The sequence below is a fragment of the Rhizobium sp. NLR22b genome (assembly GCF_019685295.1).
Lineage (GTDB): Bacteria > Pseudomonadota > Alphaproteobacteria > Rhizobiales > Rhizobiaceae > Rhizobium.
The window spans coordinates 114291-226882 of sequence record NZ_JABDWM010000001.1 but is presented as its reverse complement, the minus strand read 5'-3'; the positions used below and the strand labels follow the sequence as shown (position 1 = coordinate 226882).

Here is a 112592-nt window from a genome sequence, read left to right as displayed (position 1 = left end):
GCGATACGGCCCACCACTATATTCTGTCGCTGCTGCGCCCGGATTGGGAAGTGCGCTTCGATATGGACAAGGCGCAGGCGGCGGCCAGCCGCCGCAAGGTTTTCGACATGATCGCCACCGACAAGATCGCCTTCCTCGGTTACCACATGCCGTTCCCCGCGGTCGGTTTCGCCGAAAGGCAGGATGGCGGCTATCGCTTCGTGGCGAAGACCTATCAGTTCGACATTTGATCTACCGCATGTCGTCCGGAAGTGTGTAGCGGTTCCGGGATAACGACATGCGTAAAAACAAAGAGCTAAAGCGCATCGCATGAATGAAGTTTGACGCGATGCGCTTTCCCGCGCCGCGCGTCTTGGCAGACGCGCAAGGGACGCTGTAACACTTTGAATACACGCATCGTGCTTTCCGAAATCGATTCCGATTTTCGGGCCGATGCGGTAGATGCATGGCTCCCATGACGATCCGGCGGCCACGCCGGGCTTTTTGCTATTTCCTTCCTGTCATAGACGTGTTACCAGCCCTCGCCAACTTCCAAGCAACTCATGCACACCGCCGGGGCGGACGATTCGTTTCCGGGACGGGTTGCATTTTCTTAACTGAAGGAATTTGGCCATGGCCCGCATCATTGAAACGGCAACCGGCGCGGACGCGCTTACCTTCGACGACGTGCTGCTGCAGCCCGGCCATTCCGAGGTCATGCCCGGCCAGACGAATATCGCAACCCGCATCGCCCGCGACTTCGATCTCAACATCCCGATCCTCTCTTCGGCCATGGATACCGTCACCGAGAGCCGGCTGGCGATCGCCATGGCCCAGGCCGGCGGCCTCGGCGTCATCCACCGCAACCTGACGCCGATCGAGCAGGCCGAAGAGGTCCGCCAGGTGAAGAAGTTCGAAAGCGGCATGGTCGTCAATCCGGTCACCATCGGCCCGGAGGCGAAGCTTGCCGAAGCGCTCTCCCTGATGAAATCGCATGGCATCTCCGGCATCCCGGTCGTCGAGAAGTCCGGCCGCCTCGTCGGCATCCTCACCAACCGCGACGTCCGCTTCGCCTCGGATCCGGAGCAGAAGATCCATGAGCTGATGACCAAGGACAATCTGGTCACGGTCAAGGAGAGCGTCGATCAGCAGGAAGCCAAGCGCCTGCTGCACTCGCATCGCATTGAGAAGCTGCTGGTCGTCGACGCCGAAGGCCGCTGCGTCGGCCTCATCACCGTCAAGGATATCGAGAAGTCGCAGCTGAACCCGAACGCCTCCAAGGATGCGCAGGGCAGGCTTCGCGCCGCCGCCGCCATCAGCGTCGGCGATGACGGCTTCGAGCGGGCCGAACGCCTGATCGAGGCCGGCGTCGACCTTTTGGTCGTCGATACCGCCCATGGCCATTCGCAGCGTGTTCTCGATGCTGTCGTCCGGGTCAAGAAGCTTTCCAACTCGGTCAGGATCATGGCCGGCAACGTCGCCACCTATGACGGCACCAGAGCGCTGATCGATGCCGGCGCCGACGCCGTCAAGGTCGGCATCGGCCCGGGTTCGATCTGCACGACGCGCATTGTCGCCGGCGTCGGCGTTCCGCAGCTCGCCGCCATCATGTCGGCCGTCCAGGCCGCCCAGGATCAGGATGTGCCCGTCATCGCCGACGGCGGCATCAAATTCTCCGGCGACCTTGCCAAGGCGATCGCCGCCGGTGCTTCTGCCGTCATGATCGGCTCGCTGCTCGCCGGCACCGACGAGAGCCCGGGCGAGGTTTATCTTTACCAGGGCCGTTCCTTCAAGGCCTATCGTGGCATGGGCTCCGTCGGCGCCATGGCCCGCGGTTCGGCCGATCGTTATTTCCAGGCTGAGGTGCGCGACACGCTGAAGCTCGTGCCCGAAGGCATCGAGGGCCAGGTGCCGTACAAGGGACCGGTCTCGGCCGTCGTCCACCAGCTCGCCGGCGGTCTCAAGGCGGCCATGGGTTATGTTGGCGGCAAGGACCTGAAGGATTTCCAGGAGCGCGCCACCTTTGTGCGCATCTCCGGCGCCGGCCTTCGCGAAAGCCACGCCCATGACGTGACGATCACCCGCGAGAGCCCGAACTATCCGGGCGCCGGCCTCTGATCATGAAGGCGGGCAGCGCAATTCCGCTCTGGATCGTCGCGCTGCTCGCCGCCCTTTGCCTTGCCGTGCTCGCCTGGACGACCTTCGGCTTCGTCGTGCCTTTCAAGCACGAAACCGGGCAGGCGGTGCTCGACACCTACTTCGCCGGCTACGACGAATCGACCGTCTTCCACATGCAGAAGCTGCTCGATGAAAATAAGACGGCGGCCAAACTGCTCAGCGCCATGTATTTCGGGCCGGAGCTGATCTTTCCGGCATTGCTGACGGCGCTGCTGTTCGTCGTCTTCCTCAGGCTTGGTCCCGTCGGCTCGTGGTTCGGCCGGTCACTTCATCCGCTCATAGCCAAGGCGATCTCTCTGCTGCCTTTCATCTACGGCATCTCCGACTACGGCGAGAACATTTGCAGCCTGATTGCCTTCGGCAACAGCGCGTCCGCAGGTCTTGCAATGCACGTGCTGCCGTGGATGACGCGGTTGAAATTCGCAAGCCTCGCTATCTGCTTCATCGTCGCGGCCCGGCTTGCAATTGCCCGTTGGCTGTCGCCACGCCGGGACTGAAGTGGCTATCAGCTCCTTCGCCGCCAAACCGGATTTGACAGTCTCGCCATCATGAAATCGGAAAGTACCTCGACCTTCGCTGGCCGGTTCCGCGCGGAAGGTGTGACGAAATACAGTGCGCCGGTCGGCAGTGTCCAGTCGGGAAGAATCGGCTTCAGCCGGCCGTCTATCAGATAGTCATGCGCGAGAAACTCCGGAAGTTCGATGATCCCGAGGCCGCTTAGCGCCATTGGCACCAAGGCTTGCGAATTTGTGGCCTTGAGAGAGCCACTTGGCACGATGACCTCCTCCTTGCCTTCACTGTTGCGCAGGCGCCAGACATCCTGTCGCGCCCTATAGGCGTATCCCAGGCAATGGTGAGCCGCTAGGTCGCGCGGATGTTCCGGCACGCCGTACCGGTCGAGATATGCGGGTGCAGCGAGAATGAAGCGATCCACCGGCGTCAGCCTTCGCGCGACCAAGGACGAATCCGGCAGTACTGCGATTCTGAGCGCGGCATCAAAACCCTCTCCCACGATATCGACGACGGCATCGCTCATGTGCAGGTCGATGGAAATCTCCGGAAAGCGCTCGAAAAAATCAGGCAGGACCGGGGCAAGCCAGCGCGTCCCGAAGGCCATCGGTGCGGCAAGCCTGATGAGACCCTTCGGCCGGGTGGCAATCTCCCGGGCAGCGTCCTCCGCCCTCTCGGCCTCGGCATAGATTCGTGCGGCGCTATCGACCAGTCGCAGGCCGAATTCGGTCAACGCCAGCTGCCGGGACGTCCGGTTGAAGAGCCTGGCGCCGAGTCTGTGCTCAAGACGGCTGACGGCTCGCGAAACGGTCGGCACCGACACGCCGAGCGTCTGCGCAGCCCGAAGGAAGGAACGCTCTTCCGCGACCTTCGCAAACATCGCCAGACCCTCGAAATCGGGAAACTTTGTCATTTCATTCCTGAAACAATGGATTTCAACTCTTTCTATTCCGCAACGATGCTTTCGTCCATATCTCAGCTTCAGTCGAACCAAGGAGACGACAATGACACAACGACTGAACGCAAAGATTGCGGTTACCACGGGCGCCACTTCGGGCATCGGCCTTGCAACGGCCAAGCGCTTCGTAGCCGAGGGCGCCCGGGTCTTTATCACGGGTCGCCGCAAGGATGTTCTCGATGCAGCAATCGCTGAGATAGGCGGCGAGGTTGTGGGAATTCAGGCGGATTCAGCCAATCTCGCCGACCTCGATCGCCTCTATGAACGGGTGAAGGCAGAATCCGGGAAAATTGACGTGCTCTTCGTCAACGCGGGTGGCGGCTCCATGTTGCCCCTCGGCGAAATCACTGAAGAGCAGTATGACGACACGTTCGATCGGAACGTGAAGGGGGTTCTCTTTACGGTGCAGAAGGCCTTGCCGCTGCTCTCGCCAGGATCATCGATCATCTTGACGGGATCGACCGCAGGCTCGACCGGCACACCCGCCTTCAGCGTTTACGCCGCATCGAAAGCCGCCTTGCGCAGCTTTGCGCGCAACTGGATCCTCGACTTGAAGGATCGCGGCATTCGGATCAACACGCTTAGTCCTGGCCCGACGGAAACGACTGGACTGGTCGAATTGGCGGGCAAGGACCCAACGCAGCAGCAGGGCTTGCTCGACGCCTTGGCAGCCCAGGTGCCTATGGGCAGGGTCGGTCGCGCCGAGGAAGTTGCCGCTGCCGCACTCTTCCTTGCCTCGGAGGATTCCAGCTTCGTCAGCGGTGCCGAACTCTTCGTCGATGGCGGCAGCGCCCAGGTGTGAAGACAATATCGGGTTTGCGGTTGCACAGCGGCGAGCCGCTGGCATCCGCTTATCCTTTCCGCTAATGCTGCCAACGGCATATAAAGCGGAAAGGAAGTGGCGATCATGACCGGCTATGAAATCTTCTGGCCACTCCTTGCCCATGTGGCCCTGGTCTATGGTCTCTACGCGCTTCTTGGCCTGAGACGCGGGAAAATGGTGCGGGTCGGAAAGATCCGCAAACAGGACTATCGCGAAAATCGTGACGAACCCGCCGAAAGCCTTGTCGTCAAGAATTGCCTCGCCAACCAGTTCGAATTGCCTGTACTCTTTTACCCCTGCTGCATTCTTCTCTATATCGCCGAGGCCGACAATCTTGTCGCCCTCGGCCTCGCCTGGCTCTTCGTCGCTCTGCGTTACGCTCATGCCGCCATTCACGTCACCAGCAATGATCTCAGTTACCGCAGCCCGATCTTTGCTGCCGGTTATCTGGTGCTTGCAGCCATGTGGGGTTGGCTCGCCATCTGGATGGCGATGGGCTGACGGCGATGTGCGCAGGCGACAATCTGCCGGATTTTACAACTATCTGACGTTTTTTGCGCCCTCGTCAATCAGAGCAATGCGGCCTAGGAGCCTGATTTCTCACGCGTTTGCCTATCGTTAAAATCTGAGCGTTTCCATTTACCGCTGATGAAGGCCTGCAATGTCATATCCGCTCGACGCGGTGGTGGTAGATAGCCTGCGCCGCGAAACAATAAGAATGGGAACGACATGGGCGCGGAAAGCATGGATCGCATCGGCTTGCGCAGGAAGCCGAAGCAGGAGCGTAGCATCCAGAGACTGGATCTTATCCTCGCTGCCGCCGCCAAGATAATCGCCCAAAAGGGCGTCAGCGCCATGCGGATGACGGAACTCGCGGTCGCCGCCAAGGTGCCGATCGGCTCGGTTTACCAGTATTTCCCGGAGAAGGCGGCGATCGTCAAAGCCCTGTTCGACCAGCACGCTTCGGCGATTCAGGCGAAGACGGCGGCGATGTTCAGCGACGTGCAGTCCCTCGACCAGGCCCTCGATCTCGTCTGCGCCACCATCGACTGGTATTACGAATCCTATCGCGACGATCCCGTTTATCTCGGCGTCTGGATGGGAACCGAGACCGATCAGGATCTGCTTCGGCTGAATATCGAGCATAGCGGTCGCGTCGCTGGTATCTTCGATGACGCTGTACGCCGGTTGGCTCCCGACCGTTGCGACGAGGAAATGTTCGCGCGCACTTACCTTTTTAGCCACCTGATCGGCGCCGTCATCCGACTTGCGGCCGTCAGCGAAGAGGCCATAGCGCAGCGCATGCTCGGCGAGTGGAAACGCGTCATCCGCGCCTCCCTTTTTGCCGCGAGCGTCGCCTGAGGACTTCTACCAGCTCGGCACCATATTGGCAGCCTTCAGCCGCGGATAAAGGCGCGCCTGGGCGGATTTGACATCCGCTTCCAGCCCGTCGTCGACGACAGCCGGCGTGATGTTGTCGAGGCAGGCAGTGATATGGGCCGTGATTGCGTTCATCAGCGACAGCGAGACGCCAGGCCGTTTCATGATGCCGATCTGCACCGGCGGCAGCGCCGGGAAACCGTCGGCCTGGCTCAGCACCTTCATGCCCGTCCGCAGCGCCGATTCCGGCATCACCGAGACCGCCATACCGGCAAGCACGGCCGCGGCGACGACGGTGCAGGACCAGCTGGTGAACAGGATCTGGTGCTCGCGCCCGACGGCATCGAGCGCCGAGCAGGCAAGCTGGCGCCATTGGCAGTCGCGGCGGCCAACGGCTAGCGGCACCGGCGCATCGTCGCGGATCGGATGGTTGGCCGAGCCGACCCAGCAGAGCGGCTCGGTTCTGACCACATCGGACATGCGCTCGCGCGGATTGTGGGTGACGAGGGCGATATCGAGCTCGCCCTTGTGCATGCGCTCGGCAAGGTCCATCGACGGCTCGCAGACGATGTAAAGCTCGACATTCGGATGCGTCTTGGCAAAACGGCCGATGATCTCAGGCATATAGCGGTCGGCGTAATCGTCCGGCGTGCCGATGCGTAGCGTCCCCTCCAGCCTGTTGTCGTCAAAGGCGGCGATCGCCTCATTGTTGAGGCGGATGATGCGCCGGGCGTAATTGAGCAGTTTTTCACCCTCGACCGTCAGCCGATTGCCGCGGCCGTCCTTGATGAACAGCTGCTTGCCGATGCGCTCTTCGAGACGGCGCATCTGCATGGAGACGGCGGATTGGGTCTTGTAGACCCTGTCGGCGGCCTTGGTGAAGCTGCCGGAATCGACGATGGCGATGAAAGTCTGCAACTGGTCGAGATCAAGAGGCGCGGACATGGGTTCACCTATAAAGATAGCTGATGATAATCATTAGAAACATTCGTTGGACTGATCAATAGGTCTTTGGCATCTTCGGGATGCAAATCAAGCAAAGTGAAGGACAGACACCCTGCCTGTCCGAGCCGAATTCAGCCTGCTCCCTTCCGCACGACCTCGCGGCAGGGGTGGGTTGTTGCGTGCCCCGAAAGAAAGGAGAGTTCGATGCACACGACAGACCGGACACTAGAACTCGACTGCGGCAAGCTTACCCCGACGTTTTCCCAGCGTCTGGCGGCAGGCCTCGCCCCGTTGACCTTCCTCTTTCGCGTGTTTCGCAATCGCATGGAGATCAACGCGCTGCATGATCTGAATGATACGCAGCTGAGAGATATCGGCCTCACCAGGGCCGATCTGACCTCGGCGTTCCTGGCCTCGACGTTTTTCGAGGATCCGTCGGAACATCTGACGCGTTCGGCGCGCAATCGTTGGCGCCTGCAGTTCTTCCGTTCCTGCGACGAGTAGGAGCGCAAGTTTCCCCGCAGGGTGATAGCCAATAGCCCTGCCGCTTGACCCGGCGATCGGCTTTCCCAGCCATCGCCGGGTCTTTTTATGTCTTAGGGTCAGGCGAAGGCTTCGGCCGGTAAGTTTCGAAAATCGCCTCCAGATTCCTCTGGTAACTCTTCTGCACTTCCAGCCCGCTGTCGAACATGGCGTTCAACATCTCCGCATAGCTGTCGGCATTGACCTTCGCCTCTTCCTTCGGAGCCTCCGGCGTCTTCGCGGTAGGCTGCTGGGCTGCCGGTTGCTGGCCGAGCCCGGCCATCATCTCCTGGAAGGCCTTGGCGAAAGGATTGTCGAGGAATGGGTTCGGGGCAGGCGCCGGTTGCTGTTTCGGCATCGAAAACATCAGTTGCATCGCCTGCGTGAAGGGATTGTCGAAAATGCTGGACTCCGGGGCTGCCTTCGGCTTCGGCGCAAAGCCCGTACTCTCAAGCCATTTTTGAATGCTCTCGCCCATCGCCGTGTTGGCGAAGGGGTTGACAGGAGAGGCCATCTGGCCGGTCGTCTGCTTGAAGAGCCCGCCCATCAGCGTGTCGGCCAGCACCGGCAGCATCTGTTTGTAGATGTCCTGTCCGATCCCGGTCATCTGGGCGGCCTGGGCTGCGATCGCCCTCGAAACCTCCTTGGAGCCGAACAACTGGGCAAGGATGTTGTTGCCGTCGGAAATGCCCTCCGGCGTGAAGGCCCGGCTCATATCCTCGAAATATCGCGCGTAATTGCCGGAGGCGACGGCCTGCATCAGCCCGACGAAATCGTAAGGATTGCCGGTGCTGCGCTTCAGGCCGGCGGAAAAGGCCGGCATCAGCGCCGCCATGGCCTTCGTCGCCTGTTCCTGCGCCAGGTTGAATTGCCGGGCGATCGCTTCCATCGCCGCGCCGTTCTGCGCCTGCATCATCATATCGAAGAGTGGCAGCATGGAGGTCCCTTTCCCCGAGTCGTGACGCGTTGTGACGTCACTATATCCGGAAATGGTAATACGCAAACGGCTTTTTGTCAGAGGGGCTTAGGACGATCTCAGTACTGATAATCCTCGAAGACCGGTTCGACGGAACCCTGCCAGCGGCCGTGATAGAGCGACAGCAGATCCTCGGCGAGCGTCGCCTTCTTGGCAAGCACCTCGTCGAGCGGCGCCAGGAAGATGCTTTCGTCCTGGCCTTCGCCGTTAAGCCTGCCGCGCGCCTTGAGGCCGGCCCTTGAGATGCCGACGACCTCGCGCGCCGCCTCGAGCAGCGCATGCCCGCGAAACTCGGCCTTCAACCCTTGCGCCGGAACGGCATTGCGCAGGGCGCCGATCTCGGCAAAGCTCCAATCCTTCGTCAGCTCGTCGGCGGCCTGAAGGGCCGCATCGTCGTAGAGCAGGCCGACCCAGAAAGCGGGCAACGCACAGATGCGCCGCCATGGGCCGCCGTCGGCGCCGCGCATTTCGAGGAAGCGTTTCATTCGCACGTCCGGGAAGAGCGTGGAAAGATGGTTTGTCCAGTCACCCATCGTCGGCGCCGGATCGGCGACCTCGCCCTTCAACGCGCCGTTCATGAACTGGCGGAAGGTCACATGGGTACAGTCGTGATAGTGCCCGTCGCGGACGATGAAATACATCGGCACGTCGAGCGCCCATTCGGCATAATCGCGGAAGCCGAAATCGTCGCGGAACGTGAAATCGAGCAGGCCCGAGCGCTGGTTGTCGACATCGCGCCAGATATCGCCGCGCCAGGAGAGCAGCCCGTTCGGCTTGCCCTCGGTGAAGGGCGAGGATGCAAACAGCGCGGTCGCCAGCGATTGCAGCTTCATCGAGACGCGCATCTTCTGGCGCATGTCGGCTTCCGAGGAGAAATCGAGATTCACCTGGATCGTGCAGGTGCGATACATCATGTCTAGGCCCTTGGTGCCGACCTTCGGCATATAGCGGGTCATGATCTCGTAGCGCGATTTCGGCATTTGCGGGGTTTCGGCATAGGTCCATTTCGGACTGCCGCCGATGCCGAGGAAACGGATGCCCATCGGTTCGGCGATCTCGCGTAGCGTCGCCAGGTGCTGGTTCGATTCCCTGCAGGTCTGGTGGATTGTCTCCAGCGGCGCGCCTGACAGTTCGAACTGGCCGCCGGGCTCGATCGAGATCGCCCCCATGCCGTGCTGCTCGGCAAGGCCGATGATGTTGCCGCCGTCCATGATCGGCTCCCAGCCGCTCTTTTTCTGCAGGCCGGTAAGCAGGGCCGAGATGCTGGCATCGCCGAAGTAGGGAACCGGGCTGTTGTCGGCGCGGAAGAAGGCGAACTTCTCATGTTCGGTGCCGATCCGGAAGCGCTCCCGCGGCTTGTTGCCCGCGGCGATGTAATCGGTCAATTCCTGAACGGAAGAGAGCGGTGTCTGGTCGGTAGTGTCGCGGGCCATGCGGGGTACCTGTATTCAAAAGGCGCCCAGGGGGCCGGGCAATTGGAAGGTGATTAGGACCCAAGCCACGTATGTTGCAAGTGAAATTCTTTCAACGACGCATCAAAAAAACAGCAGTGATTTCCGCGTCAACCCGTTTTCCCGGTCATGTCCAGTCGCCGATCGCCGCCTGGACCACCGCCAGCGCCGCAACAGCGGCCGTATCGGCCCGGAGGATGCGAGGTCCGAGCGGAATGGCAGTGACGAAATCGAGGCTTCGAAGCCGCGCCCGCTCATCCTCCGAAAAGCCGCCTTCCGGCCCGACGAGCAGAGCGAGATGCCTTTCTTGGATGGCTGCCAGCACCGGCAGCGGGTTTTGCCCGGCGTCACCCTCGTCGCAATAGATGATGCGGCGCTCGCTCGGCCAATGGTCGAGCAGGTCGGAAAGCCTCACCGGCTCGGCCACGGCGGGGATGCCGAGAATACCGCATTGCTCCGCCGCCTCGACGACATTGGCGCGCAGCTTGTCGAGATTGGTGATCTTCCCCTGCACATGCTGGGTCATGACAGGCTGCAGCAGCCCGGCGCCCATTTCCACCGCTTTCTGCACGAGATAATCCATGCGGCCGACTTTGAGCGGGGCAAAGAGATAGTGCAGGTCCGTGGCCGCCGGCTGCGGCCGCGTCTCTTCGGTTGCCGTCAGCAGGATGCGTTTGCGCGTCGGGAAGGACAGCGTCGCCCGCCACTCGCCGTCGCGGCCGTTGAAGAGCAGGATGTCTGTGCCGTCCTCCATCCTCAGCACGTTGGCGAGATAGTTGAAATGGTCGGCATTCGCCTCCACGACGGCGCCGCTGGAAAGCGGCGCGTCGACGAAAAGTCGTTGCATGCGGAAATTGGCGCGCATTGGAAAAAACTCGGGATCTCAAACGAAGAGCGCGAACATAACCCAATAAATCATCGCCGCAAGCGCTGCCGAAACCGGCACGGTGATGATCCAGGCGGCGATGATCGTCATGAAATGCGAGCGCCGCACCAGATAGCGTCGCCGCCTCTCGTGGATATTCGGCTCCTCCGGCTCGTCGATATCGAAGCTCTCCGTCTTGCGCCTGATATAGGCGATGCGGCGCTTCGAATGGCGCGTATACCATTCGCGGAAGAAGCCGACGCCGAAGACGGAGCCGACGGCGATATGGGTGGTGCTGACCGGCAGGCCGAGCCAAGAGGCGACGATGACGGTGAAAGCGGTCGACAGCGCGACGCAATAGGCGCGCATCGGATTGAGCTTGGTGATCTCCTCGCCGACGAGGCGGATGAGCCGTGGCCCGAAGAGCAGCAGGCCGACGGAGATGCCGAAGGCGCCGATCAGCATCACCCAGAGGGGCGAATGGCCGACGCCGCCAACGCCGCCGATGCCGACCGAATGGACGATCGCCGAAAGCGGCCCGACCGCGTTCGAAACGTCGTTTGCGCCATGCGCGAAGGATAGCAGCGCCGCCGAGCCGATCAGCGGCAGCCGGAACAGCGCCCGCAGTGAACTGTTGCGGTTTTCAAGATCCCGCGCCTGGACGAGGACGAGCGGCCGGGCGATAAGCCAGGTCACCAGCCCGATGGCGATCCCGATCAGAATGACGGTGAAGGGCGGAAATCTACCGATCGGCGACAGCTGCAGCACCATATAGGCCATGAAGGCGCCAGCCATCGTCGCGACCAGCACCGGTACCCAACGCCGCGCCGCCGCGATCTTGTCGTCGCGATAGATGATGAGCGTCTTGACGAGATAGAGCAGGCCGGCCGCGATCAGTCCGCCAAGGAGCGGCGAGGTGATCCAGCTCGAGGCGATCTCGAACATTACCCGCCAATTCACCGGCTCCGGCCCCACAGCTGAGATGCCGGCCCCGATCACCGCCCCGACGATCGCATGCGTGGTGGAAACGGGCGCGTTCATCCAGGTTGCAAGGTTGATCCAAAGGGCGGCTGCGGTCAGCGCCGCCATCATGATCCAGCCGAGCACCGCCGGCGACACCTGGCCAGCATCGACGATGTCGGAGGAAATCGTCTTGACCACTTCGCCGCCCGCGATCGTGGCGCCCAAGACCTCGAAGATCGCAGCAATGACCAGCGCCTGGCCCATCGTCATGGCGCGTGCACCGACGGCCGCACCGACGTTGTTGGTCACGTCGTTGGCGCCGATATTCATCGCCATGTAGCCGGCAAGGGCCGCTGCCGCCACGACGAGTACGGCGCCCGGACGGTCGAAGACATAGACGCCGGCAAAGAGCATGACCAGGCCGACGAAAATCAGCCCGAGCCCGGGTGCCACCAGCAGTCGCGCAACGTGCTTTGCCGCGTCCTCGACATAGGTGATTTTATCGAGGTCTTTATCGAGCGTGCGTTTGGTAAGAACTGCGGGACGGGGCGGCATTCTTTTTCCTGAGGGATGAAGCTGCTTCTACGCTGCTTTCCTAGCAGTGCAAGATGGCAGGATTCATTCCGCTGGAATTTGCTTGGCCGCCGGACCTTTTTTGGCCACCGGAATTCGCTTCGCCGGTCTGACTGAAAGCTTGTCGGTCATCTTTTGTTTGAAGGCGAGGAAGAGGTTGCGAAGCTCCGGTTCGCGCACGCGGCTCACCGCCTCGTCGACCGAGACCCACTCGATGGTGCGTTCGCCTTTTTCCTTGAAGTTCTTCGCCATGTCGGTGACCTCAAGCGCATAGACCTGCACTTTGCAAACCACCTGCACACCGTCGCGCAGCACTTTCGGATAGGTGTAGGAACCGAGCGTTTCCGCCTCGACGGAGCCGCGAACGCCGGCTTCCTCCAGAGCTTCCTGCAGGGCGACCTCATGGGCGCACTTGCCGTTCATCGGCCAGCCCTTGGGAATGACCCAGCGGCCGGTGTCGCGGCTCGTCATCAGGAGTACCTCGACTTCACCGCTCTTCTTCTTCAACCGGTAGCAGAGCGCACCATATTGCTGTCGCGGCGGGCGCCGGAACATCAGTCGCACATCGGATGCCAATCGGGCGAGAAGAGTCAATTGTCGGGTCACCTTTACAGTGGTTGTTAGGAATCACTCATATGCGTGTATCACGGAACGCTGACACAATCCAAAGCCGCGACGATCCGAAACATGATTTAACCGCCGTTAATAGGGGAAATCGGGCTGGGGCAGGCTCAAAAAAACCGTCACATCCTGTTTCGAATGCGCCATGTTGCACAGGTGTACAATATGGCTTCGTCCGGACCCCTAATCAATGGCGGGACGAATTGTTCCACCAGCATTTTTGAAAATGTGGTAACCATGCCTCGCTGTCCCACCGCTGCCTTGCTTCGTGCACTTTCGTGCCGCGGTTACGGGCCGCCATCAGCGCTCCCAATAGGGGATCGGCCCGTAAAGCTCGCTCAGATAGTCGATGAACAGCCGCACCTTGGCCGGCAGGAACTGCCGGCTAGGATAGACGGCCGAGAGCGCGACATTGTGCGAGCCCTCATAGGCGGGCAGCACCTGCACCAGACGGCCGGCCTTCAGTTCCTCGCCGATATCCCAGGTGGACCGCAGCGCGATCCCGAGCCCCGCGATGACGGCCTCGCGGATCACCTCGCTGGAATTGGTGATCAGCATGCCGTCTGGCCGCAGGCTGAGGGCTCCGTCCGGCCCGTTCAGCCGCCAGGTGTCGTTATTGTGCGCCGGCAGGCAGCGATGGTGTTTCAGATCGTCGATATGCCTGGGCTCGCTATGCGCGGCCAGGTAATCCGGCGAAGCACAGAGCAGCCGGCGCACGGGCGCCAGCCGTCGGGCGACGAGGCTGGAATCGGTCAGTTCGGCAATCCGGATCGCCAGATCGAAACCGCCGCCGACGATGTCGCTGAATTCGTCGGTCAGCACCAGGTTGATCGCAAGCTCCGGGTGCGCCTGCATGAACGCCTTCAGATGCGGCGCGATATGCATGCGACCGAAGGAGGTCGGCGCCGAGATCTTCAGCGTGCCGTGCATTTGCGCCGAGCGGCCGGAAATGTAGAATTCGGCCTCCTCCAACCCGGCGAGAATGCCGAGAACGCGGTCGTAAAAACCCTGTCCGGCTTCCGTCAGCGAGATCTGCCGCGTCGTGCGCTGCAAAAGCCGGGTACCGAGCCGGTCCTCCAGTCGCTTGATGCGCTTGGAGACGACGGCTGGGGAACAGCCGAGCGCCCGCCCGGCGAGCGACATGCTTCCCGTCGAAACGACCTTGGCAAAAATTTCGAGATCACCCAGATTGGTCATAAGGTTTTCAGACTTTTTCCCCTTTTGGCATAAGTGCTTAGCATTTGCGCCACTTTCGGGAAAGTGCTAAGCCGGTTCACCGGCGACAGAGGCTGGCGGCCCTTCCCGCTGTCATCTTACCGCTGTGACTTCCGGTCGTCAGGGTCAGGGAGGACATCATGTCCGACGCCATTCCGTTTCTCGCCCCGCGCGCCGATGTGCTGGCGCGCCGCGCCCGGATCGTTGCCGATCTCGCCGATCTTCTGCAACCGGAATGCCTGGTTCATGAGGCGCGCGAACTTGTGCCGTTCGAGACAGACGCCTTCGTGTCCTATCGCCGCCTGCCGCTTGCCGTCGCCCTGCCGCGCACCACGGCCGAGGTGGCGGCCGTCATGCGCTATTGCCAACGCTACGGCATTCCCGTGGTGCCGCGCGGCGCCGGCACCTCGCTTTCCGGCGGCGCCATTCCGCAGGAGGATGCCGTTGTGCTCGGCCTGTCGAAGATGAACAGCATTCTCGAAATCGATCTGCCGAACCGTGTCGCCGTGGTTCAGGCGGGTGTCACCAATCTCAACATCTCCGAATCCGTCTCGGCCGACGGCTTTTTCTACGCGCCTGATCCGAGTTCGCAGCTCGCCTGCACGATTGGCGGCAATATCGGCATGAATTCCGGCGGCGCCCACTGCCTGAAATATGGCGTCACCACCAACAATCTGCTCGGCGTCAGAATGGTGCTGGTCGACGGCACGGTGATCGAACTCGGCGGCAAGGCGCTGGACGCGGCCGGTTACGACCTGCTCGGCCTCGTCTGCGGCCACGAAGGCCAGCTCGGCATCGTCACCGAGGCGACCGTGCGGCTGATCGCCAAGCCGGAAGGCGCCCGTCCGGTGCTCTTCGGCTTCGAAAGCTCGGAAGAGGCCGGCGCCTGCGTTGCCGATGTCATCGCCGCCGGAATCATCCCGGTTGCCATCGAGTTCATGGACAAGCCGGCGATCGAGATCTGCGAGGCCTTCGCCCATGCCGGCTATCCCCTCGATGTCGGGGCACTGCTGATCGTCGAGGTCGAGGGTTCGGACGCCGAAATGGACGCCACCCTCAAAGACATCGTCGAGATCGCCCGCCGCCATGCTGTGAAGACCGTGCGCGAATGCCAGTCGGCCACCGAGGCGGCGCTGATCTGGAAGGGGCGCAAATCCGCCTTCGGCGCCACCGGCCGCATCGCCGACTATATCTGCATGGACGGCACCGTGCCGCTCAGCCAGCTTTCCCATGTGCTGAAGAGAACTGCCGAGATCGTCGATCACTACGGCCTGCGGGTCGCCAACGTCTTTCATGCCGGCGACGGCAACATGCATCCGCTGATCCTCTTCAATGCCAACGACCCCGAGGATGCCGCCCGCGCAGAAGCCGCCGGCAACGATATCCTCAAGCTCTGCGTCGATGCCGGCGGCTGCCTCACCGGCGAGCATGGCGTCGGCATCGAAAAGCGCGACCTGATGCGCCATCAATATTCGGAGGCCGATCTCGCCCAGCAGATGGCGGTGCGCGCCGCCTTCGATCCGGGCTGGCTCCTCAACCCGTCGAAGGTCTTCCCGCTCGAAGGGCGCCCTGCCGCATGATCGATCTGATGCCGACAAGCGAGGAACAGGCGGCGGCGATCGTCCTCGCACATGCGGAGACGAACCGGCCGCTCGCTGTCTGTGGCGGTGATACGCGCTCCGGTTTCGGCAATGCCGTTGCATCAGAAGACCGGCTGCGATCGACCAGGCTTTCCGGTATCATCGCCTACAATCCCGGCGAGATGGTCATGACGGTCCGCTCGGGTACGCCGCTTGCCGAGGTCGAGGCGGCACTGTCCGAAGGCGGCCAGATGCTTGCCTTCGAGCCAATGGATCATCGCCCAATCATGCGCAGGTCGGGCGAGCCGACGATCGGCGGCGTCTTCGCCGCCAATGTTTCCGGCCCGCGCCGCCTCGTTGCCGGAGCGGCCCGCGACAGCCTGCTCGGTGTGCGCTTCGTCAACGGCAGGGGCGAGATCATCAAGGCCGGCGGCCGGGTGATGAAGAACGTCACCGGCCTCGATCTCGTCAAGCTGATCGCCGGCTCGCATGGAACGCTGGGTTTTCTCACCGAACTGACCTTCCGCGTGCCGCCGCGCCCGAAGACGGAACAGACGCTGGTTCTCTCCGGCCTCAACGATGCCGAAGCGGCCAATGCCATGGCGGCGGCGATGGCGCTGCCGGTCGAGGTCTCCAGTGCCGCCCATCTGCCGCTGACGGTGACCTGGAAATTCCTTGCCGGCAAATTGCCCGAGGGCGAGGCGACGGTTCTGCGCGTTGAGGGCCTGGCCGGTTCGGTCGGCGTGCGCATGGAAAAGCTTGCGGCGGCGATGTCGGCCTTTGCCACGGTGACGCGGCTGGATGAGCCGGAAAGCCAGAGGCTCTGGCGAGAAATCCGTGATGTATTACCCTATGCCGACGGTACGACGCGGCCGGTCTGGCGCGTCTCGGTCGCGCCGGGAGCCGGCCACCAGCTGGTCGCGGCCCTTCGTCTAGAAGCCGGCGTCGACGCCTTCTACGACTGGCAGGGCGGTCTCGTCTGGATGAGGATGGAGGCGGACCCCGAAGCAGATCTGGTCCGCCGCTTCATCAAGGTGCTCGGTGGCGGCCATGCGACGCTGATCCGTGCTTCGGACGCGGCGAGGGCGGCAACGGCGGCCTTCCATCCGGAGCCGGAGGCAGTGGCGATGCTGTCGCGGCGGGTGAAGGAGAAGTTCGATCCGGCGGGGATCTTCAATCCGGGGAAGATGGGGTGAGAAGATGAGTTTGCGCGTGGTCCACCCCCCTCTGTCCTGCCGGACATCTCCCTCACAAGAGGGGAGATTGGCAAGAGGTTGGATCACCGGTCCCTCTCTGCCGTATCGAAGTAATTCCACGGTGGCTGTTTGGGGAAACCGTTGCGCCCATCTGATCTCCCCCCTTGTGGGGGAGATGTCCGGCAGGACAGAGGGGGGTGCCCCAGGCACAGCGCCCCCAAAGCGGAGGTCCCGCTAGATGCAAACCAACTTCACCCCATCGCAACTCGCCGACCCCCATGTCGCCGAATCCGAAAAGATCCTGCGCAAGTGCGTCCATTGCGGCTTCTGCACTGCCACCTGTCCCACCTATGTGACGCTCGGCAACGAGCTCGACAGCCCGCGCGGGCGGATCTACCTGATCAAGGACATGCTGGAAAACGGCCGCCCCGCCGATGCCGAGGTCGTCACCCATATCGACCGCTGTCTCTCCTGCCTTGCCTGCGTCACCACCTGTCCCTCGGGCGTCGACTATATGCATCTGGTCGATCACGCCCGCGCCCATATCGAAAAGACTTACAGACGGCCGTTCACGAACCGGCTGACGCGCGCCATTCTCGCGACCGTACTGCCCTATCCCGGCCGTTTCCGGCTGGCGCTCCATCTCGCCCGTCTCGGCCGCCCCTTTGCCGGCCTGATGCGGGGGGCAGCGCTGAAGCCCTTTGCCGCCATGCTGGCGCTTGCGCCGCGCCGCATCCCGGCGGCTTCAGACTTTTCAAAACCCGGCATCCATCGGCCCGAGGCGGGGCGGCGCGGCCGGGTGGCGATTCTCACCGGCTGCGCCCAGCCGGTGCTCGATCCCGGCATCAACGCGGCGGCGATCCGGCTGCTGACACGGCTCGGCATCGAGGTCGTGGCGCCGGAAGGCGAGGTCTGCTGCGGATCGCTGGTCCACCATATGGGCCGGGCCGAACAGGCGCTCGCAAGCGCCCGCACCAATGTCGATATCTGGACGCGCGAGATCGACAGCCATGGCCTCGATGCGATCCTCATCACCGCATCGGGCTGCGGCACGACGATCAAGGATTACGGTCACATGCTGCGCCTCGACCCCGCCTATGCCGCAAAGGCGGCCAGAGTCTCGGCGCTGGCAAAGGACATTACCGAATATCTGGCGACCCTCGACCTGCCGGCCCATATGCCGAGGGGCATCACGGTCGCTTATCATTCCGCCTGCTCGATGCAGCACGGCCAGCGCATCACCCTTGCGCCGAAGCAACTGCTGAAGGCGGCGGGCTTTACCGTGCGCGATCCGGCCGAAGGCCATCTCTGCTGCGGCTCGGCCGGCACCTACAACATCATGCAGCCGGAGATTTCGGCGGCGCTGAAGGCACGCAAGGTCAAAAACATCGAGGCCACCAAGGCCAACATCATCGCCACCGGCAATATCGGCTGCATCACCCAGATCGCCGCCGGCACCGAGATCCCGATCCTGCATACGGTCGAGCTTCTCGACTGGGCCTATGGCGGCGCTATGCCGGAAAAATTAACCGGTTTGCCGTTAGGCTGACGGGAATGCGGGCCCATTCGGGCCGCTCCCGGGAGGTTGGGAAATGTGGCGGGGAATGATTGTACTTGCGGGACTGCTCGGTGCGGCAGGCGCGGCCCATGCCGACAGCCGCCTATTCTGTTCCGCCGATGACGCGCAGGCGCGCTTCACCCTTGAAAGCGGTTTCGCAAGCGATGCCGGCCATAGGCTCAACCATTTCCGCGGTGCGCTTGTTGTCAAGGATCCCGCGCAAGCGACCTTTGCCAAACGTCTGTTCGAATCGCAGCATCTGAGCAATCACTGGTCGCGCGATGGCGAACTGCTTCTGGAGGTCTTCGACGGCGGCGGTGACGATACTGGCGGCGCAACGCTGGATCTGGTGGTGGTCGCCGGCGTCCGTGGCAAGCCGGCGTCGAATTTCAGCGGCACCTATTCCCTGACCATCGAAGGCGGCAGCAAACCTTATGCTGCCGAGGGCAAGGTCAGCTGCGGCACGAAATAGCGCCGCAGCCGAAATTCAATTCATTACCAGTGGAACGAGACGCCGACGTTGACGGCGTTGGTGAAGATGTTGGTCTTCAGGTCAACGCCGCTGTCGATCGGAACGTCGACGCGCGAATAGGTGCCCTTGTATTCGACAAAGGTCGACCAGCGGTCGGTCACCTTGAAATCGACGCCGGCCTGGGCCTGCAGCGTCACGCCGCCGAATTCGTAGGCCCAGGTCTTGCCCTCGGGACGAATCACCTCGACATGCGGAATGTTCACGCCGATGCCGGCGCCGAGATAAGGCGTCCAGCGGCGGCTCGGATCCTGGAAGCGGTAGAGCCCGTTCACCGTCAGCAGGTTCAGACCGTCGGTGAATTCGAAATGCGACCAGCCGGCCTTGGCGAGCGTGTCGTCGTCGGCATAGACCTTGTCATGGGTGTAATCGAGCGAGATACCCCAGTTCGGCTTGTTGAAATTCTCCAGCCACCAGGTGACGCGGCCGCCGTAATAGGGCGGCGCGCCGAAGGACTTGCCTTCCCAGCCGGCGGTGAAATGCGTGCCGTCGGAAAGATCGACGCCGCTGTGCGGCGCGGTCTGGTAACCGCCGTAAATGGAGAACTGCAGATCTTCCGCCGAGGCGGATGCTGCCGAACAGAATGTGAAAAACGCGATGCCCGCAAGCAGGGAAGCGGAAGAACGCAGCGCATATGTCATTGAATAGCCCCGATATTGCAAATATGTCCACTCCTAGGCACGTCTGCCAGCTTTCCGCCGCAAAGTCCAAGAGAAATAAAAGGCGCCTCTAAAAAGCGCCCTCGTTTTTTGACAAGTGTTGCTCAGCCGCCGAACATGGTGCGCAGCACGTCGATACCCCTGTCCTCGAAAGCCACATTGCCCTGCTTGTTGCCGGGGCCGATGACGATCACCTTGGTGCCGACAGGCGCACGATCGTAAAGATGCATCACGTCCTCGTTCATCATGCGGATACAGCCGGAAGACATATTGAGGCCGATCGTCCAGGGCTGGTTGGTGCCGTGGATGCGGAAGATGGTGTCGCGGCCACCCTGGTAGAGATACATGGCGCGGGCGCCGAGCGGATTGTCCTCGCCGCCTTCCTGGTAAGCGGGGATGATGTGACCCTTGGCAGCTTCGCGGCGGCGCATTTCGGCCGGCGGCGTCCAGGCCGGCCATTCGGCCTTGCGGCCGATCTTGACGATGCCCGACCAGCCGAAGCCGTCGCGGCCGACGCCGATGCCGTAGCGGGTCGCGCGGTTGTTGCCTTCGACCAGGTAGAGATATTTGTTATTGGTATCGATGATGACAGTGCCGGCCACTTCCGTCGTCACCAGGCGCACTTTCTTGCGCTTGAATTGCGGCTTTACATATTTCGGCATCTGCGCCACGCGCATGATCTGCGCCGGATGCCGTGCATTGTCGGAAGCCGGGCCGGCAGGCGCGGCGAAGGCTGATGTAGAAATCAAGGACAGGACAAGTCCGGCCGCGGCCAGTCCCGGCATCACTTTGATCATTAGTCGATTCCCCTCAAGCAAGTCCGCCCGAAGCTACATGATCTTCTGCCCGATTCAAGATCGACATGGCCGGATAAAGCCATTTTGACGAGTGGAGCCACCTGTCCTAGCGGCTTCATAGAGCATTTCCGTATTTCTCCGAAACACGAAAATGCTCCATCTCTTTGTTTTTACTGAATTCTCAACGCAAAACCACTGCACACTCTTGCTGGTGCTCCAGCTTTTGCGTGCGCCGTTACATGACGATGACGCGGGTTCCGACGTTGACGCGGTCGTAGAGATCGACGACGTCCTCGTTGCGCAGGCGGATACAGCCGGAAGAAACGGCGCTGCCGATCGACCAGGGCGCATTGGTGCCATGGATGCGGTAGAGCGTCGAGCCGAGATACATGGCGCGCGCGCCGAGCGGATTTTCCAGGCCGCCGTCCATGCGCGCCGGCAGATAGTGGCCCTTGGCGGCCTCGCGGCTGATCATTTCGGAAGGCGGCGTCCAATCCGGCCATTCCGTCTTGCGGGTGATCTTGTGGACGCCGGCCCATTCGAAGCCCGGCTTGCCGACACCCACGCCGTAGCGCCGTGCCTTGCCGCCGTTCATGACGAGATAGAGAAAGCGGTTGTTGGTATCGATGACGATGGTTCCAGGCTTTTCCGTGGTGTCGTAATCGACCATCTGCGGCAGATATTGCGGCTCGATTGGGTGGCGGATTGCCGGTATGCCGGGATTGATCGCCGAAACCGTCTGAGGGGCCGGCTGCTGCGCCTGGCGGGTGACGCGGCGCTGGAAGAGGCCGCGCTGCTGCGGCTGGACGACCGGGCGCTGATAGACGACCGGCCGGACCTTGCCGCCGAGCTGATTGATCCAAGGTGCGGTCAGATCGGGGCTGAGGATAATAGGCGGGCGGGTGGCGTAGCGGTCGTCTGCAATGGCGGCCGTGGAGAAGATGCCGCAGAAGACTGAGGCAAGAAAAAGGTGTTTCATCATCGGACGAACTCTCTACAAATGACCGAAAATGGACTGGCGGGATGGGTCCGCCTGGCGGAGATGTTCCGCTCGCAAAGACGCTGCCACTCCATCCGCCAGCGAATGGTAAAGATCGATCCATGAAAGACCGACCGGCCGAATAAACTTTTCGTCAGGGTTACCGATCGGTTTGGAAAGACGGTTTGCAAATGGTAAAGCCGGAATCATGACCGGAGAACGACGCGGATCCCGGAGAATGAAGCGGACATGAGCACGACTGGCATCATCATCGGCGAGGACGGCAGGAGCCGCTGCCACTGGCACGCCAACCTGCCGGACTATCTCAAGTATCACGACGAGGAATGGGGCCGCCCCGTCACGGACGATATTCGCCTGTTCGAGAAGATCTGCCTTGAAGGTTTCCAATCCGGTCTTTCCTGGCTGACCATCCTGCGCAAGCGGGAGAATTTCCGCGCCGCCTTCGCCGGCTTCGATTTCGAGAAGGTTGCCCTCTTCGGTGAGAAGGATGTGGCCCGCTGCCTGGCTGATGCCGGCATTATCCGTCATCGCGGCAAGATCGTTTCCACGATCAACAACGCCGGGCGCGCCATCGAGCTTCGGGACGAATTCGGCTCGCTCGCCCGTTATTTCTGGCGCTACGAACCCGGCCACAATGAGCGGCCTGTTGTGGTCGACCGTGAGCACATCGTCGCCAATCCGACGACGCCGACATCGGTGGTCATTTCGAAGGATCTGAAGAAACGCGGCTGGACCTTTGTCGGCCCGACCACAGTTTATGCCTTCATGCAGGCGATGGGCCTCGTCAACGATCATCTGGAGGGCTGCTTCTGTCGGCCCGAGGTGGAGGCGATGCGCGCCGTCCTGGTTCGACCATGAAAGATCTGTCCGTGAAAATATCGATCGCCGCCCTTGCCCTGTTGTTCTTGCCGGCCTTTGCCGCGGCGCAGACGCCGCAGCTCGATCCCGGTGAGAAACTGGAGAAGCTGCAGTTTCCGGCCGTCACCATGCAGCTCAAGGGATGGACGAAATTCGGCAGCGGCCACGTCTACACGCTGCCGGTGCGCGCCGGTCAGCACGTGAAGATCGATTTTTCCACCAAGAGCAAGTTCGCCTTCCTGGCGATCTTCGACCTGTCGAAACCCGACGACGAAGCTTTCTTCGGCACCGATGAGGACGGCATGAGCTTTCAGACGACGGTGAAGGAAAACACCACCTGGCTGCTGCGTCCCTACTACTCCAAGGTCTCGCCGCGCCGCGGCCTCGGGGCCCCCTTCAGCATCCTCATCGAGCCGCTGACCGCCGCCCCGCAGCATCCGCCGGCTGAGCCGGACACGCCCTCGCTGTTTCCGAAGGCGCCTCCCAAGGCGAAATGAGGCTGGCTTAATGCGTGTCGCCTGGGCCCGCTATGCGAGCCCATCGATCAGCTCGCGCAATTCGCCGAGATGGCCAATCTTTCGGAAGCGCGGCGCTTCTCTCGGCTCGTCCACATGTTCCAGCACCCAGGTGAGTTCGTGCGGCACGAAAACGCCGTAACTGCCGGCTGCGATCGCCGGCACGATATCCGATTTCAGCGAATTGCCGACCATCATTGCCCGCTCCGGCCCGTCTCCGACCTTGGCGAAGATGCGGCGATAGGTGACGGCCGTCTTGTCGGATACGATCTCGACGGCATCGAAGAAGTCGCCGAGCCCGGATTGGGCAAGCTTGCGCTCCTGGTCGAAGAGATCGCCCTTGGTGATTACGACAAGCAGATATTTGCCGGCAAGCGCCTCCAACGTGTCGCGCGCATGCGGCATGATCTCGACCGGATGGCTGAGAAGGTCGCGGCCGGTATCGAGGATCTTGGCGATGACGCTCGCCGGCACTTTGCCCTCGGTGATCTCGATCGCCGTCTCGATCATCGACAGCGTGAAGCCCTTGATGCCGAAGCCGTAATGGCGAAGATTGCGTTTCTCGGCTTCCAGCAGCCGCTCGGAAATCTTCGGGCCTTCAGCGAAATCGGCAAGAAGCTCAGTAAAATAGGCCTCGGTCAGTCGGTAATGTTGTTCGTTCTGCCAAAGCGTGTCGTCGGCATCGAAGCCGATCGTCGTCAGTGCTCGCGTCGTCACATGCGCACCTCTTCAATTATGGCCGTCAATCTATCGGCCGCCTGTGTCGAGACAAGGGCTATGTCGAGACAAGGGCGTCAGCCTCCGATGCGACAAGGCTTGGCGTTGAAAAGCGTCGCCGTCGCACTACATCGAATGGGCCTCACCCAGCAGCCAGCCACGGCTGTGCCTGTCGCGCGCAGGCCAATAATCAAAAGATGAAGTTCTTCCGTTCGCAAGTCCCTCTTGCGGCAGACACAAAGGATTTTTTCGACCATGCGTTACAATCAACTCGGAAATACCGGACTTTTCGTCTCGGAAATCTGCCTGGGCACGATGACCTTCGGCGACGCCAAAGAAGGTAGCATGTGGGGCGCCATCGCCGATGTCGACCAGAATGCCGCCGACCGGATCGTCGAGCGCTCGCTGGCAGCAGGCGTCAATTTCATCGACACGGCCGATGTCTATTCATCCGGCGAATCCGAAAGGCTGCTCGGCCAGGCGCTGAAGAACCTGGATGTGCCGCGCAAGGACGTCGTCATCGCCACCAAGGTCTATGGCATCATGGGCGACAAGCCGAACGACCGCGGCGCCTCGCGCGGCCATATCATGGATTCGGTCGAGGCGAGCCTCAAGCGCCTGCAGACCGATCATATCGACCTCTATCAGATCCACGCGACCGATACGGTGACGCCGATCGAGGAAACGCTGCGCGCCTTCGACGATCTCGTTTCGCGCGGCCTCGTTCGTTATATCGGTGTTTCCAACTGGCAGGCCTGGCGTATTTCCAAGGCGCTCGGTGTCTCCGAACGCCGCGGCTTTGCCCGTTTCGAGACGGTGCAGGCCTATTATTCCATCGCCGGCCGCGATCTCGAACGGGACATCGTGCCGATGATGCAGGAGGAAAAGCTCGGCCTGATGGTTTGGTCGCCGCTCGCCGGCGGCCTGCTCTCCGGCAAATATGGTCCGGGCGCGCCTGGCAATGGCGAAGGCCGCCGCGCCAGTTTCGATTTCCCGCCGGTCGACAGGGACAGGGCTTGGGCCTGCGTCGCCGTCATGCGCGAGATCGCCGAGAAGCATGGTGTCGGCGTCGCGACCGTCGCGCTCGCCTATATCCTCGCCAAGCCTTTCGTCACCTCGGTCATCATCGGCGCCAAGCGTGTCGATCAGCTCGACCAGAACCTTGCCGCCGTCCGGCTGAAACTCGACGAAGGTGATATGCAGAGGCTCGACGAGGTGAGCGCACTTGCCCCAGAATATCCGGGCTGGATGCTGTCGCGACAAGGCGCCGGTCGCCGCCCGGCCGACTTCGAGCCGAAGGACTGACCTCACCACTCTAAGGTCCGGGGAACGCCTGTCCTATCGGGCGTTCCCCTTCAGCAACGGCTGACTACTTGCCGTGGGCCTTCAACCAGGCGTTCATTTCCGCGATCTCGGCCTCCTGCGCCTTGATCACCGCTTCGGCGAGCTTGCGGATTTCGGGATCCTTGCCGTATTGGAGCTCGACCTTGGCCATGTCGATCGCGCCCTGATGGTGCGGAATCATGCCGTGGACGAAATCGACGTCGGCGTCGCCGCTATACTTGATCATCATATTCTTGTGCATTTTGTCGTTCGCCTCGCTGAAGGCGTGGCTGGCCGCGTCGTGGTTGCCCATTGGCTCGCTCATATCCATGGGCTTGTCTTCGGCGAAAGCGGGTGCGGCAAAAGCGGCAAGCATGGCGGTAAGGGCGATGATTTTCAAAGACATGAGAGTTCCTTCCTCTGTCTGACAATAGAGTTCCCGGGCAGCCGAAGCCGCCCATCTGCATGGAAAAGGCGGGTATCAGACCAGTCGGGGAGGCGGTGCCTGTGGAGCAGGCCTGTTGTCATCAAGGGCGCGGGCAAGCGGCGGCGCCGGATAGCCGAAATTGGATTTTCCGCCCGCCACGGTCATCACTGCCGCCGGCAGCATAAGACAGGCGGCGCAAAGCGGCATATGCGCGAAGTTTCCGCTGGCGCAAGGGTCTTTCAAGGAACCGGCCTTGCCTGCTTCTTTCGGCATCGGCATGCCAGCCATTTCATGGTGCATGCTGCCGCCGGCGGCCGGCGCATTCATCGACGCGCATGTCGGACAGCCAGCCCATGCGGACATGGCGCCGTAGACCAGCCAGCCGAGAAACATTGTGATGAGGGCGATCATGCGCATGGTGTTTCATATAGGTGAATGCCTGCTGCACGCCAAGTGCTGCCCGACGGCCCCATCCGGATCACCAGCCGGCAATGACCTTGTGTTCGATCCGGTAATTCCTGCTCTCTTCGCCGAGCGGAGCGACCGGCCATGTCCAGATCGCTTTCGCCGGCGGCGGGGTGACGCCGTGCAGCAGGTCGGCCTCCTCATGTGTTTTGCCGTTGCGGTCGATGAGGGCATAGGCGATGTCGGTCACAAGGCAATGCCGGCAGGAAAGTTCGGAAAGCCCGCTGAGATGCGCGGTGATCAGCCTCTCCACCGTGTCTTCAGGCATTCGACCGGCCGCCTCGGCCTCATGGCGTCGCTTCACGCCGCGGCCGATCTGGGACAAGAGATTGGCGGAAACCACGAAATCGAGATAGGGCACGCCACGCAGGAAGGCGAGCGGTTCGGGCTCCTGACCGGCGGCGAAATCGTCGTAGCCGGAGAGATCGCGCTCGATCAGCCGGACGTTGCGATAGCCCTTGGCCGCAAGCCACAGCCGCACCGAGGCGAGATGAATGAGATCGACGAGCACGACGGTGTCGAAATCGCGTGCCAGCTCATCGATCGGCACATCCCGCAACAGACCGGAGCCGAGCACGACGGCGGTCCGCCTCTGCCTGAGGCCGGCCGCTGCTGCACGGATTGCGTTGCGGCTCTTCTCTTCGTGGTCGGCCCAATCCCCGGCGCAACGTCCGGCCCGCGACCAGAGATTGACGGAATTGCGGATGAACTTCCGATGGCGCTTGCCGGTCAGTGGCAATGTCGCGGCATAGAGGAGCGCTTCGGTGATCATGATCATATCCGCATTCTGAACAATGCCTCATCGTTCAATCGATTCTGGCAGCGCCATCAAGGCCCTCCGCCCTTGCCGCTCTCCGCCCAATCCGCTAGGACACCGCCACTGTCACAGTCAGCGGAATTCCCGGAAATGAACGACAAGCAGAAGAAACCGCAAAAGCTCAAGGCCCGCCTGCCGCGCGGCTTCGTCGACCGGACGGCCGACGATATCCGCGCCGTCAACGAGATGACGGCAAAGATCCGGGAAGTCTATGAGCATTATGGTTTCGATCCTGTCGAAACGCCGCTGTTCGAATATACCGATGCGCTCGGCAAGTTCCTGCCCGATAGCGACCGGCCGAACGAGGGCGTCTTCTCGCTGCAGGACGACGACGAGCAATGGATGTCGCTGCGTTACGACCTGACGGCGCCGCTTGCCCGCCATGTCGCCGAGAACTTCAACGAGATCCAGCTTCCCTACCGCACCTATCGCGCCGGCTACGTCTTCCGCAACGAGAAGCCGGGCCCCGGCCGTTTCCGCCAGTTCATGCAGTTCGACGCCGATACCGTCGGCGCGCCGGGCGTCCAGGCCGATGCCGAAATGTGCATGATGATGGCCGATACGCTCGAGGCGCTCGGCATCAAGCGCGGTGACTATGTCATCCGCGTCAACAACCGCAAGGTTCTGGATGGGGTCTTGGAGGCGATCGGCCTCGGCGGCGGCGACAAGGCCGGCCAGCGCCTCAACGTGCTGCGCGCCATCGACAAGCTCGACAAGTTCGGCCCGGAAGGCGTCTCGCTACTCCTCGGTCCCGGCCGCAAGGATGAATCCGGCGATTTCACCAAGGGCGCCGGGCTCAACCAGGAACAGATCGACAAGGTTCTGTTCTTCGTCGGCATCAAGGATTACGCCGAAAGCGCCGCACGCCTCGCCGGACTCGTCGCCGGAACGTCGAAGGGCGGCGAAGGCGTCGAGGAGCTGAATTTCATCGGTGCGCTCGTCACGAGCGCCGGCTACGGCTCCGATCGAATCAAGATCGACCCTTCCGTCGTGCGCGGCCTCGAATATTATACCGGCCCGGTCTATGAGGCCGAGCTTCTCTTCGACGTCACCAACGAGAAGGGCGACAAGGTCGTTTTCGGCTCGGTCGGCGGCGGTGGTCGTTATGACGGCCTCGTCTCCCGCTTCATGGGCCAGCCGGTGCCGGCAACCGGCTTTTCGATCGGCGTCTCCAGGCTGATGACGGCGCTGAAGAACCTCGGCAAGCTTGGCGCCAGCGAAGTGATCGAGCCGGTGCTGGTCACCGTCATGGACGGCGATGTCGAGGCGATGGGCCGCTACCAGAAGATGACGCAGCAATTGCGCGCCGCCGGTATTCGCGCCGAGATGTTCCAGGGCAACTGGAAGAAATTCGGCAACCAGCTGAAATATGCCGACCGCCGCGGCTGCCCCATCGCCATCATCCAGGGCGGCGACGAGCGCGCTGAAGGCGTCGTGCAGATCAAGGATCTGATCGAGGGCAAGCGCCTTTCCGGCGAGATCGAGGACAATGCCAGCTGGCGCGAAGCCCGCGTGGCGCAGGAGACGGTTATGGAAGCCGATCTCGTCGCCAAGGTGAGGGAAATCCTTGCCGCGCAGGCGGAGGATCGAAAGAGGGCTGGCGGTGATGTCTGAGACATATACGTGCCTTCCGGCACGCCCTTCGCCTGTTGTTCGGAGCGCAGCATGCCCCTGATCAACCTCCCGGAATTCTCCAACGACCTGCTTGCCGAATTCGCTTCGCGAAATTCCGAGCGCATCGATACGCCGGTCATACAGCCGGCCGAGCCGTTCCTCGATATCGCCGGCGAGGATCTTCGCCGCCGTATCTTCATGACGGAAAGCGAAACCGGCGCCAGCCTCTGCCTGCGTCCCGAATTCACCATCCCCGTCTGTCTGCGCCACATCGAGACGGCAACCGGCACGCCGAAGCGTTACGCCTACCTCGGCGAAGTCTTCCGCCAGCGCCGCGAAGGCGCCAATGAATTCTACCAGGCCGGCATCGAGGATCTCGGCGACATCAACATACCTGGCGCCGATGCCCGCGCCATTGGTGACGCCACAGGCATTCTCGCCCGCCTGCTGCCGGGCCGGCGCTTAGCCGTGACGTTGGGCGATCAGGCGGTGTTCGAAGCGGTCGTTCAGGCGCTCGGCCTGCCGCTCGGCTGGCAGAAGCGCCTGATCCACGCTTTCGGCAATATGACGCAACTGGAAGCCTTGCTGGCAAGCCTCGTCAGCCCGCAATTCGTCACCGGCCCTGACGACGATATCGCCAGGCTTGTTGTGTCAGGTGACGAGCAGGCGCTGGTCGCCCATATCGAGCACGAGATGCAGGCGACCGGTTATTCCTCAAATGCCAGCCGCTCGCCGCTGGAGATCGCCCGGCGGCTCAAGGAAAAGCTCATCCTGTCCGAGACGCGTCTCGACGATGCGGCCTTCCATGTGCTGCAAGAGTTCCTGTCTCTGCACGTGCCGCTCGTCAATGCGTCCGCAGCACTTGCCGGCTTTGCCGACGCTGCCGGCCTGAAGCTCGGCAATGCGCTGTCGCGCTTCAACGGCCGCGTCGCCGCCCTTGCCGATGCCGGCGTCGACCTGTCCTGCCTGGATTACCGCGCCGCTTTCGGGCGTCCGCTCGATTATTACTCCGGCCTCGTCTTCGAGGTGACGGTGGAAGGCTCGAGCGCGGTCCTGGCCGGCGGCGGCCGCTTCGACCGGCTGTTGACCTTCCTCGGCGCGACGGACCGCATTCCGGCCGTCGGCTTCTCCTTCTGGCTCGACCGCATCGAAACCGAAAGGGCAGCCGCATGACGATCACCATCGCGCTTCCCTCCAAGGGCCGGATGAAGGACGACGCTTCGGCGATCTTCGAGCGGGCCGGCCTGCCGATCTCGGCGGTTGGCAACGACCGCTCCTATCGCGGCCGCGTCGAAGGCTGGGACGATATCGAGATCACCTTCCTGTCGGCGTCGGAAATCTCCCGCGAGCTCGGCAACGGCACCGTCGATTTCGGCGTCACCGGCGAGGATCTGATGCGGGAAGGCTTTGCCGAGGCCGACAAGCGCGTCGAATTCTGCGCCCGGCTTGGCTTCGGCCATGCCGATGTCGTCGTCGCGGTGCCCGAGATTTGGCTCGATGTCGACAGCATGGCCGATCTCGGCGATGTCGCCGCCGATTTCCGCGCCCGCCACGGTCGGCGCCTTGCCATCGCCACCAAGTATTGGCGCCTGACCCAGCAGTTCTTTTCGAGCCAGCACGGCATTCAGCTTTATCGCATCGTTGAAAGCCTGGGCGCGACCGAAGGCGCTCCCGCCTCCGGCTCGGCCGATATCATCGTCGATATCACTTCCACCGGCTCGACGCTGCGCGCCAATCATCTGAAGGTGCTCCAGGACGGCATCATCCTGCATTCAGAGGCTTGCCTCGTGCGCGCCCGCAAGGAGAGCCATGCGGGCGAGCCGGCGGTGCAGGCGATCATCGAGGCGGTGCGCGCCGCCCTCTGATCCCGGTCATCAAGGCATAAAATGACCCGCCGTCGGATGACGGCGGGTTTTGCATTTTTGGGAGGATATCAACCGCTATCAGGCGGCTGCGTAGGCACCGCGGCGGGCGTCGAGCGAGTAGGCGCCTGCGCCATTGGTTGCGAGCATGATATAGGCGCCGGCGAGCGTGATGTTCTTCAGGAAGTTGACGAAGTTCAGGCCGTTAATCCAGCCGTTGGCGGCGGCCGGGAAATCGGGAACGTTGACTGGCGCAAGATGGAAGACCACGCCGGTGAAGACGCAGAAGACGGCAAGCAGCCAGCCGACGATGCGGACCTGGAAACCGACGAGCACGGCAATGCCGGTTGCGAGTTCGAAGAGACCGGCGAGATAGGTGAGCGCGGTGGAGGCCGGAAGGCCGGCGCCGGCGATCATGCCGGCAGTGGAAGCCGGATCGGTGACCTTGCCGAAGCCGGCAAAGATGAACATGAAGGAAAGAAGGATCCGGGCGATCAGGATGATGACATTGTTGGCGTTCGACATGGACATTGTCTCCGTTTGAATGGCTCTGGAGATCTTGGTGCCCCGGCACCTGTTGGACCTCTGATGCGTTCTATGTCGCCTTTTTCTGCCGTTATGGAAAGATAAACGGAAGCAGACGCTTCGTTCAATAATATGGAACGATGCCGTCGCTTGCCTTTCTGGAGCATCGTCTTCTATGGTCGCCGCCAAACATGGAGTCCCCTATGGCAGATCTTTCCGCATTTCCGATCACCACGCGCTGGCCGGCGAAAAATCCCGATATCATCCAGCTCTATTCCCTGCAGACGCCGAACGGGGTGAAGTATCGGTCGCCCTCGAAGAACTTGGGCTCCTCTATGAGCCGCATTATATTTCCTTTGCCGCAAACGAGCAGAAGTCGCCGGAATTCGAATCCCTGAACCCGAACGGCCGCATTCCGGCGATCATCGATCCGGACGGGCCTGGGGGAAAGCCGATCGGCCTGTTCGAATCCGGCGCCATCCTGCTCTACCTCGCCGAAAAGACCGGCAAGCTCATCCCCGCCGATGCCGCCGGCCGCTATGAATGCATCCAGTGGGTGTTTTTCCAGATGGCCGGAATAGGTCCGATGCTCGGCCAGTTCGGCCATTTCCACAAATTCGCCGCCGACAAGGTCGCCAATAATTCCTATCCGGTGGAGCGTTACCGCGATGAATCCAAACGCCTGCTCGGCGTGCTCGAAGGCCGGTTGCAGGGCCGTCAGTGGATCATGGGCGATCAATATACGATCGCCGACATCACCACCTTCACCTGGGTCCGCGGCGCCGACATCTTCTATGGCGGCCGTGAGATTCTCGACTATGCGAAATTCCCCGCAGTCTCCGATTGGCTGGAGCGCTGCATCGCCCGCCCGGCAAGCGCCAGAGGCCTCAACATTCCGGTCAAACCGGAGTAACGGACGATCCGCCGGAAAATGCAAAAGGCCGCCCTGAGGCCCAGCCACTAAGGGGGTATTACTCAAGCTGGAGATTTCGGACACTCAACGCGGCTTCGATTGCCTCTCTCTCCCGGGGAGTGAACGTCAGCTTTTGCAAGAACCCGCATCGCCCGAACTTCGCGATCGCCGCAGATGTGGAGGTTCGGCGCGGTAGTCCGACTGGAAACCGGCAAACCCCGTATCAAGGACGCGATCCGCTTCGGCTGACGACCGCAATCCCGGCGGCATTCGGTCGGAGTCAGGCTTTTTTGACGCCGGCTTCCACAAATCGCAGATGGCGATGACTCTTTTCACCTCCTTGAAGCGTCGTTGTTGCGACCGTCGTCGAGCGGTCGAAACCAACCCGACTAAGGACTGAGAAATGGATCTGGAAGGAAAGCGAATCGTGGTCGTCGGCGGGAGCCGCGGCTTGGGGAGTGGGCTCGCCGAGGCATTCGTTGCTCGCGCGGCCGAAGTCACCGTGGTCGCCCGAGACGCGACGGCTGAGCAGCGGCCGGCTAAGCAACCGGCCTTCACCGCCATATCCGCCGATGCGACCGATGCCGACGCGGCGTGGCGGATCATGGAGCAGACGCGACCTGATGTTGTCATCATGAATGCCGGTGCGAAACCGTCCATGGAACGGATCGACCGCATTGGCTGGGAGGCATTCACGACCAACTGGAATGTGGACGTCAAGGCCGCGCTGCATTGGGTACAGGCTGCCCTGACTTTGCCAATGGCGCCGGGCGGGCTCGTCGTCCTGGTCTCCAGCGGAGCCGCCGTGCAGGGGTCGCCGCTATCGGGAGGTTATGCCGGCGCCAAGCGCGCGCAGTGGTTCATTGCAAAATATGCCGAAGACTTGTCGGCCGAACTCGGCCTGGGCTTGCGGTTCCGGGTCATCGTTCCCCGGCAGATGTTCGTTGGAACTGGTGTGGGCGATACCGGAATTGGGGCCTATGCTGCGAAGGCGGGTCGGACATTTGCCGAGCAGGCCGCCACCTGGCCGGACATGACGCCGCGGACTTTCGGTGATACGGTCGCCGAACTGATCGGCGATTCCGGCCTCGCCGAGGCCATGGTCTATGCCGTGCGTGGTGATACGGGTGTGACGGTCATCGAATGACGAAAGACCCAGCTCTCGGGGCCGAAGAGAGGAAAACTCTGCTCGAAGACCTGGCCAGGGAAGCGGACGCGCTTCGCCCCCAACTGCATCGTTATGCTGCTCGTCTGGTGGGTTCGGTGATCGACGGCGAGGACGTGATTCAGGACGCGTTTGTCAGGGTATTTGCGACGGCCGGCTCGATCCCACCGGGCACGCGGCTGCGACCGTGGCTGTTTCGCATCGTCCACAATCGAGCCATAGATGCCCTGCGCCAGCGCAGTACGCGCCGGTCGGAGCCGCTTGAGATGGCCTTTGATCTGGCCGATATCAGCGCCGTCGGCCCGGAGGACGCGCTGATCCGGCGGGACACGGTGAGTATCGCCCTGGGTCATTTTGCAGAATTGCCGGTGCCGCAACGCAGCGCGGTGATCCTCAAGGATGTGCTGGGAGAGTCGCTTGCGGATATCGCAGCGCTGCTGGAACTGAGTGTCGATGCCGTCAAGGCCCATCTGTCGCGCGGTAGGACGCGATTGCGCGCGATCTCCGACGTGCGGTCTGAGGTCGCGCCGTCGCCAAGTCCCGAGGCCCAGAACTTTGCAGCGCTCTTCAACGCCCAAGATTGGGACGCGCTGCGTCGCTTGCTGGCCGATGACGTTCGGCTTCGCCAGGCGCGACGGCCGGAAATCTCGGGTGCCGCCGACGTCGGTCGGTTCTTCACCTACTATGCCCAATATCCGCCGGTCAGGCTCGAACCGGCCTGGCTGGAAGGCCGGGAAATATTGCTGGTATCGGCCGAACCGTCGGGCGGTCCTTCCTATTTCATGCTGCTCGAATGGCGCGGGCAAAAGATAAGCCTGATCCGCGACCATCGCTACGCGACCTATGTCATGGATGGTGCTGATGTCATGCCGGCCGCATCGCGGTGACCGATACTGGTCGAGACGAGCTTTCTCGCGGCCCGCTATGCGCCGAATACCAAATCAGAAGCCAATGCCCGAAAGCCTGCCACGTGAAGTTAGGTTCACGCGATAGGCTTAGGGAACCGCAAATTTAGCGATTCCACGTTTTACGTTAGTGGCTGAGCCCGGAGGCGGCCTTTATCTCGCGTCGCCGGTCTTCACTGCCAGCTTGTGATCTGGGTTGCGTCTTGCAGCTTGAAGCGCGGAAAGATGAAGACGCCGGCCATGCGGCCGCTGTATTTCTCCTCGAGCCCGCTCGACTCCCCCATGCAAAACAGCGGCTGACGGAAACCGTTCCGCGTGATGATCGTCGTCGAAAAACAGAAAGAGGAGCAGTGCGTCGCCGCCTGCTCGAACAGCTCCAGCACGTGGCTGCGATCCTTGGTATCGTAGCAGCGGATCAGGTTCAGCAGGCCGCATTCATCGGCGGAGATGCCGTGCAGCATCGCGCTCCATTTGCCGAGACGGATCAGGCCGGTCGAAAAATCTCCGGTCCAGCTTTCGGAAACTGACAGCTGAGCAAGCATCTGGTGATTTTGATGATTGTCGTTCAGGGAGCCGGTCATCAAGGGCACGGCTGCATTGGCTTTGGCGATCTTAAACAAGGCGTTCCCCAGTTCGGATGCGGCTCCGACGCCGCACGCTCGGCAAACACAAAGAAACAGGATCATGGGACAGGGGCATAATGCCCGCGCCTACACCGGCGATCGTTGCGGCCGTTCGAGTCTCCGGACCGGAGCCTCTCGAGTACGCAACTATGGCATCGCCTTCTCGCGCTCGTCTGATGGCGAAAATCATCGCCGGGCGCGCATCAATTGCAGCGCGGATTTATAGGAGCTTTTGCACAAACGGCAACGGCTTTTTAAGGGCTGTTCGGATCGGCATCAGTTGCGGGAAATGTCGGCATCCCCGCGTCTTCGGCCAGAAGTGATCAGTTTCAGCGCTTTTCGACCCGTTTCGCTGCGCTTGCGGGAGAAAGCCTGCCCCCCGTAAGCAATCTCCCGCGCATAGGAAATGAGCGGCGACATAAGCCTGACGAAAGCTTCGCGAGCGCGGACGCACTGCGCAGCATAAAATAGCGCGCAACGGATCGAATCATTTTTGGCGAAAAGAAAAGGGCGACCCGAGGGCCGCCCTTCCTGTTCCGGATGTGCCGGAATGGATTTCAGTGACGGCTTTCGCCTATCACATCATGTCCATACCGCCAGTTCAGCGCGCTTTACGCGCTGAACCATTTTGAATGATGGGCGGTTTCATGGACGATGTTGTGACAGGCCGGAGGCCTATCACATCATGTCCATACCGCCCATGCCGCCCATGCCGCCCGGCATAGCCGGAGCGTCCTTCTTCGGCAGCTCGGCGATCATGGCTTCGGTGGTGATCAGCAGCGATGCGACGGAAGCGGCATCCTGCAGGGCGGTGCGAACGACCTTGACAGGGTCGATGATGCCCATGCCGATCATGTCGCCATATTCGCCGGTCTGGGCGTTGTAGCCGTAGTTGTCCTGATCCTTGTCGAGGATCTTGCCAACGACGATCGAAGCTTCGTCACCAGCGTTCTCAGCGATCTGGCGGGCCGGAGCCTGCAGAGCGCGACGAACTATGTTGATGCCGGCTTCCTGGTCGTCGTTGACGCCCTTGGCGGAGATCTTGACGGAAGAACGGAGCAGGGCAACGCCGCCGCCCGGTACGATGCCTTCCTGAACGGCAGCGCGCGTCGCGTTGAGGGCGTCGTCGATGCGGTCCTTCTTCTCCTTGACTTCGACTTCGGTCGAGCCCCCGACGCGGATGACGGCAACGCCACCAGCGAGCTTGGCAAGGCGTTCCTGCAGCTTCTCGCGGTCGTAGTCGGAGGTGGTTTCTTCGATCTGCGCCTTGATCTGGGCAACACGGCCTTCGATGTCGGACTTGGCGCCCGAACCGTCGACGATCGTGGTGTTTTCCTTGGAGATCGAAACCTTCTTGGCACGGCCGAGCATGTCGAGCGTGACGCTTTCGAGCTTGATGCCGAGGTCCTCGGAGATGACGGTGCCGCCGGTCAGGATGGCGATGTCTTCGAGCATGGCCTTGCGGCGGTCGCCGAAGCCAGGCGCCTTGACGGCAGCAATCTTCAGGCCGCCGCGCAGCTTGTTGACGACGAGCGTTGCAAGGGCTTCGCCTTCGACGTCTTCAGCGATGATGAGGAGCGGCTTGCCGGTCTGGACGACGGCTTCGAGAACCGGGAGCATCGACTGCAGGTTCGAGAGCTTCTTCTCGTGGAGGAGAATGAAGACGTCTTCGAGGTCGGCGACCATCTTTTCCGGGTTGGTGACGAAGTAGGGGCTGAGATAGCCGCGGTCGAACTGCATGCCTTCGACGACTTCGAGTTCGGTTTCGGCGGTCTTGGCTTCTTCAACCGTGATGACGCCTTCGTTGCCGACCTTCTGCATGGCTTCGGCAATGTCGAGACCGACCTGACGTTCGCCGTTTGCGGAGATCGTGCCGACTTGGGCGACTTCCTCCGAAGTGTTGATCTTCTTGGCCTTGGCCTGGAGATCCTTGACGACTTCAGCAACGGCGAGATCGATGCCGCGCTTCAGGTCCATCGGGTTCATGCCGGCGGCAACGGCCTTGGCGCCTTCGCGAACGATCGCCTGGGCAAGAACGGTTGCAGTCGTGGTGCCGTCGCCGGCGATGTCGTTGGTCTTCGAAGCGACTTCGCGGACCATCTGGGCGCCCATGTTTTCGAACTTGTCTTCGAGTTCGATTTCCTTGGCGACGGAAACGCCGTCCTTGGTGATGCGCGGAGCGCCGAACGACTTGTCGATGATGACGTTACGACCCTTCGGGCCGAGCGTGACCTTCACTGCATCGGCGAGAATGTCGACGCCGCGCAGCATCTTTTCGCGCGCGGTGCGGCCAAACTTGATTTCTTTAGCTGCCATGTTTGTGACTCCTGAATTCGATTTGTTCGGGCGAAACGCCCGTCAGCCATTTCGGGAAAGCGGATCGGCCGATCAGCCGATGATGCCCATGATGTCGGCTTCCTTCATGATCAGAAGGTCTTCGCCGTTGATCTTGACTTCAGTGCCGGACCACTTGCCGAACAGAACGCGGTCGCCAGCCTTGACGTCGAGAGCCACGACCTTGCCGGACTCGTCACGTGCGCCGGAGCCGACGGCGACGATTTCGCCTTCCTGCGGCTTTTCCTTGGCGGTGTCGGGAATGATGATGCCGCCCTTGGTCTTCTCTTCGGACTCGACGCGACGAACGACGACGCGGTCGTGAAGCGGACGGAAATTGGTGCTTGCCATTGTCTAATCCCTCGATCGAATGACATTCGCGGACCGGAGCGGTCCACATGGATAAGTGTTAGCACTCCTCTAAGGTGAGTGCTAGCGCTCGAGCATTTAGGGATGGCTCCGAGAGGAGTCAATGAGAGCAATCACGAATTTTTGTGCCGGAATTGTGAAGAGGCGGTGAATTATCGGAGATTGTCGTTGAAATGTTCTCTAACCGTTGCGTTCGGCAACGTCGCCCGACCTTGCCATTCGCTCTGGCCGGGATTGCCGGCGCTCTTGTCTGCCAAGGTGAAGAAAATGCCTTGCCATCGCCTTGCGCCTTTGCAATGTCACCGGTGACTGAAGCAAATCGGGAAATCGGCATGGCCAGGCGGATAGAAAACTTCTCGCAGATATCGGCGCATTACGACGTGGTGCTCTGCGACGTCTGGGGGGTGGTTCACAACGGCGTCGATCCGTTTCCGAAGGCCGCCGCCGCCCTTCAAGCCGCGCGTGAGAGCGGCGTCGCCGTCGTCCTCATCACCAATTCGCCGCGCCTTTCCTGGCAGGTGGTTGAGCAGTTGCGCCATATCGGAGTCCCCGACAGCGCCTATGACCGGATCGTCACCTCGGGCGACGTCACTCGCGGGCTGATTTCAGAAGGGCCGAAGACGGTCTTTCTGCTCGGCCCCGAGCGCGACAAGGCGCTTCTCGAAGGCATTGGCGTCGAACGTCGGCCGGCGGGCGAAGCGCAATCGCTCGTCTGCACCGGCTTTTTCGACGACGAGACGGAGAAGCCCGAGGATTACACCGACATGCTTCTGGATTTTCAGGCACGCGACGTGCCGATGATCTGCGCCAATCCCGACCTCGTCGTCGAACGTGGCCATCGCATCATCCCCTGCGCCGGCGCCATGGCCGCCTATTACGAGCAATTAGGCGGCAAAACCCGCATTGCCGGCAAGCCGCACCAGCCGATCTACGAAGCGACGCTTGCGGCCGCCCGCGAGCTTCGCGGCGATTTTTCCATTGACCGCGTGCTGGCGATCGGAGACGGCATGCCGACGGATGTGCGCGGCGCCTTGAATTTCGGTCTCGATCTTCTCTACATCAGCGGCGGTATTCACGCGAAGGAATACACCTTGAACGGCGAGACCGACGAAGCGATCCTCAACGCCTATCTCGATCGGGAGAAGGCGGCGCCGAAGTGGTGGATGCCGCGTCTTGCATGAAGAGAAGCCAGCCGATGACCGTCTTCCACCGCAATGAAACCCGCGAACCCTTGCCCGCCCATCTCAAGGGCGGGGTGATCGCCATCGGCAATTTCGACGGCGTGCATCGCGGCCATCAGTCGGTGCTGAACCGTGCGCTCGAAATCGCCAAGGCGCGCGGCATTCCTGCCCTGGTGCTGACCTTCGAGCCGCATCCGCGCACGGTGTTCCGGCCGCAGACACCGGTCTTCCGTCTGACGCCCGCGCCGCTCAAGGCCCGCATCCTGGAAACCCTTGGTTTCAATGCGGTCATCGAATATCCCTTCGACTATGAATTTTCGCAGCGCTCGGCCGACGATTTCATCCATTCGATCCTGAAGGATTGGCTCGGCGCCTCCGAGGTCGTCACCGGCTTCGATTTCCATTTCGGTCGCGGTCGCGAAGGTGGTCCTGCCTTTCTGATGAATGCCGGCCAGACCTATGGTTTCGGCGTCACTCTGATCGATGCCTTCCGCGACGAGAACGCCGACGTCGTCTCTTCGAGCCACATCCGGGCGCTCCTGAAGGACGGCAATGTCAGCGAAGCGGCCGGCATGCTGGGCTACCGCTACACTGTCGAAGCCGAGGTGATCGACGGCGAAAAGCTCGGCCGCCAGCTCGGTTTTCCCACCGCCAACATGCGCCTGCCGCCCGAGGCCGAACTCGCCGCCGGCATCTACGCCGTCCGCTTCCGCCGCCAGGACGGAATGCTCCACGATGCCGTCGCCAGCTATGGCCGCCGGCCGACCGTCACGGAAAACGGCGCGCCGCTGCTCGAAACCTATCTCTTCGATTTCAGCGGCGATCTCTACGGCCAGCGCTGCGCCGTCTCCTTCTTCGGCTATATCAGGCCCGAGCTGAAATTCGACGGCCTCGATGCGCTCGTCGCCCAGATCAAACGCGACGAGGAGGAGGCGAGGGCGCTGCTGGCGGGCGTCGTGCCGCTCGGCGAACTTGATCGGAAACTGTGTTTCGCCTGAGTTCGTCACGGCTCGGGATATTCCGCATGGTGGAATCGGCCCTGACCTGGGTTGCCAGGCCTGCGATTTCTTCTCTTCCTTTTCCCGGCAAAAACGCCTATGAACCGGCGCTATGACGAAATTTCGGCTGGCGACCACGATACGAATTATCGGCCCGGCCTTCCGCGCGCGCTAAGCGGCCGGGAGGTCCGGGTTTTTGGCGCTTGCGAGCAGGCGCTTCCGCCGCCACCTATTTTCACGTCCGTTGCGCCCCTCCCTGGGCCGCCAAAAACGATTGTCGAACATGACCGAAACCGCCGAAAAGATCGATTACTCGAAGACCCTCTATTTGCCCGAAACCGATTTCCCGATGCGCGCCGGTCTGCCGCAGAAGGAGCCGGAGCTCGTTGCCCGCTGGCAGCAGATGGATCTCTACAAGAAACTGCGCGCCTCCGCCGCCGGCCGCGAGAAATTCGTCCTGCACGACGGCCCGCCCTACGCCAATGGCAACATCCATATCGGCCATGCGCTGAACAAGATCCTCAAGGACGTCATCAACCGTTCGTTCCAGATGCGCGGCTATGACGCCAACTACGTGCCCGGCTGGGATTGCCATGGCCTGCCGATCGAATGGAAGATCGAGGAGGAGAACTATCGCGCCAAGGGCAAGGCCAAGCCCGACCTGAGCGAGCCGGCGGCGATGATCGGGTTCCGCCGCGAGTGCCGCGCCTATGCCGAGAAGTGGATCAAGGTCCAGGGCGACGAGTTCCAGCGCCTCGGCATCGTCGGCGACTTCGAAAACCCGTATCTGACGATGAACTTCCATGCGGAAAGCCGTATCGCCGGTGAACTGCTGAAGATCGCCGCAAGCGGCCAGCTCTACCGCGGCTCCAAGCCGATCATGTGGTCGGTCGTCGAGCGCACCGCGCTTGCCGAAGCCGAGGTCGAATACCACGATTATGAAAGCGACACGATCTGGGTGAAGTTCCCGGTCGCGAAGGGCTCGGAGAGCCTCAAGGATGCCTTCGTCGTCATCTGGACGACCACGCCCTGGACGATCCCCGGCAACCGCGCGATCGCCTATTCCTCACGTGTCGCCTACGGCCTTTACGAAGTCACGGCCGCCGACAACGATTTCGGCCCGCGCCCGGGTGAAAGGTTGATCTTCGCCGACAAGCTGGCTGAAGAATCTTTTGCCAAGGCAAAGCTGCAGTACAAGCGTCTCGCCGACGTCACGGCTGCCGATCTCGCCGGCATCACCTGCGCGCATCCGCTTAGAGGCCTCGACGGCGGTTACGAGTTCGAAGTCCCGCTGCTCGAGGGCGATCATGTCACTGACGATGCCGGTACCGGTTTCGTGCACACGGCGCCGAGCCACGGCCGCGAAGACTTTGACGTCTGGATGGCGCATGCCCGTGAGATCGAGGCGCGCGCCATCGAGACCAAGATCCCGTTTCCGGTCGACGACGGCGGCTTCTACACGGCCGATGCCCCCGGTCTGGAAGGCGCACGCGTGATCGACGACAACGGCAAGAAGGGCGATGCCAATGATCGCGTCATCAAGGCGCTGATCGATCGGAACGCGCTCTTTGCCCGCGGCCGTCTGAAGCACCAATATCCGCATTCCTGGCGCTCCAAAAAACCGGTGATCTTCCGCAACACGCCGCAGTGGTTCGTCTATATGGACAAGACGCTGTCGGATGGGACGACGCTGCGCAATCGGGCGCTGAGCGCGATCGATGACACCCGCTTCGTGCCGGCCGCTGGCCAGAACCGTCTGCGCGCGATGATCGAGCAGCGCCCGGACTGGGTGCTTTCCCGTCAAAGAGCGTGGGGCGTGCCGATCTGCGTCTTCGTGAATGAGCAGGGCGAAGTCCTGAAGGACGAGGCCGTCAACCAGCGCATCCTCAATGCCTTCGACGCAGAGGGCGCAGACGCCTGGTTCGCCGAAGGCGCCAAGGAGCGCTTCCTCGGCAACGAGCATGATCCGGCCAAGTGGACGCAGGTCATGGATATCCTCGACGTCTGGTTCGACTCCGGCTCGACGCACACCTTCACACTGGAAGACCGCCCCGACCTGAAATGGCCGGCCGACCTTTATCTCGAAGGGTCTGATCAGCATCGCGGCTGGTTCCATTCCTCGCTCCTGGAATCGGCCGCCACCCGCGGCCGCGCGCCCTATAACGCCGTCCTCACCCATGGTTTCACCATGGACGAGAAGGGCGAGAAGATGTCGAAGTCGAAGGGCAACGTCACCGCCCCGCAGGAAGTGATGAAGGATGCCGGCGCCGATATCCTGCGTCTCTGGGTGATGACCTCGGACTATGCCGATGATCTCCGCGTCGGCAAGACGATCATCCAGACCAATGTCGACGCCTATCGCAAACTGCGCAACACCATCCGCTGGATGCTCGGCACGCTCGCCCACGACAAGGGCGAGGTCATTGCGCTTGCCGATCTGCCGGAGCTGGAGCAACTGATGCTGCACCGTCTCTCCGAGCTCGACCAACTCGTGCGCGAGAACTATGATGCCTTCGACTTCAAGAAGATCGCCCGCGCATTGATCGACTTTGCCAATGTCGAGCTCTCGGCCTTCTACTTCGACGTTCGCAAGGATGCGCTCTATTGCGATGCGCCCTCCAGCCTTCGCCGCCGCTCGGCGCTTTATGTCATCCGCATGATTTTCGATTGCGTGGTGACCTGGCTTGCGCCGATGCTGCCCTTCACCATGGAAGAGGCATGGCTCTCGCGCAATCCCTCGGCCATCTCGGTGCATCTGGAGCAGTTCGCTCCGGTCGCAAAGGAATGGCGCAACGATGCGTTGGCCGAGAAGTGGAGAAAGATCCGCGCAATCCGCAGCGTCGTGACCGGCGCGCTCGAAATCGAGCGCAAGGACAAGCGCATCGGTTCCTCGCTCGAGGCGGCTCCGGTCGTGCATGTCGCCGACGCGGCGCTTTGCAAGGCGCTCGAGGGCCAGGACTTCAGCGAAGTCTGCATCACCTCTGGCATCACGATCAAGACGGATGCCGGCCCGGCTGACGCTTTCCGTCTTGCCGAGGTGCCTGATGTTGCCGTCGTGCCGAGGCTTGCCGAAGGCGTCAAATGCGCCCGTTCCTGGCGCATCACCACCGATGTCGGTTCCGATCCGGAGTATCCCGATGTCTCGGCGCGCGACGCCGCCGCATTGCGCGAACTCGGCATCCGCGCCTGAAGATATTTGCCGGGTGAATTGCCTTCGAGGCGTTCATCCGGTAAAAGCTGCCTGAAAATGGCCGGATTTTTGCGTCAGGGGGACGGTTGTCCGGTAGGGCGACGATTGCACCGGTGGCTGGAAGGGTTTTCATGTTCGCAACGCATTGGTTCCGTGTAGGCGCCTGCCTGTCTGTTGTCATGGTGGGATGCTCCCTGGTGTCCGGCTGCGCCAGCAGCCCGACCTACGGCACCGACAAGACGGCCATGGAGCAGCTGACCGACGATCTCGGCCAGTCCGTGTCGCTGACCGGGCCCGACCCGAAGAACAAGGGCGTCAAATATACGCCGCGTCCGACGCTGGTGCTGCCGGCTGAGGGGCAGCGCGAGACCCTTATCGCGCCGCAGCCGACGGTGGCCAACAAGGACAATCCGCAATGGCTTGAATCGCCGGAGGAGACCCGCGCCCGCCTCGTTTCCGAGGCTGACGCCAATTCGGACAACCCGAATTACCGCTCGCCGCTGGCGAGCTCCGCCATCGAAGGCGGCCGGCGCACGACCGAAGCCCAGACCCAGGCCTATCGCGAGGCCCGCGCCCTGCAGAAGGGCTCATACATCGATCAGCGCCGCTATATTTCCGATCCGCCGCCCGGTTACCGCACCGTCGACGACCCGGCAAAGCTCGACGACGTCGGCGAGCCCGAGCTCAAGAAGCAGAAGAAGCGCAAGAAGGATGCGGCAATCGCCAATTCCGGCAAGCAGTGGTGGAACTTCCTGCAGTAGCGGTTTTCCGAGCGCTTAGCGCCGCCGCAGGAGATCGGTGATGGCAGCCCCTCATCCGGCTGCCGCCACCGACCGGCGTCGAGCCACGGGCCTCGCCCGTCTTTCGGACCCCGCTCGCGGGGCGAACGGACATGCCACACCGTCTCCGTTCCTCACCAGCGTCTCGCAGGGCACGTCCCCTCGCCCCGCGAGCGGGGAAAGGGTTAGGGTGAGGGGCAGCTATCAGCGCAAAAGCCGAAGATGGCGGCGGGCACTGAGCACTACGGCGCCTCTCTCCGTTCCACAAAGAATCGCCGCAAGATCTCGGCCGACTGCACCTCGTTGATGCCGGAATAGACCTCGGGAGCGTGATGGCAGGTCGGTTGTGCATAGAATCGCACGCCATTGTCGACGGCGCCGCCCTTCGGATCCTCGGCGCCGTAATAGAGCCGGCGGATGCGCGCAAACGAGATGGCTGCCGCGCACATGGTGCAAGGCTCGAGCGTCACATAGAGATCGGCGCCGACAAGGCGCTCCTGCCCAAGCGTCTCGCAGGCGAGCCGGATTGCGGCGATTTCGGCATGCGCGGTGACGTCTTTGAGTTCGCGCGTGCGGTTTCCCGAGCGTGAAACGGCGATATCGTCGACAACGACGACCGCGCCGATCGGCACCTCGCCGCGTACTCCTGCGGCGCGCGCTTCTTCAAGCGCCATCTCCATGAAACGATTTGTCTTCACGATCGCAAGAATTTCCACTTAACCGCAGATGCGTGACCTGATAGACAGGCCCAAAAGGCAGGCAAACAGCAAATGACACCCAAAGACAAGCCAAAACGCCCGGGCGCAACGCCCCTTTCACGGGATATCAGGCCGAAAGCCGGTCCGAAGGCCGCGGCCGCGCGCCCGGCGGCGGCCGAAGCCGAAAGCGACACCAAGGCCGAGCGCATTTCCAAGGTGATGGCGCGCGCAGGCGTCGCCTCCCGCCGCGACATCGAGCGCATGATCATGGAAGGCCGTGTGACGCTGAACGGCACGGTTCTCGAAACCCCCGTCGTCAACGTCACACTTGCCGACCGCATCGAGGTCGACGGTGTACCGATCCGTGGCATCGAGCGCACCAGGCTCTGGCTCTATCACAAGCCGGCGGGCCTCGTGACCACCAATGCCGATCCGGAAGGCCGTCCGACCGTCTTCGACAACCTGCCGGAAGAGCTGCCGCGCGTCATGTCGATCGGCCGGCTCGACATCAACACCGAAGGCCTGCTGCTGCTCACCAATGACGGCGGCCTCGCCCGCGCCCTCGAACTGCCGGCGACCGGTTGGTTGAGGCGCTACCGCGTCCGCGCCCATGGCGAGATCGATCAGGAAGCGCTCGACAAGTTGAAGGACGGCATCGCCGTTGACGGCGTGCTCTATGGATCGATCGAGGCAACCCTCGACCGCACCCAGGGCTCAAACGTCTGGATCACCATGGGCCTTCGCGAAGGCAAGAACCGCGAAATCAAGAACGTGCTCGGCGCTCTCGGTCTCGACGTCAACCGTCTGATCCGCATTTCCTATGGGCCGTTCCAGCTCGGCGATTTGCCGGAAGGCCAGGTCGTCGAGGTGCGCGGCCGCACATTGCGTGACCAGCTCGGCCCGCGCCTGATCGAGGAAGCCAAGGCGAATTTCGACGCGCCGATCTACAACGCCCCGGCTGTCGCCGCCGAGGAAGAGGAACAGGCCGCGGCACCGGCGGCGCCGGAAAAGCGCGAACGGCCGCGGCGCCAGGAGGACAAGCGTGAGCGGGCGCTGAGCCGCCTCGACACCAAACGTGACGACCGCCACGGCGGGCGCAGAGACGACGATCGCCGCGACGGCGGCCGCAGGGATGAAGACAAGCCGAAGCGCGCCCAGCCGCTCGGCCAGCGCCGCAGCGCCAATGTCTGGATGGCGCCCGGCGCCCGGCCTCTCGGCGAGAAGGCGGCGGCCAAGGCCGCCAAGAATGCGCAGACTGCGCGCCGGCGCGGCGAGCAGCCGGCGGCAAAGACCAATGCTTTCGATCGCATCGAGGATCGCCCGCGCACGCCGATCAACCGTGTGCGGGAAGAGGACGGTGAATGGATCCGTTCGAGCGAGCAGCCCCGCCGCAAGGATGAGGTCGAAGGCTTCGGCCGCCAGCGCTCGTTCGGGGATCGTCCCGCTCGCGAAGACCGCGGCTTCGGCGATCGCCCATCGCGCGGCGACCGGCCTTTCGGCGACAAGCCGCGCGGCGATCGCAAGCCCCGTGCGGATGGTGACGAACGTCCTCGTGCCGCCAGAGTCTCCACCGGCGAGGGCCGTTCTGAGCGTCCGCGCAGCGACCGCCCCTTCGGCGATCGTCCATCGCGGGGCGATCGACCTTTCGCCGGCAAGCCGCGTGGCGATCGCAAGCCGCGCGAGGAGGGTGACGAGCGCCCGCGGACAGCCAGAAGCTTCGCCGGCGAGGGTCGCTCCGAGCGTCCGCGCGGCGAACGGTCGTTCGGCGACAAGGCTGTGAGCGGCAAGCCTTCGGGCGATAAGCCGCGCGGCAAGAGCTTTGGCGCCGGGTCCGGCGGACCCAAGAATTTTTCCGGCAAACCGAAGGGCGCCAAGCCAGGCGGTGAAAGGCCGGGCGGTGACAGGCCCGCGGGCGGTCCGTCCAGAGGTGGTGCTCGAGGAAAGGGAATGACGCGCGGTGCGGATCGTCGGCGGTGAGTTTCGCGGACGGCCTCTCGCCGTGCCAAAATCCAACGAGATCCGGCCGACCGCCGACCGGACACGCGAGAGCCTGTTCAATATATTGAGCCATGCCTATCCGGAATGCGTCGACGGCACCCGGATCATCGATCTTTTCGCCGGCACCGGCGCCGTCGGCCTCGAAGCCGTCTCGCGCGGCTGTCGCCACGCGCTCTTCGTCGAAAACAGCATCCAGGGCAGGGCGCTGCTCTGGGAAAACATCGATGCGCTCGGCCTGCACGGACGCACCCGCATCCTGCGCCGCGATGCGACCAATCTCGGCAGCGTCGGCAATCTCGAGCCTTTCGATGTGCTCTTTGCCGACCCGCCCTATGGCAAAGGCCTCGGCGAGAAGGCGATGGCGGCGGCCGCCATCGGCGGCTGGCTGCGGCCGGGGGCGATCGCGGTGCTCGAAGAGCGCGCCGACATTGTCGTTTCGGTCCACCCTTCCTATGTTTTCCTCGAAAGCCGCATCTTTGGCGATACGAGGGTGCATTTCTTCCGATATCAGCCGCAATAGGCGCAGGGGCGGGGCGTGCAGCAGGCAGAGATCATCAGTCCGAAACTGCCTGCGATCAGCGATTTGCCGACAGTCGCGGTTGCCTTCGGCGGCGGCGGCGCGCGCGGCCTGTCCCATATCCATGTCATTGAAACCCTTGACGAACTCGGGATCCGCCCGGTTGCGATTGCGGGTTCGTCGATCGGCGCCATCATGGGGGCCGGCATGGCCGCCGGCATGTCCGGCGCCGAAATCCGCGAACATGCGCTGGCAACCGTCGGCAACAAGACGGCCGTCGTTGCCCGCATCTGGGGGATGCGACCGACAACGGTGCGCGATGCGGTGGCCAAGGGCATCCGCATCGGCCAGTTCAATCTGGAACGGATACTGAAAGCCTTCCTGCCCTCCGAGCTGCCGGCCCGATTTGAAGATCTGCTGGTGCCGATGAAGGTCATCACGACAGATTATTACGGTCAGAACGAGGTGATCATCAAAGAGGGCGAGCTGTTTCCGGCACTCGCCGCCTCGTCTTCCATCCCCGCCGTTTTCATGCCGGTGCGCCTGCGCGGCCGCGTAATGATCGATGGTGGCATCAGCAATCCGGTCCCTTATGAATGCCTGATGGATCTTGCCGACATCGTCGTCGGCATCGACGTCGTCGGCGCCCCGGAAGGCGACGGCACCCATATCCCGAACCGCATGGAAAGCATCTTCGGTTCCGGCCAGTTGATGATGCAGACGGCGATCTCCCTGAAGCTGAAGCTTTGCCAGCCGCATATCTTCCTGCGCCCGACGGTCGGCCGCACCGGCGTCATGGATTTCCTCAAAGCCCGCGAAGTGCTTGCCATGTCCGTCGGCGTCAAGGACGACCTGAAATTCGCCCTCGACCGCGAGATCGAAGCGCGGCTAAAACGCTAAAGAACCTTGCATGGGCACCGTTGTTCGCGTCCGCGCGACATGAGCGAGCGGTTCAGAGAACATTGCTTCGGCTATGAGCTCGGCATCATCATTGTCGATTTCGAAGAGACCAAAGCGCAGTCGATATCCCCAGCCAGCCCGATCGCTGGTGAAAGATAGCCGACCGAGCAGCGGCCGGATGGGTGCTTCCGTGGCTCGCCACCAGGCGACATCCCGTCTCCAGGGGCGGAAGCCCGGGTGAACCTCCACCTGATATGCCTCCTTTTCCTCGATCATGCCAATGGCCGTGAACGCCTGCAGGCGATCGGTGCCGCCAAAGGTTTCGGTCGGCGAATAGTAGATGACGCGGTCGCTTGGCGCGCTCCGCTTAAGCGGAGCGGCCTTGCCGTGACAGACTTGCATGAACCCGGCTTTGCGTCCGATGCGGACATGGTTTGCTGATGCGACAGCGATCCAGCTGCGCGACATGGCTCAGTCCTCCGCCACGTTGTAGACGCGCAGACGATGCCCGTCGGGATCGGCCGCGACAAAGCTACGGCCGAAATCGAGGTTGGTCGGCGGCAGAAGGATCGGCGCGCTCTTGTCCTGCCATTCGGTGTGGAGCCTATCAACCATGTCTGCTGTCGCAACCTTGAAACCGACCTCGCAGCCGCCACCCGCCGCAGCCGGAGCAGGCTCGACGCCCGCCTTGCCCCACAGTCCGAGTGCCAGCCCCGAAGGCAGAATGAACATGGCGAAGGTCGGGCTGGCTTCGACGGGATCCTGCCCGAGCAGCCGCGCATAAAAGCTGGCGCTCTTCGGCGCGTCGGTTACGAAAAGCAGAATGCTGTTGCTGTCGATCATGTTAGCCTCCTGTGTGTCAGTCAGGAGGACCCTAGAGAGGCATGCTGACAGATTCTGGCAGTAACCTCCGTGCCTTCCGCTTGTCGATCCGCTCGAGCGTCGCGCCTGCGGATTTGATTTATGCGTCCGCCGTCGCATCCGTGATTCCGGCCAGCGGATCATCCTCGAAAGGATCGGCGGCGCGCTTCGGCTTGACTAGCGGTTCGGGACGGACAGGGTGGGAAAACAGCATGTCGCGCCCCGCCTGGAGCCCCTCGGAGACCTGCAGGGCGAGCCGCGCCTCGTCGCGCTTGCGGATGTCCTCGCCGATTTCATAAGCGTCGGTTTCGGAGACGCCGAGCGCCTCCAGCGTCCGCCTTCCGAACAGCAGGCCCGATTCCAGTGTCTCGCGCAGCTCGTAATCGATCCCCTTGTTGCGCAGTTCGATCGAATGGATGCGGTCGTAGGAGCGTACGTAGAGGCGCGTCTGCGGATAATCGGCCTGCACCAGCTCCACCACCTTGTCGGTGATCTCCTTCTTCTGGGTGCAGACGAGCACGATCTTCGCGCGGTCGATGCCCGCCGAGCGCAGCACGTCCTTGCGGGTGCCGTCGCCGAAATAGATGCGAAAGCCGAAGGAGGAAGCCTGGCGGATACGGTCGGCGGAAAAATCGATGACGGTGACGCTGCGCCCGCCGGCAAGCAGGATCTGGGCGGCGATCTGGCCGAAACGCGAGAAGCCGACCATCAGCACGTCGGCGCCGGCGCCTTCGAAATCCTCGTCCAGCTCCTCCTGTTCATCGCCGTTGAGCAGCCGCTTCGACAGCGCCGCGCCGATCGGCGTCAGCGCCATGGACAGCGTGACGATCGCCACCAGCAGCGATGCGGTGCTCGTCGACATCAATCCGACGACGCCCGCGGTGGTAAAGAGCACGAAGCCGAATTCGCCGCCTTGCGGCAACAGGAAAGCAATGCGGATTGCGTCATTGTGCGGCGATCCTGACATCCGGCAGAGCCCGTAGATAATGATCGCCTTGACGGCCATGACGATCGGCACAGAGACGATAACAAAGAGCGCGTTGTCGACGAGAACGCCGAGCTGCAGCGACAGGCCGACGGCGATGAAGAAAATGGCGAGCAGTACGCCGCGAAAAGGCTCGATATCGGCCTCGAGTTCGTGCCGGTAGGAGGATTCGGCCAGCATCACCCCGGACAGGAAGGACCCCATCGCCATCGACAGCCCGGCAAGCTGCATCAGGCTTGCCGATCCCATGACGACAAAGAGCGCCGCCGCGATCATCGCCTCGCGCGCGCCGGTGCGGGCGATGATCTGGAAGAGCGGCGTCAGCAGGTAGCGCCCCATGACGATCATCGCCGCCACCGCACCGACGGCCACGGCAAAATCGGTGAGCGGCGTATTGCTGCCCTTGCCGCTGCCGTCGAGAACGGTGATCAGCGCCAAGAGCGGCACGATCGCCAGGTCCTGGAACAGCAGCATCGAGAAGGAACGCTGCCCGTATCGCGTGTTGACGTCGCCGTCGCCCTCGAGGATCTGCATGGCGAAGGCCGTCGAGGACAGCGCCAGCCCGAAACCGGCGACGATGCTGCCGCGCCAATCCAGAACTTCGGAAAACCAGGCGAGCGCGGTCAGCGCCAGCCCTGTTACCACCACCTGCGCCGTGCCGAGACCGAAGATATCGCGCCGCATCTGCCAGAGCCGGCTTGGCTTCAACTCCAGGCCGATGATGAAGAGCAGGAAGACGACGCCGAGCTCGGCCACGGCAAGGATCTGTTCGCCATCGGTGATGCCGTGGAAGACGGGGCCGATGACGATGCCGGCGGCGAGGTAACCCAGCACCGTTCCGAGCCCGAGCTTCTTGAAGATCGGCGCGGCGACCACCGCGCCGCCGAGCAGCAGGATCGTTTCGGAAAAAAGGTCGTTGGGCGCTGACATGCTGACAATTTCTTTCGACGGCGGGAAACATCCTGGCAGCCCTGACAAAGAATCGGCGGCGGCGGCCTTGATGCCAGGGAGAGTGCACAATAAATGGATGCCGAAGGAAAGGCCAAATCATGTCCTCTGAAATCGATTCCTCGACACTTCTTTCCCGCGCAAGTCAATTGATCGATCTGGCAAGGAAGGCGGGCGCCGACGCTGCCGACGCCGTCGTCGTTCGCTCTCGCTCGCAATCGGTCAGCGTCCGGCTTGGCAAGGTCGAGGGGACAGAATCGTCGGAAAGCGACGATTTTTCGCTCCGCGTCTTCATCGGCAAGCGCGTCGCCAGCGTTTCGGCCAATCCGGGCTTCGATCTCCAGGCGCTGGCCGAACGGGCCGTCGCCATGGCCAAGGTTTCCCCGGAAGACCCGTATGCGTGCCTGGCGGACGAGGCGAACCTTGCCAAGTCCTATCCCGACCTGCAGTTGCTCGATGCCACCGAAGTCTCCTCGGAGATGTTGCGCGAGGCGGCTCTTGCCGCCGAGACGGCAGCTCTTGAAGTCACGGGCGTCACCAATTCCTCCGGCGCCGGCGCGTCGGCCGGCATGGGCGGCCTCGTTCTCGCCACATCGCACGGTTTCCAAGGCAGTTACATGGCCTCCCGTTTCGGCAACTCCGTCAGCGTCATCGCAGGCGAAGGCACCGGCATGGAGCGCGACTATGATTTCGACAGCCGGCTTTATTACGCCGAACTCGACGATCCCGCCGAAATCGGCCGCCGGGCCGGCGAACGGGTGGTCAAGCGTGTCAATCCGCGCCAGGTGCCGACCGGCAAGAATGTCACGGTCGTCTTTGATCCGCGCGTCGCCCGCGGTTTCGTCGGCCATATCGCCGGTGCGATCAACGGTGCCGCCGTCGCCCGAAAGACCAGCTTCCTGCGCGACAGGATGGGTCAGCAGGTGCTGAAGTCAGGGCTGTCGATCACCGACGATCCGCTGATCGTGCGCGGGCCTTCCTCGCGTCCCTTCGACGGTGAGGGCGTGTCCGGCGAGCGGCTTGTCATGATCGAAGACGGTGTCCTGAAGCACTGGTTCCTCTCGACCTCGACGGCCCGCGAACTCGGCCTGCGGACCAATGGCCGCGGCGTGCGCGGCGGCAGCGCCGTCACGCCGTCTTCCACCAACCTTGCCCTTGAGCCGGGCGAGATCTCGCCGGAGGAGCTGATCCGCAGCACCGGCAACGGTTTTTACGTCACCGAACTGATCGGCCACGGCGTCAACATGATCACCGGCGAATACAGCCGCGGCGCCACCGGCTTCTGGATCGAGAACGGCGAACTTACGTTCCCGGTGTCCGAGGTGACGATTGCCTCGAACCTCAAGGACATGTTCATGCGCCTGACGCCGGCAAATGACATCGACCGCAAGTTCGGCGTCGCGGCTCCGACCTTCGCGATCGAAGGCATGACGCTCGCCGGACAGTGAGAAGCGGGCGGCAGGAAATGGGTTGACGGATGAGCGATAGCGAAAAGCTGCGTTGGCAGAGCGATCTCGCCTTGATCGCCGATGCTGCCAAGGAGGCCGGCGCGGTCGCCTTCGGCTTCTTCAACCAGTCTCCCGAGGTCTGGTGGAAGAACGGCGACCGCTCTCCCGTCAGCGCCGCCGATTTCGCCGCCAACAAGACGCTTGAAACGATCCTGCGCAAGGCGCGGCCGGATTATGGCTGGCTGTCGGAGGAAACCGAGGACGATGCTGACCGCCTCTCGTGCGAGACGCTGTTCATCGTCGATCCGATCGACGGCACCCGCGCCTTCCTCGGTGGGCAGCTGGTCTGGTGCGTCAGCGTCGCGGTCGTGCATCGCGGTCGCCCGGTCGCCGGTGTGCTCTATGCGCCCGCGCTCGAAGAGCTCTACGAAGCGGTCGATGGCGGCGTGGCGCTGAAGAACGGCGTGCCCTTCACCGTTTCCGCCGCCGGGCCGGACGAGGTGAGCCGGCTTGCGGTCGGCGAAGACCTGTTGAGGACGTTTCCGCCGGCGTTCCGTGACCGCGTGAGGCGCGAAAAATATATTCCATCGCTCGCCTATCGCATCGCCATGGTGGCGGACGGCCGCCTCGAAGCCACCTTCGTCAAGGGCAATTCGCACGACTGGGACCTTGCCGCCGCTGATCTCGTTCTGGCCTGCGCCGGTGGCCGCCTCGTCGATCTCGACGGCAAGCCGATCGTCTATAACAGGGCGGACGTCACCCATAAGGTGCTCTGTGCGGCGCCGACGGCCCGGATCGATGAGTTTCTAACGGCTTTTGCCGGGCGAGGAGACGGTTGACGTTTCCGTCAAAATCCCGCAGATGAGGTGGCGGAGGAATTCGGCAGAAAGAGAACAAGAAAATGACTGACTCCGGTGACAAGAAGCAGCTTTTGCACCTCGTTTTTGGCGGCGAACTGGAAAGCCTCGAAGACGTCCAGTTCCGTGATCTGGACGGTCTCGATATCGTCGGCATTTTTCCCGACTATGCCTCGGCGCTGACGGCCTGGAAGGCGAAGGCGCAGCAGACGGTCGACAATGCGCATATGCGCTATTTCATCGTCCACATGCACCGTCTGCTCGATCCGCATCAAAAGGCTGGGGGCAACTGACCTCGGCAGCCGCCGCCAGCCGAACGGGCCTTCGTGCATCGGGCGCCCGTCGATCCGGATCGTTTGACGCATTCTGAACAAATTGATCGGCCATTCCGGCCGCAACGATAATAAGGGAATGGGTTTGATGTCGATCGTCTTGGGTCGGAGGCTGGCGCGATGAGCTCCCGGATGGCGCGGCTCGGTCTGAGCACATACCGTCTGGCGGGAACCGTGGCCTCACCGGTCGTCGGCCTCTATCTGACCTACCGCACGGCCAAGGGCAAGGAAGACCGGGCGCGCCGCCTGGAACGCTTCGGCTATCCGAGCGCCAACCGGCCGCAAGGCCCGCTCGTCTGGTTCCATGCTGCAAGTGTCGGCGAAACCAATGCCGTCATTCCGCTGATCCGCGAAATCCGCCGCCGCGAGATCCATGTCATCCTGACCACCGGCACCATCACCTCCGCCAGGCTCGCCGCCGAGCGCCTCGGCCAGGAGGCGATCCATCAATATGTGCCGCTGGATCTGAAACCATCCGTCAGCCGCTTCCTCGACTATTGGCAGCCCGATTGCGCCATTATCGCCGAATCCGAGATCTGGCCGGCGACGGTGCTGGAGCTCGGCCGTCGCCGCATCCCGCAGATCCTGGTCAATGCCCGCATGTCGGACCGCTCCTTTGCCCGCTGGCGCCGCCGCCCGTCGATTGCGGAGGCCTTGTTCGAAAACCTCGCCCTCGTCATTGCCCAATCCGATGTCGATGCCGAGCGGTTCCGCAATCTCGGTGCCGTTCCCGTCATCACCTCGGGCAATCTGAAGGTCGATACCGACGCCCCGCCTTATGACAGCGCTGTCTTCTCCCGCTACAGGAAGCAGATCGGCGATCGCAAGACCTGGGCGGCGATCTCCACCTTCGACGGCGAGGAGAATGCCGCCGGCATCGTCCATCGCGCCCTGAAGGAGCGCGATCGTCAATTGACGATCATCGTGCCCCGCCATCCCGAGCGCAGCGACGAGATCGAGGCGGCGCTGGTCAAGCAGGGACTGAAGGTCGCCCGCCGCACCCGTGACGATGTCCTGTCGGCCGATGTCGATGTTTTCCTTGGCGATACGATCGGCGAAATGGGGCTTTATCTCCGTCTGACCGAAATCGCTTTCGTCGGCCGCTCGCTCTTTGCCGAGGGTGGTCAGAACCCGTTGGAGCCTGCCATGCTCGGCTGCGCCATCCTCTCCGGCGGCAATGTGCAGAATTTCCGCGAGGCCTATCAGAAGCTCGCCCGCAGCGGCAGCGCCCGCATGGTGCGCGATACCGAAATGCTGGCCAAGGGCGTGCATTACCTGCTGACCAATGATGAAGCCCGCCGTACCATGATCGAGGCCGGCGTCGCCACCGTGCACGAGATGCGGGGCGCACTATCGGCGACGGTGAAGGGGCTCGAACCCTATATCAATCCGCTGACGGTCAAGGCGCGTTTGTTGCCCAAGGCCGCGGCCCAGGTCTGAGGAGACGCGATGTCGGGCCCGGCGCATATCAAAGGCATCCTCTTCGACAAGGACGGCACGCTGCTCGACTATGACGAGAGCTGGCTGCCGGTCAATCGCGAGCTTGCCCGCATCGCCGCTGAGGGCGACCCACTTCTGGCCGACCGGCTGCTGTCTGCCTGCGGCATGGATCCGGTGAGCGGCCATATCGTTCCCGACAGCCTGCTCGCCGCCGGCAATACAAGGCAGATCGCCGAGGGGCTCGTCGCCGCCGGATCGATGATCGATATCGGGGAATTGACGATCCGTCTCGACGACCTCTTTTCCGGCGCCGCTGAATTTTCCGTGCCGGTGACCGACCTTGCCGGCTTTTTCGCAAGGCTGCATCGGCGCGGTTTCAAGCTCGGCGTTGCCTCCAGCGACAATGAGCGCTCCATCCGCCAGACGGCGGAGCGCTTCGGTTTCGCCCGCTATGTCGATTATATCGCCGGCTACGACAGCGGCTTCGGCGTCAAGCCGGAGCCGGGCATGGTGCTCGGCTTCTGCGCTGCGACCGGGCTTTTGCCATCCGAGGTCGCCATGGTCGGCGACAACAACCACGATCTGCACATGGGCCTGAATGCCGGCACGGGACTTAGGATCGCCGTGTTGACGGGAACCGGCTCGCGCGATTCACTTGCCGCGGCGGCCGATCATGTGCTCGACGATATCACCGCCCTTGAGACGTTGCTGCCCGATCTGCAGCCGGCCTGATCGTAAAGGCTTGCATTTTCATCGATTTTAACCTCTCAATCCCGCCGGGAAAACGAATTCTCTGGCCGGGCGGGGAGCGGGACGGCAAAATGATTTCAGAAGCGCCGCCGTTCTGGTGGAGGAAAGCCGATTGGCGCGCCTGGCTGCTGGCGCCGCTGTCCTTTCTCTACGGCCGTATCGCCGGCCATCGCATGGCCCATGCGCGCCGCGCTTCGGTTTCCGTTCCCGTCATCTGTGTCGGCAATTTCACCGTCGGCGGCGCCGGCAAGACGCCGACGGCGCTGACGCTCGCCCGCGCCGCCAAGGCGAAAGGCCTGAAGCCCGGCTTTCTCAGCAGAGGTTACGGCGGCTCGCTCGACGTGACGACGGTGGTCGATCCCCATCATCACCGGGCGGTCGCCGTCGGCGATGAACCGCTTTTGCTCGCCCAGGAGGCGCTAACGGTGATTTCCCGCCGGCGTGTCGACGGTGCTCGGCGCTTGGTCGCGGAAGGCGCCGACCTCATCATCATGGATGACGGGTTTCAGAGCGCCCGGCTGGCGATCGACTATGCGCTGCTCGTCATCGACGCGACGCGCGGCCTTGGCAACGGCCATATCGTGCCGGCCGGCCCGGTCCGCGCGCCGATCCGCCAGCAGCTGAGTTCGGCGACGGCACTGCTGAAGGTAGGCGGCGGTAATGCTGCCGATGGCATCGTCCGCATGGCGGCACGCGCGGCAAAGCCCTATTTCACCGCATCGCTGAAGGTACGCGGCGACAACAGGCTTGCCGGCATCAAGGTGCTTGCCTTCGCCGGTATCGCCGATCCCGCCAAATTCTTCCGCACCGTCGAATCGCGCGGCGCCGAGATCACGGTCGCCAAGACCTTCGGCGACCACGAACACCTGACCGAGGAGGAGATCGACGATATCCTGACGACGGCCGAACGCCAGGACCTCCTGATCGTCACCACCTCAAAGGATTTCGTTCGCCTCTCCGGTCATCACGGCAAGGCGGAGCAATTGGCGCAGAAGGCCAAGGTGATCGAGGTCGACATGGTCTTCGAGGATCATCTCGCCCCGGGTCTGATCATCGACCGGGCAATCATTGCCTGCCGTGATCGGCGCCTCAGGGAATTGAAGGCTGGGGCTAAAGTAACTTCAGGAACGGCCGAGCGGCCGTAACTGGCTGCTGTGAACCACCTGGGCCGCCTAAATCTGCCTGCAACCCGATCATGCGATCGAATGAAGCAAAGTTTCGCGAGCAGACGTCAGATGCAACCGACAGGCGTGATCGATCAACGCGATATTGCGGCTTTCGAGGGCTTCGATGAGCGCAAGATGTTCCCTGATGGCGACCTCGTTCCGCGCCCGTTCATCACGCTTGTTCCACTGATAGTGATAGTGAAACACCATGGCGATCACGTCTTGGAAGCTTTCAATGAATCGGTTTGGTGCAACTGCCGTAATCAGCCGGTGAAACCGGCTGTCCAATTCCGAGAAATCCTGATACCGGGAGTCGATATCGGCGAGCAGTTCCAAATGTGCGCTCCGCGTAGAGTGGAGCTGCTTCCAGACCGGCGAGCTGTCGGGCAGGGCCGCGAACAGCCGCGCCGAACGCATTTCGAACATTTCTCTGATCTCAAACAGTTCGAGTGCGAAACTCGCTGTGAACCCTTTGAAGACCCAGCCTGCGTTGGGGCGTTTCTCGATCAGCCCATATTTCTGAAATCGATTGAGAAACTCACGGACGATCGTTGTTGCGACGCCGAACCTACGAGCTAGTTCCGCCTCGTTGATTTCTGTGCCCGGGCAGGCATCACCGCGCAACATCCAGTCCATGAAGCTTGTTTCGACCTGTTCCGAAATCGCCAAGGTCTCTTCCCGTGGATAGCGTTCTATCGGCAGCGGTTGCTCACGGACGATCCGCCTGTGCGCTTCAGATACGATGATTCCACGTGCGGACATTCCTGCCAGCACCTTTCGCACTGTTGTCCTGCTTACGCCGAGCTGGGCGCGCAGTGCATTTTCGGAGGGTAACTCCTCCCCAAGATCGAACGTGCGGACAATGTCGATCATATCGTTGAACGCCCGCTTGAAAGTCGTATCGGTTCTCATGGCACAACTGCTGATCTGACTAGATATCCATAAAAAACAAGTTGACGTACGTGTATCATATGTTTCTTATGTATAAAAAACCAGGGAGGCTCGGGGAATTTGGAAGACTCCAGGACGCTGCCTCAAAATTCGTCCCGGCCTGGTGGTTCGCAGGACGCAACCTTCCATCCGAGACAATCTGGCATCGCACTGGGACTGAAGCTGTTGAGCCTGGGTCCACTGTTAATCCTCATTATGCTTATCGCCGTGGTCAGTATTGTCACCCCGGCTTTTTTAAAACCGGTAAACCTCGGGAACATCCTCGCGCAGACAGCAGTGATCGCTGTGGTGGCAATGGGCCAACAGCTTGTCATCCTGACGCGCGGCATCGACCTCTCTGTAGGCTCGAACCTTGCACTGGCGACAGTCATTGGCGGACTTGTCTACCAGCAGGTTGACTCATCGTTCATCGTCATCATGGCCATGCTGCTTGCCGGTGCTGCCGTTGGCGCTATAAACGGCCTGGTCTTTGTCTATGGTCGACTGCCACATCCCTTTATCATCACGCTTGCGACTTTGAGCATCTGCCGCGGTCTGGCCCTCGAATTGGCTCCGGGTCACACGACCATACGTGGGATGCCGGATGCAGTTACCGCCATCGGCGGCGGGACGACGCTTGGCGTACCCAATTCTTTTTTTGTCATCGGGATGTTCGGGATCGTTTTTCTGATCCTGACGAAGTCGATGGTCTGCGGCCGATGGATCTATGCCGTCGGCGGCTCGCCGAACGCCGCGACAAGCATGGGCATCCCGGTAAGAGGCGTTCTGCTCTCGACCTACATCGTTTCTGGCTTTTGTGCCGGCGTGGGCGCGGTGCTGCTTGCCGGGCGGACCGGTGCCGCCTCGCCGATCTACGGCAATCTCCTGGAACTTGACACGATTGCTGCTGTGATCATCGGTGGCGCCAGCTTCCTTGGCGGACGAGGCCACCTTGGCCACGCCCTAATGGGCGCCGTGTTGATCGGCGTCATCCGCAATGCGCTTAACCTTCTCGGCGTCGACGTGTTCTTTCAGATGATCGCGATTGGGTTCGTCATCGTCATCGCCGTCGAAGCTGACGTGCTTCGTAACCATCTCGAGTCGCGCGCACGCGTGCTTCAATCGGCGGCAGTGCAATGAACCCGGCATCCACCACACCGGCACTTTCGGTTCGAAATGCCCAAAAGCGCTTTGGCGCAATCCATGCCCTGAAGAATGTAAGTTTCGATGCTTATTCAGGTGAGGTAACGGCTCTCCTGGGTGACAACGGCGCCGGCAAGTCGACACTCGTCAAATGCATCAGCGGGCTCCATAGTCTCGACGAAGGAGAGATCCTTATAGATGGTGCTCCGGTATCGCTTCATTCAACTGCGGCCGCCCGCCGCGCCGGGATTGAAACCGTCTATCAGGATCTGGCGCTTTTCGACAACCTGACCCCCGTGCAGAATTTCTACTGCGGTCGGGAGATCTCTTTCCCCTCCTGGTTGCCGCGTCCGCTCCGCTTTCTCAGCACGGGCGAAATGAAGCGGGAAGCAGCGAACGTCATCGATCGCCTGAAGGTTAAGCTGCCGAAATTCGACGCACCGGTCGCACTGATGTCTGGGGGACAGCGACAGGCGATCGCGGTCGCACGTGCCATTGTTTTTGCGCGCAAACTGGTGATCCTTGACGAACCCACCGCGGCGCTCGGCCTTCGCGAGTCTCGCCAGGTTCTTGACATTATCAATCAGCTCAAAGCCGACGGCAATGCCGTGATCATCATCACCCATAACATGGAGCATGTCATCGAGATCGCCGATCGGGCGGTTGTCCTCCGGCAGGGTCGCAAGGTGGGTGAAGTGAAGCCCACAGAGGCGAACAAGCAGGACGTTGTTGCGATGATCGTCGGTGCGGAGGCTTGAGGGGATCGCTGCTTGGTTGGGGCAGCGGAAAACGAGATCGCGCTCTAGAAGAGGGCGGTCGAAACACGGGAGGTGTAATCATGAAACCGCAATCCCTGCTGGGAGCTGTTGCGCTCCTGGTCGTCTCTGTAGTCCCGTCCCTGGCGGAGGAGCCAGTGAAGCTCGGGTTTATAACCAAGTTCCCTGTACCGTTCTTCGCAACAATGGAAGACGCAGCGAAAGATTACGCCAAGAGAAATCCGGGCGTCGAGATCATCTACGGCCAGGGTACGTCCGCAACCGACATCGAAGGCCAGATCGCGCAGATTGAGTCGATGGTGACACGAGGGGTGCAGGGCATCGCCCTCACGCCCGTCGATCCCACCGTGTCGACGGCCCTGGACAAGGCGGTAGCGGCCGGTATCAAAGTCGTGCTGATGGACAACAACATTCCGGATTGGAACGGCAGGACAGCGCTTGCCACCACCGACAACCTCGCCGCAGGCAAAATCGCGGGGGAATACCTCAAAACCGTGCTCCATGACGGCGATACGCTCGGGATACTCGAGGGCGTGCCCGGTGTACCGGCGCTCGATGACCGTGTGAAGGGTATGCTCGAAGGACTGAAGGGCGTTGACGTCAAGATCGTCGGGAAAGGTGCAACCAACTGCACCGAGGAACTCGGGATCAGTGTCGCCGAGGATCTGTTGACGAAAAACCCGGACCTCAAGGCCATTTATGCCGCTTGCGGCCCCCCCGCTGCTGGCGCGGCACGCGCAATCAAGAACGCGGGCATTGCCAGTGACAAGATTGTGCTGGTCGGTTTCGACTTCTGCTGCGGCGAAGAGGAAGCGCTGAAGAATGGAATCGAGGATGCATCAGTGGCGCAGTTTCCCACCAAGATGGCGGAACTCGGCGTGGATGCGCTGGTAAAGTCTATTCGCGGCGAGAAAGTTGAATCATTAATTGACTCCGGCGCGGCGCTCGTGACGGCTGAGAACATGGCGAAATTCAAGTAGCTGCTTCTCTATGCGATTTGTTGAGAGCGCATACGCCGTAGTCGATGCCTTGCGGGCATCTGGTCAAGCAAACGGCTCGTCCTTCGCCGGGCGGGCCTGACATCTGACCGCTCGATTGGCGAAATCGCAGCCCCCGGGCTCGGGATGCAATTGATCGCCGATTCCCTCGGTCAGATGCCTGCGCCGACCACCCATCGGCACACGTCTCCCTAGCGCCGCTGGTTCGGCAGCACGCCGGCGCGTTTGTCGGCGTCGATTGCAGATATAACGTCGGCATAGGGCTCCTGCCGGGCGACGCTCCAGTAGCGCAGCTCGTCGAGCGGGATGTTTTTTCCGGTCATCGCGCAGACCACATAGGAGCCGGGCGAGAGAATCTGGAAATCGCCGTCGAGATAGCGGATCTTCGCCTCGCGGTTTCCGTGCCCTTCGAACAAATTCATGCGCTCCGTTCCCTACAGTCTGTCATCCGTTTGCCATACTCCCGCAAAGGCGGCTTTGCCAGCTTTTTCAGCTTCTGCCGAATAGCCGTTCGATATCGCTGAGCTTCAATTCGATATAGGTCGGCCGGCCGTGATTGCACTGGCCGGAGCCGGGCGTCACTTCCATTTCCCTCAGTAGCGCGTTCATTTCCTCCGGCCGCAGCCGCCGGCCGGAGCGAACCGATCCATGGCAGGCCATGGTCGCCGCCACATATTCGAGCTTGGCCGACAGGCCCGATGCCGTATCCCATTCTGCGATCTCGTCGGCAAGCTGGCGGATCAGGCCATGGGCGTCGACCTCGCCGAGCATGGCCGGTGTTTCGCGCACCGCGATCGCACCGGGACCGAAACGCTCGATCGCCAGACCGAGTTCGGCAAACTCTGCCGCATGCAGCATCAGCCGGTCGCAATCCTCTTCCGGAATGTCGACGATCTCGGGGATGAGCAGCACCTGCGAGGCCAGCCGCTTCGAATGCAGCGCCTTGCGCATCGCCTCGAACACCAGCCGCTCATGCGCCGCATGCTGGTCGACGATGACGAGCCCGTCCTCGGTCTGGGCGACGATATAGTTGGCGTGGATCTGCGCCCGTGCCGCGCCGAGCGGATAACGCCCAACGGTTTCGGGCGCGGCCGGGCTAGGAGAGGCCAGGCCGGGAGACACGGGGTCCGGAAAAAATTGCGGCTCGGCCCGTGCGGTCGGCATCGACAGGCCGTCGAAGGATGCCTGCGGCCGTTCGGAAAAAGCCGGTGCTGGCTGGTAGGGGCGGGAAGGGGAGGTCTCTGCCGACCATGGCGCCTGTGGCTGCTGCCCATAGGGCTGGAAACCGGGGCGGAAGGCGCGCAGCATATCGCTTGCGCCAGTCGTTGCCGCCCGGATGCCGTCGCGCGCGAGCGCCTCGCGAATGGCGCCGACGATCAGGCCACGCACCAGGCCCGGGTCGCGGAAGCGCACGTCGGATTTGGCCGGATGCACGTTGACGTCGACGAGGGCCGGATCGAGAGCGATCGACAGCACCGCCACCGGATAACGCCCGGACGGGATCGTCTCGGCATAGGCGCCGCGGATCGCCGAGAGGATCAGCTTGTCCTGCACCGGCCGGCCGTTGACGAAGGCATATTGATGCGCGGAGTTACCGCGATTGAAGGTCGGCACGCCGGCAAAGCCGGTCAGCGCGATCTCCTCGCGCTCGGCGTCGAGCGCAATGGCGTTGTCGCTGAAGTCCTTGCCGAGCACCTGCGCCATGCGCGCCAGATGATCGTCGCCCGTCGCCGGAAATTCCAGCGTTGCGCGGTCCGAGCCGGACAGCACGAAGCGCACGGCGGGAAAGGCGATCGCCATGCGTTTGACGATCTCGGTAATGGCGCCGGCTTCAGCCTTTTCTGTCTTCAGGAATTTGAGCCGGGCAGGCGTGGCGAAGAACAGGTCGCGGACTTCGACGATCGTGCCGGGATTGGCGGCGGCGGGCCTGAGATGCAAGACCTTGCCGCCGGCAACGGCGATCTCGTGGCCGCCGGCACTGTCGCGCTTGCGGCTTGCGATGCTGAGCCTCGCCACGGACCCGATCGACGGCAGCGCCTCGCCGCGGAAACCGAGCGTTCTGATATCCTCGAGCGTCTCGGAGATCTTCGAGGTGCAATGGCGCCTGATTGCCAGTTCCAGATCGGCGGCGTCCATGCCGAAGCCGTTGTCGCTGACCCGCAGCAGCGCCTTGCCGCCGCCTGCCGTGGCGATCTCAATGCGCGTCGCCCCCGCATCGAGCGCGTTCTCGATCAATTCCTTGGCAGCGCTCGCCGGCCGTTCGATGACTTCGCCGGCGGCGATCTGGTTGATGAGCGTTTCGGAAAGCTGTCTGATGGCCATGGGCTATTTTCGGGGATTCGCGGGCTGGAGGGAAGGGGTCTCGGATCGCTTGGCGAAACTGTGATCCGCGGCTCCCCCGAATTCGGGGATCGGTAGTGTTAAGCCGGTTTTAACAGAAAAATGGCATTTCTAATCACACACCTCCGGAAGCCGCGAAATCGAACAGATGTGGGACGAAATGGAATGAGTGCCGGCTTCGAAAAGGCGGACACATCATCAGAGACCGACGGGACGCTCGCCGGGGCCGATCTGCAGACGGCGCTCTTCGATGCGGTGTGCGACAGCCTTTCGGCAGCGTTCATCATCTACGACAAGAACGATCATCTGATCTTCGCAAGCCGCCAGATTCTCGAATTCTTCCCCTTGCCGTCCGAGATGCTGAAGCCCGGAATCCGACTGCGCGATTTCCTGGGCGCGATCTACGATACCGGCGTTCGCCAGCAATATGATATCAGGCAGAGCGGCTCGCTCAGTCGCGAGGACTGGCTGTCGCAGAAGATCGCCTCGCATTGGCGCGAGCGCTTCGAATCCGTCGAGCGACATGGCGCCGACAGCTGGGTCCGCTTCGTCAAGCGCAGGTTGCCGGGCGGTTACGGCGTCACCGTCGTTTCCGACATCTCCGAGGACAAGAAGCGCGAGGAGCAGTGGCGCTCGGACCTGGAGCGGGTGCAGCTCACCGAAGACATTCTCGATAACCTGCCGTTCCCGCTTTTCGTCAAGGATCGCAACCTCACCTATGTCGCGGTGAACCTCGCCTTTTGCGAGAAATACCAGAGGAGCGCCGACGAGGTGCTCGGGCGCAAGAGCGGCGACCTCTTCTCACCCGAGATCGCCAAGCGCTTCGAGGAAAGCGATCGTCACGTGCTGGAAACCGGCGAGATGTCGATCTCCCGCCAGCGGCAGATTTCCCGCGACGGCATCGAGCGCGACATCGTCAGCCGCAAGCACCGCATCGGCAAGCCCGGCCGCTATTTCCTGGTGTCGACCATGCAGGACCTGCCGCGCGACGGCGCCGATCTCGAGGAGTTCGACCGCGCCTCGGCGATCACCGCCTCCGCCAACCAGAGTTATCGCCGCGCCTATGTGCCAGTGCCGAGCGCGGTGGAGCGCCGCGAGCCGGCAGCGATGGAGGCGATCGTTCCGGAGAATTTCTCCGGCCGCAAGATCCTCGTCGTCACCGCCGACCTCGCTGCCGAGACCGCCGCTCTGCGGACGCTGACGAAATATGGTTTCGAATCCTGCTCGGTGCGCGGCGAGGATGAAGAAGAGCGGTTCCTGGAAATCGCCACCTCCTCCGGCATTTCGCTCGATCTGCTGATCATCGACAATCAGATGGGCATGCGCTGCCTCGAGCTTGCCGAACAATATGGAATTCCGGCGCTCGTCATGGACGGGTTCCAGATCGCCAACGAACTTACCTTCCAGATCGCCCGCCATTTCAACCGCAACAGCCGCAACAGCGGCGGCGGTGCGGATACGGATTGGGAAATCAGCATTTCCGACGATACGGTCGGCCTGCAGGTTCTTGTCGCCGAGGACAACGATATCAACCAGATCGTGTTTTCACAGATCCTCGAGGGCCTCGGCTATCGTCATATGATCGCGGCGACCGGCGACGAGGTCGTGCGCCTCTGGGCCGAACACCGGCCCGGGGTGGTGCTGATGGACATTTCGTTGCCGGGCTTCAACGGTTTCGAGGCGGCGCGCCTGATTCGCCAGATGGAGGAAGCCGGCGGCGCAGCCCGCACCCCGATCATCGGCGTGCTGACTCAGGCCTTCGAGCGCGATCGCGCCGAATGCGCCAAATCGGGCATGGACGACGTCATCATGAAGCCTGTCAGTCCCGACATGCTGGAGACGATATTTCAGAAATACCTGACGGAAGGGGCTGCGCCGGTTCGAGCGAGCGGATGAGACGCAAGTCCGGTCGACGTCTCCCATAAACCGCAACCTCCCCAAATCTGGGGTAGATCAGCTCGTCAAGGCGGCTGATTACTAGCGAATTGTTAAGAAATGCCGGTCATTCTCTCCCCGGCTGCGGAGGGAAGCTCGGGTTTGGATGATGAAATCGGCGGAAACAGCTTCCTTGACCGTGAGTCACAATGAGCTTCAGGCGATGGCTTATACCGATCCGCTGACCGGGTTGGGAAACCGCAATCGCATGCGCGACAAGGTGCTGCAAATCTCCGCCGAGCGCGCCGGCGATCCCGCGCCCTTCACCATCGGTATCGCCAATCTCGACAGCTTCAAGCCGATCAACGATCTCTTTGGCTCCTCGGCCGGCGACGAGATCCTTTGCCAGGTCGCCCACCGGCTCCGGGCTTGCATTCCGGACGGAGCGCTGGTCACCCGTCACGACGGCGACGAGTTCGCCTTCGTGCTGCCGTTGATTTTCGAGCGGGCAAGCGCCGAGAAATTCGGCCAGATGATCCGCGAGGTGTTGTCGGCGCCCTATGACCTCGGCGACCGCAATGTGCGTCTGTCTGCCTCCTTCGGCTTCGCCATCTATCCCTTCGCCGGAGAGGACTGCGAAGAACTGTTGAAGAGCGCCGAAACCGCCCTCTATCGTTCCAAGCGCCGCGGCCGCGGCCAGATCACCGTCTATTCGCGTGAAATCGCCCAAGAGATGAAGCGCGCGACACAGCTGGAGCAGGCGCTCAGAAATGCCATCATCTCCGACGCGATCGACGTTCATTTCCAGCCGATCGTCTCGCTTGCCAACAATCAGGTCGTCGGCTTCGAGGCGCTTGCCCGCTGGAACGATCCCGATCTCGGTTTCGTGTCCCCCGGCGTCTTCGTACCGCTCGCCGAGGAGCGCGGCTTCATCGATGCGCTGTCGGAGGCCCTGCTTCGCAAGGCCGCCGAAGCAGCCCTGTCCTGGCCGCGCGAACTCTTCCTGTCCTTCAACCTCTCTTCGGCGCAGCTGATGGATCCCGGCACGAGCGGCAGCATCCTGTCGATCCTCGGTCGCGTCGGCTTCGATCCGCACCGCCTGGAACTGGAGATCACCGAGACGGCGGTGATGGGTTCGGCCGATACTGCCCATCGCATCATCGCCGATCTGCGCGCCGCCGGCGTGCGCATCTCGCTCGACGACTTCGGCACCGGCCAGTCGAGTCTCGGGCGTCTGCGCGACTTCATCTTCGACAAGATCAAGATTGACCGCGCCTTCGTCTCGCGCATCAATTCCGACCGCGCCTCCGAACACATCATCAAGGCGATCCTTTCCATGTGCGAAGGCTTGGAGCTTGAAGTCGTGGCCGAAGGCATTGAGGATTATGCCGAAGCGGCGAAGCTGCGCACACTCGGCTGCGGCATGGGCCAGGGCTACCATTTCGGCCGTCCGGCCGATGGCATCGCCACGCTGCGCTTCCTGCACGAGAACTATTACGATATGGCGCCCGCCGAGCGCGTCAGCGCATAAGCAATCCCAGCAAAAGTGCGCAGCGGTTTTGCGTCCGGGATTGCGTAAAGCAAACAGCCAATCCCAGCAAAAGTGCGCAGCGGTTTTGCGTCCGGGATTGCGTGGAACAAACAAGCCAATCCCAGCAAAAGTGCGCAGCGGTTTTGCCCCCGGGATCGCGTCAGGCAAAAGTGCGCAGCGGTTTTGCGTGGTGAATTGCGTGAAACATGCAATCAGAAAAAGCAATGGCGCCCCTAGGAGCGCCATCGCCTACGCTATACTACCGCGCGCGGTTTACTTAGGCGTGGTCGAGCCGGTTGCCGTCGTATCGGTACCGGTTGCGGCCGGGGCCTTTTCTGCAGACTGCATTGCCAGTGTCTTGAACTCGGGCGCAGCCTTCAACGATTCGGCCGTTTCGCTTGTAGTCAGCTTGAGACTGCCGTCCTGGGTGTTCTGGGCAACCGTGATCTTGTCTATCGGAACGGCGACATCCTTTTCGCCGATGCCGAGGAAGCCGCCGACGCCGACGATTGCGGCAACGATTCCGCCGTCCTTCTTGAGGATAAGGTCGTTGATGCTGCCGATGCTTTCATTGTTGCCGTTGTAGACCGACTGGCCGATATAGGTGTTGGCGCTGATCTGGTCCGGAGCCTGCTCCGTCAGATAGGTACCTTGAGCTACATCCGTGGTCGGTTTTGCAGCCGGAGCCTGTGCAGCGTCGCCTGCGGGCTTGGTGACATCAGGGGTGACCGGCTTGGGGGCAGCCGGGTCGGCCGGCGCTGCCTGATTGGTGGCGGCGGGATCGGCAGGCTGCGGCGCCGTCTGCGAGAATGCCGCCGGTGCGAAAGCCGTGGCAAACAGCGCGCCAGCGGCAACGGTCGTCAAAAGTTTGCGTGTCATTTCGAACCTACTTTCATTTCCCTAGAGTGATCGCTGACTCGGCAATACATCATCCTTGCCGCGCCGGTTCGAAGGGAAAATGAGTGGTGCGCCGATTGGTTCCGGTTGAAAACACGGAAAATTTCTCGATTATCACGGAACTTTTATTAGCGAACGGGGCCGAGAGGAAAAAAGGCGCCCCCGCTTGGGAGCGCCTTGAATGCGGCTGGCCGACGCCGCAATCAGAGCACATAGACGGGATCGAACACGCCCTTGACTTCGATGCCGAGTTCCAGAAGCGCGCCGGCACTCGGCTGAGCCGAACGGGCATCCTCGTCAAGCCCTTCCCAGGCCGTCGTTACCGCCAGCCGGTCGGCATTGGCGCCGATGAAGGCAGGGCAGGAAGGCTGGACGGCGGGAACCTTGTAGCGCGAGATGCGCAAGCCATCGGGATTGTAGCGATCGACGACGCCGGCGCCCCAGCGGGCATTCCAGATATAGCCGTCGGCATCGACCACCGAGCCGTCAATGTCGCCGGGTTCGTTCATGCTGTCGACGAGCACGATCGGCTCGCCCGAGGGCAGGCCGGTCTGCGGATCGACCATGACGCGCATCAGCCGGTTGATGCGGGAATCCGTGTAGTAGCCGATCGTGCCGTCCGGGGAAAAGCAGATCGAATTCGGAATGCTGATGCCGTTGAAGATCTTTGTCACCTTGCCGCCGGCGACATGATAGATGGCGCCGGCCTGGTTCTCCGCCCGCTTGCTCATCGTGCCGATCCAGAGTGCCCCCGACGGATGGGTGCGGCCGTCGTTCGAGCGATTCTCCGGCCTGTCGTTTTCGAGCGCGGCATAGAAGGTGAGGTTGCCGCTCGCCACGTCGCGCACGAAAAGCCCTTGCTCCGTCGCAATCAGCTGCCGTTCGGCGTCGATGCGGGCCAGCACGCTTGCCATTACGGGCAGCGGATGGACCTTTTTCTCCCCTGTTGCGAGTCTGAGCTCGTGCAGCTCCTTGCCGAGGATGTTGAACCACCAGACCGTATTGCTGTCCGGATCATAGGCCGGTCCTTCGCCGAGAACGGAATTGGTGTTGCAAAGGGTCTTGCCTTCGAACTCGTAAATGTCGGTCATGCGTTCACGCTCCCATGGCTGCATCATAGGCGTAAATGGTCGCCTTGGCGCGCTCGGCAACCTCTGCCGCAGTCATTCCGGGCTTATAGAGGCTGGTGCCGAGGCCGAAGGCTGAGATGCCGGCCTTGGTGTAATCGGCGAAATTCTTGTCCGACACGCCGCCGACGGCGGCAATCGTCAGTTCCGGCGGCAGGATCGCCCGGATCGCCGTGATGCCGGAGGGGCCAAGCACGCTCGCCGGGAAGAATTTGAGACCGGTGGCGCCGGCGCGCGCTGCCGCTAAGGCCTCCGTCGGCGTAAAGACGCCGGGCATCGTCACCATACCATAGTCGCGCGCCCGGATGATCACCTCGGGCTCGACATTGGGTGTGACGAGCAGCGTGCCGCCGGCCGCATTCAGGCTGTCGACCGCCTCGACCGTCAGTACCGTGCCGGCGCCGATCAGCACCTCGGCCGGCGCCATCTTCGCGGCGATCTCGATGGATTCGAACGGCTCCGGCGAGTTGAGCGGAATCTCGATCGCCGTCAGGCCGTTTTCGATCAGGGCGCCGACGACGCTCTCGGTCTCGTCGGGCCGGATGCCGCGCAGGATGGCGATCAGCGGACGCTTCATGTCGGGGAAGGGGATACGGTTCATCGTGTCAGCTTTCTCAATTCGGCCAGATGGCTTCGGCGGCTGCCGATAGGCCGCGGCGCACGGCCGCATCGGCGTCGATGGCGGTGAAGGCAAGGGAGAGGATGTTGAAGGCCTGCTCGTAGAGCGCCTGCAGGCGTCCGGTGGCGACGAGGGTGATGCCAGTGCCGTTGGCGGCATCTTGCAGCGCGCCGGCAATTTCGAGGCCGATCAGCGTGCCGGAAAGCCGGGCCTGCGCGGCCGCGGCGGAGATCCCGTGCAGCAGCTGGCCGGAACGAGCGGTAAACAGCAGATTGGAGGCAAGTGCGGGATGCGCAAAGGCCGCCGATACGGCCGCCTCGAAGGCAGCCGCATCCGCCGGCTGTTGTTCGGCACCTGACACGGCATGCGACAGGATCGTGTTTTTGCTGATCGCGTCGAAAAGTTCGCCGGTCATGAAGGTCGAAAAGCCGGTGACCTTGCCGTCCACGACATGCACCCATTTCGAATGCGTGCCGGGCATGCAGACTGCCTGCGCCGCCGAATTCGCGCGACCGAGCGCGCCGAGGAGCTGGGTTTCCTCGCCGCGCATGACGTCGGGCCTCGCCACATCGCGCTGGGCAAGGCCCGGCAGGATGCGGATGTCGCGGCTTTCACCCGGCACGCGGACCGCCGCGGTGAGGATCGAGGCGAGCGGCGCCGGCACGTCGATATAGCCGGCTTCGACCCAGCCCTGCCTTGCGCCGGCCATGCCGCAGACGATGACAGGCAGGCTTTCCGGCGCTTCGATGGCGGCAAGATGTGCTGATAGCACCTGGGAAAAGCCGGTCTTTGCCGCGCTCGTCATGCCTTCGCCGCTGCGGCGTTCGGCAAGGATGCCGCCGTCCCTGCCGATCAGCCAGAGCCGGAAACTGCTGGTGCCCCAGTCCACCGCGACATAAGCGGGATTAGCCATTACAAAACGCCTCCGTCGACGATCAGGGACTGGGCGGTCATCGCCGCCGCGCAGTCGGATGCAAGAAACAGGCAGGGACCGACGATGGCTTCCGCCTTGAGCGGGAATTTCAGGCATTGCTGCTCGACCGAGCGTGCGATGCTTTCCTCGGTGAGCCAGAGCTGCATCTGCCGCTCGGTGACGATCATACCGGGCAGGATGCAGTTGACCCGGATATTTTCCGGCCCGAGCCGGCCGGCCATGCTCTTCGTCAGTCCGACAACTGCCGCTTTCGCTGCCGCATAGGCGGGAAATCCGCCCATGTTCAGCTTGAAGGCGATCGACGACATATTGACGATCGCGCCGCCGCCGGCCGACCGCATCGACGGCGCCACCGCCTGCGAGGTGAAGAACACGTGCCGCAGATTGACCGCCTGATTGTTGTCCCAGTAGGCCTCGGTCACAGCGTCGAATTCGTGGCGGTCATCCCAGGCGGCATTGTTGACGAGCACGCGGATCGGCCCGGATGTCTGAACGACGGCATCGACCGTGCGCCGGATCGCCTCGATGTCGCGCAGATCGGCATGGTAGAAGAGCACCGGATGCGCCGTTTCCCGCGACAGTCTTTCCGCGAGTTCCGTGCCGGTCGTCTCGGCAATGTCGATGAAGGCGACCTTGGCGCCTTGACGTGCGAAACCTTCGACGATCGCCGCGCCGATGCCGGATCCGCCGCCGGTCACGAGCACGACGCGATCCTTGAACTCGGGAAATTGTGCTGCCACCGCGCTCACCGTCTCCTCCGGTCTCTGGTGTTCCATTATTTGGAACTTGATTTGACTATGTGGAATTATCGGATTATGCTGGCCTTTCTGTCAAGGGCGCATGCTTGCAAGGGCGGACCGATTCAATGGCACATAGACAATGACTTCGAGCGACGGCATGGCCCAAGCGCGCGAGACCGGCACCCTCGGCAAATTGATGGTTCTCCTCGATCTCGTCACCCACGCGGATGCGCCATTGCGCTTCACCGATATCCTGGCGCTCGCCGGCCAGCCGCGCGGCACGCTGCATCGCCAGCTCAGCCACCTGGTGGAGGAGGGGTTGCTTGAGTTCGATGGCGACGGCCGTTATGCGCCGGGCCTGCGCCTGCTCGATTTTGCCGCGCGCAGCTGGGCGCGCAACGAATTCCGCCTGGTTGCCGAGCCGCACTTGAGCGAACTCCAGCAGGCGACCGGCGAGACGGTGCATCTCGGCGTTCTCCGGGGACAGTCGATCATCTATCTCGACAAGGTCGAAGGCCGTCAGCCGGTGCGCATGTATTCACAGATCGGCAATGCGTCGCCCTGCTACTGCACCGGCGTCGGCAAGGCTGCTCTTTCGCTGCTTCCGCCCGAAACTCTTGTCGATCTCCTCGCCGGCCTGAGCTTCACCCGCTTTACCGCCTCGACCCATGCTTCGGCCGAGACGCTTGCCGCCGAAGTCCGCGAGATTGCCGAACAGGGCTATGCTTTCGACCGCGAGGAGCATGAGGCCGGCATCCGCTGTGTCGCCGCACCCATCTGGTCGGAGGATCGAACCTTCATCGGCGGCATTTCGGTCACCGGCCCGGCCTATCGGCTGTCGATGGAACTTCTGCACCAGTGGGCCGTTCCCGTTCAGCGGGCGGCGAGAAAGATCATGGAAGGCATGCGTGTCCGTCTCGGCCCGCGCCGCTGACGGAACAGGCATCTACCGTACCATTGCTGGACGTGATTTGCGGAGCATGCTTATGACGAGCGCGATATCGAGCCCTAGCGAATCTGGACAACTACTGCGCGAAAATCTACAATCATGCAGCGGTCATGTGCCCAATGTTGAGCATATGGCACATTTTCCTCAAACCGAAGATTGTAATTTCCCGATACAATCCAACCATGCGGCGGCAGAATTCGCATGGAATTTTCCCGCTGTGTCGAAGATGAAGAAATGTGATGGCACCCTTGTCACAGGTATCCACTGAAGAAGACGACTATGTTCAGGAAATAGCTGGGCTGAAGACCCAGTTCGATATCTTCCGGTTCATGAAACGCGTGACGGAAGCGTATCGCAGCCGCGCCTTCATGGTTCTCAACCTGCCGCCGATCACCTCTATGGATCTTCAAGCCAGCACAGTGATCACCAGTTGGCCGGCCGAGCTTCTGGCGATTTACGACCAAGAGGGCTTGATGGTGAACAGCCCGGTTCTGAGGCGGTTGAGGACATCGACGCGGCCGTTCTTTTACGATATGTCGCGTGAGACCTGGTCGCGGGACGACGGCAAGTCCGCCCTGGTCACGGGGTTGTTCGAGCGTTTCAGGATGATGCGCGGCGCCTATTTCCCAACCCATGAGGCCTCCGGCCTGCGCGGCGCCGTCTCCTTCTCGGGCGATCGTGAACCCTTCAGCGCCGCCGAGATGCGCGAGCTTTGCTATATCGCCATCCATGTCTTCGACAGGCTTGCCGAAATCCGCAACCTCGATGCGCGCATGACGGACTCGCTGACCGACCGCGAGATCGACTGCCTCAACTGGACGGCGGCCGGCAAGACCAGCGCCGAAATCGCCGAAATCCTGGCGCTGTCCGAACATACGGTCAATCATTACCTCAACCGCGCCACCAAGAAGCTCGACACGGTCAACCGCACCCAGGCGGTCGCCAAGGCGCTGCGGATCGGCCTGATCAAATAAGTTGCAAAGATGGCGGCGCGCTGTGGCCGGCCGCTCAGTGCTTAGGCAAAACCGGGATGCTGCCCCGGCACTTCTCCGCGCTTTTCCGATTTTTTTCATCTGGCACGCTTTCTGCATCTTTGTTGCCAGAGGTCCAGAGGGGACTTTGATGACCAGCGCCAGGAAATGGCGCGGCCGACACACCGCTGTCCGACGCCGACGCCGCTTCTCTCCCGGCGTTCGGCGTCGGAGGCGGTTGTTGCCTTTCGGCACCGCTTCGTTCGCAGCTGTTCACGAATTCCTCTTCCTGATCACTTTTCTCTGGCCTTTTTTTCGGCTTGCGCTAGTTCGCCCCGCATTGCGCCGGTTCTCGGGGAGAGAGACCGTTGCGGCCATCAGGGCGAAAAGCCCGGCGGACTTGATGGCCGCAACGGATTCGCGGGGTCCCCGCCGGCGTTTTTCGAAGCCCGCGAATTGATTTTCCTCCCGATGATTTTGTTTGGCGAAGGCGGGCGGCTCCACTATCTCTACCGCATGATTTCATGCCTTGGCCGGAATCGGCTAGGACTAAAATCATGTGTGCGCAATGAAAGACGCGCGGCGCCGTAGTCTGCGAGAAGAAGCAATGAGGGTGGAATGACCGACGTCACGAAGGAACAGGTTCTCGAAACGCTGAAGACCGTGCGCGGACCGGATCTCGAACACGACATCGTCGCGCTCGGCATGGTCTCCGATGTCTTCATTTCCGACGGCAAGGTCTATTTCTCCATCACTGTTCCGGCCGAGCGCGCCAAGGAGCTGGAGCCGATGCGGCTTGCCGCCGAGCGCGTCATCAAGGAGATGCCGGGTGTCAAAGGTGCGCTCGTCACGCTGACCGCGGACAGAAAGGCGGCGTCCGCCGCGCCCGCCGCCCGGCCCGTGCCGAATCCGCCTCACGGTCACGCCGGTCATGATCATGGGGGCCACGATCACGGGCACCACGCGCATGCGCCGCAGCAGCCGCCGCCCCGCGCCGGCAAGATCGGCGTCCCCGGCATCGGCGCCATTATTGCCGTCGCCTCCGGCAAGGGCGGGGTCGGCAAGTCGACCACCGCCGTCAACCTGGCGCTCGGCCTGCTCGCCAATGGTCTCCGGGTCGGCATTCTCGATGCCGATATCTACGGCCCCTCCATGCCGCGGCTCTTGAAGATCTCCGGCCGCCCGACGCAGATCGATGGCCGCATCATCAATCCGATGGAGAATTACGGCCTCAAGGTCATGTCGATGGGTTTCCTCGTCGACGAGGAGACGGCGATGATCTGGCGCGGGCCGATGGTCCAGTCGGCCCTGATGCAGATGCTGCGCGAAGTGGCATGGGGCGAGCTCGACGTCCTCGTCGTCGACATGCCGCCCGGCACCGGCGATGCGCAATTGACGATGGCCCAGCAGGTGCCGCTTGCCGGCGCCGTCATCGTTTCCACGCCTCAGGATCTCGCCCTGATCGATGCCCGCAAGGGCCTCAACATGTTCCGCAAGGTCGAGGTGCCGGTGCTCGGCATCGTCGAAAACATGAGCTATTTCATCGCGCCCGACACCGGCACCCGCTACGACATCTTCGGCCACGGCGGCGCCCGCAAGGAGGCTGAGCGCATCGGCGTGCCCTTCCTCGGCGAGGTGCCGCTGACGATGAACATCCGCGAAACCTCCGACGCCGGCACGCCGCTGGTCGCCTCCGATCCGAACGGCGTCGTCGCCGGCATCTATCGCGGCATCGCCGCCAAGGTGTGGCAGCAGCTCGGCGGCCAACCCCAGCGGCCGGCGCCGGCGATCGTCTTCGAATGACGTCTCCGGCTATGGGCACGACTTCCGGGCCAGGGCGCGGATGACAGCAAAGCGCTGAACCGCCGAATCACCGTTGCGATCACTCCGAATTGTGCGGGAAACGTGGTGAAAAGGCGCACTTCACGGAAGATGTCTTGATTATTTCACGGCTTTGCTTCATATGCCGCGGCGCCATGATGGCGTTGCTGCAGATGCTCATGACGGCCGTCTTCGTTTCGAAGGTCCGGCCCGCCTGCAAGGTCGAAGGATGGGTACTGCGATGCGGTTGAGCACAATGGGCATGCTGGCTTCAAGGCCGGATGCAGCCGGAGTTGTATGAACTTTCTTGATCCGCTTCCGTTTGGACCTGGAACGAGCCACCCTCGCATTGCCGCGATGGCGGACGGATGGAAAGGCTTGCAATGAAGATGATGACCACGAAGTGGCGTGAGCATCGGAGACGCTGCCGGTGATCACCGCTTATTGTTCTAATTGCAGATCGGTCGAGATCCGCGATCTCTCGCAGACGGCATCCGTTCCCCAGGATATCGTCTGGATCGACATGATCGAGCCGAGCCGCGAGGAGGAGCTTTATGTCGAAAAGGTCCTCGGTATCGGAGTTCCGACCCGCGACGATCTGAAGGACATCGAACCGTCGGCTCGCCTTTATATCGAGAACGACGCCGTCTTCATGACCGCTTCGCTGGTCTGGAAGGCGGATACCGACGCGCCGACGCTGACCGATGTCGCCTTCATCCTGGCCGGAAACCGTCTGGTCACCATCCGATACGCCCAACCTAAATCCTTTGCGCTGTTCATCGCCGCCCTGCACCGGCTGCCGGAAAACTGGCGCAGCGGTGCGGCCCTTCTCGCCAAGCTCCTGGAGACGATCGTCGACCGGACCGCCGAAATCCTGGAAACCTCGGTCTCGCGCATTGACATCCTGTCGACGCACGTCTTCGGCGACCGGGCTAAAAAGGTCCGTAAGCCGTCGAATTACCTTGAGGAAAAGCTGCGCGATATTGCCGGCCATCATCGTATGATCAGCAAGCTACGCGACAGCCTCGGCTCGCTTTCCCGGCTAATGACATTCTTTCACACCATCCCGGCGATCCAGCAGGACCGCGAGGCGAAGGAACTCTGCCGCACCGTGTCGCGCGATATCCAGTCGCTGTCGGAGCATGCCTCCTTCATCGCTGCCAACATCACCTTCCTGCTCGACGCCTCGCTCGGTCTGATCAACATCGAGCAGAACTCGATCATCAAGATTTTCTCGATCGCCTCGGTCGTGTTCCTGCCGCCGACATTGGTCGCCTCGATCTATGGCATGAATTTTCATGTCATGCCCGAGCTGGCCTGGACGGCGGGTTATCCCTATTCGCTGACTTTGATGGTAATATCGGCCGTCATCCCCTTTTTCTTCTTTCGCTGGAAAGGCTGGCTCTGAGGAGCCTGTTGAAATTTCATGTCCGAAGAGAGCCATCCTCCGCACGAACGCCATATGACGCCGCGCAAGCTGTTCTATCTCGCGCTCGGTTCCGTCGGTGTCGTCTACGGCGATATCGGCACAAGCCCGCTCTACGCGTTTCGGGAAGCGCTGAAGCCCGTCGCCCATGACGGTGTCACCCGTTTCGAGGTCATTAGTCTGATTTCGCTGATGATCTGGGCGCTGACCATCATCGTCACCATCAAATACGTTCTCTTCCTGCTGCGCGCCGACAACGACGGGGAGGGCGGCACGCTGTCGCTGCTCGCCCTTCTGATGAAGACCGCCAACGGCCATACCGCACTGCTGATGCTGCTCGGACTGATGGGCGCTGCCCTGTTCCTCGGCGATGCGATGATCACGCCGGCGCTTTCGGTGCTGTCGGCCGTAGAGGGTCTGAAACTCGTCACGCCCAGCCTGGCGGACTATATCGTGCCCATCTCGGTGGTGATCCTGGCGCTGCTCTTTGTCGTGCAATCGCGCGGCACCGGTGCCGTCGCCAAGTTCTTCGGGCCGATCACCGCCGTCTGGTTCCTCGTCATGGCCGCCGCCGGCATTTCCCACATCTCCGACGATTTCGGCATCCTCGCCGCCTTCAACCCCTATTATGCCGTCAGTTTCCTGCTGCATGAGGGTTTTTACGGCGTCGTCGTTCTCGGTGCGGTCTTCCTGACGGTGACGGGCGCCGAGGCGCTTTATGCCGATCTCGGCCATTTCGGCCGCCGCCCGATTCAGTGGGCTTGGTTCCTGCTGGTCTTCCCGGCGCTGACGCTGAACTATCTCGGGCAGGGCGCACTCGTGCTCGGCAAGCCGGAGACGATGTCCGATCCCTTCTATCTGATGTATCCGCAATGGGCGCTGCTGCCGGTCGTCATCCTCGCCACCGCCGCAACAATCATCGCCAGCCAGGCCGTCATAACCGGCGCCTTTTCGCTGGTGCGCCAGGGCATCAACCTCGGCTTCCTGCCGCGCATGGAAATCCTATTCACTTCGGAAACCAACACGGGACAGATCTTCTTGCCGTCGGTCAACGCCGTGCTGTTCTTTGGCGTCATCTTCCTGGTGCTGAGCTTCAAGACGTCGGACGCATTGGCGACCGCCTACGGCATCTCCGTCACCGGCGCCATGGTCGTCACCTCGATCATGGCCTTCGAATTCGTCCGCGCCCGCTGGAATTGGTCGCTGCCGGTTGCGGTGATCGCGCTCGCGCCGCTCGTCGTCCTCGAAATGATCTTCCTCGGCGCCAACCTTCTGAAGATCCACGATGGCGGCTATATCCCGATCCTGATCGCCACCGCCTTTACCGTGGTCATGTGGACCTGGCGCCGCGGCACCGCGATCCTGATGGAAAAGACCCGGCACACCGATATTCCGCTCGCTTCCTTCGTCAGTTCGATCGAGCGCAAGAGCGAGCATTCGCCGGCGCAGGTTCCGGGCACGGCGATCTTCCTGACCAGCGATCCGGAATCGGCCCCCGCCGCCCTGCTGCACAATCTCAAGCACAACCACGTGCTTCACGACCGCAACGTCATCCTGACGATCCGCACCGTCAACAAGCCGCGCGTACCGAGCCACGACCGCTACAAGGTCGAGCCGATTTCCGAACGGTTCTCGCGCGTCGAGCTGCTCTTCGGCTTCATGGAATCGCAGAACGTCTCGCAGGCGCTGGCGACGCTGCGCAAGACCGGACTGAAGTTCGACATCATGTCGACCTCCTTCTATCTCGGCCGCCGCAAACTGGTGCCGGATGCCAAGTCGGGCATGCCCCACTGGCAGGACCGTCTTTACATTGCGCTGGCCAACGCCGCCGCCAACCCCTCGGATTACTTCCGTCTGCCGGCCAACCGCGTCGTGGAGCTGGGCTCGCACGTTATTATTTGATGGGTGCGGACGAGATTGCTGACGGGAGTGACCGCGCTTTGAACGGCCCTTCCGCCATCTCAACCTCCGGCATGCTCGGCCTTGAGCCGAGCATCCACACTGGACCTGCCAGCAGCGGCACGGGTCCTCGGCTCAAGGCCGAGGACAACGGAGATTGGGGATGCGTTCCCGTCCAACTCGCTCTGCAGAGCTATAAGGCCAGAAGGAGCGCAGCGGCTCTGGATGGACGAAACTATCCGCCACATTAGAATATCCAAAGGCGCTCATAGTCACTTTCCGGCACACCCCGTTAACCGGACGTCAAGGTTAATGAGTGATTTTCGATGGCATGTTCCCGCGTTCCATGCACGGAGTTCGTGTTGCGTCGAAAGAGCCCTTCCCGTAGCAAGCTGCGTCTTCTTCCCGAGAACTGGGTGTCGCCCGTTATCTTCGGGCTTGCCGGCTGGCTGATCTTCCCGAGCGTTGCTTCCCACGCCGATCTCGCCACCATGCTCGCCGGTCTCGATCGTGAGGGGGAGAGCTGGCGCATGGTGCTGACCAATTCGCCGGCCGGCTCCATCCATCAGGCCGAGCTCGCCTTCGCCGGTCCGGCAGCGACCGGCTCGATCGCCTCAGGCGCCGGCATGGTGCTGCCCGATGGCCGCAAGGTGGCTTTTACGGCCAAGGACAAGGGTCACGAGGACACGCCGGACGAGGATCGCGTCATTCGCGGCACGAAGAAAGGCCGCGTCGTCGCCGTCGAGAAGATGCAGCCGCCGAAGGATTTTTCCGCCGGCTCCATTCTCGAGCGCACCAAGATGCTGTTCACCCCGAACTTCGATCTCAAGGACAGGTCGGCTTTCGTCAGGCCGAAGATCCAGGGCAGGGAAATCGAGATCGCCACCTCTTTTTATAAGAAGCAGCCGGTGATGCCGGAGGTCGGCGTGCCGGCGATGCTCGCAAGCCTTGTCACCAGCAACAAGGCCGACGTGCTGGCCACCGCCTATGCGCCGGCGGCACCGGATTACGCCCGCCAGTCGCCCTTCGATTCGATCTTGACCGAACCCGACAGCGGCCGCTTCGTCCCCCAGATCGGTCCGGGCGATCACGCCTGGGCCGCAAGCGTGCTGCCGCCGAGCGTCTTTTCCGCCCGCGAGCAGCAGTGCCTTGCCTCCGGCATCTATTTCGAGGCGCGCGGGGAATCGGTGAAGGGCCAAGCGGCCGTCGCTCAGGTTATCCTCAACCGCGTTCGAAACCCCGCCTATCCCAAGAGCATTTGCGGCGTCGTCTACCAGAACGAGGATTGGCGCAACCGCTGCCAGTTTTCCTTCGCCTGCGACGCCATCAGGGACCGGGTGAATTCGCAATATCACTGGCGGGTGGCCCGCGACGTGGCCATGGCAGTGACATCAGGCAAGATCTGGCTGCCGCAGGTAGGTTCGGCAACACACTACCATGCCGTCTATGTCAGGCCGAAATGGGCAAAGACCATGGAGAAGGTCGGCCGCATCGGTCTCCACGTCTTCTATCGCACCTATGGTGGCGGCTGGAGCTGAGATAAAGCGCTGGGGCCAGGCCGATTTTTCGCCCCCAAAAGCGGATTCTTTCCGTCGAATTTGCGCGCTCGGCCGGAAATCGACTTATCCCTTTGATTTCACGAATTTATTTTCTGGCTGGACAGAAGCCGTCTACGCCTTGACTATACCAAGCCCTAAAACTATGTTGCGCGCGACTTCAGAACGGGCCGGAAGGGTCTCAACCTTCGCGTCCGGGGTCCGAATGACCGGGGTAGCGGGAGTGCGGGCGACGGGCAGGCGAGGAGAGATCCATGGCGGATGACCGCGAGGAAAGTCTTGAGAAGCGCCGTGCGCAACTGGGAGCGGAACTCGCGACCAAGCGCGCTGAGGCGGGAGTGGAACAAGCAAGCGAGGCCCAAGCCGAGGTAAGCCGCAAAGGTTATGCCCAGGCGATGAAGCTCTCCAGCGAGTTCATTGCCGCAATCGTCGTCGGTGCCGTCCTTGGCTATCTTCTCGACCGTTTTGTTGGCACGGCGCCTTGGGGGTTGATTGTTCTTCTGCTTCTCGGATTCTGTGCTGGCGTTTTGAACGTGCTGCGTTCTGCGGGGGTGGTGGCCCACCCTCTGGACAAGGACGATAAGAAATAGAGGGCCGGTCCCGGTCCAGTGCAATGACCCCGCGTCCTGCGGGCCAAAGAGAGAGAACAAGCGGTGTCTAGCGATCCGACTCATCAGTTCCTGATCCAGAAGATTGTCCCGATCGAAATCGGCGGAATTGATTTTTCGTTCACCAACGCATCGCTCTTCATGGTCGCTTCGGCAGCGGTTGCCGCCGGCTTTCTTTATTTCTCGACCTCGAACCGCGCCATCGTGCCGGGTCGCTCGCAGTCGGTCGCGGAAATGTCCTATGAATTCATCGCCAACATGCTGAAGGAAGGCGCGGGCAAGCAGGGAATGAAGTTCTTCCCGCTGGTCTTCTCGCTATTCATGTTCGTGCTGACAGCGAACCTGCTCGGCATGTTCCCCTATTTCTTCACGATCACCAGCCAGATCATCGTCACCTTCGCGCTGGCGATCCTCGTCATCGGTACGGTGCTCGCCTACGGTTTCTATAAGCACGGCTTCCACTTCCTGAATGTCTTCGTGCCCTCGGGCGTGCCGGGCATATTGCTGCCGTTGGTCGTCGCGATCGAAATCATTTCCTTCCTGTCCCGTCCGATTTCGCTGTCCGTTCGTCTTTTCGCCAACATGCTCGCCGGTCACATCACGCTGAAGGTGTTCGCAGGCTTTGTCGCCTCGCTTGGAACCCTTGGTGCCGTCGGTATCGGCGGCGCCGTTCTTCCCCTCATCATGACCGTCGCCCTGACCGGTCTCGAGTTCCTCGTCGCCTTCCTTCAGGCTTACGTCTTCGCGGTGCTGACTTGCATGTACCTCAACGACGCAATCCATCCGGGCGGGCACTAAGGATAACGACAACGACGTCTCCAGGGCGTCAGTCATTCGCCGCAACAACCATTTCAAAGGAGTTCAACATGGAAGCGGAAGCAGCAAAGTTCATCGGTGCAGGCCTGGCTTGCTTTGGTATGGCCGGTACGGCTCTCGGCCTCGGCAATATCTTCGGCAGCTACCTCTCCGGCGCTCTGCGCAATCCGTCTGCCGCTGACAGCCAGTTCGGCCGTCTGGTATTCGGCTTCGCCGTTACGGAAGCTCTGGGCATCTTCTCGCTGCTCGTCGCTCTCCTCCTCCTCTTCGCTGTCTGATATCGGCGAATAGATGGATCACGGCCTGCGACCGCAAGCCGTGATCCTTTGCATTTGCAGTCCACCTGGAGGTGAGCATGTTTTTTGTGACCCCGGCTTACGCTGAAGAAGCACCGGCGGCAGCGACCGGCACGGATGCGCACGCCGCTCCGGCCGCAGGCGAGGTCCATACCGAGACCGGCGTTGCCGAAGGCGAACACGCCCGCGGCCCGTTCCCGCCTTTCGATTCGACGACCTACGCATCTCAGCTGCTCTGGCTGGTGATTACGTTCGGCGTCTTTTACCTCCTTATGCAAAAGGTCATCGCGCCGCGCATCGGGGCCATCCTCGATCAGCGCCACACGCGCATCTCCCAGGACCTGGAAGAAGCAGGCCGCCTGAAGGCGGAAGCCGACGCCGCCGTCCAGACCTATGAAGGCGAACTGGCCGCTGCCCGCGCCAAGTCCCACGCGATCGGCTCCGCCGCCCGCGACGCTGCCAAGGTCAAGGCCGAAGAGGATCGCCGGACCGTCGAGGCGAGCCTGTCGGAAAAGATCAAGGCTGCCGAAGCCCGTATCGCCGACATCAAGGCCAAGGCTTTCGCCGACGTCGGCACCATTGCCGAGGAAACGGCGGCCGCCGTCGTCGAACAGCTGATCGGCAGCACCGCTGCTCAGGCAGATGTCGCCGCCGCCGTCGCGGCAGCCAAGAAGGAGGCTTGATCGATGGATATTTTTCACCTCGACGCGACTTTCTTCGCCTTTGTCGGCCTCATCCTTTTCCTGGCGCTGGTCGTCTATCTCAAGGTTCCGGGCATGATGGCGCGCTCGCTCGACGACCGAGCCGACCAGATCCGCAATGAACTGGCTGAAGCCAAGCGCCTGCGCGAGGAAGCTCAGCATCTGCTCGCCGAATACCAGCGCAAGCGCAAGGAAGCGGAAGCGGAAGCCGCCCATATCGTTGCCGCAGCGGAGCGCGAAGCCGAGATGCTGACCGCCGAGGCGAAGAAGAAGACGGAAGAATTCGTTGCCAACCGCACGGCGCTCTCCGAGCAGAAGATCAAGCAGGCCGAGGCCGACGCGATGAAGGCGGTGCGTTCCGCCGCCGTCGACCTGGCGATCGCGGCCGCCGAGACGGTGCTCGCCAAGAAGGCCGACGGCAAGGTCCAGTCCGAGCTCTTCGGCAACGCCGTCGGACAGGTCAAGACGCGGCTCAACTGAGCGGTTCTGAATAGAATGAGAAAAAGGCCGGGCATGTCCTGGCCTTTTTCTTGTTGATAGCGCTTGTTTTTTTCCTGGCCGCGTGCGGAGCTGCAGTGCGGCGTCCCTGATCGGCAATTGCCGGCCCTTTCTTTTGCAGCCTATTCGGAAATCAACTCGTCCATCTCAGGACCGTCCTCGCCGTTGCGCAGCGGCCGAAAACTCATCCGGTGCAGTGAGCAGGGGCCGTGCTTCTCGATGCCGGCGCGGTGCTGCGCCGTGCCGTAGCCGGCATGCGCGGCAAAACCGTAATCGGGAAACACGTTATGCGCCCTCGCCATCATCCGGTCGCGCGTCACCTTGGCGACGATCGAGGCGGCGGCGATCGAGACCGAGCGGGCATCGCCCTTGACCACCGCCTGTCCGGGGCAATCGAGGCCAGGCGGCACGTCAAGCCCATCTGTCAGCACGTAGCTTGCGGGAATGGCGAGGCTGCAGATGGCGCGACGCATCGCGTCCAGGCTCGCCTTGCGAATGTCCGTCTCGTCGATGCGGGTCGAGCTGGAGGAGGCGATGGAAACCGTCGCGGTCGCCAGGATCTGCACGAAGAGTTCCTCGCGCCGCTGCGCCGAGAGCTGCTTGGAATCGTTGAGGCCCTCAGGGATGCGCTTCGGATCGAGAATGACCGCAGCGGCCACCACAGGCCCCGCCAGCGGCCCGCGGCCTGCCTCGTCGGCGCCGGCGACCGGCCAGTGACCGGCCTTGCGGGCTTTGAGCTCGAGCTTGAAATCCGGCACGAGAGGGACCGTGTCGAAAAGCAGGGGAGAATCGGGTGGCGTGCGACGTTTCATGCGGCTGAACCTCGCACGCCAACCCGATTTCCCGCAAGTCCCCGGATCAGGGCGGCGGCCGGGGACGGTCCGGCGGATGGTGGCGGTCAAGGCCATCCGCAGGAATTGCGCTCGGGGCTCGAAACAGGGCGGTTTTTCTGAGCAGCCGATGCGCAAGCTTAAAAAATCAGAGCAGCGACAACTGCACGCCGCTGCCATCCGGTGGCACGAACAGATCGTCGCGCAGCGGCACGCTGCGCCGCGTCAGCTCGAAGCGTTTCGCCGCCATTTCGAAACGCCGGGCGATCTGCCAGGCATAGGGGCCGGCACCCTTCATGCGCTTGCCGAATTCGGCGTCGTAATCCTTGCCGCCGCGCATCGAGCGCACCAGCGACATCACGTGCCGGTAACGATCGGGATAGTGCTGCAACAGCCAGTCGCGAAAGAGCGGGCTGACTTCGAGCGGCAGTCTGAGGATCACATAACTCGCCTCGGCGGCGCCGGCAGCCTTCGCCGATTCGAGAATGCGCTCGAGCTCGTGATCGTTCAGCGCCGGGATCAGCGGGGCGGCCATGACGGCAGTCTGGATGCCTGCCTCCGAGAGCGCATGAATGGTCTCCAGCCGTCGCGGCGGCGTGGCGGCGCGCGGCTCCATCGCCCGGGCAAGCTTGCGGTCGAGCGTGGTGACCGAGATGCCGACGCGCACCAGGTTCTTGCCGGCCATCTCCTGAAGAATGTCGAGATCGCGCAGGATCATCGCCGACTTGGTGACGATCGACACCGGATGGTTCGCCTTGTTCAGCACCTCGAGGATGCCGCGCATGATGCGCCATTCCTTCTCGATCGGCTGATAGGGGTCGGTATTGGTGCCGATCGCGATCACCCGCACCTTGTAGCCCGGCTTGGCGAGTTCCCGCTCTAGCAGCTTGGCCGCATCGGGCTTGGCGAAGAGCTTCGTCTCAAAATCGAGCCCCGCCGAAAGCCCCATATAGGCGTGCGTCGGCCGGGCGAAACAATAGATGCAGCCATGCTCGCAGCCGCGATAGGGATTGATCGAGCGGTCGAACGAAAGATCCGGAGATTCGTTGCGGGTAATCGCGGTGCGCGGCTTTTCGATCTGCACCTCGGTCCTGAACGGCGGCAGCTCTTCCAGCGTCTGCCAGCCGTCGTCGAACGTCTCCCGCTGCAGCGCTTCGAACCGCCCTGTCGGGTTCAGTCCCGCTCCGCGCCCGCGCCGCCGGTCGCCCTCGACCCTGAGACCGGACGACACGATCATCGCATCGGCAATATCTGCCGTATTGGCAGGCGCGAATGCGGCCTGCCCTGCCAGGGACTGCTCTCTCATCGGATTCTCCCGCAGCGAAAAGCCGTTGCCTCCGCCCGTTTGTGATGATTAAATTCCTATCGGCAAAACGAGAACAATGCAAGAACAAAATCAGGAAAAGGATGCTGGCAAAAAATTGTGCGGCGCATTATGAATAATCGATGTTGACGGTTGTTCTCGAATGCCAGGATCAGGAATCCGAACTGGCGCAGACCTTATCGGTATTGGTGGCAGGCGCGGTGGAAGGGCTCGTCAGCGATGTGATCGTGCTCGATCACGGCTCGCGCGACGGCACCTCGCGGGTCGCCGACGCCGCCGGCTGCCGTTTCCATTCACAATGGGATATCAAGGATATCGTTCGCTCGGCCCGAGGCGAATGGCTGCTCTTCGTCGAGCCGGGCGCCAGGCCGCAGGCCGGCTGGATCGATGAGATCGCCGAGTATGTGGCGCTGAACAAGACGCCGGCGCGCTTTACTGCGTCGCGCGGCTATCGACGCCCCTTCTTCCAGCGCGTCGCCCGCGCCCGGCCGCCGCTGGAGCTTGGGCTGTTGATGCCGAAGAACCAGGCGCTCGCCGCCGCCAGAAGCGGGATGCCTGTTGCCGACTTCGCCAAGGGCCAGAAGCCGCGCAAGCTCGCAAGTGAATTGATTCCTTCCTGGGTGGCGCGTGCCGCGCGGTAGAATGCCCATCCCTGCATCGATGCTGTCCGAAAAAGTGCCCCTCACCCTAACCTGCCCCTTGAAAACGGGGAGAGGGGACGTGCCCGGCGAGAGGTTGGTGGTGATGGCGAGGTTGCGGCATGGTTCCTTCGCTCCGTTTACGGGGTCCGAAGGACGTCGAGACCAGTGGCTCGACCCCGGTCGGTGGCGGCAGCCGGATGAGGGGCTGGTCTCGCCGCAAGCGCGCTTTGGTGATTGCTTCCCATCATCGCGCAAAGATGGCGCCCAATCGGATTTCGCGCTATAATTCGTCCATGGCGCCGCCGAAGCGCCGCGCTTCGCAACGGGTGCCGTGGAATGCCGGTGAACGGCAGAACAGGTCGGCGAAAAATCTCCTCTTCTGCCGGGTTCCCGGCGAAAGGAGGTGCGTCATGCCAGGCGGTAGTATCCACGGCGTACGCAGTATGATCTGCGGCCTGCTGGCCGTCATATTGCCGACATTGGTGATCGCGCATCCGCATTCGGCAGCATCGCAGACGATGCTCAGTTGCGCAGGTCGATCCGACGTCGTCAGTTTCCTCGACCAGAATTTCGGTGAGAAGCTCACCGCCGTCGGGCTGGTCAATCAGAACGCCGTTCTTGAGGTCTATGCCGCCAAAAGCGGCACCTGGACGCTCGTGGTCACGGATATCCACGGCATAAGCTGCATCTTGCTGTCGGGTGATGGCTGGGATTCGATGCCGGCTCTGCCGGGCATTGCCACATGACAAATGCCAGCGCGTCGGCGCCGAAAGTCTGAATCGGATTTTCGACGGCGCGACCGCGGCGCTGGAACGGCAGCTCCAGTCTATTTCTGCGCGCCGCGTTTCAGATGCTCGTCCAGGCGCGGCATGATCTCGACGAAATTGCACGGCATGCTGCGATAGTCGAGCTGTGCTTTCAGTATGCCGTCCCAGGCGTCCCGGCAGGCGCCGGGCGAGCCGGGCAGGGCGAAGATGAAGGTGGAGTTGGCAACACCCGCGGTGGCGCGCGACTGGATCGTCGCCGTGCCGATCTTATCGTAGGAAATACGGTGGAAGACGGCGGAAAAGCCGTCCATGCGCTTTTCGAACAGCGGCTCCACCGCCTCGGGCGTCACGTCTCGGCCGGTAAAACCGGTGCCGCCCGAGGTGATGATGACATCGATCTCCTCCCGCTCGGTCCAAGCTTTGACCTGGGTGGCGATTTTCTCCCGGTCGTCGGGCACGATCGCCCGCTCGACCAGCCTGTGGCCCGCCTCGGCAATCCGCGCCGCCAGCGTATCGCCGGACTTGTCCGTCTCCGGCGTGCGCGTATCCGAGACGGTGAGAACCGCAATGCCGACGGCGATGAAGGGCCGTTTTTCGTCCAAACCTGCCATCACATGCCTCCCGAAACCGTTTCCGTCGCCTGGAAATACCAGTCGGGCCGCGCCTCGTGAAGAGCCGCCGCCGCATCTCGCGCGGCGGCCATGTCGGCAAAGATCCCGAAGCAGGTAGCGCCGGAGCCGGACATACGGGCAAGAAGAGCGCCCTCGGTCCGCAGCATCGCCAAGATCGCCGCGATTTCGGGCACGGCCTCGCGCGCCGGTGGCTCCAGGTCGTTGCGAGCCGCGCCGATCGCCGCAAGCCAGCCTGCGGTCTGTGCGAGCGTCAGGGGTGAATTGTTCTTTGCCTTGAGCCGGCGGAAAACCTCCGGCGTCGAAACCCCCTTCAATGGGTTGGCAAGCACCATGGCGAAGGCCGGCAGATCGGGCACGGCTTCGATCTCCTCGCCGATGCCGCGGGCAATCAGCGGCCGGCTCTCGAGGCACATGGGCACGTCGGCGCCAAGCTTCAGCGCCAGCGCAGCCAGCGTCTCTATCGGCAATCCAGTGCCCCAGAGGCGCATCAGCCCCCGCAGTGTCGCCGCCGCGTCGGCCGAGCCGCCGCCGATGCCCGAGGCGACGGGCAGGTTCTTCTGGAGGTGGATATGAACGGGGAACGCAAGGGCGCCCACGACCTCGCGCAGGAGGTCGCGCGCTCTGATCACCAGGTTGGTGCCGCCGTCGTCGGCAAGCGTCTCGCCGAAACGGCCCGATAGGGTGAAGGCGTCAGCCTGCGCCGGCAGGAAGCCCAGCCGGTCGCCGCAATCTGCGAAGGTCACCAGCATATCGAGCAGGTGATAGCCGTCCGGCCGCTGGCCCGTTACATGCAGGGCGAGATTGATCTTCGCGCGCGCCTCTTCGGTGACGCCGAAAGCATTGGCCAAGCCCTGCTCAGGCATCGGTGGCGCCCGTCAGGACTTCTTGTCGACCGGCGGCGGCGTGACCGGCGCCGGATCCGGCTGCTTCTTGTCGGCCGCCTTGGCATCGTCGTTAGCGGGCAGGCCGTTTGCGACCTTTTCCTTGATCTTCGGAATTTCGGCCGCTTCAGGCTCGGAGGCGAGCGCCCGGTTCCACTGGTAGACGGCTTCGAGCTTGCGCCCGACGCGCCAGTAGGCATCGCCGAGATGGTCGTTGATCGTCGCGTCGCCGGCCTTGATCTGTGCCGCCCGCTCCAGCTCGTCGACGGCGTCGTCGAAGCGGTTGAGACGGAAATACGCCCAGCCGAGCGAATCGATGATGTAACCGTCGTCAGGGCGAAGATCGACGGCCTTCTTGATCATGGCGAGGCCTTCGTCGAGGTTCCGGTTCATGTCGATCCAGGAATAGCCGAGATAGTTCAGCACCTGCGGCTGGTCGGGGTTGAGCTCCAGAGCTTTGCGGAAGTTCGGTTCGGCCTGGTCCCACTTCTTCAGCCGCTCATAGGCGATGCCGCGCTGGAAGAAGACGCTCCAGTTGGCGCGGCCGGGAATTGGGCCGATCGCTTCGACCGCCTTGTCGTAATTGGCGGCCATCGCCTCGTAATCCTTGGCGTCGGAGAGCACGCTGCCATAGGCGAGGTAGCTGCGGATGTCCTTCGGGTCGGAGGCGATCAGCGCCTGCAGGTGCTTGCGTGCCTCGTCGACCTTGCCGCCCTGGGCAAGGGCGAGGCCGAGCTGCAGCTCGGAAATGCGCCGCATCGGTGAATTCTCCGGCACCTTCTTGTAGAGGGAGATGGCGCGGTCCATCTGGTTCTGCTTTTCGGCGATGCCGCCGAGCAGCACCAGCGTATCGGCGCTGTTGGGATCGAGCGCGTTGGCGGTCTGCAGGTAGAGCGAGACGATATCCTCGGCGCCGTCGCGGTTCAGCGCGCCGCCGACGGAGAAGAGCACGCCGGCGGCGCCTTCTTCGGCGGTCTTGACCTGCTGCTCCTGCTTCTCGCCCTTCTCGATACTGTCGCGCAGCGCATTCAGCGGCGCATAATTCGGCAGCAGGTTATCGCCGACGGACACGGCATCGAGCGCCTTCTGCTTGTTCCCCTGCGCCGCCTCCAGGCGGGCAAGCGCCATCACCGCACGCATGAACGTGTCGGGCGCCGTTGCCCCGCCTTCCTTGTCGAGCACGGCGTCGTTCAGATGCTGGCGGGCCGATTTCACGTCGCCGGTGACGACGGCGATCGCACCGGCATTGTAATTCTGGAAGATGCGGAACCAGTCCGGCCCCTTCATCTTCTCGACCATGGCGAGCGCTTCCTTGCCGCGGCCGGCGCCGACCCGGGCCCAGGCGAGCAGCAGGTCATTCATCATCCGGTCGAGATCGTTGGGCCCCTTATATTTCAGGATCGACTCGGCGGTCTTGTAGTCGTCGCGGCGCACGGCATCCATGCCGCGCACGATCGTGGTGATGCGCTCGACCGAGGGATCGCTCTTCAGATCATTGGCGTATTTGACGCCTTCCTTGATGTCGCCGTTGAGCAGCAGCGAGATCATCAGCCGCTGGCGAATCTCGGGATTGCCGGGCTCGATCTGCAGCGCCTTCTTGTAGAGCGCGATCGCCGTTTCGTAATCGTGATCGACATCGGCCGTGCGCGCGGCGAGGAAGGCGCCGGAGAAAGTGGTGACGCTATCGGCATCGAAGAAGCTCTCGGCCTTACCGGCATCGCCCGCCTTGGCCGCATCTTCGGCACTCGCGCCGGCAACGCCGCCGAGCGAAAGGACAGCCGCCAGGGCTGCGCTCGTAAGAAGACGGATGGCAATTCTCTGCCGCATTAGGAAACCTTTCTTCGAGAGCGTCCGGCCGCTGCCGGTCGCAAATCAGTCGTCATCACTGATTCATAACAGGATGGCTTTTTTGGAGCGACGCTGCAAGAAAATCAGCCTCGATCGCGGCGTTCGATCAATTGACGCGCTCGATGCAGAAGTCGATCACTTCCATCAGGGCGGATTTCCATACCGTATCGGGAAGCGGCGCCAGCGCGTCCCGCGCGATCGTGCCGTAATGGACCGCCCGATTGATCGTGTCGCTCAGCGTGCCGTATTTGGTGATCAGCCCCAGCGCTTTTTCCAGGTTGGCGTCGCTGCTGTTGCCGGCCTCGATCGCATCGCGCCAGAAGGCGCGCTCCTCCGTGGTGCCGCGGCGATAGGCCAGGATGACGGGCAGCGTGATCTTGCCTTCGCGGAAATCGTCGCCGACATTCTTGCCGAGATCGGCGGCCTTGCCGCCATAGTCGAGCGCGTCGTCGACGAGCTGAAAGGCGAGGCCGAGATTCATGCCGTAGGATTTCAGCGCATTGCGGCCGGAACGGCCGGCATCGGCGACGATCGGCCCGACTTCGGCGGCAGCCGCAAAGAGAGCCGCCGTCTTGGCGCGGATGACGGAGAGGTAGTCGTCTTCCGTCGTCTCCATGTTCTTGGCGACGGAAAGCTGCAGCACTTCGCCTTCGGCGATCACGCAAGCAGCGGAAGACAAGACGTCGAGCGCATCGAGCGAGCCGACATCGACCATCATGCGGAAGGCCTGCCCGAGCAGGAAATCGCCGACCAGCACGCTTGCCTGGTTGCCCCAGATCATCCGAGCCGTCGATTTGCCGCGGCGCAGGTCGCTTTCATCGACGACGTCGTCATGCAGCAGCGTTGCCGTATGCATGAATTCGACCGAGGTGGCGAGCTTGATGTGGTTTTCGCCGCGGTAGTCGAACAGCGAGGCGGCCGCCAGCGTCAGCATCGGCCTCAGCCGCTTGCCCCCGGATGAGATCAGATGGTTCGCCACTTCGGGGATCATCTGCACGTCGGAGCCGGCTTTCGACAGAATGAGCTGGTTCACCCGCTCCATGTCAGCCCTGGTGAGATCGACCAACGGCTTGATGGATGCCAGTTTGTTTTTGCTTTCTTCAAGCGGTATGACCACGCCCAACGACCCGGACTCCTGTTCATTCATTGCATCTGACAATAGAAAGGGGCGATGGGCGCGGCAAGGGGTGAATTGTCGCGTCAGCCGAAATTGGAAGGAAAAAGACGGCAAATGCATGAACTTATCCGCGCCAACGATCCCGTCCTGCTCTCCTTTGCCGAGAGCCTAATGAAGGATGCCGGAATTCACTGCTTCATCGCCGATCAGGGGATGAGCGTTCTGGAAGGCTCGCTCGGCATGCTGCCGCGCCGCCTGCTGGTGGATGAGGAAATGGCCGACCGGGCCCGCCGTATCCTGATCGACGCCGGTCTTGGCGGCGAACTGCGCGACAGGACATGAGCGGGCGATGACCGGTAAATTCGCCGAAACCATCGATGCCTTCCATCGCGGCGCCTTTCATGTGGTGCAGCCGAAGGGCAGGGGGCATCGCGCCGGCATGGATGCGATGCTGCTGGCCGCCCTTGTCGCCGACGATCGCCCGGTCAAAGTTGCCGATCTCGGCGCCGGCGCCGGTGCTGCCGGCCTTGCCGTCGCCTCGCGCCTTGTCAAGACGCAAGTGGTGCTGTTCGAGCGTTCGGCCGAAATGGCCGATTATGCCCGCCGCAGCATCCTTTTGCCGGAAAATGCCCATCTCGCAGCCCGCCTCAGTGTCATCGAGGCCGATGTGACGCTGACCGCCAAGGCGCGCAACGATGCCGGCCTTGCCGATGAAAGCTTCCACCACGTGATCATGAACCCACCCTTCAACGATGCCGGCGACCGGCGCACGCCCGATGCGCTGAAGGCCGAAGCCCATGCGATGACCGACGGCCTGTTCGAAAGCTGGATCCGCACGGCCGGCGCCATCATGATCCCGGGCGGGCAATTGTCGCTGATCGCCAGGCCTCCGTCGATCGCCGAGATCATCGATGCCTGCGGCCGGCGCTTCGGCGGCATCGAGATCACCGCCATCCATCCACGCGCCGGGGAAAATGCCGTGCGCATCCTGGTGACCGCCATCAAGGGCTCGCGGGCGCGGCTGTCGCTACGCGCGGCCCTCATCATGCACGAAGAGGGGAGCCACAAGTTCTCCCCTCTGGTCGACGATTTCAACAATGGCCGGGCAGCCTATGCCAGGCTTCGATCGTCAATCGCTAGCCGCTGACGAAGTCGAAGAGCAGCTTGACGTTCAGCCCGGCGATGACGACGGCGATCACATAGGCGGTGCCGCTCAGCCAGCGCGGCGCGACGAGTTCGCCCATCTTGGCCCGGCTGGCGGTGAACATCACAAGCGGAAAGACCGCGAAGGAAAGCTGCAGGCTGAGCACCACCTGTGTGAGGATCAGGAGTTCGGCCGTGCCCTGGTTGCCGTACCAGATGGTGACGACCGCCGCCGGCACGATGGCAATAGCGCGGGTGATCAGCCGGCGCACCCACGGTTTCAGCCGGATCTTCAGGAAGCCTTCCATGACGATCTGGCCGGCAAGGGTCGCCGTCACCGTCGAGTTGAGGCCGCAGCACAGAAGCGCGATGCCGAAGAGCGTCGGCGCGATCGCGAGGCCGAGCAGCGGCGACAGCAGCGCATAGGCATTGCCGAGCTCGACGACGTCGGTCTTGCCGTTGGCATTGAAGGCGGCGGCCGCAAGGATCAGGATCGAGGCATTGATCAGAAGCGCGAAACACAGCGCGACGGTGGAGTCGATCGTCGCATAAGTCAGCGCCTCCTTCTTCTCAGGGATCGTGTGACCATAGGCCCGCGTCTGCACAATGCCGGAATGGAGATAGAGATTGTGCGGCATGACCGTCGCACCGAGGATGCCGAGCGCGAGATAGAGCATCTCCGGATTGGTGACGATTTCGGTTGTCGGGAAGAAGCCGGTAATAACGGCGCCCCATTGCGGATCGGCAAGGAAGATCTGCACGCCGAAGCAGAGCGCGATCACGCCGAGCAGCGCGATGATGAAGGCTTCCACCCAGCGGAAGCCGAGCTTCTGCAGGAAGAGGATCAGGAAGACGTCCAGCGCGGTGATGAGAACGCCGAGCTCCAGCGGGACGCCGAAGAGCAGGTTGAGGCCGATTGCCGTGCCGATCACCTCGGCAATGTCGGTGGCGATGATGGCGATTTCCGCAAAGGCCCAGAGCGGCACTGAGACATATTTAGGAAAGGCGTCGCGGCAGGCCTGCGCGAGGTCGCGGCCGGAGGCGATCGCCAGCCGCGCGCAGAGCGATTGCAGCACGATTGCCATCACGTTGGAAAGCAGCGCGACGGTGAGCAGCGCATAACCGAATTTCGAGCCGCCGGCGAGCGAGGTCGCCCAGTTGCCTGGGTCCATGTAGCCGACGGCGACCATGTAACCCGGCCCGGCAAAGGCCGCCGCCCGGCGCCATATCGAGCTGTGACGCCCCGTGCCCACAGTGCGGTAGACGTCCGACAGCGACGCCTCTCCGCGTTCGTGCCGCCAGCCGCTTTTTGCATTGGGATTGAGGGCGTCCATGCCATTTCCACCTGTTTATCGTCCGTGCACTATGACCGATTAGAATGATAATGCAAGTCATTCGCAACAAGAAAATCAATCCGATGTTTTTCAGGAACGCGGCCATTGCGTTTGTCGTTCCAGCGCATACATGGATGCGATCGCGGATTGACGATCGCGCGAGCCGAAGCGAAGGATGGGAAATGGCCGGATTCTTGAAAAAGCTGCTGCCGAAACGGTTCCGCAAGGAGGGCCTCACCGTTCCCGTCGTCAGGCTGCAGGGTGCGATCATCAGCGGCGGTGGCCAGTTCAGGCCCACCCTCAATCTCGCCAATGTCGCCCCGGTCCTGGAAAAGGCCTTCGCCATGAAGGAGGCGCCGGCGGTTGCCATAACAATCAATTCGCCAGGCGGCTCGCCTGTTCAGTCCCGCCTGATCTTCACCCGCATTCGTGAGCTCGCCCGCGAAAAGCAGAAGAAGGTGCTTGTTTTCGTCGAGGATGTCGCCGCTTCCGGCGGCTACATGATCGCGCTTGCCGGCGACGAGATCATCGCCGACGCCACCTCGATCGTCGGCTCGATCGGCGTCGTCTCCGGCGGTTTCGGCTTTCCCGAGCTCCTGAAGAAGATCGGCGTCGAGCGCCGCGTCTATACGGCCGGCGAAAACAAGGTGATCCTCGATCCGTTCCAGCCGGAAAAGGAAAAGGATATCGAGTACCTCAAGAGCCTGCAGCTCGAAATCCACCAGGTCTTCATCGCAATGGTGCGTGAGCGCCGCGCCGGCAAGCTGACGGATGATGCGACGGTGTTTTCCGGCCTGTTCTGGAGCGGTACGCGCGGCCTCGAGCTTGGCCTCATCGACGGTATCGGCGACATGCGCCAGGAATTGAAGCGGCGCTACGGCCAGAAGACCCGGCTGGAACTCGTCACCGCCGGCCGCGGCCTCTTCGGCCGCCGCATTCCCGGCGTATCGCCTGTTACACTCGAAGGCGCGGGGGCAGGTCTCGCAACGGGACTTGTCGAAGTGGCGGAAGAGAGAGCATTGTGGAGCCGCTTCGGGCTTTGAGAGGAGCAAGAGAGGGCATGGCACAGCTTATCACCATCCTGGTGCTGGTCTTTTCGGCCTGGTGGCTCTACCGCCGCTTCGTCTCCGATGCCCGCAGGCTCGCCGAAAAGTCCCGCCGCGCCGAGAAAGAGCGCCAGACCGGCGCGATCGGCACGCTGGTCAAAGATCCCGTGACCGGGGAATATCGGTTGAAGCGGGATGACGAATAGGTCTCGGCGAAAAGCCTCGTGTGTCTCCGCACAGCTCCTCGCCCCCGCAAAACCCTTGACCCCTGCCGCCCACCATGGCACCTGTCGCGCCGATAATTCCCAAGCAATCGGTGCCGTTTCATGTCAGCCATCCCAGACCATATGAACCCGAAGCGCTCCTTCCAGGCGCTGATCCTGACCCTGCATGATTACTGGGCGGACAAGGGTTGCGCGGTGCTGCAGCCCTACGACATGGAAGTCGGCGCCGGCACCTTCCATCCGGCCACCACGCTGCGCGCCCTCGGGCCGAAGCCGTGGAAGGCAGCCTATGTGCAGCCGTCGCGGCGCCCGTCCGACGGCCGCTATGGCGAAAACCCGAACCGTCTGCAGCATTATTACCAGTACCAGGTCATCCTGAAGCCGAACCCGCCCAATCTGCAGGAGCTCTATCTCGGCTCGCTGGCGGCGATCGGTCTCGATCCGCTGCTGCACGACATCCGTTTCGTCGAGGACGACTGGGAAAGCCCGACGCTCGGCGCCTGGGGCCTCGGCTGGGAATGCTGGTGCGACGGCATGGAAGTCTCGCAATTCACCTATTTCCAGCAGGTCTGCGGCATCGAATGCGCGCCGGTCGCCGGCGAACTGACCTATGGTCTCGAGCGCCTCGCCATGTATGTCCAGGGCGTCGACAACGTCTATGATCTGAATTTCAACGGCCGCGAGGGCGACGAGAAGATCAGCTATGGCGACGTCTTCCTGCAGGCCGAGCAGGAATATTCGCGTCACAATTTCGAATTCGCCAATACCGAGATGCTCCATCGCCACTTCGTCGATGCCGAGAAGGAATGCCGGGCGCTGCTCGATGCCGGCGCTCCCGGCCAAAGCGACAACCAGCGCCTGCACAAATGCGTCTTCCCGGCTTACGACCAGTGCATCAAGGCCAGCCACGTCTTCAACCTGCTCGACGCCCGCGGCGTCATCTCGGTGACCGAGCGCCAGAGCTATATCCTGCGGGTGCGCACGCTCGCCAAGGCCTGCGGCGAAGCCTTCCTGCTGACCGACGCCGGCGGCGTCAACCTGTCGAAAGAGGCGGCGTGACGCAAAAGCCTGCCGGCCGTATCGTCCATCTCAACGGCTGGCCAGGCACCGGGAAGCTGACGGTCGGCCGATTGCTGGCGAGAAGCCTCGGCGCGCGGCTCATCGACAATCACACGCTGCTCAATCCGGCCGAAGTTCTTTTCGCCCGCAGCAATCCTCTGCATGCATCACTGCGTAAGCAGATTCGACGAGCGGTTTTCGACCACGCCTTGCACGCCGATCCGGCTGAAAGCTTCGTCTTTACCGATGCTCTTGCGGATGACGAGCATGATGGTGCGATGTTCTCCTCGTATGTCGATCTGGCTGCCGCCAGAGGCGCGGATCTGGTCGCGGTTCTCCTCGATTGCGCGCCGGAGGAGAATGCCAGACGCCTCATCTCTCCCGGCCGATCCGAGGCGCTCAAGCTGACGGATCCGGCGAAGCTGCAACAGCTCCGGGCAAACTATAAACTGTTGCGCGGACTGGCTGAACACACAGTCGAAATTGATACGACGGACCTTTCGCCGGAGCAGACGGCGGCTCGAATTCGCACGCATATCGGTGTTTGACGACAGCCGAGAATCCTGCGTCTTTGTTGCCCAAAGATCTCTGCGGCGAAACGTTCCTGCTGACTGACGCCGGCGGCGTCAGCTGACGAGCCAGACGGCGTAGGCAGTCTCGAAAATTTTCGTCGGTGCAAGGCCAGCCTTCTTTTGTATTGCGCAAACCATCACTACGTTGTCAGGTGTTGCGACAACGCAAGCTTCGGTATCTCTTTTGAAGAACGATATTCTTTACTTTAAATTTTCAGATGAGAATTTCGCCGCCAGGATGTTGCGTCTTTTATCATGGCCCATCTTATGCTCCATACTGGTTGTTCTGACGTCGTGCAGCGATTTTGACAAGGAGTTCACTGTCCAGTCGGCAAACAGTACGGTCGAAGTCTACACCGACGGCACTGCCTTTGTGTCGGAGCACTTCGACATCGCGGTAAAAATGGCGATGAATTACGGCGGGGTCTACGTCGATATCCCTCAACGTTTCGTGGATGCGGCGGGTGGTGTTCACTGGCGAGATTTCCAATTGGCCGCAGCCCGGCGCGACGGACTCGACGAATACTATTCTCGGGAAAATAATGTGCCGGGCTACTCGATCTATATAGGAGCCGAGCACTGCAAAGACTGCTCTGCAGATCTGCCCACCGGTCTTGCAAAGATCCAGATCGCTTACTGGCTCGGACGCCTGGTTCGTCAGGAAGGCGACCGCGAGGTTCTCTTCCTGCCGGCCTATATGGGCCGCGTGCACGGTCAGGGCGCGAAAAAGACGCTTACTCTGAAGCTGCCGCCGGGCGGAACGTTGCGCCCTTCGCAACAGGATCGGACGGCCGCCTATGACATGGTGCGGAGCGCACCGAATGAGATCTCGGTGTCTATTCCAGCTGGTAAAGCGGATCGAGTCCTGCCAGACATCGAGATCGAATATCCCGCTGGGACCTTTGTGACCATGACGAGTGGCAAGCGGGTAGAGTGGTGGCTTTCCGATCACTTTCTCCCATTCATAAGCATTTTGGGACTGCTCCTCGCCGGTCTGTTTATCCTCAGTAGGTGGCGGGGTTGGCGATTGCCCGCATCTTCAATTGCTGTCGATAGCAAGGAGACGGAGAGCATATCGCCTGCTTTAGCCGCCTATTTGTTTTTGAACTGGAAGCCCGGTGCTGCAAAGGCAGCCTTCATGGCGTCTGCCTGCCATCTCGCAGTGAAAAGAATGCTTCGCATTTCCAGCCTTGATGAGGATGCCGAAGCTTCGGATTTGTCAGCCAGGCAAGTGCGCAAGAAGGGAAAGGTGGCGCGCGCCAGATGGTATGGTCTTCCAGCCGTGACGCGTTCGGTATTTGGTCGAATAGAAGGAGAGAGGCCAGTCAACGATCGGCGCAGGGTCAGACATGCCCTCCATGGTTTCGAACGTGACTTGCACCAGATTGTCGCAGAGGAATATCGGAAAGTTAGAGGTGGCGTAGATCGAGCAATGTTGGCGACTTCGGCGACAATTCTGGCTCTTGGCATTGCCGTCGCCTACCTTACGGGTCTTTCGCTCTATTCCGCCACCATCTCAGGGTTATTGTTCATAGTTTTTCTGGTTGTAACCATGTTCCGCCATCCTGAGCGGTTTCCCGTCGCGACCGGCACCGCCGAGCAGTTAAAACAGGCGCTTGGTTTGATGGTGGGGCTTCCGGTGACGGTGATCGTTGCACTTGTCTATATCGGTACGACTGAGGTGATCAGCGAACAGTGGCCATATTTGATGGCGATCTTGCTGCACATTGCCGGCATTATTGCGGTTTTGGCGATGTCGCGCATGCCAACGTCGAAGCAGCGGCGGATCCGCAATAACATCCTTAGTTTGAATCGTTATTTTCGCGGCGAGATAGATGGCCCGGCAATGTCCGTCGAATGCTACGAGCACTATCTTCCTTTCGCCGTTGCCCTGAGCGTCGAGCAACGCTGGACCGAGCGGTTCAATCTTTGGCGAGAAAGCGAAAAGATGGAAACCTATGCTCCGGATTGGCGGAGCAGTTCTTAGAGGGACAGTGATGTAAAGGTCTGATTGAAATCTGCGAAGAACGGCCGCACCACGATGACTTTGTCACGCCGAATCACTAACGTGCGATCATCAAATCGGGGAGCTCATCTGCATGTATGTGATACTTGCTCTTATCGTTGTCATCGCGCTTTACATCGTCTTCATTTATAACGGCCTGGTTCGTTCCCGGCAGATGGCTGAGGAAGCCTGGTCGGGCATCGATGTGCAGTTGAAGCGGCGCGCCGATCTGATCCCGAACCTGATCGAGACGGTCAAAGGCTATGCCGCCCATGAGAAGTCGACGCTCGAGGAGGTGGTTGCGCTCCGCAACAAGGCGCAGGCCGTGCCATCGGGTGACGTTGCCGGCAGGGCGCAGGCGGAAGGCCTGCTCGGCCAGGCGCTCGGCCGGGTGATCGCGCTTGCCGAGGCCTATCCCGATCTCAAGGCCAACCAGAATTTTGCCGAACTGCAGGCGTCGCTCGAAACTCTGGAGGGCGAGCTGCAGATGGCGCGGCGTTATTACAACGGCGCGGCCCGCGACCTCAACGTCAAGGTCGAAAGCTTTCCCTCCAATCTCGTCGCCGGCCAGTTCGGTTTTGCCAAGCGGGAGTATTTCGAGATCACCAACGAGGCCGATCGCGCCGTCCCCAGCGTCAAATTCTGACGATGCGGCATTTTGCCTTTGCAAAAAACCGATTAAGAGCAAGGGCAGGTGGCGACGCGCTTTAGCTCGCCCATGGACGGAAGACGTAGCATGACACGCACAGCCAAACTCACGATCATCCCGCCGGGCCGCCCGCTTTCCGGTCGCGCCATGCCGCCGGGCTCGAAGTCGATCACCAATCGGGCCCTGCTTCTCGCCGGCCTTGCCGAGGGCACGGGCCGGCTGACCGGCGCGCTGAAGAGCGACGATACCCGTTATATGGCCGATGCGCTGCGCGCCATGGGTGTTGCGATCGACGAGCCCGACGACACAACTTTCGTCGTCACCGGCAGCGGCCGGCTCATGCCGCCGAAGGCGCCGCTCTTCCTCGGCAACGCCGGGACGGCCACACGTTTCCTGACGGCGGCTGCGGCTCTGGTCGACGGTACCGTCATCGTCGACGGCGACGAGCACATGCGCAAGCGCCCGATCGGCCCGCTGGTCGAAGCGATGCGCACGCTCGGCATCGACATCACCGCCGAGACCGGCTGCCCGCCGGTCACCGTCAGGGGCACCGGCCGCTTCGAGGCCGACCGGATCCTGATTGATGGCGGGCTGTCCAGCCAGTATGTTTCGGCGCTGCTGATGATGGCGGCCGGCGGCGACCGTTCGGTCGACATCGAACTGGTCGGCGAGGATATCGGCGCGCTTGGCTATATCGATCTCACCACGGCGGCGATGAGGGCCTTCGGCGCCAAGGTCGAAAAGACCAGCCCCGTCACCTGGCGCGTCGAACCGACCGGCTACCGCGCCGCCGATTTCGTCATCGAGCCGGATGCATCGGCCGCGACCTACCTCTGGGCGGCCGAAGTGCTGAGCGAGGGCAAGATCGATCTCGGCGTACCGAACGATGCCTTCACCCAGCCGGATGCCAAGGCTTACGAGACGATCGCCAAGTTCCCGCATCTGCCGGCCGAAATCGATGGCTCGCAGATGCAGGATGCCGTTCCGACGATCGCCGTGCTTGCCGCCTTCAACGAGACGCCGGTCCGCTTCGTCGGCATTGCCAATCTGCGCGTCAAGGAATGCGACCGCATCCGCGCCCTGTCCACCGGGCTCAACAAGATCCGCGAAGGTCTGGCCGTCGAGGAGGGCGATGATCTGATCGTCCATTCCGATCCTGTTCTCGCCGGCCAGCGTCTTCCGGCCGAGATCGACACCTTCGCCGATCACCGCATCGCCATGAGCTTTGCGCTCGCCGGACTGAAGATCGATGGCATCACCATTCTCGACCCCGATTGCGTCGGCAAGACCTTCCCCGCCTATTGGCGGACGCTCGCCGCCCTCGGCGTGACCTATCAGGACAAGGATTGACGAAAAGCGCGGCCGGGGCCGCCGGCAGGGAGAGAGGAATGGGGCGTCGGTTTTTCGGATTCTGCTTGGCGCTCATCTTGATGCTCGCCGCGCCGGCGGTCTTTGCCGCCGAGGTGATCGACAGCTTCGCCTCCGACATCACGCTGGAAAAGAGCGGCGCGATGACGGTGAGGGAAACGATCACCGTCAATGCCGAGGGCAACCGGATCAATCATGGCATCTTCCGGGACTTTCCGCTTTTTTTCACCGACGCCGGAGGTCGTCGCCGCAGCGTCGATTTCGACATGGTGTCGGTCAGCCGCGACGGCGCGGACGAGCCCTGGCATACCGAATCGATATCGGGCGGCATCCGCATCTATGCCGGCTCCGCCGAGGTGACGGTGACGCCGGGCCGTCATCGCTACGTCTTCACCTACCGGACCAACCGCCAGATCCGCTACTTCGACGATCACGACGAACTCTACTGGAACGTCACCGGCAATGGCTGGATCTTTCCGATCCGCTCCGCGACGGCGACGGTGACGCTGCCGCCGGGTGTCGCTGCGACGGGGACGATCTTCTTCACCGGCCCGCAAGGCGCGACTGGAAAGAACGCCCGTGTCAGCGAAAGCAGCGCCGGCCTTGTCTTTTCCACCACCGCGCCTCTTGGCCCCAATGAAGGCCTGACCTTTGCGATCCGGATGCCGAAGGGCTCGATCGATCCGCCGAGCGCGGATATGGAAAGCACCTGGTGGCTGAAGGACAACCGCAATTATTTCATCGGCTTCGGCGGCCTGATCCTGGTTTTCGCCTACTACCTCAGATCCTGGCTGAAGGTTGGTCGCGATCCCGCCCGGGGCGTCGTCGTGCCGCGCTGGGATGCGCCTGACGGCATCTCGCCGGCGCTGGTCAACTACATCGACAATAGGGGCTTTTCCGGCGGCGGCTGGACGGCGCTTGCCGCCACGGCGCTCAATCTTGCGGTCCGCGGTTACGTCAAGCTCGAAGACCTGAAGAATTCGATCGTCATTCGCGGTACCGGCAAGGCGCTCGGCAAGGAGAAGTTCCAGGCCGGCGAGGCCGAACTGCTGAAAGTGGCCGGCGGCGAAGGCAGGACGCTGACGATCGACAAGGCCAATGGCGAGCGGGTAAAATCGGTAGGGCAGTCCTTCCGTTCGGCCATCGAGAAGGAACATCGCGGCAAATATTACAATTCCAACATCGGCTATACCGCAGGCGGCATCGCGCTCAGCGCCGCCGCCCTGGTGGCGCTGTTCGTCTTCGGCTCGCTGGAGCCTGACACGATCGCACTGATGCTGATCCCGATTGCCATCTCGGTCTTCATTTCCGTCTTCGTCGCCGGTTTGGTCAAGTCGCTGCACCACGGCAGATCGCTGTTCGCCAAGGTCATGGCCGTCATCGCCGCAGCGGTCGGCGTTTTTGTCGGCGTCAGCATCCTGGCGATCATTGTCCTGACGCTTGCCTCGTCGCTGGTGGAGCTGCACGAAACGCCGATGCTCTTTGCCGTCGGCGGCATCGTGCTGCTCAACGTCCTCTATGTCTTCATCATGGGCGCCCCGACCCCGCTCGGCGCCAGGATGATGGACGGCGTTGACGGCCTGCGGCAATACCTGACGCTGGCCGAGAAGGACCGCATGAATATGGCCGGCGCTCCCCAAATGTCGCCGCAGCATTTCGAGACCCTGCTCCCCTATGCCGTGGCTTTGGGCGTCGAAAAGCCCTGGTCGCGCACCTTCGAGACCTGGCTCGCGGCAGCCGCCGCCGGCGCGGCCGCGGCCTATTCGCCCTCCTGGTATTCCGGTGATTTCAACAGCGGCAGCTTCTCCGACCGTATCGGCGGTTTCTCCTCGTCAATGGCGTCCACCATCGCGTCGACGATCCCCGCGCCGCCGCCGTCGAGTTCATCCTCCGGTTTTTCCGGCGGCGGCTCCTCTGGCGGAGGTGGCGGAGGCGGCGGAGGCGGGGGCTGGTAAGCTTTCCCGCTTGACCTTTCAGCCCGTGGCCCTTAACCGCCTGACGGAACAGGAAAGGGTCGCGCATGAAGGTTCTGTTGATCGGGTCGGGCGGACGCGAGCACGCGCTCGCCTGGAAGCTGGCGCAATCGCCGTTGCTGAGCGAACTCTACGCCGCGCCCGGCAATCCGGGCATTGGCGAACACGCCGTCCTCGTGCCGGTCAATATCGACGATCATGAAGCGGTCGCTGCCATCTGCAAGGACAAGGCGATCGATTTCGTCGTCGTCGGCCCCGAGGCCCCGCTCGTCGCCGGCCTCGCCGACCGGCTGCGCGCCGACGGCCTGGCGGTCTTCGGCCCCTCCGCCGGCGCCGCCCAGCTCGAGGGCTCCAAGGGCTTCACCAAGGACATCTGCGCCCGCTACGGCATTCCCACCGGCGCCTACCAGCGTTTCAACAACGCGCCGAAGGCGAAAGCCTATATTCGCGGGCAGGGCGCACCGATCGTCGTCAAGGCTGACGGGCTGGCCGCCGGCAAGGGCGTGACGGTTGCGATGACGCTCGATGAGGCGCTTGCTGCCGTCGACGACTGCTTCGAGGGCGCCTTTGGCGCGGCCGGCGCCGAAGTCGTCGTCGAAGCCTATCTCGATGGCGAGGAGGCAAGCTTCTTTTGTCTCTGCGACGGAAAACATGCGCTGCCGCTGGTGACCGCCCAGGATCACAAGCGGGTGGGCGAGGGCGATACCGGCGTCAATACCGGCGGCATGGGCGCCTATTCGCCAGCGCCGGTCATGACGGCCGAAATGGTCGAGCGGACGATGAAGGAAATCATCGAGCCGACAATCCGCGGCATGGCCGAGAGCGGGCATCCCTTCTCCGGCGTGTTTTTCGCCGGACTGATGATCACTCATAAGGGCCCGGAGCTGATCGAATACAATGTTCGTTTCGGCGATCCGGAATGCCAGGTGCTGATGATGCGGCTGAAGAGCGATCTGCTGCCGCTGCTGCTTGCCACCGCCAATGGCACGCTCGATCAGGTGAGCGCCGAATGGAGCGACGATCCGGCCCTGACAGTGGTCATGGCCTCGAAGGGCTATCCCGGCGCCTATGAGAAAAACACACCGATCCAGTCGCTGCCGGCGGCAGGCGAGGGCGAGAAGGTGTTTCATGCCGGCACGGGCATGAAGGACGGCGTGCTGGTCGCGACCGGCGGCCGCGTGCTCAACGTCACGGCGTCAGGCGGCACGGTTGCCGAGGCGAAGGGCCGCGCCTATGCCCTGCTGGACAGGGTTCGGTGGGAAAACGGCTTCTGCCGGCGCGATATCGGCTGGCGCGCGATCGAGCGCGAAAAAGCCTCGGACAAAGCATAAACCGCTACGTTCCTTAAATTTTTACCCTTTCCCCTGACGGGATGGAAACGAAGCTGCGCTATACCGCTGCCGTAGTGAGACGGAGGTGCGTTGATGCGTCAGATTTTCCTCGGTGCGGCAATCCTGCTGATGGCAGGCACGGCGATGGCCTCCTCGATTGAGGTGATCGGCAAAACGGCAGGCCGTGCAGAAGGCAGCATCGTCACTGAAAGCTGCGCCGCTTGCCCGCCGCTGCAGGCCGAGCATAGCCGCAAGGACTATACGGTGCCGGAACTGAAACCCGGCGTCCTCCAGGCAAGCGAAGTCCGCCACGTCGGCGGCGAAACGAAGATCTTCCGCACCGAAGCCTGGATGGGTGGTTCGCCCGTCGTCTTCGTCAGCAAGGCAACGCCGGAAGCCCTGGCTGCCGCCGAACCTTCGATATCGCCCGCCCAAGGCATCGACATGAACGCAACGACCGCAGCCGTCATCGGCGGCGATGCAAGGCCGGTTGCCGCCGGCATGGTTGAGAAGCCGGCGGCTCTCGATATTTCCGAATTCAAGCTGCGCTTCTAGACGATCAACACGCAAAACGGCTGTGTGCCACTAAAGCCAATCTGAGCCGCTGCGATAGTTCCCTGCCCCTGCCCGATCAAGGTTTCGATCGCTTGGGGTTCCACCGCGGTGGAGCGAATGCACCCTCGAAGAGAAGCGGGGGTGCATTCCTGCTTTAGAGCTTTTCCGGGTTAGATTGAAGCATTCTGTTGGCTCAAACGGGGTCGGATGGTCGACCGGCCGGCGCGTGTCGTAGCCCAGCTCTACGGCCAAGCCGGCCGGTCGATCAGCCGGCCCGTTTCAGCCAACCCTCCCGCAGATTTGCTTGGCAAATCTGCAAGACCTTGGAATCGCCGGACGCACTTGTCGCTTCGCCCACGGCGAAGCGGTGCGGCCGGTGGGCCGGGCATGTTTCCGCCAGGATCAAAGGCGATCGGCTCGGACGTACCTGGGGGTATGCCCGTCGCCAATCGCCTTTGCCCTGACGAAAACCTGCTCCGGCAGAATGCTTCAATCTAGCCCGGAAAAGCTCTAAGGCCCCGGCAGTTCTGCAGAGCGAAAACGGATGATATTCGATCGGCGGGTGAAGTCAGCGGTATGCTTGGTAACTCCGCCCCCTGATTTTTAGGGAAATTTGCGCCGTTTTGAATAAAATTAAAGCTTTCTTATTGAGTCAGCTTCAATTCTTACTCACCGGTCGCAGCATGTTGTTCAGCAGCGGTAGACGCGTCCTTCTCAGATGCGCTCGCACAGGCGGTAGAAGACCGCACCGGAATGTATTCCCTCATTCCCCTTTGCGAGGAATCATGAAAAATTTGAAGATATCGAAGCAGCTCATATTGCTGATCGTCGGTTTGATGTCGGCCTTTGCGATCGCCACGTCCCTGCAGATCCGCTCCTCGGTCGATGCCATTTACAAGGAGCGTTACGACATGCTGCGTGCCGAGGTTCAGTCGGCGATCTCGGTTCTCAAGCTTTACCAGGCCAAGGTGACCGCAGGCGAAATGAAGCTGGAGGATGCCCAGAAGCAGGCTTACGCCACCGTCAATGGCATGAAATACGATCCGGACGGCTATTTCTTCGGCTATAGCTACGATGTCCAGATGATGTTTCACTACGACGCCTCGAAGGTCGGACAGAACCTGAAGGGGCAGCCGGACAGCAAGGGCAAGCTCTATCGCGAAGAGTTGGTCAAACTCGGCCAGCAGGGCGGCGGTCTCGTCGAATTTTATTCCACCAGCAAGCCGGGCCAGCCGGCCGGCGATTATCGCAAGACGGCCTATGGCCAGGCCTTCGACCCCTGGAAGGTCGTCGTTGTCACCGGCGTCTATATGGACGATCTCGATGCCCAGGTGAACAGCACGATCCTGACCGCGCTCTCCGGCAGCATCGTTCTTTTCTTCCTGGCCATGGCTGCGGCCTACGTCGTCATCCGCGGCATATCGGGGCCCCTCAACAATGTCCATGCCGCCCTGAAGGCGGTCTCCGAAGAGGACGTCTCCATCGCCATCCCGCATACCGGCATGAACAATGAGGTCGGCATGATGGCAAAGGCGACGCTGTCGCTGCAGGAGAAGATCCGCGAACGGCATCAGATGTCCGATCGCGAGGCGGCCCAGCAGCTGGCGCTGGAAAGCGAGCGCGAAAACAACCTGCGCCAGCAGCAGGACGACGCCGCACTCCAGGCCCGCGTGGTGACGACGATCGGCCAGGCGCTGGAGCTGATCGCCCGCGGCGATCTTACCGTCCGCTGCGCCGATCTCGGCCAGAAATACGCCGCCCTTCGCGACAACTTCAACGATGCGCTGTCGCATCTCGAAGCCGCCATGGCCAAGGTCAGCGCCAAGGGCAGTGACATCGGTACGAGCAAGGAAGAGATTCGCCGCGCCTCGAACGAGTTGTCGCAGCGCACCGAGCGCCAGGCCGCAAGCCTGGAGGAAACATCGGCCGCCCTCGATGAGCTCACGGTCGCCGTCCGCCAGACCGCCGATGGCGCCCATGAGGCGAGCAAGCGCGTGCACGCCGTCAGCGCCGAGACCACCCATAGCGATGCGATCGTCAGCGAGGCGATCGAGGCGATGAGCGGCATCGAGAAATCGTCTTCGGAGATATCAAAGATCATCGGCGTCATCGACGAGATCGCCTTCCAGACCAACCTCCTGGCTTTGAACGCCGGCGTCGAGGCGGCCCGTGCCGGTGAATCCGGCAAGGGTTTTGCCGTTGTTGCCCAGGAGGTGCGCGAACTCGCCCAGCGCTCCGCCGCCGCGGCAAAGGAGATCAAGGACCAGATCGCCCGCTCCTCCACCCAGGTCGATCACGGCGTCCGACTGGTCGGCGAGGCAGGCGAGGCGCTGAAGCGCATCTCCGACCAGATCAAGGCCGCCAACGAGATCGTCGCCAAAATCGCCCACAGCGCTTCCGAACAGGACACCACGCTGCGCTCGATCTCTTCGGCGGTGAACCAGCTCGACGCCGCCACCCAGCAGAACGCCGCCATGGCCGAGGAGACCACGGCATCGGCCGAGACGCTCGCCAGCGACACCGACGAACTGATCGACCTCATCCGCGGCTTCCGGGTCGGCAATGCCGGTGCTGCTCCCATTGCGCATCAAGGTCGCCGCGCTGCCTAGCGCAATTCCAGGATAGAGGCGGGTTTCCGTCAGGAATTGCATAAAAACAAAAGCAGTGTGGGGACAAACAGGATTTTCAGCACCAAATTCTTAGCGGCCGTCGGTTCCCCGGCGGCCGTGTCGTTTGGGGTTCATTGTGCCAGACGGTCGATCAATCGGTCGATTTCCCCATCGGAAAACACTTCGACGCCGGCCGCTTTCAGCGCCGCCGCCGTTACGCCGTTGCCGGCCTGCCTGCGTCCGGAAAAGGTGCCGTCATAGATGAACCCGGAGCCGCAGGACGGACTGCCGTCGATGAGCAGAGCATAGCGGCAGCCGGTCTGCCGTGCGAGCGCCACGGCATTCTCCGCCGCCTGCAGAAACTCTGCCGTCACATCGCCGCCCGTCAGCTCTATAACCCGCGCCTTGCCGGCCAGAACCTCTTTGCCGGTTGCCGCCTCTGCGATCTCCGCCGGCGCCCGCGGCACCGCCATGCCCGCCGACATCTCCGGACAGATCGTCACCAACCGCCCTTCGGCCCGCCATCTCTCGATCGCCGGGTGAAGCAACGGTTTCGCCCGTCCGTCATAACGGACGGCGTGCCCCATGAGGCAGGCGCTGACGAGAATCTTGCTGTGCATGGCTGTTTGAATAGCGCCGTGGTGGCGGCAATGCCAGGGTTGGGTGGGCGGATTGTTTAAGCGATAGCAAAACGCCCCTCATCCGCCTGCCGGCGCCTTCTCCCCGCGCGCGGGGCGAAGGGGATTTGCCGCGACCTCTCCGTTCCCCACAACCTCTCGCAGGGCAGGTCCCCTCTACCCGTTTACGGGGGTCCGGAGGACGGGACGAGACCCGTGGCTCGACCCCGGCAAAGGTTAGGGTGAGGGGCAGATGTTCGAGACCGCGCCGCGTCGGCACTGCAAGAAGCCGAATATCACCCCGAAATCTTCGAGAAATCCGCCACCGTTCCCGTCGCCTCGCGGATCAACCGCAGCAGAGCCAGGCGGTTGGCGCGGATGGCCGCGTCCTCGTCGTTGACGAGCACGTCTTCGAAGAAGCGGTCGACAGGGCCGCGCAGCTTGGAAAGCGCTTCCATCGCCGAGCGAAAATCTTCGCCGGCAACGGCATTCGCCGCATCCTGCGAAGCGCTCGATATGGCGGCGAACAGCTCCTTCTCGGCATCGAGCCTGAAGAGCGCCGGCGAAACGCCGTCGGCGATGACGGTGCCCTTCTTCTCCTCGGCGGCGAGCAGCTGCGTCGCGCGCTTGGTGCCGGCGAGCAGGTTCTTGCCGTCCTCCGAGGAGATGAAGGCCGTCAGCGCCTCGACGCGGCGCGCCACCATCAACAGATCGTCGGCTTCAGGCGTCAGCACGGCGTCGATCAGATCGTGCCGGGCACCCTGATCACGCAGATAGACCTTGAGGCGATCATGGAAGAAGGAGAGCAGATCATCATCCTTGGTCGCCGCCAGCAGCGGCAGGCGGACCCTGCGTTCCAGCAGGATACGAACGACGCCGAGGGCGGCACGCCGCAGCGCAAACGGGTCTTTTGAACCCGTCGGCTTCTCGTCGATCGCCCAGAAGCCCGTCAGCGTGTCGAGCTTGTCGGCAAGCGCCAGCGTAATCGCCACCTTGTTCTCCGGCACGCGGTCCGACGGACCCTGCGGCTTGTAATGGTCCTCGATCGCCGCGGCGACGGAGGCGTTTTCGCCCTGCAGCACCGCATATTTGCGGCCCATCAAGCCTTGCAGTTCCGGAAATTCGCCGACGGCCTCGGTGCGCAGATCCGCCTTGGCGAGCACGGCGGCGCGATCGACGAGACCGGCGTCGGCGCCGGTGATATCAGCCAATTCCTTTGCCCGCGCGCGGATGCGGGCGACCCGGTCGCCCTGCGTGCCGAGCTTGGCGTGGAAGGTCACGTCGAGCGCATCGAGCTTGGCCATGCGTTGGTCGAGCGGCTTCTTCAGGTCAAGGCCGAACCTTACGGCAGATGTTTTGAGTGTCTCGAGGTCGGGCATATCGCTCTGGTCGCGCTTCCAGAAATGCAGGGCATCCGAAAGGCGGGCGCGCACCACCTTGCCGTTGCCATGGACGATTTCCTTGCCACCGTCATGCGCCTGGATGTTGGACACCAGGATGAACCTGTTCGACAGTGTCTCTTCGCCCTGCCTTCGGGTGACGAAGCACTTCTGGTTGGTTTTGATCGTCAGCCGGATGATCTCGGAGGGAATGGAGAGATAATCTTCCTCGAAGCTGCCCATCAGCACCTGTGGCCATTCGACGAGGCCGGACACTTCCTCCAGCAAGCCTTCGTCTTCCACCAGCTCGAGCCCGTTGGCAAAAGCAATGTCGCGCGCGTCGTGCAGGATGATGTCCTTGCGCCGCTCGGCGTCGAGGATGACCTTCGCCTTTTCCAGGCTCGCCGCATAATCGTCGAAGCGGCGGACAGTGATGGCTTCGGGCGCATGGAAGCGGTGGCCATAGGTGACGTTGGAGGCGGTGATGCCGTCGATCTCGAAGGGGATGACCACGGTTTCTTCATGCTCCGGGCCGAAGGTGCAGACGATCGACTGCAGCGGCCGCACCCAACGCAGCGCGCCCGGTCTGGAGGAGGCCTTGCCCCAGCGCATCGATTTCGGCCAGGGGAAATCGCGGATGATGCCGGGCATCACCTCGGCGACGATCTCTTCCGTCGCGCGGCCGGGCTTGGAAATGACTGCGACGTAGAAATCGCCCTTCTTTGGATCGCTCACCACCTGCGCCTCGGAGACGGAGGAAAGGCCGGCGCCGCGCAGAAAGCCCTCGATTGCCCTCTCGTTGGCGTCGGTGCGCGGCCCTTTGCGTTCCTCGCGTACATCGGCCGAGCGTGCCGTCAAGCCGTGGATGTCGAGCGCCAGCCGGCGCGGCGTCCAGTATTCGCGCGCGCCCTCATAGGACAGGCCGGCTTCGACGAGCGCATCGGTGACGAGCTTCTTCAGGTCGCCGGCAGCCTTGCGCTGCATGCGGGCCGGAATCTCTTCGGAGCGAAGTTCGAGAAGAAGGTTTGGCATGTCACTCTTTTCCTTGCGCCCGTGGGCAGGGCGATCCAAAAACGTTGCTTCTGCTATCAAAGAATGCCGCATCTGCACAACCGCAAAAACGGAAGAGAGCGATGGGGATGGGCGACACGCAGATGCCCCCAATTCCCCAACTTCCGCTGTGGAAACCACAGTCGGGCATTGCCTTGCCGCTTTTCGCCGCTATGGTCCCGCAACTTTCGTCGGAACAGGAAATCCCATGGCCGCTGACCTCCGTTTTCTCGCAGCCCGTATCTCGGCCGAAATCAACGCCCGGCCGGACCAGGCCAAAGCCGCCATCGAGCTGCTCGACGAGGGCGCCACCGTGCCCTTCATCGCCCGCTACCGCAAGGAAGTGACGGGCGGGCTCGATGACACCCAGCTGCGCAATCTCGCCGAGCGGCTGGTCTATCTGCGCGAACTCGAAGCCCGGCGCGACGCGATCGTTGAATCGATCACCGGCCAGGGCAAGATGACCGAGGAGCTGATGGCGAAGGTCGCGGGCGCCGAAACCAAGGCCGAGCTCGAGGATCTCTATCTGCCCTACAAGCCGAAGCGCCGCACCCGCGCCGAAATCGCCCGCGAACGCGGCCTCGGCCCGCTTGCCGAGGCGATCCTGGCCGAGCGTGGCCGAGAGCCGGCGGTGCTCGCCGAAGGCTTCGTCACGGCTGACGTGCCCGACGTGAAGACGGCGCTGGAAGGCGCGCGCGACATCATCGCCGAAGGTATTGCCGAAAATGCCGACCTGCTCGGCAAGTTGCGCGCCCATATGCGCCAGGCAGCGCTGCTGAAGGCCAGGGTCGTTGACGGCAAGCAGGCGGCGGGCGAGAAGTTCTCCGATTATTTCGATCATTCCGAACGCTGGGCGACCGCGCCCGGCCACCGCGCGCTCGCCATGCTGCGCGGGTGGAACGAGGAGGTGCTGACGCTGACGATCGAGGCCGATGCCGAGACCGCATCGCCGAACAAGCCGGTCGAACGGATGATCGCCGCTGCCTATGAGATCGGCACAAGCCGTCCCGGCGACCGGTGGCTGATGGAGGTCGCCAGCTGGACCTGGCGCGTCAAGCTTTCCATGTCGCTGTCGCTCGATCTGATGCGGGAGCTGCGCGAAAGGGCCGAAGAGGAGGCGATCCATGTCTTCGCCCGCAATCTGAAGGACCTGCTGCTGGCCGCGCCGGCCGGCTCGCGCGCGACCATGGGTCTCGATCCCGGCATCCGCACCGGCGTCAAGGTCGCCGTCGTCGACGGCACCGGCAAGGTGGTGGCGACATCGACCGTCTATCCCTTTCAGCCGAGGAACGACGTGCGCGGCGCCCAGATCGAGCTCGCCTCGCTGATCCGCAAGCACAATGTCGAGCTGATCTCGATCGGCAACGGCACAGGCAGCCGCGAAACCGAAAAGCTGGTGGCCGACATGCTGGCCGAGCTGCCGGCCCCGAAGCCGACCAAGGTCATCGTCTCGGAAGCGGGCGCCTCGGTCTATTCCGCCTCGGCGACCGCAGCGGCCGAGTTTCCCGATCTCGACGTATCGCTGCGCGGCGCCGTCTCCATCGCCCGGCGCCTGCAGGATCCGCTCGCCGAACTCGTCAAGATCGAGCCGAAGTCGATCGGCGTCGGCCAGTATCAGCACGATGTCGACCAGCAGAAGCTGTCGCGCTCGCTCGATGCCGTGGTCGAAGACGCGGTGAACGCCGTCGGCGTCGATCTCAACACCGCCTCGGCGCCATTGCTCGCCCGTGTCTCCGGCCTCGGCCCATCGATCGCCGAGGCGATCGTCCGCCACCGCGACAGCGAGGGCCGTTTCGAGACGCGGCGCGATCTGCTGAAGGTCGCAAGACTCGGCGGCCGCACCTTCGAGCAATGCGCCGGCTTCCTGCGCATTCCGAACGGCAAGGAGCCGCTCGACGCCTCCTCGGTCCACCCCGAGGCCTACGGCGTCGCCAAGAAGATCGTTGCTGCCTGCGGCCGCGACCTGCGCGCCCTGATGGGCGACAGCGCCGTTCTGAAATCGATCGACCCGCGCCGGTTCATCGATGAGAAATTCGGCCTGCCGACGGTGAAGGACATCATCGCCGAGCTGGAAAAGCCCGGCCGCGACCCGCGTCCAAGCTTCAAGACCGCGACCTTCGCCGAGGGCGTCAACGAGATTTCCGACCTGACTCCGGGCATGGTGCTCGAAGGCACCGTCACCAATGTCGCCGCCTTCGGCGCCTTCGTCGATATCGGCGTGCATCAGGACGGTCTGGTGCATGTGTCCCAGCTTGCCGATCGTTTCGTCAAGGACCCGCATGAGGTCGTCAAGGCGGGCGATGTCGTCAAGGTGCGGGTCGTGGAAGTCGACGCCAAGCGCAAGCGCATCGGTCTCTCCATGCGCCGCGACGATGGTTCTTCGGCGTCTCAGCCGCGTGCTGATTCTCGCGGAGGTCAGGGCGGCCGGCCGCAGAACGATCGCCGGCCTGCAGCTCCGAAACCGGAGAGCCAGAGTGCCTTCGGTAGTGCACTCGCCGAAGCCATGAAACGAAAATAACGGCTTAACCGTCATTTCGGCAAAAATGCAACAGTTTGGCAGCGTTCTTTGCGGACTGCTAAATCCGGCGCTTGTAAGGCGGAGGAGAGTTATTAAGTTGATGTGACCATCCTGTCACATTTGCGAGGCGTCCATGGCGTCGGCTTTCCTATCGATTGTCCAGCAAATCATCCGCAAGGGTTCGTTGAAACTTACCCTTGCCAATGGCGAGACTCACGTGATCGGCGACGGCACCGGAGACATGGTGGTCGCCCGGCTTGCCGATCAGGAGGCCGAGGACGCCATCCGGCGCGATCCGACGCTGAAGCTCGGTGAAATGTACATGCAGGGCCGGTTCATTCTCGAACAGGGCAACATCTACGACTTCCTATCGCTGGTGAAGCAGAACACCACCAACGAGATCTTCGACTTCAAGATGGCGGCGCTGCTCGTCGGCCGTATCGCCTGGCAGCAGCTGAAGAGTCGCGTGCCGATCAATCGTAACAAGCACAATGTCGCCCATCATTACGATCTGTCGGCCAAGCTCTTCGATCTTTTCCTCGACGAGGATTGGCAATATTCCTGCGCCTATTTCGAACCGCCGGGTATCGGTCTTGACGAGGCGCAGCTTGCCAAGAAACGCCATATCGCCGCCAAGCTGCTGCTTAGGCCCAACCAGCGGATCCTGGAGATCGGCTCCGGCTGGGGCGGCATGGGCATGTATCTGACGGAGGCGACTGAAGGCGCCGAGTTCACCGGCATTACGCTGAGCGAAGAGCAGCTCAAGGTCTCCCGCGCCCGCGCCGAAAAGCGCGGCCTTTCCGAGCGGGTGCATTTCGAGCTGCAGGACTACCGCACCATGAGCGGGCGAAAGTTCGACCGCATCGTCTCCGTCGGTATGTTCGAGCACGTCGGCATCGGCAATTATGGCAACTTCTTCCGCAAGGTATCGGACCTGCTCGACCACAACGGCGTCATGGTGCTGCATTCGATCGGCCGTCCGAAGCCGAGCTTCGGCACCAATGCCTTCATCGAGAAGTATATTTTCCCCGGTGGCTATATCCCTTCCGTCGGGGAGGTCTTGCCGCCCCTGGAGAAGGCCGGGCTCCTCGTCAGGGACGTCGAAATCCTGCCGATGCATTATGCCTATACCCTGCGCCACTGGCGCGAGCGTTTCGTGGCGCGCAAGGCCGACGCGGTGGCGCTTTACGACGAGCAGTTCTTCCGCATGTGGGAATTTTATCTGGCCGGTTCCGAAATGGGCTTCCGCTGGGATGAGCTGTTCATCCTGCAGATCCAGATCGCCAAGAACCAGTTTACCGTTCCCGACAACCGCAACTATATCGCTGAGAACGAAGCGAAGCTGAAGGAATTCGAGGCGAGGCGGCCACCGCTGGAAAAGGTGACGTTCTGATCCCGCGGCGGCGTTTGTGATGAAAGGGGCTGCGGATGAGCAATGTCTTTCCCGAGATTTACCTGGTCCGCCACGGTGAAACCGAATGGAGCCTGTCCGGGCGCCATACCGGGCGGAGCGATATTCCCCTGACGGCGACCGGTGAAGCCGCCGCTCGAAAACTCGCCGAGCGGCTGGCCGGCCTTTCCTTCTCGCTGGTCTGGTCGAGCCCGTCGCAACGGGCCCGCAAGACCTGCGCGCTCGCCGGCTTCGGAGCGGGCGCGGCGATCCGCGACGATCTAGCCGAATGGGATTACGGCGCCTATGAAGGCGTCACGACGAAGACGATCCTGGCGGAGCGCCCAGGCTGGCAGCTCTTTCGCGACGGTTGCCCGAACGGCGAAACGGCCGCTGACGTCGGTGCCCGCGCCGACACCGTCATCGATGCGCTTCGCCAAGCGGCAGCCCCCATCCTGATCTTTTCCAGTTCGCATTTCCTGCGCGTGCTGGCCGCCCGCTGGCTCGGCCTGCCGCCGCAA

General features: G+C 62.3%; 106 protein-coding genes and 1 pseudogene (2 of these 107 cut by a window edge). 67 read left to right on the top strand and 40 right to left on the bottom strand.

Features of this window, described 5'->3' with window-relative positions; translation table 11 throughout:
• The 3 genes from HJC00_RS01050 to HJC00_RS01040 all read left to right on the top strand — a co-directional run.
• Positions 1-230, top strand: the final stretch of a protein-coding gene (locus tag HJC00_RS01050; RefSeq protein WP_221163530.1) for an MBL fold metallo-hydrolase. Its footprint begins 763 nt before the window's first position; 230 of the gene's 993 nt are visible here — the last part of the coding sequence; its start codon lies off the left edge, out of view; the stop codon is at positions 228-230.
• Positions 231-612: 382 nt separating this feature from the next.
• A complete protein-coding gene (gene guaB / locus HJC00_RS01045; RefSeq protein ID WP_221163529.1) occupies positions 613-2097 on the top strand; it encodes an IMP dehydrogenase in 1485 nt (494 codons plus the stop codon).
• Positions 2098-2099: 2 nt separating this feature from the next.
• Complete coding sequence (locus tag HJC00_RS01040; protein ID WP_221163528.1) at positions 2100-2654, top strand: hypothetical protein; 555 nt, start codon at positions 2100-2102, stop codon at positions 2652-2654.
• An 8-nt stretch (positions 2655-2662) separates the two neighbouring features.
• Here the strand turns inward: HJC00_RS01040 and HJC00_RS01035 are convergent, their stop codons facing one another.
• Positions 2663-3580: a LysR family transcriptional regulator gene (locus tag HJC00_RS01035; RefSeq protein ID WP_210629071.1), complete on the bottom strand. Its 918-nt coding sequence runs from the start codon at positions 3578-3580 to the stop codon at positions 2663-2665.
• A 91-nt stretch (positions 3581-3671) separates the two neighbouring features.
• Between HJC00_RS01035 and HJC00_RS01030 the strand changes: the two genes are divergently transcribed.
• From HJC00_RS01030 to HJC00_RS01020, 3 genes are all read left to right on the top strand, one after another.
• Entirely contained in the window at positions 3672-4427 is a 756-nt protein-coding gene (locus HJC00_RS01030) for an SDR family oxidoreductase (RefSeq protein WP_221163527.1), read from the top strand.
• Between the two features lie 105 nt (positions 4428-4532).
• Entirely contained in the window at positions 4533-4949 is a 417-nt protein-coding gene (locus tag HJC00_RS01025) for an MAPEG family protein (protein WP_210629069.1), read from the top strand.
• Between the two features lie 228 nt (positions 4950-5177).
• Entirely contained in the window at positions 5178-5810 is a 633-nt protein-coding gene (locus HJC00_RS01020) for a TetR family transcriptional regulator (RefSeq protein WP_210629068.1), read from the top strand.
• A 6-nt stretch (positions 5811-5816) separates the two neighbouring features.
• Here HJC00_RS01020 and HJC00_RS01015 read toward each other — a convergent pair whose 3' ends face one another.
• Positions 5817-6773, bottom strand: a complete 957-nt coding sequence (locus tag HJC00_RS01015; protein WP_210629067.1) for a LysR substrate-binding domain-containing protein — start codon at positions 6771-6773, stop codon at positions 5817-5819.
• 204 nt (positions 6774-6977) lie between these two features.
• Here HJC00_RS01015 and HJC00_RS01010 point away from each other — a divergent pair, with 204 nt between their 5' ends.
• Positions 6978-7277, top strand: a complete 300-nt coding sequence (locus HJC00_RS01010; RefSeq protein ID WP_210629066.1) for a DUF1127 domain-containing protein — start codon at positions 6978-6980, stop codon at positions 7275-7277.
• An 85-nt stretch (positions 7278-7362) separates the two neighbouring features.
• Here the strand turns inward: HJC00_RS01010 and HJC00_RS01005 are convergent, their stop codons facing one another.
• From HJC00_RS01005 to HJC00_RS00980, 6 genes are all read right to left on the bottom strand, one after another.
• The gene (locus HJC00_RS01005) at positions 7363-8232 is read right to left on the bottom strand and encodes a DUF937 domain-containing protein (RefSeq protein ID WP_210629065.1); all 870 of its coding nucleotides are present in this window, start codon (positions 8230-8232) and stop codon (positions 7363-7365) included.
• 98 nt (positions 8233-8330) lie between these two features.
• The gene (locus HJC00_RS01000) at positions 8331-9704 is read right to left on the bottom strand and encodes a glutamate--cysteine ligase (protein WP_210629064.1); all 1374 of its coding nucleotides are present in this window, start codon (positions 9702-9704) and stop codon (positions 8331-8333) included.
• Positions 9705-9849: 145 nt separating this feature from the next.
• Positions 9850-10587, bottom strand: coding sequence for a 16S rRNA (uracil(1498)-N(3))-methyltransferase (locus HJC00_RS00995; protein WP_210629063.1), 738 nt, complete (start codon positions 10585-10587; stop codon positions 9850-9852).
• Between the two features lie 18 nt (positions 10588-10605).
• Positions 10606-12105 carry an inorganic phosphate transporter gene (locus tag HJC00_RS00990; RefSeq protein ID WP_210629062.1) on the bottom strand — a complete coding sequence of 500 codons (1500 nt, stop codon included), beginning with the start codon at positions 12103-12105 and terminating at the stop codon, positions 10606-10608.
• A 63-nt stretch (positions 12106-12168) separates the two neighbouring features.
• Complete coding sequence (locus HJC00_RS00985; protein ID WP_221122506.1) at positions 12169-12717, bottom strand: NUDIX hydrolase; 549 nt, start codon at positions 12715-12717, stop codon at positions 12169-12171.
• Positions 12718-13044: 327 nt separating this feature from the next.
• The gene (locus tag HJC00_RS00980) at positions 13045-13941 is read right to left on the bottom strand and encodes a LysR family transcriptional regulator (protein WP_210629060.1); all 897 of its coding nucleotides are present in this window, start codon (positions 13939-13941) and stop codon (positions 13045-13047) included.
• A gap of 158 nt (positions 13942-14099) precedes the next feature.
• Between HJC00_RS00980 and HJC00_RS00975 the strand changes: the two genes are divergently transcribed.
• The 4 genes from HJC00_RS00975 (at position 14100) to HJC00_RS00960 (ending at position 18765) form a co-directional block, all read left to right on the top strand.
• The gene (locus HJC00_RS00975; protein WP_210629059.1) at positions 14100-15539 is read left to right on the top strand and encodes an FAD-linked oxidase C-terminal domain-containing protein; all 1440 of its coding nucleotides are present in this window, start codon (positions 14100-14102) and stop codon (positions 15537-15539) included.
• Positions 15536-16735, top strand: coding sequence for an FAD-binding protein (locus tag HJC00_RS00970; protein WP_210629058.1), 1200 nt, complete (start codon positions 15536-15538; stop codon positions 16733-16735). Before HJC00_RS00975 ends, HJC00_RS00970 begins: the two co-directional genes overlap by 4 nt.
• Positions 16736-16973: 238 nt before the next feature.
• A complete protein-coding gene (gene glcF / locus HJC00_RS00965; protein ID WP_221122508.1) occupies positions 16974-18284 on the top strand; it encodes a glycolate oxidase subunit GlcF in 1311 nt (436 codons plus the stop codon).
• Between the two features lie 43 nt (positions 18285-18327).
• Complete coding sequence (locus HJC00_RS00960; protein WP_210629056.1) at positions 18328-18765, top strand: hypothetical protein; 438 nt, start codon at positions 18328-18330, stop codon at positions 18763-18765.
• A gap of 23 nt (positions 18766-18788) precedes the next feature.
• On the opposite strand, the gene HJC00_RS00955 is transcribed toward HJC00_RS00960, so the two are convergent.
• The 3 genes from HJC00_RS00955 to HJC00_RS00945 all read right to left on the bottom strand — a co-directional run bounded on the left by HJC00_RS00955 (position 18789) and on the right by HJC00_RS00945 (position 21260).
• A complete protein-coding gene (locus tag HJC00_RS00955) occupies positions 18789-19463 on the bottom strand; it encodes an outer membrane protein (protein ID WP_210629055.1) in 675 nt (224 codons plus the stop codon).
• A 122-nt stretch (positions 19464-19585) separates the two neighbouring features.
• Positions 19586-20278, bottom strand: coding sequence for a L,D-transpeptidase (locus HJC00_RS00950; RefSeq protein WP_210629054.1), 693 nt, complete (start codon positions 20276-20278; stop codon positions 19586-19588).
• A gap of 235 nt (positions 20279-20513) precedes the next feature.
• Complete coding sequence (locus HJC00_RS00945; RefSeq protein WP_210629053.1) at positions 20514-21260, bottom strand: L,D-transpeptidase; 747 nt, start codon at positions 21258-21260, stop codon at positions 20514-20516.
• A gap of 246 nt (positions 21261-21506) precedes the next feature.
• Between HJC00_RS00945 and HJC00_RS00940 the strand changes: the two genes are divergently transcribed.
• Positions 21507-22136 carry a DNA-3-methyladenine glycosylase I gene (locus tag HJC00_RS00940; protein ID WP_210629052.1) on the top strand — a complete coding sequence of 210 codons (630 nt, stop codon included), beginning with the start codon at positions 21507-21509 and terminating at the stop codon, positions 22134-22136.
• Complete coding sequence (locus HJC00_RS00935; RefSeq protein ID WP_221163526.1) at positions 22133-22633, top strand: hypothetical protein; 501 nt, start codon at positions 22133-22135, stop codon at positions 22631-22633. Before HJC00_RS00940 ends, HJC00_RS00935 begins: the two co-directional genes overlap by 4 nt.
• A gap of 30 nt (positions 22634-22663) precedes the next feature.
• On the opposite strand, the gene HJC00_RS00930 is transcribed toward HJC00_RS00935, so the two are convergent.
• The gene (locus HJC00_RS00930) at positions 22664-23368 is read right to left on the bottom strand and encodes an HAD family hydrolase (RefSeq protein ID WP_210629050.1); all 705 of its coding nucleotides are present in this window, start codon (positions 23366-23368) and stop codon (positions 22664-22666) included.
• Between the two features lie 255 nt (positions 23369-23623).
• On the opposite strand from HJC00_RS00930, the gene HJC00_RS00925 reads away from it, so the two are divergent.
• Positions 23624-24673 (top strand): aldo/keto reductase, encoded by a 1050-nt coding sequence (locus tag HJC00_RS00925; protein ID WP_210629049.1) that lies wholly within the window; start codon positions 23624-23626, stop codon positions 24671-24673.
• Positions 24674-24737: 64 nt separating this feature from the next.
• Here HJC00_RS00925 and HJC00_RS00920 read toward each other — a convergent pair whose 3' ends face one another.
• The 3 genes from HJC00_RS00920 to HJC00_RS00910 form a co-directional block, all read right to left on the bottom strand.
• Positions 24738-25097, bottom strand: coding sequence for a DUF305 domain-containing protein (locus HJC00_RS00920; protein WP_210629048.1), 360 nt, complete (start codon positions 25095-25097; stop codon positions 24738-24740).
• Positions 25098-25172: 75 nt separating this feature from the next.
• The gene (locus HJC00_RS00915; protein ID WP_221146708.1) at positions 25173-25535 is read right to left on the bottom strand and encodes a hypothetical protein; all 363 of its coding nucleotides are present in this window, start codon (positions 25533-25535) and stop codon (positions 25173-25175) included.
• Between the two features lie 61 nt (positions 25536-25596).
• Positions 25597-26361, bottom strand: a complete 765-nt coding sequence (locus HJC00_RS00910) for a hypothetical protein (RefSeq protein ID WP_221163525.1) — start codon at positions 26359-26361, stop codon at positions 25597-25599.
• Between the two features lie 129 nt (positions 26362-26490).
• On the opposite strand from HJC00_RS00910, the gene hisS reads away from it, so the two are divergent.
• Genes hisS through hisG form a run of 3 tightly spaced genes read left to right on the top strand, consistent with a single transcriptional unit; the run spans position 26491 to position 29879 of the window.
• Positions 26491-28014: a histidine--tRNA ligase gene (gene hisS, locus HJC00_RS00905; RefSeq protein WP_221154377.1), complete on the top strand. Its 1524-nt coding sequence runs from the start codon at positions 26491-26493 to the stop codon at positions 28012-28014.
• Positions 28015-28065: 51 nt separating this feature from the next.
• Positions 28066-29187 (top strand): ATP phosphoribosyltransferase regulatory subunit, encoded by a 1122-nt coding sequence (locus HJC00_RS00900; protein ID WP_210629044.1) that lies wholly within the window; start codon positions 28066-28068, stop codon positions 29185-29187.
• Positions 29184-29879 (top strand): ATP phosphoribosyltransferase, encoded by a 696-nt coding sequence (gene hisG, locus HJC00_RS00895; protein ID WP_210629043.1) that lies wholly within the window; start codon positions 29184-29186, stop codon positions 29877-29879. The genes HJC00_RS00900 and hisG overlap by 4 nt, the downstream gene beginning before the upstream one ends.
• Before the next feature lie 78 nt (positions 29880-29957).
• On the opposite strand, the gene HJC00_RS00890 is transcribed toward hisG, so the two are convergent.
• Complete coding sequence (locus HJC00_RS00890) at positions 29958-30401, bottom strand: DoxX family protein (protein WP_210629042.1); 444 nt, start codon at positions 30399-30401, stop codon at positions 29958-29960.
• Between the two features lie 203 nt (positions 30402-30604).
• Between HJC00_RS00890 and HJC00_RS00885 the strand changes: the two are divergent.
• The 3 genes and pseudogenes from HJC00_RS00885 to HJC00_RS00875 all read left to right on the top strand — a co-directional run bounded on the left by HJC00_RS00885 (position 30605) and on the right by HJC00_RS00875 (position 33366).
• A pseudogene (locus HJC00_RS00885) lies at positions 30605-31314 on the top strand (glutathione binding-like protein).
• Positions 31315-31717: 403 nt separating this feature from the next.
• On the top strand, positions 31718-32461 hold the full coding sequence (locus HJC00_RS00880; RefSeq protein WP_221163524.1) for an SDR family NAD(P)-dependent oxidoreductase: 744 nt from the start codon (positions 31718-31720) through the stop codon (positions 32459-32461).
• On the top strand, positions 32458-33366 hold the full coding sequence (locus HJC00_RS00875) for a sigma-70 family RNA polymerase sigma factor (protein ID WP_221146703.1): 909 nt from the start codon (positions 32458-32460) through the stop codon (positions 33364-33366). The genes HJC00_RS00880 and HJC00_RS00875 overlap by 4 nt, the downstream gene beginning before the upstream one ends.
• 191 nt (positions 33367-33557) lie before the next feature.
• On the opposite strand, the gene HJC00_RS00870 is transcribed toward HJC00_RS00875, so the two are convergent.
• The 3 genes from HJC00_RS00870 to groES all read right to left on the bottom strand — a co-directional run bounded on the left by HJC00_RS00870 (position 33558) and on the right by groES (position 36692).
• On the bottom strand, positions 33558-34004 hold the full coding sequence (locus HJC00_RS00870) for a hypothetical protein (RefSeq protein ID WP_210629039.1): 447 nt from the start codon (positions 34002-34004) through the stop codon (positions 33558-33560).
• Positions 34005-34685: 681 nt separating this feature from the next.
• Complete coding sequence (gene groL, locus HJC00_RS00865) at positions 34686-36323, bottom strand: chaperonin GroEL (RefSeq protein WP_088396568.1); 1638 nt, start codon at positions 36321-36323, stop codon at positions 34686-34688.
• Positions 36324-36395: 72 nt separating this feature from the next.
• Positions 36396-36692 (bottom strand): co-chaperone GroES, encoded by a 297-nt coding sequence (gene groES / locus HJC00_RS00860; protein ID WP_004675403.1) that lies wholly within the window; start codon positions 36690-36692, stop codon positions 36396-36398.
• 350 nt (positions 36693-37042) lie between these two features.
• Between groES and HJC00_RS00855 the strand changes: the two genes are divergently transcribed.
• The 4 genes from HJC00_RS00855 to HJC00_RS00840 all read left to right on the top strand — a co-directional run bounded on the left by HJC00_RS00855 (position 37043) and on the right by HJC00_RS00840 (position 42840).
• Positions 37043-37891 carry a TIGR01459 family HAD-type hydrolase gene (locus HJC00_RS00855; protein ID WP_210629038.1) on the top strand — a complete coding sequence of 283 codons (849 nt, stop codon included), beginning with the start codon at positions 37043-37045 and terminating at the stop codon, positions 37889-37891.
• A 14-nt stretch (positions 37892-37905) separates the two neighbouring features.
• The gene (locus HJC00_RS00850; protein WP_210631691.1) at positions 37906-38889 is read left to right on the top strand and encodes a bifunctional riboflavin kinase/FAD synthetase; all 984 of its coding nucleotides are present in this window, start codon (positions 37906-37908) and stop codon (positions 38887-38889) included.
• Between the two features lie 283 nt (positions 38890-39172).
• The gene (gene ileS / locus HJC00_RS00845) at positions 39173-42079 is read left to right on the top strand and encodes an isoleucine--tRNA ligase (RefSeq protein ID WP_221163523.1); all 2907 of its coding nucleotides are present in this window, start codon (positions 39173-39175) and stop codon (positions 42077-42079) included.
• A 131-nt stretch (positions 42080-42210) separates the two neighbouring features.
• The gene (locus HJC00_RS00840; protein WP_221163522.1) at positions 42211-42840 is read left to right on the top strand and encodes a hypothetical protein; all 630 of its coding nucleotides are present in this window, start codon (positions 42211-42213) and stop codon (positions 42838-42840) included.
• A 260-nt stretch (positions 42841-43100) separates the two neighbouring features.
• Here HJC00_RS00840 and HJC00_RS00835 read toward each other — a convergent pair whose 3' ends face one another.
• Positions 43101-43538: a nucleoside deaminase gene (locus HJC00_RS00835; RefSeq protein WP_210631690.1), complete on the bottom strand. Its 438-nt coding sequence runs from the start codon at positions 43536-43538 to the stop codon at positions 43101-43103.
• A gap of 90 nt (positions 43539-43628) precedes the next feature.
• Here HJC00_RS00835 and HJC00_RS00830 point away from each other — a divergent pair, with 90 nt between their 5' ends.
• From HJC00_RS00830 to HJC00_RS00820, 3 genes are read left to right on the top strand one after another with little or no spacing between them, the layout of a single operon-like run.
• Positions 43629-45533 carry a pseudouridine synthase gene (locus HJC00_RS00830; RefSeq protein ID WP_221163521.1) on the top strand — a complete coding sequence of 635 codons (1905 nt, stop codon included), beginning with the start codon at positions 43629-43631 and terminating at the stop codon, positions 45531-45533.
• On the top strand, positions 45514-46074 hold the full coding sequence (rsmD, locus tag HJC00_RS00825) for a 16S rRNA (guanine(966)-N(2))-methyltransferase RsmD (RefSeq protein ID WP_221163520.1): 561 nt from the start codon (positions 45514-45516) through the stop codon (positions 46072-46074). Before HJC00_RS00830 ends, rsmD begins: the two co-directional genes overlap by 20 nt.
• Positions 46075-46089: 15 nt before the next feature.
• Positions 46090-46971, top strand: coding sequence for a patatin-like phospholipase family protein (locus HJC00_RS00820; RefSeq protein WP_221146700.1), 882 nt, complete (start codon positions 46090-46092; stop codon positions 46969-46971).
• Here the strand turns inward: HJC00_RS00820 and HJC00_RS00815 are convergent.
• From HJC00_RS00815 to HJC00_RS00805, 3 genes are all read right to left on the bottom strand, one after another.
• Complete coding sequence (locus tag HJC00_RS00815; protein ID WP_221163519.1) at positions 46960-47439, bottom strand: EVE domain-containing protein; 480 nt, start codon at positions 47437-47439, stop codon at positions 46960-46962. The genes HJC00_RS00820 and HJC00_RS00815 overlap by 12 nt on opposite strands.
• Before the next feature lie 3 nt (positions 47440-47442).
• Positions 47443-47814: a VOC family protein gene (locus tag HJC00_RS00810; protein ID WP_210629031.1), complete on the bottom strand. Its 372-nt coding sequence runs from the start codon at positions 47812-47814 to the stop codon at positions 47443-47445.
• 118 nt (positions 47815-47932) lie between these two features.
• Entirely contained in the window at positions 47933-49747 is a 1815-nt protein-coding gene (locus HJC00_RS00805) for a monovalent cation:proton antiporter-2 (CPA2) family protein (RefSeq protein WP_221163518.1), read from the bottom strand.
• A gap of 119 nt (positions 49748-49866) precedes the next feature.
• Between HJC00_RS00805 and HJC00_RS00800 the strand changes: the two genes are divergently transcribed.
• From HJC00_RS00800 to lpxK, 6 genes are all read left to right on the top strand, one after another.
• Positions 49867-51213: a TldD/PmbA family protein gene (locus HJC00_RS00800; RefSeq protein WP_210629029.1), complete on the top strand. Its 1347-nt coding sequence runs from the start codon at positions 49867-49869 to the stop codon at positions 51211-51213.
• A gap of 29 nt (positions 51214-51242) precedes the next feature.
• Positions 51243-52052 carry a 3'(2'),5'-bisphosphate nucleotidase CysQ gene (locus HJC00_RS00795; protein ID WP_221154340.1) on the top strand — a complete coding sequence of 270 codons (810 nt, stop codon included), beginning with the start codon at positions 51243-51245 and terminating at the stop codon, positions 52050-52052.
• A gap of 62 nt (positions 52053-52114) precedes the next feature.
• Positions 52115-52363: a DUF4170 domain-containing protein gene (locus HJC00_RS00790; RefSeq protein ID WP_210629027.1), complete on the top strand. Its 249-nt coding sequence runs from the start codon at positions 52115-52117 to the stop codon at positions 52361-52363.
• Positions 52364-52522: 159 nt separating this feature from the next.
• The gene (gene waaA / locus HJC00_RS00785) at positions 52523-53842 is read left to right on the top strand and encodes a lipid IV(A) 3-deoxy-D-manno-octulosonic acid transferase (protein ID WP_210629026.1); all 1320 of its coding nucleotides are present in this window, start codon (positions 52523-52525) and stop codon (positions 53840-53842) included.
• Positions 53843-53851: 9 nt separating this feature from the next.
• The gene (locus tag HJC00_RS00780) at positions 53852-54574 is read left to right on the top strand and encodes an HAD family hydrolase (protein WP_210629025.1); all 723 of its coding nucleotides are present in this window, start codon (positions 53852-53854) and stop codon (positions 54572-54574) included.
• Positions 54575-54663: 89 nt separating this feature from the next.
• Positions 54664-55737, top strand: a complete 1074-nt coding sequence (gene lpxK / locus HJC00_RS00775; RefSeq protein ID WP_221146697.1) for a tetraacyldisaccharide 4'-kinase — start codon at positions 54664-54666, stop codon at positions 55735-55737.
• Between the two features lie 48 nt (positions 55738-55785).
• On the opposite strand, the gene HJC00_RS00770 is transcribed toward lpxK, so the two are convergent.
• A complete protein-coding gene (locus tag HJC00_RS00770) occupies positions 55786-56670 on the bottom strand; it encodes a GntR family transcriptional regulator (RefSeq protein WP_221146696.1) in 885 nt (294 codons plus the stop codon).
• Between the two features lie 99 nt (positions 56671-56769).
• Here HJC00_RS00770 and HJC00_RS00765 point away from each other — a divergent pair, with 99 nt between their 5' ends.
• The 3 genes from HJC00_RS00765 to HJC00_RS00755 all read left to right on the top strand — a co-directional run bounded on the left by HJC00_RS00765 (position 56770) and on the right by HJC00_RS00755 (position 59587).
• Complete coding sequence (locus HJC00_RS00765) at positions 56770-57828, top strand: ABC transporter permease (RefSeq protein ID WP_210629022.1); 1059 nt, start codon at positions 56770-56772, stop codon at positions 57826-57828.
• Complete coding sequence (locus HJC00_RS00760; RefSeq protein WP_210629021.1) at positions 57825-58589, top strand: ATP-binding cassette domain-containing protein; 765 nt, start codon at positions 57825-57827, stop codon at positions 58587-58589. The genes HJC00_RS00765 and HJC00_RS00760 overlap by 4 nt, the downstream gene beginning before the upstream one ends.
• 80 nt (positions 58590-58669) lie before the next feature.
• Positions 58670-59587: a sugar ABC transporter substrate-binding protein gene (locus HJC00_RS00755; protein ID WP_210629020.1), complete on the top strand. Its 918-nt coding sequence runs from the start codon at positions 58670-58672 to the stop codon at positions 59585-59587.
• A gap of 209 nt (positions 59588-59796) precedes the next feature.
• On the opposite strand, the gene HJC00_RS00750 is transcribed toward HJC00_RS00755, so the two are convergent.
• Together HJC00_RS00750 and mutL are read right to left on the bottom strand one after the other, a co-directional pair.
• Entirely contained in the window at positions 59797-60027 is a 231-nt protein-coding gene (locus HJC00_RS00750) for a DUF2093 domain-containing protein (RefSeq protein ID WP_210629019.1), read from the bottom strand.
• Between the two features lie 67 nt (positions 60028-60094).
• Entirely contained in the window at positions 60095-61927 is a 1833-nt protein-coding gene (gene mutL, locus HJC00_RS00745; protein WP_221163517.1) for a DNA mismatch repair endonuclease MutL, read from the bottom strand.
• 183 nt (positions 61928-62110) lie between these two features.
• Here mutL and HJC00_RS00740 point away from each other — a divergent pair, with 183 nt between their 5' ends.
• Together HJC00_RS00740 and HJC00_RS00735 are read left to right on the top strand one after the other, a co-directional pair.
• Positions 62111-63841: a response regulator gene (locus tag HJC00_RS00740; protein WP_210629017.1), complete on the top strand. Its 1731-nt coding sequence runs from the start codon at positions 62111-62113 to the stop codon at positions 63839-63841.
• A 145-nt stretch (positions 63842-63986) separates the two neighbouring features.
• Entirely contained in the window at positions 63987-65351 is a 1365-nt protein-coding gene (locus HJC00_RS00735) for a bifunctional diguanylate cyclase/phosphodiesterase (protein ID WP_210629016.1), read from the top strand.
• 273 nt (positions 65352-65624) lie between these two features.
• On the opposite strand, the gene HJC00_RS00730 is transcribed toward HJC00_RS00735, so the two are convergent.
• The 5 genes from HJC00_RS00730 to HJC00_RS00710 form a co-directional block, all read right to left on the bottom strand.
• Positions 65625-66230, bottom strand: a complete 606-nt coding sequence (locus HJC00_RS00730) for a PRC-barrel domain-containing protein (protein ID WP_210629014.1) — start codon at positions 66228-66230, stop codon at positions 65625-65627.
• A 221-nt stretch (positions 66231-66451) separates the two neighbouring features.
• Positions 66452-67339 (bottom strand): SMP-30/gluconolactonase/LRE family protein, encoded by an 888-nt coding sequence (locus HJC00_RS00725; protein WP_210629013.1) that lies wholly within the window; start codon positions 67337-67339, stop codon positions 66452-66454.
• A 4-nt stretch (positions 67340-67343) separates the two neighbouring features.
• Complete coding sequence (locus HJC00_RS00720) at positions 67344-67976, bottom strand: 2-dehydro-3-deoxy-6-phosphogalactonate aldolase (RefSeq protein ID WP_210629012.1); 633 nt, start codon at positions 67974-67976, stop codon at positions 67344-67346.
• A 13-nt stretch (positions 67977-67989) separates the two neighbouring features.
• Positions 67990-68907: a 2-dehydro-3-deoxygalactonokinase gene (locus HJC00_RS00715; protein ID WP_221163516.1), complete on the bottom strand. Its 918-nt coding sequence runs from the start codon at positions 68905-68907 to the stop codon at positions 67990-67992.
• On the bottom strand, positions 68907-69704 hold the full coding sequence (locus HJC00_RS00710; protein WP_210629010.1) for an SDR family NAD(P)-dependent oxidoreductase: 798 nt from the start codon (positions 69702-69704) through the stop codon (positions 68907-68909). The genes HJC00_RS00715 and HJC00_RS00710 overlap by 1 nt, the downstream gene beginning before the upstream one ends.
• A gap of 103 nt (positions 69705-69807) precedes the next feature.
• Between HJC00_RS00710 and HJC00_RS00705 the strand changes: the two genes are divergently transcribed.
• The 11 genes from HJC00_RS00705 to HJC00_RS00655 all read left to right on the top strand — a co-directional run bounded on the left by HJC00_RS00705 (position 69808) and on the right by HJC00_RS00655 (position 81191).
• Positions 69808-70602 carry an IclR family transcriptional regulator gene (locus HJC00_RS00705; RefSeq protein WP_210629009.1) on the top strand — a complete coding sequence of 265 codons (795 nt, stop codon included), beginning with the start codon at positions 69808-69810 and terminating at the stop codon, positions 70600-70602.
• Positions 70603-70856: 254 nt separating this feature from the next.
• Positions 70857-71591 (top strand): LuxR family transcriptional regulator, encoded by a 735-nt coding sequence (locus tag HJC00_RS00700; RefSeq protein ID WP_210629008.1) that lies wholly within the window; start codon positions 70857-70859, stop codon positions 71589-71591.
• Positions 71592-72206: 615 nt separating this feature from the next.
• The gene (locus tag HJC00_RS00695; protein ID WP_210629007.1) at positions 72207-73391 is read left to right on the top strand and encodes an Mrp/NBP35 family ATP-binding protein; all 1185 of its coding nucleotides are present in this window, start codon (positions 72207-72209) and stop codon (positions 73389-73391) included.
• 448 nt (positions 73392-73839) lie between these two features.
• Complete coding sequence (locus HJC00_RS00690; protein ID WP_210629006.1) at positions 73840-74817, top strand: magnesium transporter CorA family protein; 978 nt, start codon at positions 73840-73842, stop codon at positions 74815-74817.
• Between the two features lie 18 nt (positions 74818-74835).
• Complete coding sequence (locus tag HJC00_RS00685; RefSeq protein ID WP_210629005.1) at positions 74836-76737, top strand: potassium transporter Kup; 1902 nt, start codon at positions 74836-74838, stop codon at positions 76735-76737.
• A 323-nt stretch (positions 76738-77060) separates the two neighbouring features.
• Positions 77061-78272, top strand: a complete 1212-nt coding sequence (locus HJC00_RS00680; protein ID WP_210629004.1) for a cell wall hydrolase — start codon at positions 77061-77063, stop codon at positions 78270-78272.
• Positions 78273-78544: 272 nt separating this feature from the next.
• A complete protein-coding gene (locus HJC00_RS00675) occupies positions 78545-78880 on the top strand; it encodes an AtpZ/AtpI family protein (RefSeq protein WP_210629003.1) in 336 nt (111 codons plus the stop codon).
• Positions 78881-78943: 63 nt separating this feature from the next.
• Positions 78944-79696, top strand: a complete 753-nt coding sequence (locus HJC00_RS00670) for a F0F1 ATP synthase subunit A (protein WP_210629002.1) — start codon at positions 78944-78946, stop codon at positions 79694-79696.
• A gap of 68 nt (positions 79697-79764) precedes the next feature.
• Positions 79765-79992, top strand: coding sequence for a F0F1 ATP synthase subunit C (locus HJC00_RS00665; RefSeq protein ID WP_003588243.1), 228 nt, complete (start codon positions 79765-79767; stop codon positions 79990-79992).
• A gap of 77 nt (positions 79993-80069) precedes the next feature.
• On the top strand, positions 80070-80693 hold the full coding sequence (locus tag HJC00_RS00660; protein WP_064800845.1) for a F0F1 ATP synthase subunit B: 624 nt from the start codon (positions 80070-80072) through the stop codon (positions 80691-80693).
• A gap of 3 nt (positions 80694-80696) precedes the next feature.
• Positions 80697-81191: a F0F1 ATP synthase subunit B gene (locus HJC00_RS00655; protein WP_210629001.1), complete on the top strand. Its 495-nt coding sequence runs from the start codon at positions 80697-80699 to the stop codon at positions 81189-81191.
• Between the two features lie 140 nt (positions 81192-81331).
• Here HJC00_RS00655 and HJC00_RS00650 read toward each other — a convergent pair whose 3' ends face one another.
• Positions 81332-82021: a ribonuclease HII gene (locus HJC00_RS00650; RefSeq protein ID WP_210629000.1), complete on the bottom strand. Its 690-nt coding sequence runs from the start codon at positions 82019-82021 to the stop codon at positions 81332-81334.
• A 166-nt stretch (positions 82022-82187) separates the two neighbouring features.
• On the bottom strand, positions 82188-83345 hold the full coding sequence (locus tag HJC00_RS00645; RefSeq protein WP_210628999.1) for a PA0069 family radical SAM protein: 1158 nt from the start codon (positions 83343-83345) through the stop codon (positions 82188-82190).
• Positions 83346-83485: 140 nt separating this feature from the next.
• On the opposite strand from HJC00_RS00645, the gene HJC00_RS00640 reads away from it, so the two are divergent.
• Both HJC00_RS00640 and HJC00_RS00635 read left to right on the top strand, forming a co-directional pair.
• Positions 83486-84004: a glycosyltransferase family A protein gene (locus HJC00_RS00640; protein ID WP_210628998.1), complete on the top strand. Its 519-nt coding sequence runs from the start codon at positions 83486-83488 to the stop codon at positions 84002-84004.
• A 410-nt stretch (positions 84005-84414) separates the two neighbouring features.
• Entirely contained in the window at positions 84415-84750 is a 336-nt protein-coding gene (locus tag HJC00_RS00635; RefSeq protein ID WP_210628997.1) for a hypothetical protein, read from the top strand.
• An 80-nt stretch (positions 84751-84830) separates the two neighbouring features.
• Here HJC00_RS00635 and moaB read toward each other — a convergent pair whose 3' ends face one another.
• The 4 genes from moaB to HJC00_RS00615 all read right to left on the bottom strand — a co-directional run bounded on the left by moaB (position 84831) and on the right by HJC00_RS00615 (position 89255).
• On the bottom strand, positions 84831-85382 hold the full coding sequence (gene moaB / locus HJC00_RS00630; protein ID WP_210628996.1) for a molybdenum cofactor biosynthesis protein B: 552 nt from the start codon (positions 85380-85382) through the stop codon (positions 84831-84833).
• Positions 85382-86266 (bottom strand): 4-(cytidine 5'-diphospho)-2-C-methyl-D-erythritol kinase, encoded by an 885-nt coding sequence (locus tag HJC00_RS00625; protein WP_210628995.1) that lies wholly within the window; start codon positions 86264-86266, stop codon positions 85382-85384. Before HJC00_RS00625 ends, moaB begins: the two co-directional genes overlap by 1 nt.
• A 12-nt stretch (positions 86267-86278) precedes the next feature.
• On the bottom strand, positions 86279-88111 hold the full coding sequence (locus tag HJC00_RS00620) for a tetratricopeptide repeat protein (protein ID WP_210628994.1): 1833 nt from the start codon (positions 88109-88111) through the stop codon (positions 86279-86281).
• 127 nt (positions 88112-88238) lie between these two features.
• Complete coding sequence (locus HJC00_RS00615) at positions 88239-89255, bottom strand: polyprenyl synthetase family protein (protein WP_210628993.1); 1017 nt, start codon at positions 89253-89255, stop codon at positions 88239-88241.
• A gap of 108 nt (positions 89256-89363) precedes the next feature.
• Between HJC00_RS00615 and HJC00_RS00610 the strand changes: the two genes are divergently transcribed.
• A complete protein-coding gene (locus HJC00_RS00610) occupies positions 89364-89591 on the top strand; it encodes a DUF2007 domain-containing protein (protein WP_088939554.1) in 228 nt (75 codons plus the stop codon).
• A 7-nt stretch (positions 89592-89598) separates the two neighbouring features.
• On the top strand, positions 89599-90396 hold the full coding sequence (locus tag HJC00_RS00605) for a tRNA1(Val) (adenine(37)-N6)-methyltransferase (protein ID WP_210628992.1): 798 nt from the start codon (positions 89599-89601) through the stop codon (positions 90394-90396).
• Here HJC00_RS00605 and HJC00_RS00600 read toward each other — a convergent pair.
• Positions 90386-91726, bottom strand: a complete 1341-nt coding sequence (locus HJC00_RS00600; RefSeq protein WP_221122512.1) for an Nramp family divalent metal transporter — start codon at positions 91724-91726, stop codon at positions 90386-90388. The two genes, HJC00_RS00605 and HJC00_RS00600, sit on opposite strands and share 11 nt — an antisense overlap.
• A gap of 182 nt (positions 91727-91908) precedes the next feature.
• On the opposite strand from HJC00_RS00600, the gene HJC00_RS00595 reads away from it, so the two are divergent.
• From HJC00_RS00595 to HJC00_RS00545, 11 genes are all read left to right on the top strand, one after another.
• Positions 91909-92769 carry a S49 family peptidase gene (locus tag HJC00_RS00595; protein ID WP_221122513.1) on the top strand — a complete coding sequence of 287 codons (861 nt, stop codon included), beginning with the start codon at positions 91909-91911 and terminating at the stop codon, positions 92767-92769.
• 17 nt (positions 92770-92786) lie between these two features.
• Entirely contained in the window at positions 92787-92978 is a 192-nt protein-coding gene (locus tag HJC00_RS00590; protein WP_221122514.1) for a hypothetical protein, read from the top strand.
• A gap of 120 nt (positions 92979-93098) precedes the next feature.
• The gene (locus HJC00_RS00585; protein ID WP_221122515.1) at positions 93099-94055 is read left to right on the top strand and encodes a glycine--tRNA ligase subunit alpha; all 957 of its coding nucleotides are present in this window, start codon (positions 93099-93101) and stop codon (positions 94053-94055) included.
• On the top strand, positions 94052-94603 hold the full coding sequence (locus HJC00_RS00580) for an AAA family ATPase (RefSeq protein ID WP_221163515.1): 552 nt from the start codon (positions 94052-94054) through the stop codon (positions 94601-94603). Before HJC00_RS00585 ends, HJC00_RS00580 begins: the two co-directional genes overlap by 4 nt.
• Before the next feature lie 262 nt (positions 94604-94865).
• Positions 94866-96614, top strand: a complete 1749-nt coding sequence (locus HJC00_RS00575) for a DUF2207 family protein (protein WP_221163638.1) — start codon at positions 94866-94868, stop codon at positions 96612-96614.
• Between the two features lie 112 nt (positions 96615-96726).
• Entirely contained in the window at positions 96727-97278 is a 552-nt protein-coding gene (locus HJC00_RS00570) for a LemA family protein (RefSeq protein WP_210628987.1), read from the top strand.
• A 90-nt stretch (positions 97279-97368) separates the two neighbouring features.
• Entirely contained in the window at positions 97369-98631 is a 1263-nt protein-coding gene (aroA, locus tag HJC00_RS00565; protein WP_221163514.1) for a 3-phosphoshikimate 1-carboxyvinyltransferase, read from the top strand.
• Between the two features lie 38 nt (positions 98632-98669).
• Positions 98670-100604 carry a DUF2207 domain-containing protein gene (locus tag HJC00_RS00560; protein WP_221163513.1) on the top strand — a complete coding sequence of 645 codons (1935 nt, stop codon included), beginning with the start codon at positions 98670-98672 and terminating at the stop codon, positions 100602-100604.
• Positions 100605-100669: 65 nt separating this feature from the next.
• Entirely contained in the window at positions 100670-101953 is a 1284-nt protein-coding gene (gene purD / locus HJC00_RS00555; RefSeq protein WP_210628984.1) for a phosphoribosylamine--glycine ligase, read from the top strand.
• 93 nt (positions 101954-102046) lie between these two features.
• Positions 102047-102508, top strand: coding sequence for a plant virulence effector HPE1-like domain-containing protein (locus tag HJC00_RS00550; RefSeq protein ID WP_210628983.1), 462 nt, complete (start codon positions 102047-102049; stop codon positions 102506-102508).
• A 785-nt stretch (positions 102509-103293) separates the two neighbouring features.
• On the top strand, positions 103294-105117 hold the full coding sequence (locus HJC00_RS00545) for a methyl-accepting chemotaxis protein (protein ID WP_210628982.1): 1824 nt from the start codon (positions 103294-103296) through the stop codon (positions 105115-105117).
• 131 nt (positions 105118-105248) lie between these two features.
• Here HJC00_RS00545 and HJC00_RS00540 read toward each other — a convergent pair whose 3' ends face one another.
• Positions 105249-105737 (bottom strand): DUF523 domain-containing protein, encoded by a 489-nt coding sequence (locus HJC00_RS00540; protein ID WP_210628981.1) that lies wholly within the window; start codon positions 105735-105737, stop codon positions 105249-105251.
• Positions 105738-106030: 293 nt separating this feature from the next.
• The gene (gene glyS, locus HJC00_RS00535) at positions 106031-108145 is read right to left on the bottom strand and encodes a glycine--tRNA ligase subunit beta (RefSeq protein ID WP_221163512.1); all 2115 of its coding nucleotides are present in this window, start codon (positions 108143-108145) and stop codon (positions 106031-106033) included.
• A 226-nt stretch (positions 108146-108371) separates the two neighbouring features.
• On the opposite strand from glyS, the gene HJC00_RS00530 reads away from it, so the two are divergent.
• The 3 genes from HJC00_RS00530 to HJC00_RS00520 all read left to right on the top strand — a co-directional run.
• A complete protein-coding gene (locus HJC00_RS00530; RefSeq protein ID WP_221123922.1) occupies positions 108372-110681 on the top strand; it encodes a Tex family protein in 2310 nt (769 codons plus the stop codon).
• Positions 110682-110814: 133 nt separating this feature from the next.
• The gene (locus HJC00_RS00525) at positions 110815-112074 is read left to right on the top strand and encodes a cyclopropane-fatty-acyl-phospholipid synthase family protein (protein ID WP_210628978.1); all 1260 of its coding nucleotides are present in this window, start codon (positions 110815-110817) and stop codon (positions 112072-112074) included.
• Between the two features lie 35 nt (positions 112075-112109).
• Positions 112110-112592, top strand: partial view of a histidine phosphatase family protein gene (locus tag HJC00_RS00520; RefSeq protein ID WP_210628977.1) — the 5' portion only. The gene runs 99 nt beyond the window's last position; the window shows 483 of its 582 coding nt (coding positions 1-483); the start codon lies at positions 112110-112112; its stop codon lies off the right edge, out of view.

Coding starts and splice junctions, on each gene's coding strand:
- HJC00_RS00650 (WP_210629000.1), bottom strand. CDS start 82,021: ATGAAACGTCGCACGCCACCCGATTCTCCCCTGCTTTTCGACACGGTC.
- guaB (WP_221163529.1), top strand. CDS start 613: ATGGCCCGCATCATTGAAACGGCAACCGGCGCGGACGCGCTTACCTTC.
- HJC00_RS01020 (WP_210629068.1), top strand. CDS start 5,178: ATGGGCGCGGAAAGCATGGATCGCATCGGCTTGCGCAGGAAGCCGAAG.
- HJC00_RS00920 (WP_210629048.1), bottom strand. CDS start 25,097: ATGTCTTTGAAAATCATCGCCCTTACCGCCATGCTTGCCGCTTTTGCC.
- HJC00_RS00570 (WP_210628987.1), top strand. CDS start 96,727: ATGTATGTGATACTTGCTCTTATCGTTGTCATCGCGCTTTACATCGTC.
- HJC00_RS00575 (WP_221163638.1), top strand. CDS start 94,866: ATGTTGCGTCTTTTATCATGGCCCATCTTATGCTCCATACTGGTTGTT.
- HJC00_RS00940 (WP_210629052.1), top strand. CDS start 21,507: ATGAGCACGACTGGCATCATCATCGGCGAGGACGGCAGGAGCCGCTGC.
- HJC00_RS00990 (WP_210629062.1), bottom strand. CDS start 12,105: ATGCCGCCCCGTCCCGCAGTTCTTACCAAACGCACGCTCGATAAAGAC.
- HJC00_RS00975 (WP_210629059.1), top strand. CDS start 14,100: ATGTCCGACGCCATTCCGTTTCTCGCCCCGCGCGCCGATGTGCTGGCG.
- HJC00_RS01035 (WP_210629071.1), bottom strand. CDS start 3,580: ATGACAAAGTTTCCCGATTTCGAGGGTCTGGCGATGTTTGCGAAGGTC.
- HJC00_RS00655 (WP_210629001.1), top strand. CDS start 80,697: ATGGATATTTTTCACCTCGACGCGACTTTCTTCGCCTTTGTCGGCCTC.
- HJC00_RS00935 (WP_221163526.1), top strand. CDS start 22,133: ATGAAAGATCTGTCCGTGAAAATATCGATCGCCGCCCTTGCCCTGTTG.
- HJC00_RS00635 (WP_210628997.1), top strand. CDS start 84,415: ATGCCAGGCGGTAGTATCCACGGCGTACGCAGTATGATCTGCGGCCTG.
- waaA (WP_210629026.1), top strand. CDS start 52,523: ATGAGCTCCCGGATGGCGCGGCTCGGTCTGAGCACATACCGTCTGGCG.
- HJC00_RS00795 (WP_221154340.1), top strand. CDS start 51,243: ATGAGCGATAGCGAAAAGCTGCGTTGGCAGAGCGATCTCGCCTTGATC.
- HJC00_RS00770 (WP_221146696.1), bottom strand. CDS start 56,670: ATGAGAACCGATACGACTTTCAAGCGGGCGTTCAACGATATGATCGAC.
- HJC00_RS00730 (WP_210629014.1), bottom strand. CDS start 66,230: ATGACACGCAAACTTTTGACGACCGTTGCCGCTGGCGCGCTGTTTGCC.
- HJC00_RS00945 (WP_210629053.1), bottom strand. CDS start 21,260: ATGATGAAACACCTTTTTCTTGCCTCAGTCTTCTGCGGCATCTTCTCC.
- HJC00_RS00950 (WP_210629054.1), bottom strand. CDS start 20,278: ATGATCAAAGTGATGCCGGGACTGGCCGCGGCCGGACTTGTCCTGTCC.
- HJC00_RS00790 (WP_210629027.1), top strand. CDS start 52,115: ATGACTGACTCCGGTGACAAGAAGCAGCTTTTGCACCTCGTTTTTGGC.
- HJC00_RS01015 (WP_210629067.1), bottom strand. CDS start 6,773: ATGTCCGCGCCTCTTGATCTCGACCAGTTGCAGACTTTCATCGCCATC.
- groL (WP_088396568.1), bottom strand. CDS start 36,323: ATGGCAGCTAAAGAAATCAAGTTTGGCCGCACCGCGCGCGAAAAGATG.
- purD (WP_210628984.1), top strand. CDS start 100,670: ATGAAGGTTCTGTTGATCGGGTCGGGCGGACGCGAGCACGCGCTCGCC.
- HJC00_RS00890 (WP_210629042.1), bottom strand. CDS start 30,401: ATGTCGAACGCCAACAATGTCATCATCCTGATCGCCCGGATCCTTCTT.
- HJC00_RS00735 (WP_210629016.1), top strand. CDS start 63,987: ATGATGAAATCGGCGGAAACAGCTTCCTTGACCGTGAGTCACAATGAG.
- HJC00_RS00720 (WP_210629012.1), bottom strand. CDS start 67,976: ATGAACCGTATCCCCTTCCCCGACATGAAGCGTCCGCTGATCGCCATC.
- groES (WP_004675403.1), bottom strand. CDS start 36,692: ATGGCAAGCACCAATTTCCGTCCGCTTCACGACCGCGTCGTCGTTCGT.
- HJC00_RS00625 (WP_210628995.1), bottom strand. CDS start 86,266: ATGCCTGAGCAGGGCTTGGCCAATGCTTTCGGCGTCACCGAAGAGGCG.
- HJC00_RS00800 (WP_210629029.1), top strand. CDS start 49,867: ATGTCCTCTGAAATCGATTCCTCGACACTTCTTTCCCGCGCAAGTCAA.
- HJC00_RS00675 (WP_210629003.1), top strand. CDS start 78,545: ATGGCGGATGACCGCGAGGAAAGTCTTGAGAAGCGCCGTGCGCAACTG.
- HJC00_RS01030 (WP_221163527.1), top strand. CDS start 3,672: ATGACACAACGACTGAACGCAAAGATTGCGGTTACCACGGGCGCCACT.
- HJC00_RS00900 (WP_210629044.1), top strand. CDS start 28,066: ATGCCCCTGATCAACCTCCCGGAATTCTCCAACGACCTGCTTGCCGAA.
- HJC00_RS00710 (WP_210629010.1), bottom strand. CDS start 69,704: ATGGAACACCAGAGACCGGAGGAGACGGTGAGCGCGGTGGCAGCACAA.
- HJC00_RS00620 (WP_210628994.1), bottom strand. CDS start 88,111: ATGCGGCAGAGAATTGCCATCCGTCTTCTTACGAGCGCAGCCCTGGCG.
- HJC00_RS00995 (WP_210629063.1), bottom strand. CDS start 10,587: ATGCGCGCCAATTTCCGCATGCAACGACTTTTCGTCGACGCGCCGCTT.
- HJC00_RS01025 (WP_210629069.1), top strand. CDS start 4,533: ATGACCGGCTATGAAATCTTCTGGCCACTCCTTGCCCATGTGGCCCTG.
- HJC00_RS00550 (WP_210628983.1), top strand. CDS start 102,047: ATGCGTCAGATTTTCCTCGGTGCGGCAATCCTGCTGATGGCAGGCACG.
- HJC00_RS00560 (WP_221163513.1), top strand. CDS start 98,670: ATGGGGCGTCGGTTTTTCGGATTCTGCTTGGCGCTCATCTTGATGCTC.
- hisG (WP_210629043.1), top strand. CDS start 29,184: ATGACGATCACCATCGCGCTTCCCTCCAAGGGCCGGATGAAGGACGAC.
- HJC00_RS00740 (WP_210629017.1), top strand. CDS start 62,111: ATGAGTGCCGGCTTCGAAAAGGCGGACACATCATCAGAGACCGACGGG.
- HJC00_RS00925 (WP_210629049.1), top strand. CDS start 23,624: ATGCGTTACAATCAACTCGGAAATACCGGACTTTTCGTCTCGGAAATC.
- mutL (WP_221163517.1), bottom strand. CDS start 61,927: ATGGCCATCAGACAGCTTTCCGAAACGCTCATCAACCAGATCGCCGCC.
- HJC00_RS00980 (WP_210629060.1), bottom strand. CDS start 13,941: ATGACCAATCTGGGTGATCTCGAAATTTTTGCCAAGGTCGTTTCGACG.
- HJC00_RS00595 (WP_221122513.1), top strand. CDS start 91,909: ATGGCCGGATTCTTGAAAAAGCTGCTGCCGAAACGGTTCCGCAAGGAG.
- HJC00_RS00695 (WP_210629007.1), top strand. CDS start 72,207: ATGACCGACGTCACGAAGGAACAGGTTCTCGAAACGCTGAAGACCGTG.
- HJC00_RS00810 (WP_210629031.1), bottom strand. CDS start 47,814: ATGATCGACAGCAACAGCATTCTGCTTTTCGTAACCGACGCGCCGAAG.
- HJC00_RS00780 (WP_210629025.1), top strand. CDS start 53,852: ATGTCGGGCCCGGCGCATATCAAAGGCATCCTCTTCGACAAGGACGGC.
- HJC00_RS00665 (WP_003588243.1), top strand. CDS start 79,765: ATGGAAGCGGAAGCAGCAAAGTTCATCGGTGCAGGCCTGGCTTGCTTT.
- HJC00_RS01040 (WP_221163528.1), top strand. CDS start 2,100: ATGAAGGCGGGCAGCGCAATTCCGCTCTGGATCGTCGCGCTGCTCGCC.
- HJC00_RS00545 (WP_210628982.1), top strand. CDS start 103,294: ATGAAAAATTTGAAGATATCGAAGCAGCTCATATTGCTGATCGTCGGT.
- hisS (WP_221154377.1), top strand. CDS start 26,491: ATGAACGACAAGCAGAAGAAACCGCAAAAGCTCAAGGCCCGCCTGCCG.
- HJC00_RS00610 (WP_088939554.1), top strand. CDS start 89,364: ATGCATGAACTTATCCGCGCCAACGATCCCGTCCTGCTCTCCTTTGCC.
- HJC00_RS00530 (WP_221123922.1), top strand. CDS start 108,372: ATGGCCGCTGACCTCCGTTTTCTCGCAGCCCGTATCTCGGCCGAAATC.
- HJC00_RS00805 (WP_221163518.1), bottom strand. CDS start 49,747: ATGTCAGCGCCCAACGACCTTTTTTCCGAAACGATCCTGCTGCTCGGC.
- HJC00_RS00640 (WP_210628998.1), top strand. CDS start 83,486: ATGTTGACGGTTGTTCTCGAATGCCAGGATCAGGAATCCGAACTGGCG.
- HJC00_RS01000 (WP_210629064.1), bottom strand. CDS start 9,704: ATGGCCCGCGACACTACCGACCAGACACCGCTCTCTTCCGTTCAGGAA.
- HJC00_RS00880 (WP_221163524.1), top strand. CDS start 31,718: ATGGATCTGGAAGGAAAGCGAATCGTGGTCGTCGGCGGGAGCCGCGGC.
- HJC00_RS00525 (WP_210628978.1), top strand. CDS start 110,815: ATGGCGTCGGCTTTCCTATCGATTGTCCAGCAAATCATCCGCAAGGGT.
- HJC00_RS00700 (WP_210629008.1), top strand. CDS start 70,857: ATGGCACCCTTGTCACAGGTATCCACTGAAGAAGACGACTATGTTCAG.
- HJC00_RS00645 (WP_210628999.1), bottom strand. CDS start 83,345: ATGAGAGAGCAGTCCCTGGCAGGGCAGGCCGCATTCGCGCCTGCCAAT.
- HJC00_RS00715 (WP_221163516.1), bottom strand. CDS start 68,907: ATGGCTAATCCCGCTTATGTCGCGGTGGACTGGGGCACCAGCAGTTTC.
- HJC00_RS00835 (WP_210631690.1), bottom strand. CDS start 43,538: ATGGAGATGGCGCTTGAAGAAGCGCGCGCCGCAGGAGTACGCGGCGAG.
- HJC00_RS00600 (WP_221122512.1), bottom strand. CDS start 91,726: ATGGACGCCCTCAATCCCAATGCAAAAAGCGGCTGGCGGCACGAACGC.
- moaB (WP_210628996.1), bottom strand. CDS start 85,382: ATGGCAGGTTTGGACGAAAAACGGCCCTTCATCGCCGTCGGCATTGCG.
- HJC00_RS00840 (WP_221163522.1), top strand. CDS start 42,211: ATGTTCGCAACGCATTGGTTCCGTGTAGGCGCCTGCCTGTCTGTTGTC.
- HJC00_RS00955 (WP_210629055.1), bottom strand. CDS start 19,463: ATGACATATGCGCTGCGTTCTTCCGCTTCCCTGCTTGCGGGCATCGCG.
- HJC00_RS00910 (WP_221163525.1), bottom strand. CDS start 26,361: ATGATCATGATCACCGAAGCGCTCCTCTATGCCGCGACATTGCCACTG.
- HJC00_RS00705 (WP_210629009.1), top strand. CDS start 69,808: ATGACTTCGAGCGACGGCATGGCCCAAGCGCGCGAGACCGGCACCCTC.
- HJC00_RS00660 (WP_064800845.1), top strand. CDS start 80,070: ATGTTTTTTGTGACCCCGGCTTACGCTGAAGAAGCACCGGCGGCAGCG.
- HJC00_RS00590 (WP_221122514.1), top strand. CDS start 92,787: ATGGCACAGCTTATCACCATCCTGGTGCTGGTCTTTTCGGCCTGGTGG.
- ileS (WP_221163523.1), top strand. CDS start 39,173: ATGACCGAAACCGCCGAAAAGATCGATTACTCGAAGACCCTCTATTTG.
- aroA (WP_221163514.1), top strand. CDS start 97,369: ATGACACGCACAGCCAAACTCACGATCATCCCGCCGGGCCGCCCGCTT.
- HJC00_RS01005 (WP_210629065.1), bottom strand. CDS start 8,232: ATGCTGCCACTCTTCGATATGATGATGCAGGCGCAGAACGGCGCGGCG.
- HJC00_RS00960 (WP_210629056.1), top strand. CDS start 18,328: ATGTGGCGGGGAATGATTGTACTTGCGGGACTGCTCGGTGCGGCAGGC.
- HJC00_RS00685 (WP_210629005.1), top strand. CDS start 74,836: ATGTCCGAAGAGAGCCATCCTCCGCACGAACGCCATATGACGCCGCGC.
- HJC00_RS00725 (WP_210629013.1), bottom strand. CDS start 67,339: ATGACCGACATTTACGAGTTCGAAGGCAAGACCCTTTGCAACACCAAT.
- HJC00_RS00970 (WP_210629058.1), top strand. CDS start 15,536: ATGATCGATCTGATGCCGACAAGCGAGGAACAGGCGGCGGCGATCGTC.
- HJC00_RS00855 (WP_210629038.1), top strand. CDS start 37,043: ATGGCCAGGCGGATAGAAAACTTCTCGCAGATATCGGCGCATTACGAC.
- HJC00_RS00680 (WP_210629004.1), top strand. CDS start 77,061: ATGGCATGTTCCCGCGTTCCATGCACGGAGTTCGTGTTGCGTCGAAAG.
- HJC00_RS00875 (WP_221146703.1), top strand. CDS start 32,458: ATGACGAAAGACCCAGCTCTCGGGGCCGAAGAGAGGAAAACTCTGCTC.
- HJC00_RS00540 (WP_210628981.1), bottom strand. CDS start 105,737: ATGCACAGCAAGATTCTCGTCAGCGCCTGCCTCATGGGGCACGCCGTC.
- HJC00_RS00605 (WP_210628992.1), top strand. CDS start 89,599: ATGACCGGTAAATTCGCCGAAACCATCGATGCCTTCCATCGCGGCGCC.
- HJC00_RS00830 (WP_221163521.1), top strand. CDS start 43,629: ATGACACCCAAAGACAAGCCAAAACGCCCGGGCGCAACGCCCCTTTCA.
- glyS (WP_221163512.1), bottom strand. CDS start 108,145: ATGCCAAACCTTCTTCTCGAACTTCGCTCCGAAGAGATTCCGGCCCGC.
- HJC00_RS00815 (WP_221163519.1), bottom strand. CDS start 47,439: ATGTCGCGCAGCTGGATCGCTGTCGCATCAGCAAACCATGTCCGCATC.
- HJC00_RS00850 (WP_210631691.1), top strand. CDS start 37,906: ATGACCGTCTTCCACCGCAATGAAACCCGCGAACCCTTGCCCGCCCAT.
- HJC00_RS00750 (WP_210629019.1), bottom strand. CDS start 60,027: ATGAATTTGTTCGAAGGGCACGGAAACCGCGAGGCGAAGATCCGCTAT.
- HJC00_RS00915 (WP_221146708.1), bottom strand. CDS start 25,535: ATGCGCATGATCGCCCTCATCACAATGTTTCTCGGCTGGCTGGTCTAC.
- lpxK (WP_221146697.1), top strand. CDS start 54,664: ATGATTTCAGAAGCGCCGCCGTTCTGGTGGAGGAAAGCCGATTGGCGC.
- HJC00_RS00755 (WP_210629020.1), top strand. CDS start 58,670: ATGAAACCGCAATCCCTGCTGGGAGCTGTTGCGCTCCTGGTCGTCTCT.
- glcF (WP_221122508.1), top strand. CDS start 16,974: ATGCAAACCAACTTCACCCCATCGCAACTCGCCGACCCCCATGTCGCC.
- HJC00_RS00760 (WP_210629021.1), top strand. CDS start 57,825: ATGAACCCGGCATCCACCACACCGGCACTTTCGGTTCGAAATGCCCAA.
- HJC00_RS01010 (WP_210629066.1), top strand. CDS start 6,978: ATGCACACGACAGACCGGACACTAGAACTCGACTGCGGCAAGCTTACC.
- HJC00_RS00585 (WP_221122515.1), top strand. CDS start 93,099: ATGTCAGCCATCCCAGACCATATGAACCCGAAGCGCTCCTTCCAGGCG.